Origin of the sequence: Nocardia pseudovaccinii (assembly GCF_050942345.1) — a bacterium.
Classification (GTDB): domain Bacteria; phylum Actinomycetota; class Actinomycetes; order Mycobacteriales; family Mycobacteriaceae; genus Nocardia; species Nocardia pseudovaccinii.
Genome location: NZ_CP192074.1, coordinates 3,494,719 through 3,606,874, shown reverse-complemented (window position 1 = coordinate 3,606,874; position 112,156 = coordinate 3,494,719). Strand labels below are relative to the sequence as shown.

At 65.9% G+C, this 112,156-nt stretch carries 112 protein-coding genes, 1 tRNA gene and 1 pseudogene; 50 read left to right on the top strand and 64 right to left on the bottom strand.

Annotated features, from left to right (window positions below; genetic code table 11):
• Positions 1–181: 181 nt before the first annotated feature.
• Positions 182–403, top strand: a complete 222-nt coding sequence (locus ACQPZ2_RS16190; protein ID WP_433526305.1) for a hypothetical protein — start codon at positions 182–184, stop codon at positions 401–403.
• 9 nt (positions 404–412) lie between these two features.
• Here the strand turns inward: ACQPZ2_RS16190 and nrdR are convergent, their stop codons facing one another.
• The 3 genes from nrdR to ACQPZ2_RS16175 form a co-directional block, all read right to left on the bottom strand.
• Complete coding sequence (nrdR, locus tag ACQPZ2_RS16185) at positions 413–889, bottom strand: transcriptional regulator NrdR (RefSeq protein WP_063038396.1); 477 nt, start codon at positions 887–889, stop codon at positions 413–415.
• A gap of 175 nt (positions 890–1,064) precedes the next feature.
• Positions 1,065–2,318, bottom strand: coding sequence for a hypothetical protein (locus ACQPZ2_RS16180; RefSeq protein WP_433526304.1), 1,254 nt, complete (start codon positions 2,316–2,318; stop codon positions 1,065–1,067).
• 152 nt (positions 2,319–2,470) lie between these two features.
• Entirely contained in the window at positions 2,471–2,911 is a 441-nt protein-coding gene (locus tag ACQPZ2_RS16175; RefSeq protein ID WP_433526303.1) for a hypothetical protein, read from the bottom strand.
• Between the two features lie 216 nt (positions 2,912–3,127).
• Between ACQPZ2_RS16175 and lexA the strand changes: the two genes are divergently transcribed.
• Positions 3,128–3,838, top strand: coding sequence for a transcriptional repressor LexA (gene lexA / locus ACQPZ2_RS16170; protein WP_433526302.1), 711 nt, complete (start codon positions 3,128–3,130; stop codon positions 3,836–3,838).
• Positions 3,839–3,845: 7 nt separating this feature from the next.
• Here lexA and ACQPZ2_RS16165 read toward each other — a convergent pair whose 3' ends face one another.
• Positions 3,846–5,465, bottom strand: a complete 1,620-nt coding sequence (locus ACQPZ2_RS16165) for a carboxylesterase/lipase family protein (RefSeq protein WP_433526301.1) — start codon at positions 5,463–5,465, stop codon at positions 3,846–3,848.
• 124 nt (positions 5,466–5,589) lie between these two features.
• Here ACQPZ2_RS16165 and ACQPZ2_RS16160 point away from each other — a divergent pair, with 124 nt between their 5' ends.
• From ACQPZ2_RS16160 to ACQPZ2_RS16140, 5 genes are read left to right on the top strand one after another with little or no spacing between them, the layout of a single operon-like run.
• Positions 5,590–6,933, top strand: a complete 1,344-nt coding sequence (locus tag ACQPZ2_RS16160) for a cytochrome P450 (protein WP_433526300.1) — start codon at positions 5,590–5,592, stop codon at positions 6,931–6,933.
• Positions 6,930–7,829, top strand: a complete 900-nt coding sequence (locus tag ACQPZ2_RS16155; RefSeq protein ID WP_433526299.1) for an alpha/beta fold hydrolase — start codon at positions 6,930–6,932, stop codon at positions 7,827–7,829. The genes ACQPZ2_RS16160 and ACQPZ2_RS16155 overlap by 4 nt, the downstream gene beginning before the upstream one ends.
• Positions 7,813–8,670, top strand: coding sequence for an SDR family NAD(P)-dependent oxidoreductase (locus ACQPZ2_RS16150; protein ID WP_433526298.1), 858 nt, complete (start codon positions 7,813–7,815; stop codon positions 8,668–8,670). Before ACQPZ2_RS16155 ends, ACQPZ2_RS16150 begins: the two co-directional genes overlap by 17 nt.
• On the top strand, positions 8,667–10,202 hold the full coding sequence (locus tag ACQPZ2_RS16145) for a flavin-containing monooxygenase (protein ID WP_433526297.1): 1,536 nt from the start codon (positions 8,667–8,669) through the stop codon (positions 10,200–10,202). The genes ACQPZ2_RS16150 and ACQPZ2_RS16145 overlap by 4 nt, the downstream gene beginning before the upstream one ends.
• 35 nt (positions 10,203–10,237) lie before the next feature.
• Positions 10,238–10,882 (top strand): TetR/AcrR family transcriptional regulator, encoded by a 645-nt coding sequence (locus ACQPZ2_RS16140; RefSeq protein WP_433526296.1) that lies wholly within the window; start codon positions 10,238–10,240, stop codon positions 10,880–10,882.
• Here the strand turns inward: ACQPZ2_RS16140 and ACQPZ2_RS16135 are convergent.
• Complete coding sequence (locus tag ACQPZ2_RS16135; RefSeq protein ID WP_433526295.1) at positions 10,863–11,528, bottom strand: class I SAM-dependent methyltransferase; 666 nt, start codon at positions 11,526–11,528, stop codon at positions 10,863–10,865. The two genes, ACQPZ2_RS16140 and ACQPZ2_RS16135, sit on opposite strands and share 20 nt — an antisense overlap.
• A gap of 190 nt (positions 11,529–11,718) precedes the next feature.
• Here ACQPZ2_RS16135 and ACQPZ2_RS16130 point away from each other — a divergent pair, with 190 nt between their 5' ends.
• On the top strand, positions 11,719–12,363 hold the full coding sequence (locus tag ACQPZ2_RS16130) for a formylglycine-generating enzyme family protein (protein ID WP_433527437.1): 645 nt from the start codon (positions 11,719–11,721) through the stop codon (positions 12,361–12,363).
• A 9-nt stretch (positions 12,364–12,372) separates the two neighbouring features.
• Here ACQPZ2_RS16130 and ACQPZ2_RS16125 read toward each other — a convergent pair whose 3' ends face one another.
• Positions 12,373–13,908, bottom strand: a complete 1,536-nt coding sequence (locus tag ACQPZ2_RS16125) for an aldehyde dehydrogenase family protein (RefSeq protein ID WP_433526294.1) — start codon at positions 13,906–13,908, stop codon at positions 12,373–12,375.
• Positions 13,909–14,061: 153 nt separating this feature from the next.
• Between ACQPZ2_RS16125 and ACQPZ2_RS16120 the strand changes: the two genes are divergently transcribed.
• On the top strand, positions 14,062–15,090 hold the full coding sequence (locus ACQPZ2_RS16120) for an AraC family transcriptional regulator (RefSeq protein ID WP_433526293.1): 1,029 nt from the start codon (positions 14,062–14,064) through the stop codon (positions 15,088–15,090).
• A 33-nt stretch (positions 15,091–15,123) separates the two neighbouring features.
• On the opposite strand, the gene ACQPZ2_RS16115 is transcribed toward ACQPZ2_RS16120, so the two are convergent.
• From ACQPZ2_RS16115 to ACQPZ2_RS16100, 4 genes are all read right to left on the bottom strand, one after another.
• Positions 15,124–15,903 carry a MerR family transcriptional regulator gene (locus ACQPZ2_RS16115; RefSeq protein ID WP_433526292.1) on the bottom strand — a complete coding sequence of 260 codons (780 nt, stop codon included), beginning with the start codon at positions 15,901–15,903 and terminating at the stop codon, positions 15,124–15,126.
• A gap of 23 nt (positions 15,904–15,926) precedes the next feature.
• Positions 15,927–16,433, bottom strand: a complete 507-nt coding sequence (locus ACQPZ2_RS16110; RefSeq protein WP_433526291.1) for a VOC family protein — start codon at positions 16,431–16,433, stop codon at positions 15,927–15,929.
• An 88-nt stretch (positions 16,434–16,521) separates the two neighbouring features.
• On the bottom strand, positions 16,522–17,178 hold the full coding sequence (locus ACQPZ2_RS16105; RefSeq protein WP_433526290.1) for a TetR/AcrR family transcriptional regulator: 657 nt from the start codon (positions 17,176–17,178) through the stop codon (positions 16,522–16,524).
• Between the two features lie 2 nt (positions 17,179–17,180).
• A complete protein-coding gene (locus ACQPZ2_RS16100; RefSeq protein WP_433526289.1) occupies positions 17,181–17,786 on the bottom strand; it encodes a TetR/AcrR family transcriptional regulator in 606 nt (201 codons plus the stop codon).
• A 348-nt stretch (positions 17,787–18,134) separates the two neighbouring features.
• Between ACQPZ2_RS16100 and ACQPZ2_RS16095 the strand changes: the two genes are divergently transcribed.
• The 10 genes from ACQPZ2_RS16095 to ACQPZ2_RS16050 all read left to right on the top strand — a co-directional run bounded on the left by ACQPZ2_RS16095 (position 18,135) and on the right by ACQPZ2_RS16050 (position 27,558).
• Positions 18,135–18,971, top strand: a complete 837-nt coding sequence (locus ACQPZ2_RS16095) for an MlaE family ABC transporter permease (RefSeq protein ID WP_433527436.1) — start codon at positions 18,135–18,137, stop codon at positions 18,969–18,971.
• A complete protein-coding gene (locus ACQPZ2_RS16090; protein ID WP_433526288.1) occupies positions 18,971–19,834 on the top strand; it encodes an MlaE family ABC transporter permease in 864 nt (287 codons plus the stop codon). The genes ACQPZ2_RS16095 and ACQPZ2_RS16090 overlap by 1 nt, the downstream gene beginning before the upstream one ends.
• A gap of 5 nt (positions 19,835–19,839) precedes the next feature.
• Positions 19,840–20,892 carry an MlaD family protein gene (locus ACQPZ2_RS16085; RefSeq protein ID WP_433526287.1) on the top strand — a complete coding sequence of 351 codons (1,053 nt, stop codon included), beginning with the start codon at positions 19,840–19,842 and terminating at the stop codon, positions 20,890–20,892.
• Entirely contained in the window at positions 20,889–21,908 is a 1,020-nt protein-coding gene (locus ACQPZ2_RS16080; RefSeq protein ID WP_433526286.1) for an MlaD family protein, read from the top strand. Before ACQPZ2_RS16085 ends, ACQPZ2_RS16080 begins: the two co-directional genes overlap by 4 nt.
• Positions 21,896–22,891 (top strand): MlaD family protein, encoded by a 996-nt coding sequence (locus ACQPZ2_RS16075; protein WP_433526285.1) that lies wholly within the window; start codon positions 21,896–21,898, stop codon positions 22,889–22,891. The genes ACQPZ2_RS16080 and ACQPZ2_RS16075 overlap by 13 nt, the downstream gene beginning before the upstream one ends.
• A gap of 4 nt (positions 22,892–22,895) precedes the next feature.
• The gene (locus ACQPZ2_RS16070) at positions 22,896–23,981 is read left to right on the top strand and encodes an MlaD family protein (RefSeq protein ID WP_433526284.1); all 1,086 of its coding nucleotides are present in this window, start codon (positions 22,896–22,898) and stop codon (positions 23,979–23,981) included.
• Positions 23,978–25,033, top strand: coding sequence for an MlaD family protein (locus ACQPZ2_RS16065; RefSeq protein ID WP_433526283.1), 1,056 nt, complete (start codon positions 23,978–23,980; stop codon positions 25,031–25,033). The genes ACQPZ2_RS16070 and ACQPZ2_RS16065 overlap by 4 nt, the downstream gene beginning before the upstream one ends.
• On the top strand, positions 25,030–26,019 hold the full coding sequence (locus ACQPZ2_RS16060; RefSeq protein WP_433526282.1) for an MlaD family protein: 990 nt from the start codon (positions 25,030–25,032) through the stop codon (positions 26,017–26,019). The genes ACQPZ2_RS16065 and ACQPZ2_RS16060 overlap by 4 nt, the downstream gene beginning before the upstream one ends.
• 165 nt (positions 26,020–26,184) lie before the next feature.
• On the top strand, positions 26,185–26,820 hold the full coding sequence (locus ACQPZ2_RS16055; protein ID WP_433527435.1) for a class I SAM-dependent methyltransferase: 636 nt from the start codon (positions 26,185–26,187) through the stop codon (positions 26,818–26,820).
• Between the two features lie 75 nt (positions 26,821–26,895).
• Positions 26,896–27,558 (top strand): histone deacetylase, encoded by a 663-nt coding sequence (locus tag ACQPZ2_RS16050; protein WP_433526281.1) that lies wholly within the window; start codon positions 26,896–26,898, stop codon positions 27,556–27,558.
• On the opposite strand, the gene ACQPZ2_RS16045 is transcribed toward ACQPZ2_RS16050, so the two are convergent.
• The 3 genes from ACQPZ2_RS16045 to ACQPZ2_RS16035 all read right to left on the bottom strand — a co-directional run bounded on the left by ACQPZ2_RS16045 (position 27,507) and on the right by ACQPZ2_RS16035 (position 30,105).
• Positions 27,507–27,989, bottom strand: coding sequence for a hypothetical protein (locus ACQPZ2_RS16045; protein ID WP_433526280.1), 483 nt, complete (start codon positions 27,987–27,989; stop codon positions 27,507–27,509). The genes ACQPZ2_RS16050 and ACQPZ2_RS16045 overlap by 52 nt on opposite strands.
• Positions 27,990–28,203: 214 nt before the next feature.
• Positions 28,204–28,578: a hypothetical protein gene (locus ACQPZ2_RS16040; protein WP_433526279.1), complete on the bottom strand. Its 375-nt coding sequence runs from the start codon at positions 28,576–28,578 to the stop codon at positions 28,204–28,206.
• Positions 28,579–28,611: 33 nt separating this feature from the next.
• Positions 28,612–30,105, bottom strand: a complete 1,494-nt coding sequence (locus tag ACQPZ2_RS16035; protein ID WP_433526278.1) for a hypothetical protein — start codon at positions 30,103–30,105, stop codon at positions 28,612–28,614.
• 187 nt (positions 30,106–30,292) lie between these two features.
• Here ACQPZ2_RS16035 and ACQPZ2_RS16030 point away from each other — a divergent pair, with 187 nt between their 5' ends.
• The gene (locus ACQPZ2_RS16030) at positions 30,293–31,096 is read left to right on the top strand and encodes a response regulator (protein WP_433526277.1); all 804 of its coding nucleotides are present in this window, start codon (positions 30,293–30,295) and stop codon (positions 31,094–31,096) included.
• On the opposite strand, the gene ACQPZ2_RS16025 is transcribed toward ACQPZ2_RS16030, so the two are convergent.
• From ACQPZ2_RS16025 to ACQPZ2_RS15970, 12 genes are all read right to left on the bottom strand, one after another.
• Positions 31,036–32,118 (bottom strand): ThiF family adenylyltransferase, encoded by a 1,083-nt coding sequence (locus ACQPZ2_RS16025; RefSeq protein WP_433526276.1) that lies wholly within the window; start codon positions 32,116–32,118, stop codon positions 31,036–31,038. The two genes, ACQPZ2_RS16030 and ACQPZ2_RS16025, sit on opposite strands and share 61 nt — an antisense overlap.
• Positions 32,115–33,548, bottom strand: a complete 1,434-nt coding sequence (locus ACQPZ2_RS16020) for a phenylacetate--CoA ligase family protein (RefSeq protein WP_433526275.1) — start codon at positions 33,546–33,548, stop codon at positions 32,115–32,117. Before ACQPZ2_RS16020 ends, ACQPZ2_RS16025 begins: the two co-directional genes overlap by 4 nt.
• Before the next feature lie 104 nt (positions 33,549–33,652).
• On the bottom strand, positions 33,653–37,447 hold the full coding sequence (locus ACQPZ2_RS16015; protein ID WP_433526274.1) for a WD40 repeat domain-containing protein: 3,795 nt from the start codon (positions 37,445–37,447) through the stop codon (positions 33,653–33,655).
• Positions 37,448–37,556: 109 nt separating this feature from the next.
• Positions 37,557–38,426 (bottom strand): alpha/beta fold hydrolase, encoded by an 870-nt coding sequence (locus tag ACQPZ2_RS16010; protein ID WP_433526273.1) that lies wholly within the window; start codon positions 38,424–38,426, stop codon positions 37,557–37,559.
• 142 nt (positions 38,427–38,568) lie between these two features.
• Complete coding sequence (locus ACQPZ2_RS16005; RefSeq protein WP_433526272.1) at positions 38,569–39,714, bottom strand: acyl-CoA dehydrogenase family protein; 1,146 nt, start codon at positions 39,712–39,714, stop codon at positions 38,569–38,571.
• 204 nt (positions 39,715–39,918) lie between these two features.
• Positions 39,919–40,986: an alpha/beta hydrolase gene (locus tag ACQPZ2_RS16000; RefSeq protein ID WP_433526271.1), complete on the bottom strand. Its 1,068-nt coding sequence runs from the start codon at positions 40,984–40,986 to the stop codon at positions 39,919–39,921.
• A 45-nt stretch (positions 40,987–41,031) separates the two neighbouring features.
• A complete protein-coding gene (locus tag ACQPZ2_RS15995; protein ID WP_387285030.1) occupies positions 41,032–41,931 on the bottom strand; it encodes a lysophospholipid acyltransferase family protein in 900 nt (299 codons plus the stop codon).
• A 133-nt stretch (positions 41,932–42,064) separates the two neighbouring features.
• On the bottom strand, positions 42,065–43,531 hold the full coding sequence (hflX, locus tag ACQPZ2_RS15990; protein ID WP_433527434.1) for a GTPase HflX: 1,467 nt from the start codon (positions 43,529–43,531) through the stop codon (positions 42,065–42,067).
• Between the two features lie 222 nt (positions 43,532–43,753).
• Positions 43,754–44,641 carry a diaminopimelate epimerase gene (gene dapF, locus ACQPZ2_RS15985; protein ID WP_433527433.1) on the bottom strand — a complete coding sequence of 296 codons (888 nt, stop codon included), beginning with the start codon at positions 44,639–44,641 and terminating at the stop codon, positions 43,754–43,756.
• 27 nt (positions 44,642–44,668) lie between these two features.
• The gene (locus ACQPZ2_RS15980) at positions 44,669–45,514 is read right to left on the bottom strand and encodes a TrmH family RNA methyltransferase (RefSeq protein ID WP_433526270.1); all 846 of its coding nucleotides are present in this window, start codon (positions 45,512–45,514) and stop codon (positions 44,669–44,671) included.
• A complete protein-coding gene (gene miaA, locus ACQPZ2_RS15975) occupies positions 45,511–46,428 on the bottom strand; it encodes a tRNA (adenosine(37)-N6)-dimethylallyltransferase MiaA (protein WP_433526269.1) in 918 nt (305 codons plus the stop codon). The genes ACQPZ2_RS15980 and miaA overlap by 4 nt, the downstream gene beginning before the upstream one ends.
• The gene (locus tag ACQPZ2_RS15970) at positions 46,425–47,207 is read right to left on the bottom strand and encodes a hypothetical protein (RefSeq protein ID WP_433527432.1); all 783 of its coding nucleotides are present in this window, start codon (positions 47,205–47,207) and stop codon (positions 46,425–46,427) included. The genes miaA and ACQPZ2_RS15970 overlap by 4 nt, the downstream gene beginning before the upstream one ends.
• Before the next feature lie 264 nt (positions 47,208–47,471).
• Between ACQPZ2_RS15970 and ACQPZ2_RS15965 the strand changes: the two genes are divergently transcribed.
• The gene (locus tag ACQPZ2_RS15965) at positions 47,472–48,902 is read left to right on the top strand and encodes a DUF349 domain-containing protein (protein WP_433526268.1); all 1,431 of its coding nucleotides are present in this window, start codon (positions 47,472–47,474) and stop codon (positions 48,900–48,902) included.
• 828 nt (positions 48,903–49,730) lie between these two features.
• On the opposite strand, the gene ACQPZ2_RS15960 is transcribed toward ACQPZ2_RS15965, so the two are convergent.
• Both ACQPZ2_RS15960 and miaB read right to left on the bottom strand, forming a co-directional pair.
• Entirely contained in the window at positions 49,731–50,312 is a 582-nt protein-coding gene (locus tag ACQPZ2_RS15960) for an Rv2732c family membrane protein (protein ID WP_040692860.1), read from the bottom strand.
• A gap of 620 nt (positions 50,313–50,932) precedes the next feature.
• The gene (miaB, locus tag ACQPZ2_RS15955; protein ID WP_433526267.1) at positions 50,933–52,489 is read right to left on the bottom strand and encodes a tRNA (N6-isopentenyl adenosine(37)-C2)-methylthiotransferase MiaB; all 1,557 of its coding nucleotides are present in this window, start codon (positions 52,487–52,489) and stop codon (positions 50,933–50,935) included.
• Between the two features lie 264 nt (positions 52,490–52,753).
• Between miaB and ACQPZ2_RS15950 the strand changes: the two genes are divergently transcribed.
• The 4 genes from ACQPZ2_RS15950 to ACQPZ2_RS15935 all read left to right on the top strand — a co-directional run bounded on the left by ACQPZ2_RS15950 (position 52,754) and on the right by ACQPZ2_RS15935 (position 56,073).
• A complete protein-coding gene (locus ACQPZ2_RS15950) occupies positions 52,754–53,482 on the top strand; it encodes an amino acid ABC transporter ATP-binding protein (RefSeq protein ID WP_063038495.1) in 729 nt (242 codons plus the stop codon).
• Positions 53,483–53,547: 65 nt separating this feature from the next.
• Positions 53,548–54,381: a glutamate ABC transporter substrate-binding protein gene (locus ACQPZ2_RS15945; RefSeq protein ID WP_063038464.1), complete on the top strand. Its 834-nt coding sequence runs from the start codon at positions 53,548–53,550 to the stop codon at positions 54,379–54,381.
• 121 nt (positions 54,382–54,502) lie between these two features.
• Complete coding sequence (locus ACQPZ2_RS15940; RefSeq protein WP_062985899.1) at positions 54,503–55,177, top strand: amino acid ABC transporter permease; 675 nt, start codon at positions 54,503–54,505, stop codon at positions 55,175–55,177.
• Positions 55,174–56,073 carry an amino acid ABC transporter permease gene (locus tag ACQPZ2_RS15935; protein WP_063038466.1) on the top strand — a complete coding sequence of 300 codons (900 nt, stop codon included), beginning with the start codon at positions 55,174–55,176 and terminating at the stop codon, positions 56,071–56,073. Before ACQPZ2_RS15940 ends, ACQPZ2_RS15935 begins: the two co-directional genes overlap by 4 nt.
• Positions 56,074–56,280: 207 nt before the next feature.
• On the opposite strand, the gene ACQPZ2_RS15930 is transcribed toward ACQPZ2_RS15935, so the two are convergent.
• Positions 56,281–57,231 (bottom strand): LysR family transcriptional regulator, encoded by a 951-nt coding sequence (locus ACQPZ2_RS15930; RefSeq protein WP_433526266.1) that lies wholly within the window; start codon positions 57,229–57,231, stop codon positions 56,281–56,283.
• A 96-nt stretch (positions 57,232–57,327) separates the two neighbouring features.
• On the opposite strand from ACQPZ2_RS15930, the gene ACQPZ2_RS15925 reads away from it, so the two are divergent.
• Complete coding sequence (locus tag ACQPZ2_RS15925; RefSeq protein WP_433526265.1) at positions 57,328–58,212, top strand: NAD(P)H-binding protein; 885 nt, start codon at positions 57,328–57,330, stop codon at positions 58,210–58,212.
• A gap of 144 nt (positions 58,213–58,356) precedes the next feature.
• Here ACQPZ2_RS15925 and recX read toward each other — a convergent pair whose 3' ends face one another.
• The 3 genes from recX to ACQPZ2_RS15910 form a co-directional block, all read right to left on the bottom strand.
• A complete protein-coding gene (gene recX, locus ACQPZ2_RS15920; RefSeq protein WP_433526264.1) occupies positions 58,357–58,902 on the bottom strand; it encodes a recombination regulator RecX in 546 nt (181 codons plus the stop codon).
• A 451-nt stretch (positions 58,903–59,353) separates the two neighbouring features.
• Positions 59,354–60,400: a recombinase RecA gene (gene recA / locus ACQPZ2_RS15915; protein WP_063038472.1), complete on the bottom strand. Its 1,047-nt coding sequence runs from the start codon at positions 60,398–60,400 to the stop codon at positions 59,354–59,356.
• 208 nt (positions 60,401–60,608) lie between these two features.
• The gene (locus ACQPZ2_RS15910) at positions 60,609–61,631 is read right to left on the bottom strand and encodes an Lrp/AsnC family transcriptional regulator (RefSeq protein WP_433526263.1); all 1,023 of its coding nucleotides are present in this window, start codon (positions 61,629–61,631) and stop codon (positions 60,609–60,611) included.
• A gap of 97 nt (positions 61,632–61,728) precedes the next feature.
• On the opposite strand from ACQPZ2_RS15910, the gene ACQPZ2_RS15905 reads away from it, so the two are divergent.
• Positions 61,729–63,135, top strand: a complete 1,407-nt coding sequence (locus ACQPZ2_RS15905) for an MFS transporter (protein ID WP_433526262.1) — start codon at positions 61,729–61,731, stop codon at positions 63,133–63,135.
• 99 nt (positions 63,136–63,234) lie between these two features.
• On the opposite strand, the gene ACQPZ2_RS15900 is transcribed toward ACQPZ2_RS15905, so the two are convergent.
• The 3 genes from ACQPZ2_RS15900 to ACQPZ2_RS15890 are packed head-to-tail and all read right to left on the bottom strand — an operon-like array spanning position 63,235 to position 65,085.
• Complete coding sequence (locus tag ACQPZ2_RS15900) at positions 63,235–63,684, bottom strand: nuclear transport factor 2 family protein (protein ID WP_433526261.1); 450 nt, start codon at positions 63,682–63,684, stop codon at positions 63,235–63,237.
• 27 nt (positions 63,685–63,711) lie between these two features.
• Positions 63,712–64,599, bottom strand: a complete 888-nt coding sequence (locus ACQPZ2_RS15895; protein ID WP_433526260.1) for a pyridoxamine 5'-phosphate oxidase family protein — start codon at positions 64,597–64,599, stop codon at positions 63,712–63,714.
• Between the two features lie 24 nt (positions 64,600–64,623).
• A complete protein-coding gene (locus ACQPZ2_RS15890; protein ID WP_433526259.1) occupies positions 64,624–65,085 on the bottom strand; it encodes a VOC family protein in 462 nt (153 codons plus the stop codon).
• A 154-nt stretch (positions 65,086–65,239) separates the two neighbouring features.
• Between ACQPZ2_RS15890 and ACQPZ2_RS15885 the strand changes: the two genes are divergently transcribed.
• Positions 65,240–65,755 carry a CGNR zinc finger domain-containing protein gene (locus tag ACQPZ2_RS15885; protein ID WP_433526258.1) on the top strand — a complete coding sequence of 172 codons (516 nt, stop codon included), beginning with the start codon at positions 65,240–65,242 and terminating at the stop codon, positions 65,753–65,755.
• A 2-nt stretch (positions 65,756–65,757) separates the two neighbouring features.
• On the opposite strand, the gene ACQPZ2_RS15880 is transcribed toward ACQPZ2_RS15885, so the two are convergent.
• From ACQPZ2_RS15880 to ACQPZ2_RS15870, 3 genes are all read right to left on the bottom strand, one after another.
• A complete protein-coding gene (locus tag ACQPZ2_RS15880) occupies positions 65,758–66,954 on the bottom strand; it encodes a phosphotransferase (protein WP_433526257.1) in 1,197 nt (398 codons plus the stop codon).
• Positions 66,951–67,145, bottom strand: a complete 195-nt coding sequence (locus ACQPZ2_RS15875; RefSeq protein WP_063038523.1) for a DUF3046 domain-containing protein — start codon at positions 67,143–67,145, stop codon at positions 66,951–66,953. Before ACQPZ2_RS15875 ends, ACQPZ2_RS15880 begins: the two co-directional genes overlap by 4 nt.
• 61 nt (positions 67,146–67,206) lie before the next feature.
• The gene (locus ACQPZ2_RS15870; protein ID WP_433526256.1) at positions 67,207–68,367 is read right to left on the bottom strand and encodes a glycosyltransferase; all 1,161 of its coding nucleotides are present in this window, start codon (positions 68,365–68,367) and stop codon (positions 67,207–67,209) included.
• A 174-nt stretch (positions 68,368–68,541) separates the two neighbouring features.
• Between ACQPZ2_RS15870 and ACQPZ2_RS15865 the strand changes: the two genes are divergently transcribed.
• Positions 68,542–69,081, top strand: coding sequence for an HD domain-containing protein (locus tag ACQPZ2_RS15865; RefSeq protein ID WP_433526255.1), 540 nt, complete (start codon positions 68,542–68,544; stop codon positions 69,079–69,081).
• Positions 69,082–69,136: 55 nt separating this feature from the next.
• A tRNA-Leu gene (locus ACQPZ2_RS15860) sits at positions 69,137–69,221 on the top strand.
• A 110-nt stretch (positions 69,222–69,331) separates the two neighbouring features.
• Here the strand turns inward: ACQPZ2_RS15860 and ACQPZ2_RS15855 are convergent.
• Positions 69,332–69,898 carry a CGNR zinc finger domain-containing protein gene (locus ACQPZ2_RS15855; protein WP_433526254.1) on the bottom strand — a complete coding sequence of 189 codons (567 nt, stop codon included), beginning with the start codon at positions 69,896–69,898 and terminating at the stop codon, positions 69,332–69,334.
• Positions 69,899–70,001: 103 nt separating this feature from the next.
• Here ACQPZ2_RS15855 and ACQPZ2_RS15850 point away from each other — a divergent pair, with 103 nt between their 5' ends.
• The 7 genes from ACQPZ2_RS15850 (at position 70,002) to ACQPZ2_RS15820 (ending at position 79,220) form a co-directional block, all read left to right on the top strand.
• Entirely contained in the window at positions 70,002–71,204 is a 1,203-nt protein-coding gene (locus ACQPZ2_RS15850) for an epoxide hydrolase family protein (RefSeq protein WP_433526253.1), read from the top strand.
• Between the two features lie 197 nt (positions 71,205–71,401).
• On the top strand, positions 71,402–74,665 hold the full coding sequence (locus tag ACQPZ2_RS15845) for an AfsR/SARP family transcriptional regulator (protein WP_433526252.1): 3,264 nt from the start codon (positions 71,402–71,404) through the stop codon (positions 74,663–74,665).
• 73 nt (positions 74,666–74,738) lie between these two features.
• Complete coding sequence (locus tag ACQPZ2_RS15840; RefSeq protein ID WP_433526251.1) at positions 74,739–75,176, top strand: DUF4267 domain-containing protein; 438 nt, start codon at positions 74,739–74,741, stop codon at positions 75,174–75,176.
• Positions 75,177–75,183: 7 nt separating this feature from the next.
• Complete coding sequence (locus tag ACQPZ2_RS15835; protein ID WP_433526250.1) at positions 75,184–75,636, top strand: DUF2871 domain-containing protein; 453 nt, start codon at positions 75,184–75,186, stop codon at positions 75,634–75,636.
• Positions 75,633–77,096: an amidase family protein gene (locus ACQPZ2_RS15830; protein WP_433526249.1), complete on the top strand. Its 1,464-nt coding sequence runs from the start codon at positions 75,633–75,635 to the stop codon at positions 77,094–77,096. Before ACQPZ2_RS15835 ends, ACQPZ2_RS15830 begins: the two co-directional genes overlap by 4 nt.
• Positions 77,097–77,121: 25 nt before the next feature.
• Positions 77,122–78,429 carry an FAD-binding oxidoreductase gene (locus ACQPZ2_RS15825; protein WP_433526248.1) on the top strand — a complete coding sequence of 436 codons (1,308 nt, stop codon included), beginning with the start codon at positions 77,122–77,124 and terminating at the stop codon, positions 78,427–78,429.
• Between the two features lie 278 nt (positions 78,430–78,707).
• Complete coding sequence (locus ACQPZ2_RS15820) at positions 78,708–79,220, top strand: hypothetical protein (protein WP_433526247.1); 513 nt, start codon at positions 78,708–78,710, stop codon at positions 79,218–79,220.
• Between the two features lie 130 nt (positions 79,221–79,350).
• Here ACQPZ2_RS15820 and ACQPZ2_RS15815 read toward each other — a convergent pair whose 3' ends face one another.
• The 4 genes from ACQPZ2_RS15815 to ACQPZ2_RS15800 form a co-directional block, all read right to left on the bottom strand.
• Positions 79,351–79,542, bottom strand: a complete 192-nt coding sequence (locus tag ACQPZ2_RS15815) for a hypothetical protein (protein ID WP_433526246.1) — start codon at positions 79,540–79,542, stop codon at positions 79,351–79,353.
• Positions 79,543–79,833: 291 nt separating this feature from the next.
• Positions 79,834–82,320 (bottom strand): ATP-binding protein, encoded by a 2,487-nt coding sequence (locus ACQPZ2_RS15810; RefSeq protein WP_433526245.1) that lies wholly within the window; start codon positions 82,318–82,320, stop codon positions 79,834–79,836.
• Positions 82,317–82,613 carry a hypothetical protein gene (locus ACQPZ2_RS15805; RefSeq protein WP_433526244.1) on the bottom strand — a complete coding sequence of 99 codons (297 nt, stop codon included), beginning with the start codon at positions 82,611–82,613 and terminating at the stop codon, positions 82,317–82,319. The genes ACQPZ2_RS15810 and ACQPZ2_RS15805 overlap by 4 nt, the downstream gene beginning before the upstream one ends.
• A 205-nt stretch (positions 82,614–82,818) precedes the next feature.
• Entirely contained in the window at positions 82,819–83,523 is a 705-nt protein-coding gene (locus tag ACQPZ2_RS15800) for a DUF5995 family protein (RefSeq protein ID WP_433526243.1), read from the bottom strand.
• Between the two features lie 679 nt (positions 83,524–84,202).
• Here ACQPZ2_RS15800 and ACQPZ2_RS15795 point away from each other — a divergent pair.
• Entirely contained in the window at positions 84,203–84,502 is a 300-nt protein-coding gene (locus ACQPZ2_RS15795) for a hypothetical protein (RefSeq protein ID WP_063038619.1), read from the top strand.
• Between the two features lie 24 nt (positions 84,503–84,526).
• Here the strand turns inward: ACQPZ2_RS15795 and ACQPZ2_RS15790 are convergent, their stop codons facing one another.
• Together ACQPZ2_RS15790 and ACQPZ2_RS15785 are read right to left on the bottom strand one after the other, a co-directional pair.
• Complete coding sequence (locus tag ACQPZ2_RS15790; protein ID WP_433526242.1) at positions 84,527–84,769, bottom strand: hypothetical protein; 243 nt, start codon at positions 84,767–84,769, stop codon at positions 84,527–84,529.
• A 157-nt stretch (positions 84,770–84,926) separates the two neighbouring features.
• Entirely contained in the window at positions 84,927–85,712 is a 786-nt protein-coding gene (locus ACQPZ2_RS15785; RefSeq protein ID WP_433526241.1) for a murein transglycosylase, read from the bottom strand.
• Between the two features lie 126 nt (positions 85,713–85,838).
• On the opposite strand from ACQPZ2_RS15785, the gene ACQPZ2_RS15780 reads away from it, so the two are divergent.
• Positions 85,839–86,189, top strand: coding sequence for a hypothetical protein (locus ACQPZ2_RS15780; RefSeq protein ID WP_433526240.1), 351 nt, complete (start codon positions 85,839–85,841; stop codon positions 86,187–86,189).
• A 3-nt stretch (positions 86,190–86,192) separates the two neighbouring features.
• Positions 86,193–86,585, top strand: coding sequence for a hypothetical protein (locus tag ACQPZ2_RS15775; protein ID WP_433526239.1), 393 nt, complete (start codon positions 86,193–86,195; stop codon positions 86,583–86,585).
• A gap of 373 nt (positions 86,586–86,958) precedes the next feature.
• Here ACQPZ2_RS15775 and ACQPZ2_RS15770 read toward each other — a convergent pair whose 3' ends face one another.
• The 7 genes from ACQPZ2_RS15770 to ACQPZ2_RS15740 form a co-directional block, all read right to left on the bottom strand.
• Positions 86,959–87,939, bottom strand: coding sequence for a hypothetical protein (locus ACQPZ2_RS15770; RefSeq protein ID WP_433526238.1), 981 nt, complete (start codon positions 87,937–87,939; stop codon positions 86,959–86,961).
• Positions 87,936–89,225 carry an MFS transporter gene (locus ACQPZ2_RS15765; RefSeq protein WP_433526237.1) on the bottom strand — a complete coding sequence of 430 codons (1,290 nt, stop codon included), beginning with the start codon at positions 89,223–89,225 and terminating at the stop codon, positions 87,936–87,938. The genes ACQPZ2_RS15770 and ACQPZ2_RS15765 overlap by 4 nt, the downstream gene beginning before the upstream one ends.
• 109 nt (positions 89,226–89,334) lie before the next feature.
• Positions 89,335–90,180 (bottom strand): alkaline phosphatase family protein, encoded by an 846-nt coding sequence (locus tag ACQPZ2_RS15760; protein ID WP_433526236.1) that lies wholly within the window; start codon positions 90,178–90,180, stop codon positions 89,335–89,337.
• 264 nt (positions 90,181–90,444) lie between these two features.
• Positions 90,445–90,912, bottom strand: a complete 468-nt coding sequence (locus tag ACQPZ2_RS15755) for a nuclear transport factor 2 family protein (protein ID WP_433526235.1) — start codon at positions 90,910–90,912, stop codon at positions 90,445–90,447.
• Between the two features lie 13 nt (positions 90,913–90,925).
• Positions 90,926–91,447, bottom strand: a complete 522-nt coding sequence (locus tag ACQPZ2_RS15750; RefSeq protein ID WP_433526234.1) for a hypothetical protein — start codon at positions 91,445–91,447, stop codon at positions 90,926–90,928.
• Between the two features lie 115 nt (positions 91,448–91,562).
• Positions 91,563–92,465, bottom strand: coding sequence for an oxygenase MpaB family protein (locus ACQPZ2_RS15745; RefSeq protein WP_433526233.1), 903 nt, complete (start codon positions 92,463–92,465; stop codon positions 91,563–91,565).
• Between the two features lie 440 nt (positions 92,466–92,905).
• Positions 92,906–93,349 carry an NUDIX hydrolase gene (locus tag ACQPZ2_RS15740; RefSeq protein WP_433526232.1) on the bottom strand — a complete coding sequence of 148 codons (444 nt, stop codon included), beginning with the start codon at positions 93,347–93,349 and terminating at the stop codon, positions 92,906–92,908.
• A gap of 470 nt (positions 93,350–93,819) precedes the next feature.
• Between ACQPZ2_RS15740 and ACQPZ2_RS15735 the strand changes: the two genes are divergently transcribed.
• Positions 93,820–94,314, top strand: coding sequence for a hypothetical protein (locus tag ACQPZ2_RS15735; RefSeq protein WP_433526231.1), 495 nt, complete (start codon positions 93,820–93,822; stop codon positions 94,312–94,314).
• Between the two features lie 52 nt (positions 94,315–94,366).
• Here ACQPZ2_RS15735 and bfr read toward each other — a convergent pair whose 3' ends face one another.
• From bfr to ACQPZ2_RS15715, 4 genes are all read right to left on the bottom strand, one after another.
• Positions 94,367–94,849, bottom strand: coding sequence for a bacterioferritin (bfr, locus tag ACQPZ2_RS15730; protein WP_063038646.1), 483 nt, complete (start codon positions 94,847–94,849; stop codon positions 94,367–94,369).
• Positions 94,850–94,910: 61 nt separating this feature from the next.
• Positions 94,911–95,108, bottom strand: a complete 198-nt coding sequence (locus tag ACQPZ2_RS15725; RefSeq protein WP_433526230.1) for a (2Fe-2S)-binding protein — start codon at positions 95,106–95,108, stop codon at positions 94,911–94,913.
• A 140-nt stretch (positions 95,109–95,248) separates the two neighbouring features.
• Positions 95,249–96,424, bottom strand: a complete 1,176-nt coding sequence (locus ACQPZ2_RS15720; protein WP_433526229.1) for a JmjC domain-containing protein — start codon at positions 96,422–96,424, stop codon at positions 95,249–95,251.
• A complete protein-coding gene (locus ACQPZ2_RS15715) occupies positions 96,421–96,726 on the bottom strand; it encodes a hypothetical protein (RefSeq protein ID WP_433526228.1) in 306 nt (101 codons plus the stop codon). Before ACQPZ2_RS15715 ends, ACQPZ2_RS15720 begins: the two co-directional genes overlap by 4 nt.
• Before the next feature lie 251 nt (positions 96,727–96,977).
• On the opposite strand from ACQPZ2_RS15715, the gene ACQPZ2_RS15710 reads away from it, so the two are divergent.
• Together ACQPZ2_RS15710 and ACQPZ2_RS15705 are read left to right on the top strand one after the other, a co-directional pair.
• Positions 96,978–97,214 carry a hypothetical protein gene (locus ACQPZ2_RS15710; protein WP_433526227.1) on the top strand — a complete coding sequence of 79 codons (237 nt, stop codon included), beginning with the start codon at positions 96,978–96,980 and terminating at the stop codon, positions 97,212–97,214.
• 96 nt (positions 97,215–97,310) lie between these two features.
• On the top strand, positions 97,311–98,060 hold the full coding sequence (locus tag ACQPZ2_RS15705; RefSeq protein WP_433526226.1) for a helix-turn-helix domain-containing protein: 750 nt from the start codon (positions 97,311–97,313) through the stop codon (positions 98,058–98,060).
• Between the two features lie 247 nt (positions 98,061–98,307).
• Here ACQPZ2_RS15705 and ACQPZ2_RS15700 read toward each other — a convergent pair whose 3' ends face one another.
• The 3 genes from ACQPZ2_RS15700 to ACQPZ2_RS15690 all read right to left on the bottom strand — a co-directional run bounded on the left by ACQPZ2_RS15700 (position 98,308) and on the right by ACQPZ2_RS15690 (position 101,008).
• On the bottom strand, positions 98,308–99,285 hold the full coding sequence (locus ACQPZ2_RS15700) for an NAD(P)H-dependent flavin oxidoreductase (protein WP_433526225.1): 978 nt from the start codon (positions 99,283–99,285) through the stop codon (positions 98,308–98,310).
• A gap of 62 nt (positions 99,286–99,347) precedes the next feature.
• Entirely contained in the window at positions 99,348–100,259 is a 912-nt protein-coding gene (locus ACQPZ2_RS15695) for an adenylate/guanylate cyclase domain-containing protein (RefSeq protein WP_433526224.1), read from the bottom strand.
• Positions 100,256–101,008, bottom strand: coding sequence for an SDR family NAD(P)-dependent oxidoreductase (locus tag ACQPZ2_RS15690; RefSeq protein WP_433526223.1), 753 nt, complete (start codon positions 101,006–101,008; stop codon positions 100,256–100,258). The genes ACQPZ2_RS15695 and ACQPZ2_RS15690 overlap by 4 nt, the downstream gene beginning before the upstream one ends.
• 88 nt (positions 101,009–101,096) lie before the next feature.
• Here ACQPZ2_RS15690 and ACQPZ2_RS15685 point away from each other — a divergent pair, with 88 nt between their 5' ends.
• Positions 101,097–101,894 carry an enoyl-CoA hydratase/isomerase family protein gene (locus ACQPZ2_RS15685; RefSeq protein WP_433526222.1) on the top strand — a complete coding sequence of 266 codons (798 nt, stop codon included), beginning with the start codon at positions 101,097–101,099 and terminating at the stop codon, positions 101,892–101,894.
• An 84-nt stretch (positions 101,895–101,978) separates the two neighbouring features.
• Positions 101,979–102,917 (top strand): SDR family NAD(P)-dependent oxidoreductase, encoded by a 939-nt coding sequence (locus tag ACQPZ2_RS15680; protein ID WP_433526221.1) that lies wholly within the window; start codon positions 101,979–101,981, stop codon positions 102,915–102,917.
• A gap of 66 nt (positions 102,918–102,983) precedes the next feature.
• Here ACQPZ2_RS15680 and ACQPZ2_RS15675 read toward each other — a convergent pair whose 3' ends face one another.
• Both ACQPZ2_RS15675 and ACQPZ2_RS15670 read right to left on the bottom strand, forming a co-directional pair.
• Entirely contained in the window at positions 102,984–103,676 is a 693-nt protein-coding gene (locus ACQPZ2_RS15675; protein ID WP_433526220.1) for a TetR/AcrR family transcriptional regulator, read from the bottom strand.
• A gap of 96 nt (positions 103,677–103,772) precedes the next feature.
• Positions 103,773–104,810, bottom strand: a complete 1,038-nt coding sequence (locus ACQPZ2_RS15670; RefSeq protein WP_063038670.1) for a cyclase family protein — start codon at positions 104,808–104,810, stop codon at positions 103,773–103,775.
• Positions 104,811–105,012: 202 nt separating this feature from the next.
• Here ACQPZ2_RS15670 and ACQPZ2_RS15665 point away from each other — a divergent pair, with 202 nt between their 5' ends.
• Both ACQPZ2_RS15665 and ACQPZ2_RS15660 read left to right on the top strand, forming a co-directional pair.
• Positions 105,013–105,411 carry a nuclear transport factor 2 family protein gene (locus ACQPZ2_RS15665; protein ID WP_433526219.1) on the top strand — a complete coding sequence of 133 codons (399 nt, stop codon included), beginning with the start codon at positions 105,013–105,015 and terminating at the stop codon, positions 105,409–105,411.
• A 26-nt stretch (positions 105,412–105,437) separates the two neighbouring features.
• Positions 105,438–105,836 (top strand): nuclear transport factor 2 family protein, encoded by a 399-nt coding sequence (locus tag ACQPZ2_RS15660; protein ID WP_433526218.1) that lies wholly within the window; start codon positions 105,438–105,440, stop codon positions 105,834–105,836.
• 91 nt (positions 105,837–105,927) lie between these two features.
• Here the strand turns inward: ACQPZ2_RS15660 and ACQPZ2_RS15655 are convergent, their stop codons facing one another.
• A complete protein-coding gene (locus ACQPZ2_RS15655) occupies positions 105,928–107,559 on the bottom strand; it encodes a flavin-containing monooxygenase (protein WP_433526217.1) in 1,632 nt (543 codons plus the stop codon).
• A 227-nt stretch (positions 107,560–107,786) separates the two neighbouring features.
• On the opposite strand from ACQPZ2_RS15655, the gene ACQPZ2_RS15650 reads away from it, so the two are divergent.
• Both ACQPZ2_RS15650 and ACQPZ2_RS15645 read left to right on the top strand, forming a co-directional pair.
• Entirely contained in the window at positions 107,787–108,182 is a 396-nt protein-coding gene (locus ACQPZ2_RS15650) for a carboxymuconolactone decarboxylase family protein (RefSeq protein ID WP_063038678.1), read from the top strand.
• 38 nt (positions 108,183–108,220) lie between these two features.
• On the top strand, positions 108,221–108,958 hold the full coding sequence (locus ACQPZ2_RS15645; RefSeq protein WP_433526216.1) for an SDR family NAD(P)-dependent oxidoreductase: 738 nt from the start codon (positions 108,221–108,223) through the stop codon (positions 108,956–108,958).
• Between the two features lie 250 nt (positions 108,959–109,208).
• Here ACQPZ2_RS15645 and ACQPZ2_RS15640 read toward each other — a convergent pair whose 3' ends face one another.
• Positions 109,209–110,387 carry an RNA-guided endonuclease InsQ/TnpB family protein gene (locus ACQPZ2_RS15640; protein WP_433526215.1) on the bottom strand — a complete coding sequence of 393 codons (1,179 nt, stop codon included), beginning with the start codon at positions 110,385–110,387 and terminating at the stop codon, positions 109,209–109,211.
• Positions 110,388–110,415: 28 nt separating this feature from the next.
• Here ACQPZ2_RS15640 and ACQPZ2_RS15635 point away from each other — a divergent pair.
• Positions 110,416–110,544, top strand: a pseudogene (locus tag ACQPZ2_RS15635) (IS200/IS605 family transposase); the annotation flags it as partial.
• Positions 110,545–110,683: 139 nt separating this feature from the next.
• On the opposite strand, the gene ACQPZ2_RS15630 reads toward ACQPZ2_RS15635, so the two are convergent.
• Both ACQPZ2_RS15630 and ACQPZ2_RS15625 read right to left on the bottom strand, forming a co-directional pair.
• Positions 110,684–111,901, bottom strand: a complete 1,218-nt coding sequence (locus ACQPZ2_RS15630) for a cytochrome P450 (protein WP_433526214.1) — start codon at positions 111,899–111,901, stop codon at positions 110,684–110,686.
• A gap of 25 nt (positions 111,902–111,926) precedes the next feature.
• A complete protein-coding gene (locus ACQPZ2_RS15625) occupies positions 111,927–112,121 on the bottom strand; it encodes a ferredoxin (protein ID WP_433526213.1) in 195 nt (64 codons plus the stop codon).
• Positions 112,122–112,156 lie beyond the last annotated feature (35 nt).

The window sequence follows — 112,156 nt, the reverse complement described above, 5'->3', positions numbered from 1 at the left end:
CGAGGACAACCGAAGCGCTGACCGAGCTGGCAGCGGTAGTTCTGGGGGCGCGACCGGAGCCGCGCTACGGCGATATAGTCGCCGAAGCATAATGGCGCGCAAGAGTATTGCGGCCGCTCACAGTATCCGCACCGCGCGTCGTTCAGCAGTTCGGCGCGAATTCTCGAAAGAGGTGCTCGCTATGCGGAAGTCGCTCACGCCGATTCTCGCCGCCTGCGCCGTCGCACTTGCCCCGATGCCAACCGCTTCAGCAACCGTGCCACCACAGCCCGCGCCGGTGCGCACCGACACCGATGTCCTCCGGCAGCTGGTTCGGCTGCTCGACACCGGATCGGTCACCATCTGTCCCGGGCAGGCGATGGGCAGCTTCGGCTGCTCGTGCCCGCCGGGGATCTGCCTCTGACCGCCGGGATCAGTCGGCGGAGGCGGCGACCGTCGCTTCCTCGCGATGCTTGCGCAGGTCGGCGATTTCTCGTTCGAAATCGTCGGCGGAGGTGAAGGAGCGGTATACCGATGCGAAACGCAGGTAGGCCACCTCGTCCAGATCGCGCAGCGGGCCGAGGATGGCCAGGCCGACCTCGTGGCTCGGCACCTCGGGCGACCCCTTGGCGCGCACCGCGTCCTCGACCTGCTGGGCCAGCAGGTTCAGGGCGTCTTCGGCGACCTCGCGGCCCTGGCAGGCGCGACGAACACCGCGGATCACCTTCTCCCGGGAGAACGGTTCGGTGACGCCGCTGCGCTTGACCACGGATAGGATCGCGGTCTCGACGGTGGTGAATCGTCTCCCACACTGCGGGCAGGAACGCCGGCGGCGGATGGCCGCGCCTTCCTCGGCCTCACGCGAGTCGACGACCCGGGAGTCGGGGTGTCGGCAGTAGGGGCAATGCATCCGAGAGATCCTTCGTCGATGCGCGCGCCCGCGTCCGAATCGGCTCCGGTTCGCCAGTCCCGATCCGGCGAGCACGTGTACAGGGGTCTAGACCGATACGTCCATATCAGGTCCAGGATACCCGGGAGGGGTCACCAACCGTCTCACACGTCCCAACTACACCGTCGACCGACGCTCAGCCGAGTTGCCACTGCGTGGTCAGATCGGCGATCAGATCCGGAATGCGCGCGATCATCCGTCCGTGCGCGAGCTTGCTCCAGAACGACTCACCGAGCACCACCTCGGCGAATGGCCGGTTGCTCTCCATATCGATGTGGCGCAGCACCAGATCGCCGGTGATGTAGGCCCAGCGGGTATCGCGGTCGGCCCAGTCGAAGTCCGGCAGCGGGGTGCGCAGTGAGACGGTGCGTCCCGCGATATCCGCGCTGACGGTGGCGGGCGCGAAAACACCGGGTGCGCGCACGCCGGGGACGGCGGGCTTGCCGGCCACCGTGCTCACATAGGTCATGACCCGGCCCATCGCGCCCCGGCCCGCCGAGGTGGCATCCCACTGATCGGCGATGACACGGTTCTGCTCACGATCGGTCATCCGGACGAGCGCGTCCACGTATCCGTCGCGGGTATGCGAATCGATCGACTGCCAGGCGGTGCGGATATCGGCATCGATCACCCCGGCCGCATACATTTCGTCGATTCCGGCCATCCCCAGCGCGGCATACGCCTCGTGCATCGGGACCAGATCGGTGAAGATGTGCTTCTGCATGATCATCAGCCGGGTCTGGTACCAGGCGACATCCTCGGCGCTCAACCGCGACCCCTCGGTGGCCAGCAGCCGGATATCGGCGGGCAACCCGGCCACCAATTCCGGTGGGGTGCCGCGCAACAGGTCGGCGACCGCGTCGCCGAGTTGATGGATGCCCGGTACGTCGAGCACCAGCCCGACATCGCCCAGGTCGAAGAACCCCGAGGCGAAGGAGCCGCCCGCGATTCCGGCAAGGCCCGCCCACCAGTACTCCTGATGCTGATTCGCCAGCCGGAAGTAGTTGACGTACACCTGGCTGAAGGTGCGCTGGTTGGCACGCACGCCGAGCGCCGGATCCCAGGCCGCGAGGTCGATATCGGCATTGCGGGTCGAGACCACCAGCCAATACTGGTGCAGCAGTGTGGCATAGCGGCTCGGTGCCACCCCGTCGGCCCTGGCCTGGTCGAGCGCCACACGCAACGTCGACTCGTCCAGTGGCAGTGCGGGATTCAGACCACCGCCCCCTGTTCCGTCTCCGTTGAGCGCGGCTAAATCCAGGTACGCCTCGTATGCGGGTTCTGCCTGTGCGGCCGGAATCATGGTGAGCGCGGAGACAAGACAGGCCAGTAGCCCGCCGATCCGGGCGAGCAGACGGACGGCGAGTGCAGCGGTGGAGCGATGCGTCATTGCGTGGTGTCCCGAAATCGTTCGTCGGCAAGAGTTGCCTAGATCACGTTTTCAGGGACAGTAGCAACATGTTCTAGTTTGCAATCGACAATTTCGGCCACACTTCGTGGCGGATCGACCGGTCGCCATCCGCCACACCGGCTTTCGACGAGCTACCGCGGCGCACCGACTCCAACACCGTCCGGAACCGGCTGCTGCTCGACCACGGCGGGCACGGTCGTCGGGGTCTCGCCGCCGAAAGTTCCTGCGCGCCAATGCGCCAACCCGATCAAAGCCGTCACCGCCAGCGCACTCAGCAGCGCGGACACCGCGAGCACCGCGAAACCGACCTGCGCCTGTTCGACCCGCTCCATCGGATGCGGCCCCCGCGCCTGGCGTAGTGCGGGCGTTCGAACGGGACCGCGGTCGTACAGCACCACCGCACCGCCGGGCCGACTGTCACGCGGACGCCGATCCGTCACGACGCGCGCGGACTCCAAGGCGCGCACGCCACCGCGATGCGGGCGCTGCACGCGCGGAACGGATTCGAAGCCGAGATCGACGTCGGCCTCATCCTCGAGGTCGGTGCTCAGGGCGCTGATCGCTGTGCTCATCGGACAAACCTCCGTGAAGGGGTGTTGTGGGTGCTCAGGTATGTCGCGAGACGATGGGAGGGTAGCTATTCGATCAAGTGTTCGAAAGATTTCTACCACGCTCCACCGACAAAGTCAGCAGAAAACGCCGACATGCCTCGAACAGATGTTTGATACATCGGCGTTACCCGACTAGATTCGTTAAACGAAATCAATGGACACAGAAGGGCGGTTGCGGTGAGCCACACAGACGACACGGGCGATGAGAGCGGAGTTGGCACCGACCCGTCCGGTAGCGGGGCGGATCTCACCGTGCGTCAGCGCAAAGTCCTGGAGGTCATCCGCACCTCGGTGAGCGAGCGCGGCTACCCGCCGAGCATCCGCGAGATCGGCGATGCGGTCGGACTGACCTCCACCTCGTCGGTCGCCCATCAGCTGCGCACCCTCGAGCGCAAGGGCTATCTGCGCCGCGACCCGAATCGCCCACGCGCCGTTGACGTTCGCGGTCTCGACGAGGCGGTGCGCGCGGTGACCAGCCTGCCCACCACCGAGGATGCCGAGACCGGCAGGCCGGTCCCGACCTTCGTGCCCGTCCTGGGCCGGATCGCCGCCGGTGGCCCGATCCTGGCCGAGCAGGCGGTGGAGGACGTCTTCCCGCTGCCGCGCGAACTGGTCGGCGACGGCTCGCTGTTCCTGCTCAAGGTCGTCGGTGAATCGATGGTCGACGCCGCGATCTGCGATGGCGACTGGGTGGTCGTGCGCCAGCAGAATGTCGCCGACAACGGCGATATCGTGGCCGCGATGATCGAGGGTGAGGCGACGGTGAAGACGTTCAAGCGCACCGGCAAGGATGTCTGGCTCATGCCGCACAATCCGCTGTTCGAACCGATTCCGGGTAATGACGCGCAGATCCTCGGCAAGGTCGTCACCGTCATCCGCAAGATCTGACCCGAGTTCAGCGCGGAAGCATAGGTTTCCAGAAGTCGGCTCGGTGGTCGACGGCATAGGAGTCGATGACCCGGTTTCCGCTGGGCCGGAAGGACATGACCAGCGGTGCGGCCGGGTCATAGGCCGGGATCGGTTCGAGACCGGCCGGATCCGGGCTGGCTTCGATGGTGAATCGGGTCCAGTACCTTCGCATTTCGGCGGCAAGGCGCTGTTGGTCCGGTGTCTGGACGGCGCCGTACAGCCAGCCGAGGTCGCGCAGGCTCCACAGCGAGGCCAATTCGCTGGCGTGGTACGCGCCCAGTGGGAAGGTATTCGGTGGGCCGAGCGGCGCCGGGTCGTCGAAGGAGTAGGTGTAGGTGGGCGTGAGCGGGCCGAGCCCGGCGTATTCGACAACCAGCATGGCGAGAATGCGATCGGTCCAGGCGCGTGACAGTGCGAGTGCGGGCTCCGGATAGGCGGCGGCCGGATAGGTCTGTTCGACACGGTCGAGTTGCTCCGGCGTCAGGTCGGGCATGGCGGCGGCCAGTGCGTCGCGGTATCCGGCGGCGGTCAGCGGCCTGCCAAGGGGCACACCGTATTTCATGTACACCCACAGCGACATCTCGTCGTTGTTCGCACCGACGAGCGTGGGCACATCGGCGAAGGCGCCGTTGCGCACGGCCGCCTGTGGCCCGGACGGCAGGAACCGGCCCCCGAACACCGTTGCGGTGATGGGATCGTTCACCAGCGTATCGACCGGCAGTGCGCGCAGGCACGCCGCGGTATCGGGTCCGGCGCACCCGAGACGGGCGGCGTACGCGTCACCATCGGCCACCGCCATCGCGGCGGGCACACCCGGACTACACGGTCCGCTCTCCATGATCGCGGCACGGAACAGCCCACGCGAGCTCGGCGCGACCATCTGAGTGCATACCGACGTCGCACCGGCCGACTCGCCCGCCAGCGTCACGCGCTCCGGATCACCGCCGAATGCCGCGATATTGCGCTGCACCCAGCGCAATGCTGCCTGCTGATCCAGATAGCCGTAGTTACCGGGCCCGGAACCGTCGTCGAGCGCCGAGGCGGCGAGGTATCCGAGCGTGCCGAGCCGGTAATTGATCGTGACCACGATCAGATCGCCGTCACCGTGCGCGATCAGCGGGTCGGCGCCGTAGATATCGCCGGAGCCGGTGACGAAACTGCCGCCGTGGATCCAGAACAGCACCGGTAGACCACCGCCGTCGGCGGGCAGGTTGCGCGGCGTCGAAACATTCAGAGACAGACAGTCTTCCGACTTCGTCGGGTTCGCAGCGAATACCCCGTAGAAGTCGTTTTCCTGCGGGCAGCTCGGCCCGGCCACCGTGGCATCCCGAATACCGGGCCAAGGTGCGGCCGGAGCAGGGGGCCGCCACCGCAATTCGCCGACCGGTGGGGCCGCATAGGGAATGCCCTCGAACAGTCGATGCTCCGCGGCCACGACGCCGCGCAACTCACCGGTCTCGACGGTGACGAGATCGGCGGCGACCGGCTCGGCGGGCGCCGGTCCGGCCACACCGATCAGCACGATGACGGCCGCAAGGACGGCGAACCAACCCCGAGCCGTGCCGCGAAACCAGCCGCCCGTTGTCACCCAACGATGCTTGCGCACGCGCCCACGCTAACTACCTGCACCGCCGCCACGGGCGGCAATTCCGAAAGTGGCCCTTGCCACACACGGTACGTGAGCGTACCGTGCTGATGGTACATCGATGTACCACGCTGGGAGGTGCCGCATGACCACGGTGAAATTGCCAGACGGGCCGACGAGCCCGGCCTTCTTACAGGCCATCGAGGTGATGGCGAGCCGCACCCGCGCATGGCGCAGATTGCATCAGCGATACGGCTCGGCATTCACGGTCTACCTACCGCGCTTCGGGCGGATCGTGGTGCTGTCCGAGCCGGCCGAGGTGAAGGCGCTGTTCACCGCGAGCTCCGATGTGGCCGATAACGTCGATGTCAATCTCGGGCAGTTCCTCGGTCCCGGCTCACTGTTCTCGCTGCGCGGCGCCGAACATCGTAAGCAGCGAAAATTGCTCACTCCGCCGTTCCACGGTCGTCGTCTCGCGGTGTACGAGACGCTGATCGAGCAGGAGACGGTGCGCGAGCTGGCCACCTGGCCGCAGGGCCGGGAGTTCGCGACGATGGACTCGATGATGCGGATCACCCTGAATGTGATCCTGCGCGCCGTATTCGGCGCCGAGGGCAAGGAATTCGACGAACTGCGCGAACTGCTGCCCAAACTGGTGCTGGTCGGATCGGCGCTCGCGGCACTTCCGGTGCCGCAAAAGTTCTTGGGGCGGTACGGTCCATGGGCCCGCTTCGCCGCACACCGTCGCAACTACGACGAGATAGTCGGCAGGCTCATCGACCGCGCCGCCGCCGATGAGCACCTCGCCGACCGCGACGATGTGCTGGCGATGATGCTGCAGGCCCGCTACGACGACGGTACCGCGATGACCCGCAGCGAGATCGCCGACGAACTGCTCACCCTGCTCACGGCCGGCCACGAGACCACGGCGACCACCCTGTCGTGGACCGTCGAGCGGCTGCGCAGACATCCGGAAGTGTTGCGGCGCTTGGTCGCCGAGGTCGACGACGGCGGTTCGGCACTGCGCGAGGCCACCCTGCTGGAGGTGCAGCGGGTGCGTCCGGTCATCGACTCCACGGTCCGCAACATCCGCGCGGAGTCGATGCAGCTGGGTCGGTGGACGCTGCCCAAGGGGCAGAATGTGCTGGTCAGCATTCGGCTCATGCACGACAACGAGGAACTGTTCCCGAACGCCCGCGCCTTCGATCCGGATCGTTTCGTCGGTGTCCGGCCCGGCACCTTCAGCTGGATTCCGTTCGGCGGCGGCGCTCGGCGCTGCATCGGCGCGGCTTTCGCTACGATGGAGATGAATATCGTATTGCGCACGCTGCTGCGGGATTTCACGCTCGAGCCGACCGACGCGCCGGATGAGCGCACGCACTTCCGAGGGGTCGCGCTGGTGCCCGCCAAGAAGGGCCGCGCCGTGGTGTATCGACGCGCGCCCCGGCCCATCACGGCCGCGACCAAGGCCGAACAGGTGACGGCATGAGGGAGCAATTCGCCGATGTGGGCCACGGCGTCGCCCTGGCCTACGAGCGCCTCGGTGACGGCGGCACTCCGCTGCTGCTCATCGCCGGACTCGGTCAGCAACTGCACGACTGGCCCGACGGTCTCTGTGAACAACTCGTCGCGCGCGGCTACGACGTCATCCGCTTCGACAATCGCGATGTCGGCAAGTCGACGCACTTCGGCTTCCCGCCACCTGGCCCGCTCGATTTCCTGCGAAAGCGTTGGCACACAGCGCAATACGACCTCTCGGATATGGCCGCCGACACGGTCGGTTTGCTCGACGCGCTGGAGCTGAGCTCCGCGCATGTGGTCGGGATGTCGCTCGGTGGGATGATCGCGCAGACGGTCGCCGCCCGCTATCCGGCCCGGGTCGCCTCGCTGACCTCGATCATGTCGACCACGGGCGCGGCGCGGGTCGGGCGTCCGGCCCTGTCGACCTGGCGGCGGATGTTCGCCCGACCGGCCCGCACCCGGACCGAACACATCGACCGCTCGGTACGCATGTACCGCCACATCTGCTCGCACGGCTACCCGTTCGACGAGCAGGCGGTGCGCACCGCGGCGGCGGCGACCTGGGACCGCGATCCCCATCCGGCACCGGGCGTCGGCCGTCAACTCGCCGGCATCCTCAAATCCGGTGACCGCACCGCGGAACTCGCCGCCGTCGTCGCCCCGACGCTGATCCTGCACGGTGACCGCGACCTGATGGTGAATCCGACCGGCGGCACCGTCACGGCGAGTGCCATCACGGGTGCGCGCCTGCACACCCTGCCCGGCATGGGCCACGACCTGCCTGTCGGCGTCCAGCCGACGCTCACCGACCTCATCGACACCCACATCCGCACCGCCAGGAGCACCGATGCCCCGCACCGTTAGGCCGCTGTCCGGCCGTCCCGCCATGATCACCGGCGCCGCCTCCGGCATCGGTCGCAGTCTCGCCCAATTGCTTTCGCGCCGTGGGTCGCCCGTGGCGATCGCCGATATCGACGAGGTCGGTTTGAAGCAGACGGCCGCCACCCTGACCGGTCCGGTGCTCATGCGCGTGCTCGACGTCCGCGATGCCGCCGACCAACTCGCCTTCGCCGCCGAGGTCGAAGACTGGCTGACCGAGCCGTTGGCGGCGGTATTCAACAATGCCGGTGTGGCGGTGAGCTCGTCGGTGCTGGACGCGGTTCCGGAAGACGACGAATGGCTGCGGCAGATCAACTTCGACGGCGTGGTCAATGGCACCCGCGCGTTTCTGCCCATCCTGGTCGAACAGGACCAGGGCGTCATCGTGAATACCTCCAGCGTATTCGGACTGCTCGGTATGCCGAATCAAAGTGCCTACTGTGCGGCGAAATTCGCGGTGCGCGGCTTCACCGACTCACTGCGCCAGGAACTTCGGGGCACCGGCGTATCCGCGGTGAATGTGCACCCGGGCGGTATCACCACCAACATCGCGCGCAATGCCCGGGTGCGCAAGGATCCCGAGGGGCGCGGCCGTTCGCATGAGCAGATGGCGGCGGAGTTCGAGGCGATCACGTTGACCTCACCGGATAAGGCGGCCGAAATCATCTGTCGCGGAGTCGAACGCGGGAAGTCCCGCATTCTGGTCGGGCCCGATGCCTACGTGTTCGACGCACTCGCACGCATCGCACCGACGCACTACTACGACATTTTCGCGGTCCTGGAACGGCAGCTGCGGGCTCGCGCCAAGGCAGGAGTGACGGTATGAGAGCGTCGCGCAGCGATTCGATGACGGGTGGCGGCCGGGAGACGGGTGGGCCAGAGCATTTCGATGTGCTGATCGTCGGTGCCGGTCTCTCCGGCATCGGCGCGGCACACCACCTGCAGACTGCCTTCCCGAAGCGCACTTACGCAATTCTGGAGGCGCGCACGGCAATCGGCGGCACCTGGGATCTGTTCCGCTATCCGGGGGTGCGTTCGGATTCCGACATGCACACCCTCGGTTACCGTTTCCGGCCGTGGACGCGGGCAGCGGCCATCGCCGACGGACCGTCGATCCTCGACTACATCCGTGATACCGCGTCCGAAGCCGGTATCGATCGCCGAATCCGGTTCGGGCACAACGTCATCGGCGCGTCCTGGTCGACCGAAGCGGCGCGGTGGACGGTGACGGCCGAACACAACGGCACCACCTCGACATACACCTGCGGCTTCCTGTACATGTGCAGCGGCTACTACCGCTACGACCACGGCTACACCCCGGAGTTCGCCGGAATCGATGATTTCCGTGGGCAGCTCGTACATCCGCAGCAGTGGCCCGCCGACCTGGACTATGCGGGCAAGCGAGTCGTCGTGATCGGCAGCGGGGCCACCGCGGTGACCCTGGTTCCGGCCATGGCCGAGGCGGCGGCCCAGGTGACCATGCTGCAGCGCTCCCCCACCTACATCATGTCCGTGCCCACCGAGGACGCGGTGGCGATCCGCTTGCGCGAACGGCTCGGACCCCGCCGGGCCTACACGATCACCCGCTGGAAGAACGTGCTGATCGGCACGCTCATCTATCAACTCAGCCAGCGTCGTCCTCGCATGATGCGCAACTTCATCCGCAAGCAGACGGCCGCGCTACTGCCGACCGGATACGAGGTGGACGTCCACTTCAAACCGACCTACAACCCGTGGGATCAACGGCTCTGCCTGGTGCCGGACGGGGATCTTTTCCAGGCGATCCGGGCCGGGCGCGCCGCCGTGGTCACCGACCGCATCGAGAAGTTCACCGCCGACGGCCTGCGCCTGGCCTCCGGCGCCGAGCTTCCCGCCGATATCGTGGTGACGGCCACCGGTTTGCAATTACTCGCCTTCGGCGGAATCGAATTCAGCGTCGACGGCAGGGACATCCCACTGCCCGACACCATGGCCTACCGGGGGATGATGCTGAGCGGCGTCCCGAACTTCGCCTTCACCATCGGCTACACCAATGCGTCCTGGACGTTGAAGGCGGATCTGGTGGGCGAATTCGTGTGCCGGTTGCTGCGGCATATGGACGACAACGGCTATGACCAGTGCACGCCGTGGCCGGATCCGAGTATCGCCCCGGAGCCCCTGCTGAACTTCCAGTCCGGCTATGTCCAGCGTTCCATCGACCATTTTCCCAAGGCCGGATCGCGACGACCGTGGCGATTGGGTATGAACTACGCCCACGATGTGCTCGCACTGCGCCATGGGCGGATCGAGGACGGCACCATCCGGTTCGCGAGCCGGGCCGCCGTATCGGACCAGATTCCGGTGCGTGTGAGGCCGTGATCGCAGTGTCGGCGGGGCGAACTAACCTGATTCTTGTGACCCGTGCCGAGCCCACCGCCAACCTCGCCACCGAGAGCACGCCGGAATCCGCATTCCGGCGTCGCCTCCTCGATGCGATGGCCGAGGCCGTGCGCGATCGCGGTTATCGCGAAACAACCGTGGCCGATGTGGTCCGCAATGCGCGCACCTCTCGCCGCACCTTCTACGAGAATTTCGACAGCAAACAGGACTGCTTCATCGCGCTGCTCGCCGAGCGCAACAACGAGACCATCCAGCAGATCTACGATGCCGTCGATCCGGCCGCGCCCTGGCGCACCCAGGTCCGGCAGGCCATCGAGGCCTGGATCCACGCATCCGATCAGGACACGTCGATCACCCTCGCCTGGATTCGGGACATCCCCGCGCTCGGCGAGGCCGCTCGCCAGCTCCACCACGATACCGGCGAGGCATTCATCAATCTGATCCAAAGCCTCACCGCCACACCGAGTTTCGAGGCTCCCGGACTGCACCCGCCGACGCGTCAGATGGCGACCATCCTCTACGGCGGTTACCGCGAGCTCATCGCCTCCACAGTCGAGGCGGGCAAGGACATCCGTGACATCATCGACGTCGCGGTCGATACGGCCATCGCCCTGGTCGGCCCGCGCTACGAGCCGGGGGCTAGTCCTTCACGGCCGTGAACTGCGCCAGCGCGCCGTTGCACACCAGTTCGACCTCGCGCAGGCCCGCCGCGGCGATCCAGCCCGACAGCTCGGCCGCGGTTCCGGACGGACCGAATACACCCATCGTCCGCATCACCCGCATGTGCACGTCGAAGCGCGGCCGGACTCCGCGCACCACACAACTGCCGACCAGCCGTCCACCCGGCGCGAGTACCCGGGCGAGCGAGGCGACCGCGGCGGCCGGATCCGGCATACAGTGCAGGCCCGCGAAACTCACCACCAGATCGAATTCGCCGGAGGCGAAGGGCAGGTCGACCACGTCCGCGCGCACATAGTCGATATCGGAGAGCCCGGCGCGCTCGGCCGCCCGACACGCCGCCGCCAACTGGTCATCGGAGATGTCCGCGGCCACATAGCGGAGCTTGCGATCGGGTGCGAGTCGACGCAGGGTCACGCCGCCGCCCACCGGCAGATCAAGCAGTGCGGAACCCTCCGGCAGTTGATTGACGACATCCATCGCCGCATACATCCGTCGGGTATCGCAGCCCCACATCACCTGCCCGGCGGGCCGGGCCACCTGTGGATGGTCGAGCACGAAGTCGTAAACCGGAGCCCCGAGATTCCCCCAGACTCGGCTCTGCCACACTTCACGGACGTCGGGCACTGTCGTCTCCTCTTCGCGCGCTGGAGTCCAGGCTAGGCCGGAGGTCATAGGCGCGCCAAGGCTTTCGCCGATACGCTCCGCTTCGTCAGTGCGGCAGGTATCAGAAATCCATGACCCGCCCTGGTCGTCGCGACGCCGCAAGACGATACGCATGCATTACCATCGGCAAGCTGTGCGTGCGGAAATCGAGATGGTCGCGCTGCCCGCGGGGCGGGTGACGCTGTCGGATCGGCGGACCCAGCGGAGTTGGGCGGTCGAGGTGGCAGATTTCCGGCTCGCGGCGTTTTCGATTACCCAGTCGCAGTATGAGCAGGTCACCGGCGGTGTGCCGAGTGTGGCTCGAGGTGATCGGCTGCCGGTCGAGGGTGTCTCGTGGTTCGATGCGATCAGGTTCTGCAATGGCTTGTCATCGGGGGCGGGTTTGCCGCCCGCGTATCGCGTGCACGACGACGAGGTCGAGTGGGATGCCGATAGCGACGGGTACCGGCTGCCGACCGAGGCCGAGTGGGAGTATGCGTGCCGGGCGGGCACTTCGGGGCCGCGATATGGCGAGCTCGACCAAATCGCCTGGTATCGAGGGAATTCCGCAGAGCATGTGCACGAGGTGGGCGCCAAGATGCCCAACGCCTGGGGGCTGTACGACATGCTCGGCAATGTATGGGATTGGTGCTGGGACATTTACGACGCCGAGGTGTACGACTCGTATCGGGTGCTACGGGGCGGCGGCTGGTCCGACGAGAAGTGGAGTTGCCGGGCCTCGGTGCGACGGCGCAGCCATCCGACCTACCGGATCGACGATGTCGGATTCCGGGTCGCGCGTTCGATATTCGACTGATTCGGCGCCTTATCGCCCGCCGACCCAGAACTTCGGCAGTTTGCGCCTGCCTCGCCCGTCGAGCGCGCGCATCAATCCCGCCACCACGCGCAAGCGCCCACGCGAGGCCGGATACCACATCAGCTCACGCTTCATCGCCGGTACACGCGGCACCGTAATCGCTTGCTGGCGACAGTATTTCCGGATTCCTGCGGCCCCGCCCCACCGCGCGCCTATCCCGGAATCCTTCCACCCGCCCATCGGCAGCGCGAAGCTGAACAGATTCGCGAAAGCGTCGTTGACATTGACCGCACCGGCTTCCAGTCGCCGCGCCACCCGCTCGCCGCGCTTGCGGTCTCTTGTCCAGACCGTGGCCGAGAGGCCGTAGACCGAGTCATTGGCCAGGCGCACCGCCTCGTCCTCGTCGGCGACCTTCAGCACCGGAATGGTCGGGCCGAATGTCTCCTCGCTGATGCACGCCATCGAATGGTCCACATCCACCAGCACGGTCGGTTCGAAGAAGGTGCCGACCCCGGTCGCCTTGCCGCCGGTGGTGATCCGCGCGCCCGCGGCCACCGCCTGCTCGACATGGCGTGCCACGATATCGCGCTGGGCCTCGGTCGCCATCGCGCCGATATCGAAAGCGAACCCGCGCCCGTCGTGTCCCTGCCGCAGGTTGCGCACCTGTTCGGTCAGGCTGGTCACGAACTCGTCGTAGACCGGCGCCTCGACATACACCCGCTCGATCGAGATACAGACCTGACCGGAATTGAACAGTCCGCCATAGGCGATGCCCGCCGCGGCCCGCTCGATATCGGCATCCGCGAGGACGATCGCCGGATCCTTGCCGCCGAGTTCCAGGCTGTACGGGGTCAAGCTCGCCCCGCAGGCGGCGGCGATCGCCCTACCGGTCTTGGTGGACCCGGTGAACTGGACGTAATCGACCGCCTCGACGACCGCGCGTCCGGTATCTCCGCGCCCGGTCGACACCGCGAACACCGGCGGCGCACCGATCTCGGCCCATCCGCGCGACAGCGCGACCGCACTCAACGGCGTGACCTCCGACGGCTTGACCAGCACCGCGGCACCGGCCATCAGCGCGGGCAGCGCATCGAAGCACACATTGAGCAGCGGAAAGTTCCACGGCGTAATGATCCCGACCACCGGATGCGGCCGATAGGTCTTGACCAGCCGCTTGGTGCGCCCGAGCGGACTGTGCGGAACCGGATGCTCATCGAGCAGGAATTTCGCGGCATTGCGCGCCCAGTATTTGATCAGATTGACCGCAGCGGGCACCTCGATCTCCGCGTCGTAGCGGGTCTTACCGGTTTCGGACTGGACCACATCGGTGAGCTCGTCGGAATTATCGATCAGCCAATCCTGCAGCCGAAACAGCCATTCGGCGCGCTTATCCGGACCGATCGCCTCCCATTCCGGCTGGAACAGGCGCAATTCGCGCACGGTCGCGGCCACCGCCGCACTCGATTCGTCGGGCACCCGGCCGGTGACGCTGCCGTCGGCGGGATTGTGTACCTCGATCTCGACCTGCTGTTCCGCCGTACTCATCCGGCTCACCTCCTGTGCTGTGCCCCTCCCTCCAGCGTGGCATTTCCGCCGACGTGGCACCGGGTGTTCCGATTTTCCTGCGATGGAGAAGAAAGGATTGATACCTTCCGCCAAGAGCAAGACGCGACCAGGCTTCGACGAGGATGCAGTTCAGTGTTCGATTGGGATCTCCTGCGTAGTACATCCAGCGTGCATGTGCTGATGCGATTGGCGCAGGAACGCGGCATGTCGGCGGAAGCCTGTCTCGAGGGCACGAAGCTGGCGCCCGAGGCGGTGAGCGATCCCGATGCCGCGGTGACGGCGCGGCAAGAGGTGCGCGTCGTGCGGAATCTGCTCGCGCGTTGCGGCGCCGAACCAGGATTGGGCGTCGAGGCCGGGAACCGCTATCACTTATCGCTGTACGGACCGTGGGGGTTGGCGCTGCTCAGCAGTCGCACGGTGCGCGAGGTGATCGAGGTTTCGCTGCGGTATGTCGATTCGGCCTTCGTGTTCGGTCGGCTGACCTTCGAGGAGGGACCGGCCGAGTCGCGGCTCATCTTCGACGATTCGGCGATTCCGGAGGATGTGCGCGCCTTCCTCACCGAGCGTGTCATCACCGGTATCCAGTCCATCGGCCGGGAGCGGTTCTCCGCGGGTGTGCCCGCCGCCCGGATCAGCTTCCGCCATCCCGCTCCGGCGGATACGACGCGCTACCGCACCGTCTTCGGTGTCGAACCGCAATTCGACGCGGCGGTCAACGAATTGGCTTTCGACAGTTCGTATCTCGATGTCGCGCTGCCGCAGGCCAACGAATGGGCGCGCGGAACATGCGAACAACTGTGCCGCGATCTGCTCACCGCCCGCCGCGCCCGCACCGGTGTCGCCGGTTCGGTGCGTGACCTGCTGGTCCGCAATCCGGGTGAGATTCCGGACCAAATCGCCGTCGCCGCAGCGCTTTTCATGAGCCCGCGTACGCTGTCTCGCCGCCTGCGCGACGAAGGCACCTCCTTCCGCAACCTGCTCGACGAGGTACGCCAGATGATGTCGGAGGAACTGCTCAGCCACACCGATATGACCACCGAACAGGTGGCGGCCCGCCTGGGCTACGCCGAGGCCGCCTCCTTCATCCGCGCTTTCCGTCGCTGGCAAGGCTGTCCGCCACAGGAATTCCGAGCCCGCGGGACGCTCGTCGCAACCAGGTGAACCCTCGGCACAAACGTCGAGAGGACGCTTACATCAGTCCATTCTCGGCTGACCCGCGTTGGCGTGGATGATGCCGGACAGCCAAGGGGTCAGGCCGGGGGCGAGGGTGTCGAAGAAGGTGCTGTAGTTCGGGTCGGTGAGATAGGTGCGGGCGATGCAGATGTGCATGGCGGGGGTGCAGTCGAAGTAGGTGTCGATGGAGGCGCGGTGGCGTTCGGCCAAGGCGTTGGCTTCGTCGCTGCCGGGGAGTACTCCGGCACGGTAGGCGGCGGCGAGGTCGGCGTTGAGTGCGTCGACGGTGTCGGCGATCTGTTGCCAATCCTCGGCGGTTCGGTCCGCGGCGCGTTCGGCGTACTGGGCCCACTGGGCGGTGTCACCCCAGCGGTCGTGGGCCTGGGCGGTCCAGGTGGGTTGCCAGTCCTCGCCGAAGATCTCGATCTGCTCCTCGGCGGAGAGCAGGATTCCGGATTCTCTGGCCTCGATCACGCGGTCCATGCCATCGGCCATCTGTTGCAGACGAGCGGCGCGCTCGCGGAGTTCGTCGCGCTGCCGACGCAGCGACGACGTCGCGTCGGCGGCAGGCGCATCCAGGACCGTCTTGATCTCATCGAGGGGTACGCCCAGCTCACGGTAGATGAGCACACGATGGACGCGGGCGATGTCCGCCCTCGTGTAGAGCCGGTACCCGGCGTCGGTGCGCTCGGTCGGGCACACGAGCCCGATCGCATCCCAATGGTGCAGCGTCCGGATCGTGACGCCCGTGCACGCGGCGGCCGTACCGACGGTGAGACCGGCATCGGCCTGATCAGTCACGCCGCCCAGTCTGACAGGCGCGCTCATGCCGGTGGCTCCCCGATCCCGACGGACCGCAGCAGCTCGGCTTCGGCACTGTTCGGATCGTATGGTCGCGCCGCGGTCATGATCACCCGCGTGTTGTCCGGCGTTCGGATCTCGAGATCCACCGTATTCCACGGCATCGGCCGCGGACCGGACGTGCAACCGGGCAGCAGTTGCTCGCACGCGGCCGCGATCTCGTCGAGCTGGCTCAGCACGCAGGCGAAGCTCACGCTCAGTTCGGTTGCCGCCGCGGTCTGGTCGGCGGATACGAGCAGGACATCCTGGAATGCCCAGCGCCGCAGATGGGTGAGTCGGCCCGGAATGGAGAACAGGTCGAAGAAGCCGAGTCCGCGCGTCCAGAAGTCGACCGACGCGACCAGATCGGCGGTCGGCACCGTGACGAACATCGGCATCCCGTAGAGGCCGCGGAAACGTTCCGGCGCCACGGCGTCGAGCGCGGGTACGGGAACCGGACTGATATCGAATGCTGGGTAGGTTTCGCTCACCGCCACATCGTCGAGCCTGACGTAACGTCAGGGTCAAATCACGGCCCGCTGGACCGAGATCCGCGAACTGATCGAACGGCGAAAGTCGCTATGCCGCACGGAAGAACAGATAGTCGAACAGCGCCAGAATTCGGTCGATGCCGAATTCATCGGGATGGTCGAGCACCAGACGCGCCGCGGTTTGGATGGTGCCCTGTACGACCTGGGCCAATACATCCGGATCGACGCCATCGGCATCGGGCTCCTCCGCCAGCCACAGTCCGAGTGCTTGCCGCAGTGGTGCGCGCAATTCGTCGCGAGCCGCGGCGACCCGTTCCCGCAGTACCGGCGGCACACCGTCGATCGGGAAGTACACCAGTCGCCAGGTATCGGGCATCGAGCAGACCTCGGTCAGAAAGTGGCCGAGCATCGCGGGCAGCTGTTCCGGTGCGGCGGTTCCGAATTCGGGTGTCGTGGCGGTATCGGCTACCGAGCGGGCGACTGCCGCCGCCATGCGGGCGGTCTCGCGTTCGATGAGCGCCTCGAGTAGTTCGTCACGGCTGCCGAAGGAGTCGTAGACGACCGGCCTGGTCACCCCGCCCCGCTCGGCGACGGCGGCAATGCTCACGCTGGTGAATCCCGCCTCCGCCACCATGCGCAACGCCGCGTCGAGCAGTTGCTCACGCCGGTCCGCTGGCTGAAGTCGCTTGGCGTACTTGCGTTTAGGCGATTGCTTGTGGGGCGCTGCTTGTTTCGCGTCGGCCATCGCTAGTTCTCTCTGATTCCGGCGGCGGCGACCGCCCGGCGCGCCACCCAGCGCAATGTCTCGGATACCGCCTCGCGCCGTTGCGCGCCGTCCTCGGCGAGCACCAGCCTCGCACCGGTCTCGCTCGCACTGATCACCGCGTGGCTCAACAACTCTTCGTCCATATCTCGCTCGGTGAGCGCGGCGATCAGCGCGAGTACCGCTCGACTGCGCTCCCGCAGCGCCTCCCGGCCGCGATCCACCCGTTCGTGCGCGGTTTCGGGTAGGCCGTCGCCGGGCATCAGCACGAATCGCCAGCTCTGCGGCGCGGCCGCGACGAGCTCGAGAAAGATATCGACGGCATCGGCCGAGACGTCCGCCGCGATCGCGGCCAGATCCGCGCCCTCCTGGAATACCGGAGTCGCCTCGGCCGCCATGGCCAGCACCCGTTCTTCCTCGCGATCGAGCAGTGCCTCGAAAAGTTCTTCCCTGTCACCGAATTCGGCGTACAGCGCGGGGCGGGTAACACCTGTCGCTCGCGCGATCGCGTGCATACTGGCGCCGCCGTAACCCTCGCGCACGATCAGGTCCCGTGCTGCGTCGAGAATGTCGTCGCGTCGTGTTGACAATTACCCTCCAACGTCGGCTGACGGACACCTGTTTCAGATTTGCTTCCGGCTGGGCCAGTGTACGCATTTCGCTCGCGCCCGCCGCGGATTCGACGTCCCAGCACGCGAATAACGCACCGGCGCAAGGGGTGCGTGGAATTTGATTCCGTTGTATTCGGTGCGTCCGCAGTGTTAGCGTTTGCCCGGCAGTCGATGGTGTCGATCACACCGGGGGCACAGGGTGACCGCGTTCACAGACCCGCGGTCAGTACGGCAACAACTGTCGAGACTCCGCGACGGGCAGGGGCGCCCGGTTGTGGCCTGCTGGGGGAATTAGAGGAGGGAACATCGATGGACGCCGATGCATCGATGCGGCTATCGAAGACAGCACCGACCACGACGCAGGTCGCGCGCAAGAACCTCACCGACACCACGCTGTCGAGTCTGCGCACCTTCGGACGGGTGGTCGACCTCGGCCTCGAATCGGCGCGGGGCACCGTCTCCGATATCGCCACGCGCAGGTTCCGGTGGCACGAAATGCTGCGCCAGGCTTGGTATCTGGTGACCGTGACCGCGATTCCCGCGGTATTGATGGCGGTGCCGTTCGGGGTGGTCGTCTCGGTGCAGGTAGGTAATCTGATCCATCAGCTCGGCGCGGATTCGCTGATCGGCGCGGCGGGTGGGCTCGGTGTCATCCAGCAGGGCGCGCCGATCGCGACCGGTCTGCTGCTCGGCGGTGCCGGGGCCTCGGCCATTGCCGCCGACCTCGGCGCACGCACAGTTCGCGAGGAGATCGACGCGCTGCGCACCATGGGCATCAACCCGGTCCATAGGCTGGTGATTCCACGGGTGACCGCGATGTTGCTGATCGCACCGCTGCTCAATGTGCTGATCATCTTCGTCGGCGTAGTCGCCGGATACGCGGTCGCGATCGGCGCGCAGAACGTCACGCCCGGCAGCTACTGGGCGACCTTCGGCTCGTTCACCGTGCTCACCGATGTGTGGATTTCCATAACCAAGGCAGTACTTTTCGGGTTCATCGTGGTGATCGTCGCCTGCCAGCGTGGGCTGGAAGCCCGCGGCGGGCCGCGCGGAGTCGCCGATGGTGTCAACGCCGCGGTCGTCTTGTCGGTGGCGTCGATCATCGTGGTGAATTTGGTGATCACGCAGGTCGTGGCCATGTTTCTGCCGCTGCGGGTGGCGTGATGATGGCTACTCGCTACGTGCCCAGGGGATTTCGCTGGGCAAATCGACTGCTGGACCGGGCGCGCGTGCTGGATGCGCTGGAGAATGCGGGTTTCGCGCTCGGGTTCGTCTTCCAAGCGCTTGCGGCTATTCCGTTGACATTCAGGCGTTATCGCGGCGAAACCATGCGCACCATCACCGATATGACCTGGGGCCGCGGTTCGGTCATCGTCGGCGGTGGCACCGTACCGATGTTGATCGTGCTCGGCATCGCCATGGGCGCGGGCGTCGGCATCCAAGGTTTCACCACCCTGGACCTGCTCGGGCTCGGCCCGGTCACCGGTGTCGTCTCGGCCTTCGCCGATACCCGCGAACTCGCTCCCATCGCCGCCGCGGTCGGATTCGCCGCACAGGCGGGTTGCCGGATGACCGCCGAAATCGGCTCCATGCGCATCTCCGAGGAGATCGATGCGATCGAATCCCTCGGCCTGCGCTCGGTTCCGTTCGTGGTGACCACGCGGGTGATCGCCGGTGCGATCGCGATCGTGCCGACCTTCTTGATAGCGCTGATCCTGAGCTATCTGGCCTGCTCGACCGTGGTGGTATTGCTGCACGGCCAGGCGGGTGGTGTGTACGACCACTATTTCTTCCAGTTCACCAGTGGTTACGACGTACTCGCCGCGGTGATCAAGATCCTGGTGTTCGGCATCGCGGTCATCCTGATTCATTGCTACTACGGGTTTTTCGCCTCCGGCGGACCCGAGGGCGTTGGCATCGCGTCGGGGCGGGCGGTGCGCGCCAGCTTCGTCGCGATCATCGCGCTGGATATGGTGCTGACCCTGCTGCTGTGGGGTGTCGACTCGGCCATCGAATTCCCGGGGTAGGCCAGATGCCGAACTACGGATTGCCGGGCGTCACCATGGGGCGGCGCGGATCGCGCGCGCTGGGTGCGACGGCATTGGTCGTCGCGGTCGGAGTCACATTGGCTTGGAACGGGTATCGGAACCAGCCCGACGGCGAGCGCATGCGGGTGCAATTGCGCACCGAGCAGATCGGCGAGGGCATTGCCGAGGGCACCGCGGTGCGCTTCGACGGCGTCGATGTCGGCACCATCACCGATATCGCCAGTATCGGCACGGGCCGCCAGCTCATCACGTTGGATCTGGACCGAGCCCAAACCGCCGGACTCACCGAGGATCTCACCGTCGACTACGCGCCGGAGAACCTCTTCGGCATCAGTGCGGTCACCCTGCGGCGTGCCGACGGCGGTGCCCCGCTGCGCTCCGGTTCGGTGGTCGATCTCGCAGGCGCGCACGCGAATCGGGTCCGCGACGCGACGATGGGGCGGTTGCTGCGTGCGCTCACCGAGACCTCGACCGAGGTCTTCACTCCCCAATTCGCCGAAGTACTCCAGACCTTCAGCGGTGAACTACGGGCCTTCACGCCGATATTGGAGGCCGCCGTCATGCTGAGTCGTGCGGTCGCCGATACCCAGCGCTACCCGTCGTCGTTCCTGATCGATCAATACGCGTCGTTCTGCGACGGATTGGGCTCGTTCACCTCCGCGACCTTCAAACTGCTGAAGTCGGTCCTCGATATCGAAGTCCTGCGAAACGATCGGGCCAAATACGACGCGTCCATCCTGATGATCACCGGGCAGGCCTTCCCGGCCATCGGCACCGTCGGTGATATTGCCCGCCAGCACTTCTCCGGCTACGGCGATATGTTGGCCCCGTTCGTAGCCGCTCTCGCCGCGACCGTCCCCGATCCCGGCCGATCACATGCCGAGTTGACCGAACTGATCCAGCGGCTCGATCGCATCTTCGCCGACACTTCCGACGGCACTGCGCTCAATGCTGCCGTCACATTGCGCGGCGTGCCGGGCATCGCGGTGCCGCTCCTCGGTCAGCAAGGATTCGCGATGCTGGGCGGTGCGTCATGAAGCCGACCTCGACCGTTGCGGTGGCATGGAAGCTCGGCCTGTTCGCGGCGGCGATGATCGCGCTGCTCGCAGTGATCGCGGCGGCCATTGTCCGACCGGTCGGCGGCGATACCGCGACCTACCGTGCGGAATTCACCGACGCCAATGGCCTGAAGACCGGTGACGACGTGCGCATGTACGGCGTCGCGGTCGGCAAGGTGCAGCACATCTCTCTCGAAAATGGCCGTGCCGCTGTCGAATTGACGGTGCAGCGGGATCGGCCTGTCTACGACGCCAGCGTGCTCGCCATTCGCTACCAGTCGCTGACCGGACAGCGCTATATCGATATCCGCCAGCCCGAGCATCCGACGCCGAAACTGGCCGACGGTTCCACCATCGGGGCCGACCACACCATCCCATCGTTCGATATCACCCAGCTCTTCAATGGTTTACAGCCGGTGCTGCAGGAATTCTCCCCCGGCGCGCTGAACCAGTTCACCGAGAGCGTGCTCGCGGTGATCGAGGGCAATGGTGCCGGGATCGGGCCCGCGCTCGATGCGATCGGGCGGCTCAGCTCGTATGTATCGGACCGGCAGGCCGTACTCGCCACGCTTGTCGGCAATCTGGAATCGATCTCCGCCCAGATCGGCGGCCGCTCACCACATCTGGTGACGCTGCTGCGTGGGCTGTCCGATGTGTTCACCGCATTCCAGGAAAAGCTCGACGGTCTGATCGATTTCGCCAATGTGGCCCCGTCCGCGCTCGGTCCGCTGAACAGTCTCTTGGCCATTCTCGGATTCACCGAGGCCGCGAATCCGAATCTGGAGAACGATCTGCGCCTGCTGTTTCCGGATCCGGCGACGGCTCTGGATCTGCTCGGCAGACTTCCCGGTCTGCTGCAATCGCTGTCCGCACTGGTGCCGTCGGGCCGCACCGGGGTGCAGGTCGACCTCACCTGTTCGAAAGGGCAGGCCCAAGTGCCGTCCATGGTGGCGGTACTGATTGCCGGGCAAAGGATTTCGATATGCAAAAGCTGAAGCACGATCGGCACGAGGCCACCGAACAGCGCCGGGAACTGCGCCTCGGCCTGATCGGCGCGATCGTGCTCGTGCTGGCTCTCGGCGCGACCGCGGTGATCTATGTGCTGCCGATCGGCAAGTCCACCTACACCGCGTATCTGCCCGAGGCGCAATCGATTCGTGTCGGCAACCAGGTGCGTGTTGCCGGTGTCCCGGTAGGCGCGGTGACCTCGCTCGAGCTGCAACCGGATCGGGTGCGGATGGAATTCACCGTGGACCGCGATGTCTTCGTCGGCGATGCGACCACCCTGGAGATCCGGATGCTCACCATCGTCGGCGGTCACTATGTGGCCGTGTTCCCGGCCGGACAGAAGCCGTTGGGTAGGAGTGCGATTCCGTCGGATCGGGTCGAACTGCCCTACAGTCTGGTGCGCACATTGCGGGATGCGGCGAAACCGGTTGCCGAGGTCGATGCCACCACGTTGCGCGAGAATCTGGCCGCACTGCGAACTTCATTGGACCGCAGCCCGGACGGTCTGCGCCGCATGGGAAATGCGATGCAGACCTTCGTGACCATCCTCAACCGGCAGAACGCCGAGGTGTCGCGTTCGCTGACCGTCACCGATGAATTCCTCACCGTCATCAATGACAACCGGTCACTGGTCGGCCAATTCGTCCGCAAGATCGGCCTGCTCGAGGTGCAGGGGCTGAACAAGAAGGCCGAGATCACCCAGGCGCTGGTGATCGCCGCCGAACTGCTGTCCCGGATCGCAGCGCTCGAACCGTCCTGGCGCGAGCAGTTGCAGCCAATGGTCGACAAGTTGATGGAGGCTTTGCCCGCACTGCGCGATCTCGTCGGGAAGCTCGATGGTTCACTGAATATGCTGCGCGGCGTCGAGGCGAAGTTGCGGACCGCGGTGCATTCGCAGGACGGTATTGTCATCGATCAGTCGGCGGACACCATCACCACCTGCATCCCCGTCCCGGGAAGAGGGTGCTGAGGCCATGAAACGGCTACTCGGTTCGCCGGGGTTCGTCACGATTATCGGGGGCATCGTCATCGCGGTCGTCGCGGTGGCGGGCTATCTGGTGGCGTTCCGGCCGATGGAGCACAAGCTCGGCTACTGCGCGATCATGCCGGATGCCGTCGGTCTCTATGTCGGCAATCACGTCACCATGCTCGGCATGCCGGTCGGCACCGTCACCTCGGTCGAACCACAAGGCGACGGTGTGCGCGTCGAATTCGATGTCAAGGCCGGCCATCCGCTGCGGGGACAGGTCAGCGCCACCACCGTCTCCGATACCCTTGTCGCCGATCGCGATCTCGCGGTTCTGGGCGAACCCGGCGGCACCGCATGGAAACGCGATACCTGCATCACCCAGACCTTCACACCCAAGAGCATTACCGAATCACTGTCGGCCTTCTCGCGTCTGGCAAGTGAACTCGATACCCATGGCGCACCAGGGATCAGCGACAGCGTGGCGGCCTTCCAAAAGGCCACCGCGGGAACCGGTCCCGCCATCAATGCCCTGATCAAGGATCTCGGCACCGCGCTACGCGCCCCCGATGCCGCCATCGGGCATATCGGGGCGCTCATCGACGCGCTCGGGCAGCTGTCGGCCAGCATCTCGACCAACTGGGCGGATATCAAAACCGCGCTGGTGAACGCCGGGGCGGGCATCGCCTTCGTCAACGAGATCTGGCAGAAGGTGGTGCAATTGGTCGATTCGCTGCTCGTCGACCTGCCGATGTTCAATGACATCTCACGCAAGTACGGCCGCGAGATTCTCCGCGGACTCGACGATCTCGCACCGTACCTGCGCTTGTTGAGCGCCGATGTCGGGACGCTGCAACAGGTCGTGGACATGATCCCGGCGCTTGTCGGAGCGTTCCAGCGGGCGATCGACCCGCGGACCGGGCAGGTGAAGCTCACCTATGCTCCGCCGAAAGTCACACTGCCACAGGAGAATGCCGAACAGATCTGTGCCACGGTGAATGCGGTGCTGCCCGGGCGGTGCCGCAGCGTGGCGAACGGGCTCGGTGACGTCGATCTGGCCGCGCTCGTTTTCGCTCCGGTAGGTGCGCGATGAGAAAGTCGGTTCTGCTGCGAAGGGTCGGATCCGGGTGCGCGGCGGCGGTAATGCTGCTCGGCGGTTGCGGTTTCGATCCGTCATCGGTACCCGTGCCGGGTGCGTCGGTGACGGGTCCGACCTATCAGGTCCGGATCGAATTCGCGAATGCGCTGAATCTGCCGAAGCAGGCCAAGGTGGTGGCCAACGGCGCCCGGATCGGCAGCCTGCGCACCGTCACGGTGGTCGATCCATCCGCCCGGGACAGCGGCCGGATCGACGCCATCGTCGATATCTCCAGCTCGGTGCGGCTGCCGACGACAACCACCGCACAATTGCGCCAGAACACCGTCCTCGGCGATATCTACATCGGACTCACCACTCCGCCAGCCGATTTCGCCACCACCATCGCACCCGGCGGCACCATTCCGCTGCAACAGACCAGGCCAGCGCTGCAGATCGAGGATCTGATGGCGGGCATGTCGACCTTCATCGGCGGCGGTGCGCTGCACAGCATGCAGGAGATCGTCAACCGCACCAATGCCGTCCTGCCCGCGCAGCCGACCGAGACCGCACGGATCTTCGACACCCTCGGCCACGACGCCCAGGATGTGGCCGACAATCTGGACTCGGTCAACCGCCTGATCGACGCGATACAGCAGGACCTCGGGGCGGTGCTCGACAACCGGGAGGAGTTGGATGCGTTGCTCTCCGAGCGCGGTGCGCACGATATTCCGGCCTTCGCGAATTCGCTGGTGTACACCCTGGGTGTCGTCGGCGCGCTCGGCGTCATCGGCCACGCCATCGCCTGGCTCGGCCCGTTGCTGCAGGCCGGAGATGCCGCCGCCAAGGCGTTCGTGCCCATGCTGTTGGCGGCCGACCCGCTCGACCTGTCCGCGCCGTCCAACCTCAACCGGCTGGTTGCGCTGTTGCGCGACAAGATCATCCCATTCGTGCAGCGAGGCCCGAAAGTGAATCTGACCCGAATCGGCGTCGAGGGCTCGGCCGTATCCACCGATGACCAGGTCGATCGCATTATCGCGAGCCTGCGCATGATCGGCATGGTGCGATGAAATCCCTTGCCGTCAAACCGAGTTCAGCCGTCTCCCTGGCCGCCATCGCGGCGATCCTGGTAATCGGCAGCAGCTATTTGAGTTTCGGCGTGGTAAAGGTCGGCTGGCTCGAGGCGTACACCGAGGCCACCATGGTGCTCACCGACTCCGGCGGCCTGCTGCCTCGGTCCAAGGTGCTGCTGTCCGGCATCGAGGTCGGCCAGGTCACCTCGGTATCGCATACCGGCACAAAGGTTTCCGTGCACTTCCGCGTCGATGACAAGTACCACATCCCGACCTCGAGCATTGCGCGGATCGAGAGTCTGTCCGGACTCGGCGAGTCCTATCTGGACTTCCGCCCGCGCAGCGGCGGTGCGGGCCCGTATCTGCGCGACGGGCAGACGGTGGCCGCGGACAAGATCGTCATGCCGATCTCCATCCCGGAAGTGGCCCAAACAGCGACCCGCATCCTGAACCAGCTCGATCCGCAGGCAATGGGCGCCATTGTCGAAACCTTCAGCCAGGGCCTGGCGGGGACCGAGACGGTCGTCCCGCAACTGTCCCGGTCGACGGATCTGCTCGCGGCCACACTGCTCGCCCGTTCGGATGTCATCCGCGACATGCTGCTCGCTTTCCAAGCCGAGGCCACCGATATGTCGTGGTCCGGGCCCGCGTTGCACGATGCCTCCCGACCGTGGGCCGCGTTCGGACCACGAGTGGGTGAAGTGGCGGCCTCGATCGCGCGGGTGGTCCGCAAGGGCGATGTGCCCGCCGACTACCTGACCGATACCAACGAGACGGTCGGGCTCGTGCCGTTGCTGCGGCAACTTTCCGTGCGGCTCGACCAGATCGGACCGGATCTGGCAGCCATGATCCCGCTCGTGCGGCCCGTGGCCGCGCTGGCGGCAAATGCCTTGCAGCCCTTGGATATCGGCGGTCTCATCACGCAGGCGCTCAATACCACCAGCCCCGATGGCACGCTGAACTTCCAGATCACCGTCAAATAGCCTCCTGAGACAGCAACGCTCAGCGGACCGACACATCACTCTTTGCGGAAATCTGTATCCCCACGAGTCAGCCACACACGCCAGCACCGTACGGACCAGAGTTCCGATTCCGTCCCAGACAACTTAGGCTGTGGTGACGTCTTCGAAGGGACAGCGATGTCTGCGATATCGGAATCGCCAACGCGCGCACTCAACGGGCTGGTGACCCACGGCTGGAACCGAGCCGCGCAGCTCTACAACTTCCCGATGCTGCAACGGGTGGCCTATCGCCCACCACAGGACGAGATCATCGCGCAATTGCGGATCGGCGGGGCGCGTCGGATCGCCGATATCGGCTGCGGCACCGGCATTCTCGCCGCCCGCATCGAATGCGAACTGCACCCGGATGTGGTGTACGGCTGCGATGCGTCGGTGGGGATGTTGAAGCGGGCGCGGGCGCGGTCGGATCGGGTGAACTGGCGCAATCGCCGAGCCGAGGATCTCGGCCTGCCCGACGGTGCGGTGGAGGCGGTGGTGTCCACGCACGCCTTCCATTTCTTCGATCATGCGGCGGCACTCGCGGAGTTCCATCGGGTGCTGGCGCCCGGCGGGTTGCTCGCGATCGTGATCAATAATCCGCGCAGCCGGTGGGCAATGGCGCTACAGCCGCCCGCGGTGCGGGGGCTCGCCTACTTTCCGCCGCCGGAGGAGATGCGTTCGCTGGTCCAGGCGGCCGGATTCACCGTTGTCGAACAGCGGCCGGTCCGTCGCCCACTGCCGAACTCGCTGGTACCGGACGTGCTCACGGTCGCACGGCGCTGATACCGCCACCCGTGGCATGCTCGTGTCATAGGTGTTCTCCGACCGGAAGGCGGGTGCGATGCCCGAATCAGCGCCATGACCGAGACCGTGTGGTACGCGTCGTACGGCTCGAATATGCATCTGAGCCGCCTGCGCTGCTACCTCGCCGGCGGCACACCCGACGGCGGCGCGATCACGCTGCCCGGCTGCCGCCACGGGGCCGAACCGCTGCGCTCGGTACCGCTGACGCTGCCCGGCCTGCAATATTTCGCCACCGAATCCCTGACCTGGACCGGCGGCCGAGCCTTCTACGATCCCGACGCCTCCGGTGAAACCGCCGCCCGCGCCCATCTGGTCACCATCGACCAGTTCTGCGATATCGCCGCCCAGGAGATGTACCGAACCCCCGGAACCGACCTGGACCTGCGCGAAGCGATCACCCACGGCCGCGTGACACTCGGTCCCGGTCGCTACGAAACCCTGGTCTGCACCGGCACTTTCGAAGGGATTCCGGTCCTCACCATCACCGCGCCTTGGCGCTACACCGACCTGCCCGGCAACCCACCGTCGGCCGCATACATCCGCCACCTCGCCGCTGGCCTGACCGAATCCCACGCCTGGACAGTCGAAGAGATCGCCGGCTACATCGCCACCCGCCCCGGCGCGGAACTCGGCTGGACCGCCGCGACCATCGCCGCCCTGCTGGGTCAGGCCACGCGAATGGATGCGGAGACGATCGCGCCGTCCCGAACGACGTAGTAGCCCGCGAAAGTGCGGTAGGTGCCATCGGATTGCCGGGCGGACAGCCGGATGTGGACGGTATCGCCCTCCTCCGCGGTGATCGTCACCGCGTCACGGTCCGTGGTGGCCAGGCCGTCCACGAAATCGTCGTAGCTGGAGTCGAGATTGCGGCCGCCGAGTTCCCACGCCTGCGGATAGTCGCGCCGGTTGATCGCGTCGAAATAGGCGTAAACGACTGCGGCGGAGGCGGATACCACTGCCGCGACAGTGGTCGGCGGGGCGCTGGTCGTTGTCGTCGCCGGGGCGCGAGCGCCGAGCGCTTCCACCACCGGGACCGTGGCAGCGCTCGGCGTCGCGGACGGCCCCGACCGGCCGTCGGACGGTGTGAGTACCAGTACCACCGATACGGTGGTGGCGAGCGCTGCCAGCACCAGCGTCGGCACCCTCACGAAAGACGTTCTCGGAGTGGGCCGTTCAGGTTGACCAGGCGCGAGGTCGGTGCCGCAGCCGGTACAGAACCGGCGTGCGGTATCGGCCGGTTCGCGTCCACAGTTCCAGCACACCTGCGCACCGCACGAGGTGCAGTGCCGCTGCCAGGTCCCCGGGAGCAGGCCCCGGCATTTCCAGCATGTCGACATGAGAACCGCCGGACACCGTCGTCGCTCAGCCGCCGAGGATCGAGGTGGCGGCGGCCTCCAGGGCCGTCACCACCCCGGCCAGCGAGCCGATGCCGACCACCGCCCTGGCGACGGCATGCAAGAGTCCAACGAGCAGATGCCGGTTCGGGCTGTCCTTGTCGGCCTCGGCGCGGGCCTGTTCGACGGCGGCGACGATATCGTCGCGATCACTCATGCCCTCGGTGGCCGTGCCGATAACGCTCAGCAGTTCGGTCAGCGCGTCGCGGAGTTCGGGCAGATTCGTCGGGGCCGTCGCATGGCGCGGACCATTGGTGTTGGTGACCGTCGCATCGTGTCCGCCGATCGCCGATCGGGACAGCCGCGCATCGCCGCCGATGGTGACTCCGGTGTTCTTGTCCATAGGTGCCTTCCTGTGCCACTGGGGTCGTGGGTCTCATCGCTCGGCCGCGTCGCCGGCCGTCGCGTTCACCGTCGTCGCGGTCGAACCGCCGATCGACGAATTGAGCAGCGTCGCATCGCCACTGATGGTCACGCTGTTATTGGTGATCTGTTCGCCGCGCCGCAGCAGTTCGTCGGGATCGACGTTCTTCTCCACGAGGAAGGCGGCCAGCGTCTCGAAGACCCGCTTCTCCAGGATCTTGGTGTACATCTCCTGATCGAGCAGTTGGAAGTAGCGGTGGTAGCCGATCGACCTGCCGCGCTTGTCGACGCGCAGATCACTGGCCGCCTCCCGAATGCTCAGCAGCGCACCGTGATCGAAGGTGAAGACCTGGCTGATCTCGTTCTGCTGACGCGCCAGCTTCCGCCGCCTGCGCACGTCGGCGAAGGCCTGGTACACGACATTCGGTACAGCGCGCAGCCACATGCGCGGCAGCCGGAGCAGACTGCGCCACAGCAGGTTCAGCAGTTGGCGCGGGCGCGGGCGCAACAGCAGTTCGTCGACTTCGTGATAGGCCTTGCGCAGCGGCGGCACCATGCAGTAGGTGGACTCCACGAACAGCGAGGTAGAGCTGGCGGCCAGCCGCAGAAAGCCGGACCACGCCAATTCGCCGTCCCAGCCGACGATTTCGGTGGTCAGATAGGGCCGGGCGCGGTCCTCCGGCGCGAGCATCAGCGCTTCGACCGTGGACTCCGGAACCCGGTCGAGCGGGCGGCCCAGCGCATCCGGCAGGAAGCGCCGATCGTGATGAATATCGTTGCCGTTGACGAACAATCGGTTGTAGACGTCGAGATTCGGCACATCGAGTTGGGCGATCTGCTTGCGCAGCCGTTCATTCAGCTCGGTGACGGTGAATTCCTGGATCGGCGCATCGTCATTGCGCGCCTTGGTGATATCCAGCGCCATCGACCACGCGCCGAGCGGAAATCCGTGCCCGAGGAACGGCTGATATCCGTGGTACACCGTGACATTGCCGCCCGCGTACGCCGCCACATGGTCGATTTCGGCGCGGACCGCCGCCAGGTGCGGCACCGGTGCGCTCGAAGCCCGAAAGACGCCGCGCCGCAGCGTATGCGCTGTGCGGCCCCAGCGTGCCGCATACGCTTCGGCGAAAACCGCCACCCAGGCGAGCACGATGGCGAACATCGCCAGCTTCGACAACAGCGCGAACGGATCGAGGACATTCAGGTAGCTGAGCGCGCTACCGGGCTCGACGCCGAGGAATTGGTTGCCGATCAGCAGGACCAGCACAGTGCACAGCGCCAGATCACGGATCAGATGCCGAGTCCGGGCGGCCACCGCGTGTTCGGCCACCGCGACCAGATCCACCCCGGGTGAACGAGCGACCGATCGCAGCGGTTCTTCCAACACCTTCTCGACCACCTCGGTGGCGAGCACACTGTCCAAATGGACAGCCGCGCAAAGATACCGGGTGGCCTCGTCACGACGCAGCGAACCGGGACCGGTCGGCTGTGTCCTCCCCTCCACAGGATCCACTCGGCGCGAGGGCGCCCCACAGTTCCCGCAGAACGCGTAGTCTTCGGGGTTCGCATGGTCACACTCTGGGCATTGCACACCGGTAGCCAAACATTTCACCGGGATCAGTTCCTGGAAATTCACTGTGCTGTACCGCAATTCGCCTGCACCTGACCACGGCGGGTGTAAGAATCACCCGATGAGCCTGGGTGCGGGCAATATGTTGCTCGAACGGGATATGGGGCACCTGCGAATACTGGTGGCCTCGCCGCTGGGTCGGGTCATCGAGCCGGTACTGAAGCAAGCATTCGCTGGTTCGACCGTCGCGGTGGCGCTGGACCGGCAGGCCGTGCGGCGCGAGGTCGTGCACCAAGTCCGCTTCGATGTGGTGATCACCGATCTGATCTGGAACGATCCGGCGCTTGAGTACGGCTTCGACGGCTTGGACGTGCTGGATATGCTGGGTTCGGCGCAACGCCAGGCCGCGGTGCTGATGGCGGCGCAGGGGCACAGCATGGAGCGCGACCATCTGGACGAAGCACTGCTCAGGTCTTCGGAATTGGCCGGCTTCTATTCGAAATCCTCTGGCGTCCCGGCATTGTTGGAGGCGATTCCCCCGGCGGCGACCGGACGGCGGCCATATCTCGAGCCGCCGCCGGCCACGCCGCCCCCGCTGTATCGGCTGTTCCAGGGGCAGCGCGGTGAGACGGCCGCGCGGCTGGCCGGAGCCATTGCCGCGGGTCGCGCCACCGATGCCGTTTCACTGGCCAAGGCCGCCCGGGTCGGTCTCAATACCGCCAATAAGGTGGCCAGCGTCTATATCGGGCCGATCGTGCTCGAACGCGGCGAGCACGATCCCGACTTACCGCTGACCGCCAATGCGATCTACCGGTGGTGCGGCGTGCACGCGCATTACCTGCTCAGCTGGTGCCGCCGCAACGGTCACGACGACGTACTCACGGCTGACACACCGAGCAGCAGTTCGTCGAGATCCACCCGATAGCGCCCGGAGCGCAGCCCGTCACCGCACGCGATCAAGCGTGCGGCCAGTGCGCCGACGGCGCCGGCCATGGTCGCCGCGGTGCCGAGCTGCGGCCAGGTCGGCAGCGTATCGCCCACCTGAGTGAGCGAATAGCGCAGCCGGGAGGTGAGTCCGCCGCCGACTATGGCACCGACCAGCCGCGACCGTTGACCCGGATCACCGAGTTCGGCGAGCGACCAGTGCGCCGCGAACTCGACACGCCCGTGCAGGATCGGATAGGCCGGGTCGAGGTCGTAGCGTTCGATATCGAGCAGCACATTGTCGCCGTTGTCGGTGACCATGACGACCGGAATTCCGGCTGCCTTCGCGCGTCGTCGAATATCGAATTTCATCGGCAGATCGTCCATTTCCTCGAGCAGCACCGCCAACTGCTCGGTGCCATGCCCGCCGAGGAAGTCATCCGCGAACTCGGGCACATAGCCGTGCGGGAAGGCATCGATCCGGGTGTAGGGGTCGACCTCCAGCGTGCGGCGTTGCGCGAGTGTCAGTTTCGACTCCCCCAGATCGCAGACCGAGGCGGCCAAGCGGTTGAGATTCGTCGTGCCGAGGGTGTCGCGTTCGGCGAGGCGGAAGCGTCGCGCGCCGGTCAGCGAGCAGACCGAGAGCGCCGCCGCGCCGACACTCAGCCCGGCTATGCCGATCAAAGCCTCCGACCAGGTTCGCTGCTCGTGGGTTGCGATCAGGAATCGGTTGCGGGCCGTACGCAGTCGCCAGAAGTGTTCGGCATCGGGGAGTTTCACCACGGTTCGACGCCAAGGAAAGACGATATAGCGAGCGGCCGGTCCGCTACGGCGCAGCGACGCGATGTGATTCGCCATTTCCGCTCGTGCCTGTCGTGTGGCGGCAACGAGCCGGGGATGGTCGAGGGCGACCAGTTCGGGTAGGCAGCCGTCCCACGCATCGACGTAGCGGAATCCGGAGCCGGGTGCGAGCAATTCCGCGATCCGCGCGGAATCGTTTTCAGGGTGCAGTATCTCGATCATGCCGCACGCCCCGTCCAGCGATGTTTGATATCGGCTTCGAATCCGGCCGATGCGAAGGGCCGCAGGCTGATCTCGGGCTCGGCCGCCGGGCCCAGCGTCCGGTGCAGGCGGCGGTATTCGGTGTTGGTACGTTCCAGCGCGTCCACGACCGCGCGCCGCAGCCGCACCGCGAACCCCTCGATCGGGTGCGTGCCCGCGCGCAATTCGACCCGCAGGGTGAGAGTCTGCTCGAACTGCCTGCCGGTGCTGGTGGCGAGCACGAACTTTCCGGTCACCGTCGGGGCTATGTCCGGATGTTCCAAGGCCATTCGCACGCTGTCCGGGTAGATCTTCAGCGCGTAGAAGGACGCGGCGATATCGGTGCGCCGGTGCAGAGCCAGGAATCCGCACGAAGCGGTCGAGGTGGTAATCGGAATATCGTTGTCGCCGACCAGATCCGCGAGTTCGCTGGCCGAGAACAGCGCACCCTGATCGTTGATGCGGTAGCGCACCAACGGGATCGCGGTGTCGATGGTGAACAGGAAGCGCTGCTCGGCATCGAGTTCGGCAAAGCGGTAGTCGGTATCGTATTCGACCAGGGTGGGCTGGATTTCGTCAGCACTGAACAGTGCCGTGCCGACGACGCGCTGTCGCGCGGCCAGTCGGCGCACGGCGATGGTGGTCGCGGTCTCGTGTCCCATGATGCCCGCATCAGCGGTGCCGTACATCAGACAGGTTGCGGTGGGATCACCGGATTTACCGATCTGCCGCAGCACCCAGTCACGCCAGTTCTCACTGATCGCCTCCCCCGCCAACAGGATTCGCAGATCCTGACTCAGCACCGCTTCGGACGCGCGGTCCAGCACATCCTTGATGAACGGCGGATAGCCCGCGAGCACCACTTGGTCATAGCGCGGGCCGAGCGTCGCGATATTCTCCAGGATCGCTTCGGCGTCGATGCCGGGGGCGATGACCGAGAGTCGATGGCCGCGGCGGCGCAGCATCAGCGCACCGGTGTAGGTGTAGGTGCCGCCGATCCAGTTGCCCATGGCGAAGCCGATCACCAGCAGCGTCGAACGGCGCTGGGATCCGAAGCACTGCTGGAAGATCCGCGCGTAGAGTTCGGTACTCTCGTCGAGGGAGGCGATATCGCGCGGCCAATAGGTCGGGTGGCCGGTGGAACCGGAACTCGTGGACCACGTTCCGGCCCTGGTGATATCGCCGCGCCAGACGAGCGCGTCGAGCGGGTATCGGTGCAGATAGTTCTCTTTCGTCATGGCGGGCACATTGGCGAAATCGGCGAGGGTGTGGATATCGGCGGGGTAGACACCGTGCGCGGCGAGGAAGTCCGCGTAGGCGGGAACCTGCCGAGCAGCACGGTGGAAAACACCGAGCGCACGTTGGAATCCCGGTGTCGGGTCCGGTTTCACGGTTGGCAGAGGTATCGACATGATGGTTGTCCCTGAGTCGGAAGTAGTGCTCCGCAATCGTCCGACCTGCGATAACGCCATGCGGAACAGTCCATACAAGGTCCATACAGGCGCTGCGCGGCGGGTCAGCGTGTCGAACAGAGCGGTCGGGATGGCACGCCGGGCAGGTAGCGCTGCCATTCGGCCGTGCTCAGTCCGGTGCTGCCGCTATCGCACAGCGCATCGGCGACACGGTCCGGATCGGTCGCCCACAGCCGCACGACCTTATCGGGACCGGCGCCGATGAGCAGTTGCCCGCCCAGTGCGTAGCCAGCGTCGTTGACCCGGCCGGTGTATGCGGTCAGCACGGCGACACGGCGTGGCCGATCCGGATCGATGACATCCCAGATCCAGATATCGCTGCCCTCACCGCCACCGACGACGTAGCGGCCGTCGGGGCTGAAGTTCACCGTGATGATCGGGTCGGGTGGTCCGTCGAGCGTGCCGAGGCCGCGCGGATTTTCGGGATCGGACAGGTCGTAGAGTCGGGCGGTGTGGTCGGTGCTGCCCGCGACGATCGTCCGGCCCTGCGGGCTGAAGGCCACCGAGGCCACGTCGTTGTCGAAACCTTTGAGCGACGGCAGTTCTCGAGGCGGTCGGCCGCGCTCGCGGATGTCCCATACGCGCACGACGTCGTCGGTGGTGGCTATGGCGAGCAGGTTACCGGTCGAGTCGATGGCGACCAGATTCGGCAACGCCTCTTTCAGATCGAGGGCGGCGATGGGCTGTGGAGTGTTCGGGTCCGTGAGGTTCCACATCGTTGCGATCGGATTGTCCTGTCCGACGACCGCGAGTACGGATCCGTCGGGGCTGAAGGCGATCGCGGCCACGATGCCCTCGACCGCTTCGATCGGTTGCCCCAGCCGATGCGGCTGGTGGGGATCACGGACGTCCCAGAGATAGATATGGCCGGTGCGGGTGCCGATGGCGGCGCGGGTGCCGTCGGCGGAGAACGCAACAGCACCGCAGGTCTTTTCGTCATCGCCCACCCCGAGCGCCGGGTAGTCGATCGGAGTGGCCGGGTCGGTGATATCCCAAATGCGGGGACGACTGTCGCCCGCGCCGGTTCCGGTGAGGAATTTGGTGCCGGTGCGCTCGATCGGTGTCTGATAGATGGTGCTCTGCGCACCGCGCAACACCGGGCCGGGCAGTGGCCACAGGTGTGCCACGCCGGTCTCGTCACCGGTGACGATCATGCGTCCACCGAGCGCGTAGCGCACCGAGACCACGATCGCGAGATTCGGCAGGATCAGCTCGGGCTCGGTCGATTCGGTGGTGGTGTTCCAGATGCGGGTGCTGTGATCGGAACTGCCCGCGGCGAGCCGGGATCCGTCGGGGCTGAAGATCAGATCGTTGATGTAGCTGTCGAATCCGCGCAATCTCGGCAACTCGGTCGGTGCGGCCGGATCGTCGACGCGCCAGCGCAGCACTTCGCGCGATCGGCCGCCCGCGACAAGGGTTTTGCTGTCGGGGCTGAACCGCAGCGCCAACGCCTGCGCGGTGGAACCGTCTCGAGCGCGGTCGAAGACCTGCTCCGTGTTGGTTCCGCGCAGACGCCAGATCCGCACCGACGCTTCGGGTCCCGCCGCGGCCAGCATTGTGCCGTCCGGGCTGAAAGCCACAACCGGGGAACCGGCGGGCAGGACGAGCATGGGCAAGGCGACCGGGTGGGCGGGATCGGCGATATCCCATCTGGCCAGGCCGGTATCGGTGGTGCCCGCGGCGAGTTGGCGTCGGTTCGGGCTGAATGCCACACCCGTGTGCGTGGCACCGGGACTTTGCACGGTCGAAAGCAGATGCGGTGCACGCGGATCCACGATATTCCACAGCTCGATCCGACCGGCGGTGATCCGGACGAGGACATCGTCACCCGGACCGATCTCCAACACCATCGGCTGCGGCCCCGGCGGTCCCGCGGGTGCCGGGATCCGACCGACCTCGCTCGCCGGGGTAGTGCCACCACTCACCTGGTAGAGGCCGACCGTCGCATCCACGGCACCGATGGCCAGCAGCGTGCCACGAGAATCGGTGGCGACGACCGTGCGCCCCGCGTGTTCCCCGACGAACCGCACCGGAGTGTGCACGGCGCTAGAATCCAATAGCGCCGAACGCGCTTCCAATGTCGGCTCGACCCGATAGGCCGCCAAGGCCAGTTGCGCCGACAGCGCGGGGTCCTTGTCCCGCAATCGAACTGCCTGCAGTGCGATCTGCCGGGACATCGCGTCATCGCGCGCCTGCGCGGCACTCTGCTGCTGGGTGTAGGCCGCCAGCGCAAGCACGAGGGCAACCACCGAGGCCATCGCCAATGCCGCGACCAGCCGCTGCAGGATGCGGGTGCGGCGGCGCTGGGCGAGGATCGCGGCTTGCTGTTTCGCTGAGCTGGCGGCGAGATAGTCGCGTTCGCGCTGATTCAGGTCGCGGTGGTGACCGCCGGTGCTCGCCCACTCCTGCACCAGCGGCAGCCTTGCCGGGCCGAGCAATTCGCCCGGATCGCAACCACTGTCGTGCCACACCTGGGCGGCGTGGGTGAGTCTGCGGTGCACGATGAGGCCGCCGCGATCACTGTCCACCCAGTCCGACAATCGGTTCCACGCGTCGATGATCGCCTCGTGGGTGATCTCGACGGTCTCCTCCTCACAGGTGAGCAGGCGCTGGGCGCAGAAGCGATCGATCACGGCATTGACGTCGGCGGCGGTGTCGTCGTCGAAGAACAGTTCCGAACGATGCACCCGCCGCCGGGTCACGCTCTCCTCGTCGATGGTCACCAACCGCAGGAAGGTGCGGCGCGCGATCTGACGTTGCGCAGTGGTGAGATCGGAATAGACTGCGTCGGCGCTGCGCTGGATCGCTCCCCCGATCCGCCCTACCGCGTTGTAGTCGAAGACGGTCATCCGCCGCCGGGTACCACGCTGCCAGGTCTGCAGCAGGGCGTGCGAAAGCAGCGGCAGGGCACCCGCATCGTGTGCCGCGCGGGAGCCGTGCGGTGCGAGTTCGAGCAGCAGCAACTGCACCAGGTCCTCGTCCACGGTCCAGCCCGCTTTGCGCGCCGGTTCGACGATGACCTCGCGCACGCCGTCACTGGTCAGCGGGCGGACCAGCACCGCATTCGCGGCCAGCGCATCGTGCAGTACCGATTCCTCCGCGGCGTGCCGGTAGAAGTCCGCACGCAGGCCGAGCACGAAAACCGTTCGGGTGCCCTGGTGGTCGGCGATCGCCTCCAGGAATGCCGCCCGCTGCACCTCGTCCTCGCACTGAGTCCAGGTCTCCTCGAACTGATCGAGTACGACGACCTCGGTCTCTTCGAGTTCGCGCAGTGCGTCCAGCGGATGTGTGCCCGGCAGCGCGACACCGGCGGTGAGTCCCTCCTGCTGCAGCGCGGGCAGCAGACCCGCCGACAGCAAGGAGGATTTGCCGGATCCCGACGCTCCGATGACGAACAGAATGCGCGGTCGTCCCCGCGCGCGCAGCAGGACATCGACCTTGCCCACCAACTCCGCGGTGAGTTCGGCGCGTCCGAAAAACCAACCGGCATCATCGAATCGGAACGGCTCCAGCCCCCGATACGGACTCTCGTCATCGCGGCGGCGACGCCCGGTGGTACCGCGCACCCGACGGACCGCGGTCAGCCAGGGCTCCTGCTCCGCCCGCGTGCCGATGCCGCAGACGGCGAGCACCGCGCGAAACATCTTCTCATTGCCGTCGGTCGGAACATGTTGTCCCGCAAACCATCCGCTGAGCGTGCCCTGCGGACATCCCGAAAGTTCCACGGTCTGACGGACAGTCAGCTCCGCCGCGACGCGCAAGGCCGACAACGCAGCGGCGAATTCTTCGCGAGTTCGAATTTCCGCGGGATCGAGCCCCCCGGCCCACCCTCCTACCACGCTCTGACCATAGGGTTTTCGCGCGCGAAGCCGAAAGGGCCGTAGGGACCTTGTATTGACTACTACCGACCCTGCCCCATATTCCGTTGCTGCCCTTGGGACCCCGGCCCTAGGCGTGGTCCGCGATGCGGAGGATTTCGTCGACGATCAGGTCGGGTTCGGTGAACATGATGAGGTGTCCCGAGCGCTCGGCCTCGACCAGCCGGCCGTTGCGGAAGGCGGCGGCGGTGCGGCGGTGGGCGGCGGTCAGTGCGATTCGGGTGGTCTTGTCGGTTCTCGGAAGTTTCGTGCCGGTGATGACGCTGACATGCACCGCGCCGAGTTCGTGCGGTTGGTCGCGGAGGTTTCGCAGGCCTGCGCTGAATTGGTCCTGTTCGGCGAGCATGGTGCGCGCGGCGCGCGGGGTGAAATCCTCGGCGCGGTGATCGGCGGCGATATCGGCGGGCTGTTTACCGCCGATCCGGCTGCCGAGCAGGCGGTAGAGGCCGGAGCGGGCGAGTTTGGGCAGCAGGACCCTGGTCATCGCGTACCGCTTCTCCGCCGAGGGGAGGAAATACAGTTCGCAGTTCTCGTCGCTCTGATCGACCAGCACGATTCCCTGGATGCGGGTCGGATCCGCGGTCGCGGCGACCCGGACGATGGGGCCGCCCCAGCTGTGGCCGACGAGAATGAAGGGACCCTCCCCCAGTTCCGCCAGCACCACGGCGAGGTCGTCGGCCATCCGGGTGAGGGTGCGTGGGTTCGGATCGTCATCGCTGCGGCCGCTCCCCGCGCGGTCGTAGACAACGGCGCGTACGCGCTCGGCCACCACCGGCTGCACCAACCCCCAGATCGACCGCGAAAAGCCCATACCCGATTCGAAAACCACGGTCGGCCCACCGGTTCCGCGCACCATGTAGTGCAGTCGACGGCCGTCGGATGTGGTCGCGAATGCGCTCGTACCAAAGGTGTGCTCGTGCCCGAGGGCCTGCTCCGTCACTGTGCCCAACCTACCTTCTCCCTCGCCCTTCGAACCGCGGTGGCCCGATAACAGGACTAGACAACTTCGGCCGGTGGCGCAACAGGCTCGATTGCCCAGCCGCAGACCGGAGCCTGCGGCTGGAACGCGAAATCGGTTGGTATCAGCTCAGTTTCAGCGACCGACCGATGATTTCCTTCATGATTTCGGTAGTGCCGCCGTAGATGGTCTGGACGCGAGCGTCCATGTAGGCCTTGGCGATCGGGTATTCCTTCATGTAGCCGTACCCGCCGTGCAGCTGCAGACAGCGGTCGATGAGGTAGAGCTGCTCCTCGGTGCTCCACCACTTGGCCATGGCGGCATCCTCGACCGACAGCTTGCCCGCGTTGAGGTCCTCGATGAAGCGGTCGACCAGGACGCGGACGGCGGTGGTCTTGGTGGCCAGTTCGGCCAGCACGAAGCGGGTGTTCTGCAGGGCGCCGATCGGCTTACCGAAGGCCTTGCGGTCGCGCACGTACTGGATCGTCATCTCCAGGCAGGCTTCCATGGCCGCGGCCGCCATGACGGCGATCGACAGGCGTTCCTGCGGCAGATTGTTCATCAGGTGGATGAAGCCCATGCCCTCGGTGCCGAGCAGGTTCTTACCCGGAACGCGGACATCGGTGAAGCTCAGCTCCGCGGTGTCCTGCGCCTTGAGACCGAGCTTGTCGAGGTTGCGGCCGCGTTCGAAACCGGGCGTGCCGCGTTCCACGACGAGCAGGCTGAAGCCCATCGCGCCCTTCTCCGGATCGGTCTGGGCGACAACGATGACGATATCGGAGTTGATGCCGTTGGTGATAAAGGTTTTGGCGCCGTTGAGGATCCAGTCGTCGCCGTCGCGCACCGCGCGGGTCTTGATGCCCTGGAGGTCGGAGCCGGTGCCCGGTTCGGTCATCGCGATGGCGGTGATGATCTCACCGGAACAGAAGCCGGGCAGCCACCGCTGCTTCTGCTCATCGTTGGCGAGTTCGAGCAGGTAAGGCGCGATCACATCGTTGTGCAGGGCGAAGCCGAGGCCGGAGTACTGGCCGCGCACCGACTCCTCGGCGACGATCGCGTTGTAGCGGAAATCCTTGACACCGCCGCCGCCGTACTCCTCCGGCATGGCCATGCCGAGGAATCCCTGTTTACCGGCCTCGAGCCAGACCTCGCGGTCGACAATGCCCTGCTCTTCCCACTTCGCGTGATTCGGCGCGACGTGCTGATCGAGAAACTTGCGGAACGACTCCCGGAACAGCTCGTGTTCGGGTTCGAACAGTGTGCGCTCCACGCCAACCTCCTAGTGACCCCACGGCCGGTCCACACCGACCCGTCGTTCCCTCATACGTTACCCGCAACAAGAACCGCCGTTCACTTCCCACCCCGAAATCCCACCCTCACCTGCCACCCCAGCTGCCCACTGCGGCGAAAATGCGCTCATGGAGATTCGCTCTCGGGGTTTGCCCGCACCGTCGCACGGCGACCGTTCGTCCAGTCAGGCGGGCAGGCCGAGCCCCTGGGCGAGGACGGGCCAGGAGGCCCTCAGGGCGTCTTCCCAGTAGCCCCAGGAGTGGGTGCCGGTGGACTGGAAGTCGTAGGTGGCGGGGATGCCGAGTTGGTTCAGGCGGGACTGCAGGTTGTGTGAGCAGTAGTTGGTGGCGGCTTCGAGTGCGCCGCCGAGGGCGACCTGGTTCGCGAGACCGCCCATGCCGGACAGGGCATGCTCGCCGTTGAGGGTGTCCCATTGGCCGGGGATGCCGGAGCCGTCGGAGATGAACAGGTTCAAGCCGCGCAGTTGGTCGGCGTGCACGTATGGATCATTGGCGGCCCACATCGGATCACCTTGCGGCCCATACATATTCGCCGAATCACCACCACCGACAGCGACCACGGCGTTGACGAAGTTGTAGCCGACCGGGTCGGAAATCTGCGCGCAACCACTGTAGGCGGCCACGGACTTGTAGAGCCCCGGCGCGGCGATGGGGAGTTGCAGTACCGAAGTACCCGACATCGACAGGCCCGCAATGGCATTGGTGCCGTTGGTGCCGAGTCCGCTATCGATGAGCGGGGACAATTCCTCGGTGAGGAAGGTCTTCCACATGTTCACGCCGAGCTCCGGATCGGGGGTGCGCCAGTCGGTGTAGTAGCTCCAATGGCCGCCGACCGGTGTGACGACATTCACATCCTTGTCGTCGAAGAACTGCGCGGCATCGGTCCGCGCCTGCCAGGTCGCCGAATCCTCGCCGCCGCCCGCGCCATTGAGCAGATACAGGGTCGGGCGCGGTGCGGACGTGTCCGCGGGGCGCTGCACCTGGATCTCGATGTTCTTGCCCATGGCGGCCGAGTACACCTGCAGCGTCAGATTGCGGTTGTCCTCGACCGCGACGTCGGCAACATACGAGCCATCAGACGAGCGCGACGAGGTGAGCAGTTTGCCGGATGCGACGACCGGATCGGCGCCCGTGGCCGCGGACGCGAAAAAGCCACCCGATGCAGCTGGAAATCCCACCAGAACTGCCGCTACACCCGCTACCGCCGCCATACGTACTCTCGTTCCAGCCATTCGGCCAAAATATGGAGAGTTACTGACAAATAACTGAGAGCAGACTCAGAACAGACTGCGCAATCGGCCGAACAGGGTGCGACCTGGATCACGATCGCGCTCGCTGAACAGGAACTTCAGTTCCTCCTCCAGCTCCTTGCGTACCACGTCACGCAGTTCCACCGCGGCGGCATGCTTATCCGGCGCGTCACGCCACGGCGCCGGGTCGATCGGCGCACCGGCGGAGAAGTAGAACCGCTCGGGACGCGGGATGCCGGTTGGTCCGACGCCACGGATCAGCGGCGGGGTCAGGTCCCGGTTCAGGCCGAGCGCCTCAACGGCCCAGCGCAGCGGTCGCATGACCGGATGGTCGCCGTCGAAAACGATGTCGTAGGCATCGTCGACACCGATCATCGCCACCGGCACGATCGGCGCGCCCGCCTCGATCGCCATATGCGCGAAGCCGGAGCGGCCCTCCCATTTGAGGACGTACTTCTCGTTCTTGCGGCGCACCGCTTCGCGACCACCGCCCGGAAACACGATGACGGCCTCGCCGCGGGCCAGCAACGCCAGGCAGTTGCGACGGTTGCCGCGCACCGTGCCGAAGTGGTGCAGCAGCTGACGGATGCCGGGCACACTGATGAGCACATTCTCCGCCAGCCCGCGGATCAGTCGACCGCGCCTGCGCAGCACCTCGGGCAGCAACAGCGGCGCATCGATGCCGCCCATCAGATTATGGTTGCCGACCAGCAGCACCGGTCCCTCGGCCGGAATGTTCTCCAGGCCGTAGAACCGCGGACTCGTCCACGCGCGCAGCGGCGCGAGCAGCGTGTCGAGCACCCGCACGTCGGTATCGGTGAGCGAAACCGACAGTGGCGCACCGTCGCTCAGCACCGGGGCGGCGAGCGACGAATCACCGGAGCGCCGATCACCCGAATCGGCCGCACCGGAGTGGTCATGCGACATTTAACCCTCCTGATGTCGATTCGATGACGATAGCGCAACGAATTCGCCTGTGTCGCACCGGATGTGCCAGGCATTCGCTACCGACCGGCCGGTTCGCAAGCGAACCCGGCCGACTCCGCCTTCGTTCAGCGACTCAGTGCGCGGAACCATTTGCTTCGGACGAACCCGTGCCGTTCGTCTCGGACGATCCACCCGCATGCGCGTACTGCGACAGCGCCGCCGCCAGTGCGTGCGGGACCCGGGCGCGCACCCGGGTGCCGCCCTCCTCGTGCTCGGAGGTGGTGATGCGACCGTCCGCGTGGATACGGGCGAGCAGATCGCCCCGGGTGTAGGGCAGCAGCACACTGATTTCGACGTCGAGGCCACCGAGCACCTCGGCGAGGCGCTCACGCAGCTCGGTGATGCCGGTCCCCTTGTGCGCCGAGACGTAGGACGCGTCGGGCAGCATCGCGCGCAGCCGAGTGAGTTCGACCGGGTCGACCGCATCGATCTTGTTGACCACCAACAGCTCCGGCGGCGCCGGTGACCCCGACTGCTTGATCACATCGGTGATCACCTCGCGGACCGCTTTGATCTGCTCGGCGGGCAACGGGTCGGAACCGTCGACCACGTGCAGCAGCAGATCCGCCCCGGTGACCTCCTCCAGGGTGGACCGGAACGCCTCGACCAACTGGGTCGGCAGATGCCGCACGAATCCGACGGTATCGGTGAAGACGACCTCGCGGCCGTCGTCCAGTTCGGCACGGCGGGTGGTCGGATCCAGGGTCGCGAACAGTGCGTCCTGGACCAGCAGGCCCGCACCGGTCAGCGCGTTCATCAGGCTGGATTTGCCCGCATTGGTGTAGCCGACGATGGCGACCGACGGGATACCGCTGGAGGTGCGGCGGGCCCGCTTGGTATCGCGTGCTGTCTTCATTTCGCGAATCTCGCGGCGCAACTTGGCCATTCGCTCGCGAATGCGGCGACGGTCGGTTTCGATCTTGGTCTCACCTGGACCACGCAGACCCACACCGCCGCCGTTGCCGCCCGCGCGACCACCGGCCTGCCGGGACATGGACTCACCCCAACCGCGCAGTCGCGGCAGCATGTATTCCATCTGGGCCAGCGATACCTGCGCCTTGCCCTCGCTGGAGGTGGCGTGCTGGGCGAAGATATCCAGGATCAGTGCGGTCCGGTCGATCACCTTGACCTTGACGACCTTCTCCAGCGCGGTCAGCTGCGCCGGGGTCAGTTCACCGTCGCAGATCACGGTATCGGCGCCGGTTTCGAGTACCACGGCGCGCAGTTCGTCGGCCTTGCCGGAACCGATATAGGTGGCCGGATCCGGCTTGTCACGACGCTGGATCAGTCCTTCCAGCACCTCCGAACCCGCGGTTTCGGCGAGTGCGGCCAGCTCGGCCATGCTCGCCTCGGCCTGCGTGGCGGTGCCCGTGGTCCACACCCCGACCAGCACGACCCGCTCCAGCCGCAGCTGCCGGTACTCGACCTCGGTGATATCGGTGAGTTCGGTCGACAGACCCGCGACACGCCGCAGCGAGGAGCGCTCGTCGAGCTGCATCTCGCCGACCGTCGGATCGGCGGTCCACCCGGACCGCTGCATCCGCGCGGCGTGCTCGGCGACTACATCGCCGGTGTCTTCCGTCGTGTCCTCGGCGGCCTCGACGTGGTCGTTGTCTTCGGCGGCCGGAGTGAATTCAAAAGTCTTCGATTTCGTCATACAACATCCATGCTGCCACGAGTGTGGACCGATGCGCATTCGGTTATCCCTGGACACGCCCGGGGCCGGTCCCCGCCTTTGCGCAGGCGAGGGGTATCAGCGAGCTCAGCTCGGCGAATACGACGACCACCAGTCTTCGGCAATCCGACCCGTCGCCACCAGCACAGACGGTCCGCGCAACCAGGCCGCACCCTCGGCGAGGCGGACGGTGACCGCACCACCGAGCACCCGCACGCGCACCTCGCCGGTGTCGGTGGCGATGCGGAAACCGTCGGCGGCCAGCGCGGCCGCCGCGGCGGCGACGGTTCCGGTTCCGCAGGAACGGGTTTCGCCGACACCGCGTTCGTAGACGCGCATATCGACCGCGCCGTCGACCAATGCGGTCAGGATCTCGACATTAACGCCCTGCGGGAACAGGTCCGGGTCGAAGCCGGGTGCGACGGTGAGATCGAGTTTGGCAAGCGCGTCCACGGACAGGCTCGCGTCGACGCAGGCCAGGTGCGGATTGCCGACGTCGATGCCGATGCCGGGCAGCGCCCAACCACCGATGGTCGCGTTCGAGGAACCGAGCTCACGTACGACCCCCATCCCGACGGTCACCTCACCATCGGCAGGGCCACCGGAATGCACTGTGACCGGACGCGCCCCCGCGCGACTACCGACGACATACTCCGTACGCGATTCGAGTCCCTTCGCCGCCAGGTAGTGCGCGAAGACCCGCACCCCGTTGCCGCACATCTCGGCGATCGAGCCGTCGGCATTGCGGTAGTCCATGAACCAGTCGGTATCGGCGATACCCTCGGGAATCTCGGCGAGCACACCGGCGTCCCGCAGCGTGCCCGCGCGCGCCACCCGAAGCACACCGTCCGCGCCGAGTCCGCGGCGACGGTCGCACAGCGCGGCGACCCGGTCCGGCGTCAGGTCCAGCCGGACCTCCGGATCGGGCAGCACCACGAAATCGTTCTCGGTGCCGTGGCCCTTGGTGAACTCGATATTCGACACGTCGCGCATTCTCCCTGCTTATCGTCCTCGAACCAACGTACGGCGCTGCCGCGAAATTTCGTACAGCGCGACCGCGGCGGCCGAGGGAGCACCGAGCGAGCTGGCGGTGCCGCCCATCGGGATATAGACCATATCGTCACAGGCCTGCTGCCAGGCCGCGCTCATGCCGCTGGTCTCATTGCCGACGACAAGGATCGTCGCCTCGGTGAAGTCGTAGTCGAAAACCGCGTCCGCGCCGTGCTCATCGGTGCCGACAATGCGGGTCGGAATGCCGCGCTGGATCTGCCGGTCACGGAATTCGAGCACTTGCGCGGGCCCGGCGGCGCGGAAGATCGGCACGGCGAACAGCGAACCCGTAGATGCGCGGACCGCCTGCGGATCGTATTGGTCGGCACCGTGCCCGGTCACGATGATGCCGCTGGCACCGAATGCGTCGGCCGAGCGGATCAGCGTGCCGAGATTGCCCGGCGAATTGGGGCGATCGAAAACCACCACGACAGGTGGCGCGGCGTCACCGGGTTCGCCGGGCTCGAAGGTGTCGAACTCGGGTTGCCTGGATATCGCGACGGCCACCAATTCCGGTATGCCGGTGGACTTTTCGCCGAGTTCGGCCATCAACTCCGGAACCAGGCCGACCTGCGGGACGCCGCTGGTCTCCAATAGTTCGCGTGCCCAACTCGACAGATCGGGCGCGCCGAGGCGGTAGAGCATCGTCTCCAGCGGCCAGTCGTTGGCGATCGCTTGCGTGATCGGACGCACGCCCTGCACCAGGAAGCGGCCGTCGCGGTGGCGCTTGGTCCGGTTGTTCAGATACGCCTGCCACACCTGGACCGAGGCATTTCGGGTACTCACACGACGTGTCACTGCGGGGTCCGTTCCTTCTCGAGCAGGGACAACGCGGTCACGACCAGATCGGGATCGGCGCCGTCCACCCACCGCACCCTGGGATCGCGGCGGAACCACGAGCGCTGCCGCCGGACATAGCGCCGGGTGCCGATCAGGGTGCGTTCCTGCGCGTGGTTCAGGTCGTATTCGTTGTCCAGGTACGACAAGACTTGTGCGTAGCCGATCGCCCGGCGCGCCGTGACGCCGTCCCGCAGACCTTTATCGATCAGTCCGCGGACCTCGTCGACGAGACCGGCCTCGAACATCAGCGCGGTGCGGCGTTCGATGCGCTCGTCGAGTTCGGCGGTGTCGCGGTCCACTCCGATGATCACGGTGTCCCAACGCGGTTTTCCGATGACCGGCGCCGAGGCCGCGAAGGGTCGCCCGGTGAGTTCGACGACCTCGAGCGCACGCACCATGCGGCGCCCGTCGGTGGGCAGGATGGTCGCCGCGGCCGCCGGATCGGCCGCTTTCAACGCCTCGTGCACCGCGCCGACACCGCGCTCGGCCAGCAGTGTCTCCCAGCGTGCGCGCACCGTCGGATCGGTGGCCGGAAATTCCCAATCATCCAGCAGCGCTTGGACATACATCATCGAGCCGCCGACGATGATCGGCGTACGGCCACGCGCCATGATCTCGCGCACGTCGACGCTGGCCGCGGCCTGATAGGCGGCGACGGTCGCGGTTTCGGTGACCTCGAGGACATCGAGTTGGTGATGCGGGATGTCCCGGCGTTCGGTGGGCAGGAGTTTCGCCGTGCCGACATCCATGCCGCGATAGAGCTGCATCGCGTCGATATTCACGATTTCGCCGCCGAGTCGTTCGGCGAGATCGAGGCCGAGGTCGGATTTGCCGGTGGCGGTGGGCCCGACGACGGCGATCGGCGTTGTCACCGATCACCTCCCGATGTGCGCCAGACGCTCACCTGATAGCCGACGCCGAACGGGGCACCGCTGTACAAGGTTTCGACGGATGGGGCGACCGAATCGGCGGCGAAAAGTCCGGCGAGCACCTGATAGGCCGCGCGGCCGGATAGCACGAGCTCGGCGCACAACGCCGGATCCATGGCGAGCAGTGCGGCGGTATCGCCGTCGGCCAGGGCACGGTCCAGTTCGCGCTGTACGTCGGCGGCGCGCTCGTCGAGGTAGCCCGGCGCCTTGAGGGTCAGGGTCGCCGCGCCGTCCGCGACGACGAGAACGCCCGCCTCCTCGGGCGAATCGTCCAGGGCGGAACGCAGCTGCGCCCCGATCCGGGCGCATTCATCGGCGGGTGTGTCGACGGCGACGAGGGTCGTCGCGGCCACCGCATCCGGTGCGACCTGACCACGCAACCACCCGGCGATCAGGGCGGGCAACGGCTGCTGCGGATCCGCCGCGCCGGATGCTCGCCCCGATCGCGACAGCGCGGCCGCCGAAAGCCCGACGTGCACGTCCGCACCGAAACCGCGAAAAGTGCCGACCGCGTCCGGTCCGACGACCTGCGCGGCCGCGCCCACACCCACGACGGTCCAGTGCCGAGTCGTCGCGGCCAACGCGCCGACCGCGGCGAGCGCGGCCGCGCGCAATACCGCGGGCGCGTCATCGGAATCCGACCCGGCCGCGTGCGCGAGACCGCCGCAGAGCTCGGGCACCAGGATCGGCGGCGACGGGACCAGGGCCGCAATGGAGAACACGCCGTAACCGTAGTCGTTCGCCGAATCCGCGATCCACAGCACCGCTGCGGCGTCCGCAACCTCCGGGTTCGAGTGTCTCTGCCGCAAACTCGGCCGAGATTGATAGTGTTCGAGGTGCTACAACCCAGGTCATCACGGGTTGATTTCCCTGGGAATCATCAGTCGGAGGGCATTGATCGATGGTTTACAGGGCTCGGACCGGGTTCAATGGAGTGAGCTAGGGCGTAACCAGGCAGCCGTGACGCGCGGCAGGGACGAGGAGCAATGAGCGAGAGCAACGGAACGGCGAAAGCGACCCCCGGCAGCACGTCGCGCCCCTCGGATTCCCCGAAGGCCGCCGTGCCTAAACCTTCCGCCGCCCCGAAACCAGCCCCGGCCCCCAAACCGGGCGGGCCGACGGCCCATCCCAAGCCGCATGCGGTCAAACCGGCCCCGGGGCCGGCCGCACAGCAGCATCCGCATCCGGTCGTCGTGCCGACCGTCAGCGATCCGAGTGCGTGGGGTCGCGTCGACGACGACGGCACCGCGTGGGTGAAGACTGCCGAGGGCGAGCGCATCGTCGGATCCTGGCAGGCCGGTGATGCCGCCGAGGGCCTGGCACACTTCGGCCGTAGGTTCGACGATCTGGCCACCGAGGTGGCGCTGCTCGAGGCGCGACTGGCCGCTGGCGCGGATGCCCGCAAGACCAAGGCGGCCGCGGTCACCATCGCCGAATCGCTGCCCACCGCGGCGGTCATCGGCGATGTCGAGGGGCTCGCCCAGCGACTGCAGGCCATTGCCGAACACTCCGAAGAGGCGGCGGCGCACGCCAAGGAGGAGAAGGAAAAGGCCAGGCACGAGCACACCGAGCGCAAGGAAGCGCTGTGCGCCGAGGCCGAGAAGATCGCCACCGAATCCACCCAGTGGAAGGCCGCGGGCGATCGGCTGCGCGAAATCCTGGACGAGTGGAAGTCCATCCGCGGTGTGGACCGCAAGGTCGACGATGCACTGTGGAAGCGCTACTCCAAGGCGCGTGAGGCGTTCAACCGCCGCCGTGGCGCGCACTTCGCCGAACTCGACCGCGAACGCGCGGCCGCGAAGTCGCGCAAGGAAGAACTCTGCGTGCGCGCCGAGGAACTTTCCGACTCCACCGACTGGGTCGGCACGGCGGGTGTTTTCCGCGATCTACTCGCCGAATGGAAGGCCGCGGGCCGTGCGCCGCGCGAGGCCGACGAGGCGCTGTGGCGGCGTTTCAAGAGCGCCCAGGACGTCTTCTTCGCCGCCCGCAATGCCGCCGTCTCCGAGCGCGACGCCGAATTCGAGCAGAACGCCGCCGCCAAGGAAGAACTGCTGCACGCCTACGCACACATCGATCCCTCGACCGGTCTGGACGCCGCCCGCGCCGCCCTGCGCGAACTCCAGGACAAATGGGACGCGATCGGCAAGGTCCCGCGCGAACGCATCCAAGAACTCGAGGGCAAACTCCGCACCATCGAAAAGCGCGTCCGCGACGCGGCCGACGCCCAATGGCGCCGCACCGATCCCGAGGCAATGGCCCGAGCCGCCCAATTCCGCGAACGCGTCGCCCAATTCGAGGAACAGGCCGCCAAGGCGACCGCCGCAGGCAACAAGCGCGACGCGGAGAAGGCACTCGAGCAAGCCAAACAGTGGCGCGAGTGGGCCGAAGCGGCAGAGGGCGCAGTCAGCAACCGCTGACCCTGTACCGCCATCCGGTGGCGCCGATCGCCCGGTCGGCCGCGCGATCGGTTGCCGAGCTCGGGTGCGATCGGCACCCGGCCGTCGATGCGGCCCCTCGGAGGCGAGACAAGTGCCATCCAGGCACGCGCGAGGCCAGTGCTGCGTGTCTTCCGCGCGGCTCGGTCTCGGACTCGCGTGGAATTCGATCCGTCTCCGGAGACACCGATCACGAAATCTCTGTGCGGAACGGATTCACCGCAGCGACAAGTGAGATCCTCCGTAGCGCCTGCCCGCCGGAGCGGATCGGGGCATCGGATCTGCGATTGTCGATGCGATACGGCCGGACCGACAGTGCAGCGGGAAGGGTGCTCACGCTGAGAGCCTGCTTGCCGCGGGGCCTGGATAGCCGTACCGACACTTGCGCACGGGACGCCAGGCGCCGGAGCAACAACGATCCAGTGGCATCGCCCCCAGCGGGCGGACTCGAGCTCCGGACCCTGCGGCCGCGCCGACTGTGCGGCCAGGATAGCCACGCTGACAGGCAACGCTGCAGGACTGACGCAACGGCACCGTCCATGCCGCGACGGCTCGAACACCGCAAGCGCGACTCCGTCAGCCTCGAGGCTGAACCACGAAACCGTCCAGCGGGCAACGGATCTGGTGCTCGGCGACTGCCGCACCGGCCGTGCGGCCGCGCTGACTGTGCGGTCGGGGTAGCTGATACCGACCGGCAGCGCCCGGTCGCTGGATGGGTCTGAGCATGCTCTCGCACGAACTCGGCCTTCTCGGTCGCGCGATAGTGGCGTGGCTCAGCGTAGGTCCGGTATCGGGGGCGCGCCGGGTGGGTCAGGAGTCGCCGGTGAGGCGGCGGCGGTCGCGTTCCTCGGCGGCGGCTGCGGCGTTGCGGCGCTGTTCCTCTGCGGCGAGTTGCAGGGCGGTGCGGCTCCAGACGACCCGGATCCAGTGGAAGGTCAGCACGATAATGGCGATGGTGCCGAGGATGAGGCCGACGCCTGGGCCTGCGCCGTGGTAGTTGCCGAGGCCGGGGGTCTGGCGGTGCCAGATCGAGAAGACGCCGAAAACGCTGCCGATCGCGGAACCGGCGACCGCGATCCAGGCGAGCACCCAGCGGCGGGTCATCAGCGCGAGCAGTGAGAAGCCGATGCCGAAGAGGACGGCGAACCAGACGAAGATCCGCGACGGCAGACCGATGTGCTCAGCGCGCGCGGCATCGGTACCGAGCAGAACATCGAACCCACGGGCACCACCCGCATGCGACAACACGAGCGAAAACAGCAGCAGGAAGACCGCGCCCGCGACCACCATCGCGCGCACCCCGGGGTCGATCTCGCCCGCGATGCGCCGCTCGACGGCATCGAGATCGTCCTTGAACTGCTCGAAGCCATTACTGCTCTCGACCGAGTTCACTGCGCCCTCGTCTCCTTCGGCTGATCCCTGCTCCGCTGCCTTACCCGCATCCACTGTGCCATCACCGCCCCCATCCCCCGCAGTCACCCCACTACGTCCGGTAGTACTCGCATCCCCCACACCCGATCGCGAGTCCGCGCCACCCTGGCCAGGTCCCGAATCCGCCGCGCTGCCCGCGCCTGCACTCGAATCTGCACCGATCTCGCCGGTTCCTGAACCCGCGCCCCCTTTGCGTCCACGCGAGTCCGAAGCGCCCTCGCCCGGTCCTGAGTCCTCCCCGGCACGCGAATCCGCGCTGCCTTCGCCCGCATTCGAGACACCGCCGGGGTCACCCGCACGCGATTCCGCGCCACCCCCGCCTGATTCCGAATCCGCGTCGCCCTTGCCTCCACGCGAGTCCGAAGCGCCTACGCGCGGCCCCGAGTCCTCACCCGACCGCGAGCCCACGCAGTGTTCGCCCGCATTCGAGACGACCTCGCGGTGCCCACCGTTCAACGCGGCACTCCCACCCGCATGCTCCCCGCGATCGGGCTGCGCACCACGCGCATCCGCCCCAGACGCTCCCGGTGCGAGATCCGCTCCCTCAGCACGCGTCAGGTCCTCGTCACCCGACCGTGTGCTCATGCGCCGCAGCCGGTCGACCAGCCTGAGGCGACGGGTTCGGGGGTGGGGGCGCCGATGCGGGGGAGGCCGAGGCCGACGCCGATAGGGTCGGTTTTGGGGGTGATTCCGCGTTCGTGGGCGTCGCCTGCGCGGGTGCGGCGGTGGGTTTTGATGTTGGCGTCGGCGATCAGGTGGTGTGGGGCCGCGTCGGTGATGTCGACGGTGATGATGTCGCCGGGGCGGATCTTTTCCGCAGTGCCTTCGGGGCGGAAGTGCACGAGCCGACCGTCGCGGGCACGGCCGCTCATCCTGGCGGTCGCGGCGTTCTTCTTGCCCGCTCCCTCGGCGACGAGCAATTCGACCTCGGTGCCGACGAGCGCCTTGTTCGCGTCGAGGGAGATCTCCTCCTGCAGCGCGATCAGCCGCTCGTAGCGCTCTTGCACTACCGCCTTGGGCAGCTGGTCGGGCATATCCGCGGCGGGTGTGCCCGGACGCTTGGAGTACTGGAAGGTGTAGGCGCTGGTGAACCGCGCCTGCCGGACCACATCCAGGGTCTCCTGGAAGTCCTCCTCGGTCTCGCCCGGAAAGCCGACGATGATGTCGGTGGTGATCGCGGCATGCGGCATCGCGGCCCGAACCTTCTCGATGATGCCGAGGTAGCGCGCCTTGCGGTAGGACCGGCGCATCGCCTTCAGCACCCGATCCGATCCGGACTGCAGCGGCATATGCAGCTGCGGGCAGACATTCGGCGTCTCGGCCATCGCCTCGATCACGTCATCGGTGAATTCGGCCGGATGCGGCGAAGTGAAGCGCACCCGCTCCAGCCCATCGATGCGCCCGGCCGCGCGCAGCAGTTTGGCGAAGGCACCGCGATCGCGCGCCTCGTCGGGATCGGCGAAGGACGCACCGTAGGAGTTCACGTTCTGCCCGAGCAGCGTGACTTCCAGGACGCCCTGATCGACCAGCGCCTGCACCTCGGCGAGCACATCGCCCGGACGGCGGTCGACCTCCTTGCCGCGCAGCGAAGGCACGATGCAGAACGTGCAGGTGTTATTGCAGCCGACCGAGATCGAAACCCAACCAGCATAGGCGGATTCACGCTTGGCGGGCAGGCTCGAAGGGAACGCCTCCAGCGATTCCAGAATCTCCACCTGCGCCTCGGCATTGTGCCGCGCGCGTTCCAGCAGCACCGGCAGCGAACCGATGTTGTGTGTGCCGAACACCACATCCACCCACGGCGCCTTGCGCACGACGGTGTCGCGATCCTTCTGCGCCAGGCAGCCGCCGACGGCGATCTGCATGCCCGGCCGGTCGGCCTTGATCGGGGCGAGGTGGCCGAGGGTTCCGTAGAGCTTGTTGTCGGCGTTCTCGCGCACCGCGCAGGTATTGAAGACGACGAGGTCGGCCGTCGCTCCCGGCGCGGCCTTCACATAACCCGCATCCTCGAGCAGGCCCGACAAGCGTTCGGAATCGTGCACGTTCATCTGGCAACCGAAGGTGCGGACCTCGTAACTGCGTGCGCCGTCCGCGGCCGCAGGGGCGGGAGACAACACTGCCTGTCCGATCGAATCCACCCGTCCAGGGTACGGGGGTGCGCAACGCGGGTTTTCAGCGCATCGGCGCAGGCTCCGGGCCCCGCCCCGGTCGCATCGGAAGGGTTACGGCGCTGTGTCGTATCGGCGCGGCGTAACGGTGTGTCGCCGAAACCCGGGCAAATCGCCGTTTTCCGCTTAAGGTCTTGGACCATGACCGACGACGCCACCGCACCCGACACAATCGGGTTGGCCAAAACCGGGGCAGCTAGTTCTGATGAGGGCAGTACCGCCACAAGCGCGCCGATGATTTCGATGCGCAATGTGGAAAAGCACTTCGGTGACCTCCATGTGCTGCGCGATATCAACCTCGAGGTCCCCAAGGGACAGGTTGTTATCGTTCTGGGCCCTTCGGGGTCCGGGAAGTCGACGCTGTGCCGCACCATCAACCGACTGGAGCCGATCGACTCCGGCGATATCGCCATCGACGGCGTGCCCCTGCCCGCCGAGGGCCGCGCGCTTGCCGCGCTGCGCGCCGACGTCGGCATGGTGTTCCAATCGTTCAACCTCTTCGCGCATAAAACGATCGTCGAGAACGTGATGCTCGCGCCGCTGAAGGTTCGCAAGGTGAAAAAGGAGGACGCCCGCAAGCGCGCGATGGAACTGCTCGAACGCGTCGGGATCGCCAATCAGGCCGATAAGTATCCGGCGCAGCTCTCCGGCGGCCAGCAGCAGCGCGTGGCGATCGCCCGCGCGCTGGCGATGAGCCCGAAGGTGATGCTGTTCGACGAGCCGACTTCGGCGCTGGACCCGGAGATGGTCAACGAGGTGCTCGACGTCATGGTGTCGCTGGCCAAGGAGGGGATGACGATGCTGGTCGTCACCCATGAGATGGGCTTCGCGCGCAAGGCGGGCAACCGCGTGCTGTTCATGGCGGACGGGTCGATCGTCGAGGACGACACACCCGAGGTGTTCTTCACCGCGCCGAAGTCCGACCGTGCCAAGGATTTCCTCGGCAAGATTCTGAGCCACTGAACCGAGCAATCACCGCAAACGTAAAGACCTCGGCCACCGAAATCACCAGAGGGAGAAGGAACACGATGAGGATCAACCGTTCGCTTCGACTCGGCATCGGGGCGATTGCCCTGACGCTGGCCGCAACAACCGCCGCCTGTGGCGGTGGAAGCGACAAGTCCGCACTCGACAACGCCAAGGACGGAAAACTCACCGTCGGCATCAAATTCGACCAGCCGGGCCTCGGCCTGCGCAATAAGGACGGCTCCTACAGCGGCTTCGACGTCGAGGTCGCCAAGTACGTCGCGGGCAAGCTCGGTGTGAAGCCGGAGAACATCACGTTCAAGGAGTCCCCGTCCGGTCAGCGCGAGACGCTGATCGAGAACGGTCAGGTCGACTACATCGTCGCCACCTACTCGATCAACGATGCGCGTAAGCAGAAGGTCGACTTCGCCGGGCCGTATTACGTTGCGGGCCAGTCACTTTTGGTGAAGGCCGACAACTCGAGCATCAACGGTCCCGATGACCTGAAGGGTAAGAAGGTCTGCTCGGTGAAGGGCTCCACCCCGGCCCAGAACATCGAGAAGAACTACCCCGCCACGCAGCTGCAGACCAACGACACCTACTCGCTGTGCCTCGAGGGCCTGCAGGCCGGTTCGTACGACGCGGTGACCACCGATGACATCATCCTTGCCGGTTACGCCGCGCAGAGCGCGGGCACGTTCAAGGTCGTCGGCAAGCCGTTCACCACGGAGAACTACGGCATCGGCCTGAAGAAGGGCGATAAAGAGCTGCGCGACAAGGTCAACGACGCGATCGAGGCCATGATCGCCGACGGGTCCTGGAAGAAGGCGTTCGACTCCACGGTCGGCGTCTCCGGCTACCAGGCGCCGACGCCGCCGACGGTGAACCGGTACTGAGGATCGCGATCGGGTGGTCCGCACGGGCCACCCGATCTCCCGGCTACGAGCAACCTGTACATCGCGCGCGGAAGGACGATCTCCAGCCGCCGCACAATCCGATCGGAGGGACGCGAGCACCGTGTTCGACCTGATCTCGAGGTATGACGTCCTCGGCGCCTTCTGGGTGACCATCAAACTGACCGCGTCGTCGGCGGTCCTTGCCCTGATCCTGGGCACATTCGTCGCCGCGATGCGCGTGTCCCCCGTGCCGGTCGCCCGTTTTCTCGGCGCCGCCTACGTCACCATCTTCCGCAATACCCCGCTGACGCTGATCATTGTGTTCTGCTCACTGGGCCTCTACTCCACCATGGGCTGGAAGCTCGCACCGGAGGGCCCGAACTCGCTGGCGCAGAACAACTTCCGTTACGCCGTACTCGGACTCAGCATCTACACAGCGGCATTCGTGTGCGAGTCATTGCGCTCGGGCATCAACACCGTGCCGATGGGCCAGTCCGAGGCGGGCCGCTCACTGGGCTTCACCTTCACGCAGAATCTGCGAATCGTGGTGCTGCCGCAGGCATTCCGCTCGGTCATCGCTCCGCTCGGCAGCGTGCTGATCGCACTCACCAAGAACTCGACGATCGCCTCGGCGATCGGCGTCGCCGAGGCCGCCACCCTGATGGCCAAGATGAACGAGAACGAGGCCGCACTGATCACCATCGGCTTCATCTTCGCACTCGGCTTCGTAATCCTGACCCTGCCGACCGGCCTGCTGTTCGGCTGGCTGGCCAAGCGATTCGAGGTGGCCCGATGAGTTCGGGAGCTTCAGTTCTTTTCGATGCGCCGGGGCCCCGCGCGCGCATTCGCAACTCCATCTATTCGGTCGTCGCGGTTGTCGCGGTGGTCGCGCTGGGCTGGGTGTTCTACCGCGGCTTCGCCGATAAGGGACAGTTCACCGCGGAGAAGTGGAAGCCGTTCATCGAGGCGGACGTCTGGAAGACCTATCTGCTGCCCGGTCTGCGCGGCACCCTGGTCGCGGCGCTGCTGTCGATTGTGTTCGCGCTGGTGATCGGTATGGTCTTCGGCATCCTGCGTCTGTCGGAGCACCGGGTGGTGCGCTGGGTGGCGGGCGCGATCGTCGAGGTGGCCCGGGCCATTCCGGTGCTGATCCTGATGATCTTCCTGTTCTACATCTTCTCCGATTACAAGGTGTTCAAGGTCGATCAGCTCGCACTGTGGGCCGTGGTGATCGCGCTGACGGTCTACAACGGTTCGGTCATCGCCGAAATCGTGCGCGCCGGCATCAAATCGCTGCCGAAGGGGCAGACCGAGGCCGCGGTTGCGCTGGGTCTGCGCAAGGGGCAGCTGATGCGGTTGATCCTGCTGCCGCAGGCGATTACCGCCATGCTGCCCGCCTTGATCTCGCAAATGGTTGTGGCGCTGAAGGATTCGGCGCTCGGTTATCAGATCACCTACCTCGAGATCGTGCGTCAGGGCTCGCAACTCGGTGCGGCCGAACGCAATACGGTGCCCGCGCTGATGGTCGTCGCCGTGGTGATGATTCTGCTGAACAGCACGTTGACGATCGTGGCCAATAAGCTGGAGCAGCGGTTGCGCTCGCGCAAGCGGGCCAAGGGTGCCGCCGTCGTGGCGGCCGACTCGATTCTGGCCGATGCGACTCCGGGAATGGATATCACGCAGAAGCCGTGAGGCCAGCGGCTCTGAGCGTGCACTTCTCGCTTGAATCGGGCAGAAATTGCCGGATTTCGCGGGAATTGCACGCTCAGACCCATTTTCGGGCTCAGTCGATTTCGTCGGTGTTCTCCGCGATCGCCTTTGCGGCCGCACTATCGCTGTACGGGCGTGCGGCCCACCGGGGTCCTGATTTCCGGCCCCGTCCGCGTTCGGCCGCAGTGATCAGGACGAGGGCATGCTGCTGCGGAGTTCTCCGGTCTCGGGGTGGACCGTGGAGGTGAAAGGTTCGGCGAACGGGACGGATTCGGGTGGGTAGGTGGCCGCTGCCACGGCGGTGGCCGCGCGGACGAAGGCGGCCACCGCGGGTGAATGGCAGTTCTGCGGCCACGCTACCGCGAGGGTAGTTGGTTTCAGGTCGGTGACCGGCCGATAGGCGATGCCGGGGCGGGGGTGACGGCGGGCGACCGAGGTGGGCGGGAACCAGATGCTGTCGCCGAGCTCGATCAGGTTGAAGATCTGCGCAAGATCGCGCACTGGACGCGGAGTTCCGGATGACGGGACGAGGCCGTCGCGGTCGGCGTGCGTTCCATCAGGGAGCAGTCGACCGGCCAAGTCGGCCAGGCACAGGGTTGTCCGGGCGGCGAGCGGATCGGAGGCGGCCAGTGCGACCAGGCGGGGTTCGGTGAGCAGCGGTTCGATATCCAGGCCGCTGTCGTCGAACGGGGCCGCAATGAGCGCGACATCCGCACGGCCCTGACGCAATGCTGGGACCTGCTCACCCCGACCACCCAACATGAACTCCACCGGGACAGCCGCTTCCTCGAGGCGGTATGTCTCGACGATCTGCGGCAGGAGTCCGGCGTCATAGTCGGCTTTGAGCGCGAGCCGCAGCCCCGGTGCGGCCCGACCTACGTGCCGGGCACGCTCCGCGGCCGCCGCAACGGCATCGAGTGCGGTCCGCGCGTCGCGGAGCAAGGTCTCACCGGGCGGGGTGAGCACGACGTGTCTGGTGGTGCGCTCGAAAAGTTGAACGCCCAGTTGACGTTCCAGTTCCCGGATCGCCCGCGACAGGGGTGGTTGCGCCATCCCCAGTCGGTCGGCTGCGCGTCCGAAATGCAGTTCCTCCGCGACCGCCACGAAGTATCGGAGTTGGCGAACCTCCAGATCACTCATATCCCCACGGTATCAACGCTTATCGGATCGGTCCTTCAGGTTCCGTGCCGCGCCGACTTGACTTGCCAGTGCCACATCACTCGAGCAGAGGTTGTCATGATCGTTGTTACTGCCCCGACCGGCGCCATCGGCCGTCAGGTCCTTCCGCATCTCCTCGATCGCGGCGCGCCGGTCCGCGTTATCGCGCGTGATCCCGCACGCCTGCCCGTGCACGTCCGCGAGCACGTCGAAGTCGTGACCGGATCGCACAGCGATATTGATGTCGTCACCCAGGCGTTCGCCGGTGCCGACGCCGTGTTCTGGTTGCTGCCTCCGGTTCATCGCGGAGCGAGCCTCGATGCCGCGGTTCTGGGTTTCACACGGCCCGCGTGCGAGGCATTCAAGGGTCAAGGCGTCGAGCGAGTGGTCGGCGTCTCGTCCATTGGTCGCGGGTCCGCGGTGGTCGGAAACGCCGGACTGGTCACAGCGTCGCTGGCCATGGACGATCTGATAGCGAGCACGGGCGTGAACTACCGAGCGCTGACTATGCCCTCATTCATGGACAATCTTCTTCGCCAAGTCGATGCGATCAAGAACCAGGGTATGTTCTTCGCACCGCTGTCTCCCGACCTGAAACGCCCCACATGCGCGACCCGCGATATCGCCGCCGTCGCCGCCGAACTGCTGCTCGACGACTCGTGGGACGGATACGACAGCGTTCCCGTACTCGGCCCAGAGGACTTGTCCAACAACGACATGGCGCAAATCATGTCCGAAGTGCTCGACCGCCCGATTCGGTTCCAACAAGTCTCCGGCGCGGCCTACAAAACCACCATGCTCGAATCCGGCATGTCCGAGGCCATGGCTCAGGGTATGTACGACATGTTGGAAGCAAAGGAGAACGGTCTCGACAACGCCGAACCCCGCACTCCCCGAGCCACGACTCCGACCACCTTCCGCCAATGGTGCGAAGAAGTCCTCGCCCCCGCCCTCCGCAACTAACCCGGCCCCCAGCCTCACTGGGGCTGCTGCCGCATGTTTTCGCCCGGCGAATTCGTGCGCGGTGCGAGAAAGGCTGCGCGGCGCAGTTTCTGTAGCCGACACCGCAGCAGGCCGACCCGCCGGACAGCCGGGCACAGCAGACGCTCAGTCGAGGTCCGGTGCGTCGAACTGGGCCTGTTCCAGTTCGGCTTTCACCACGGTGAAGGCGGTGGATTGGTTGTAGCCGCGGCGGGCGAGCATGGAGACGAGGCGGCGGATTGTTTTGTCACGGTCCAGGTTTGCGGGCATGGTGCGTAGTTTGCGGCGGACCAGTTCGGTGGCGCGTTGTTCCTCGTCATCGGCGCTGATGGCGTCGAGGGCGCAGGCGGCGTCGGATTGGGAGACGCCTTTGCGGCGGAGTTCTTGGGCGAGAGCCTGTTTGCCCTTGCCGGAGAAGGTGTGGCGGGACTGGACCCATTGTTCGGCGAAGGCAGCGTCGTCGATCAGGCCGACCTCGGTGAAGCGGTCGAGGGCGCGTTCGGTGATCTCGGGCGTAAAGCCCTTGGCCGCGAGACGCTGCGCCAGTTCGGCACGGCTGCGGGCGCGGACGGCGAGCAGGCGAAGACACGCCTCCTTCGCCTGCTCGACCGTCCCGCCTTGGGGAGTGCGCTCCACACGGGACCGGTTCGCACCGGTGCCCGTCGAGGACACACCCTCCTCGGATCCAGCCGCCACCGGATCCGCCCATCGGCCTTCGGAACTCTGTAAGTCAGCCGAGTGGGAGTCGTTGCGCTGGAACTCGTTCCGGCGCCCGCGACCGCGCCGGGACCCAGTCGAGCGCGCCCGCTGCGGATCGGGCGCGCTCGACCGAGTTCCCATGATGTCCGAATCGGCCAAACCACCTTCGGCCAACCGGACCTGCTTATCCCCCTGCCCCTTCCCCCGAAAACCCGATCCCTCCGAATCCCACTCATCGCCCTCGGACCAATGCACCCGCCCCGGTTCGGACTCGTCCGAACCGGATCCGGCGGGGGTCTGGATGGGTGGGCGGCCTGAGGCGGAGAGTAGTTCGTTCAGGCGGTGACGGACCTCGGTTACCGGGTCGGGCCGCGCTGTATCGGATGCGGGCCGGGTGGGGTGTGGGCGCCGAGGGGTCATCGGATCAGAAGTCGGCGGGGACCTCGGCGGCCGCGCCCTCTGCGGTCACGTCGGCGCCGATGCCGAGCTTTTCCTTGATCTTCTTCTCGATCTCGTCACGGACGTCGGTGTTCTCCAGCAGGAACTTGCGGGCGTTCTCCTTGCCCTGGCCGAGCTGGTCGCCCTCGTAGGTGTACCAGGAGCCGGACTTGCGGATGAACCCCTGCTCGACACCCATATCGATGAGCGAACCCTCCTTGGAAATACCCTGGCCGTAGAGGATGTCGAATTCGGCCTGCTTGAACGGCGGCGAGACCTTGTTCTTCACGACCTTCACGCGGGTGCGGTTGCCGACCGCATCGCTGCCGTCCTTGAGCGTCTCGATGCGGCGCACATCCAGGCGCACCGAGGCGTAGAACTTCAGCGCCTTACCACCGGTGGTGGTCTCGGGCGAACCGAACATCACACCGATCTTCTCGCGCAGCTGGTTGATGAAGATGGCGGTGGTGCCGGAGTTGTTCAGCGCACCGGTCATCTTGCGCAGCGCCTGGCTCATCAGGCGCGCCTGCAGACCGACGTGGCTGTCACCCATCTCGCCCTCGATTTCGGCGCGCGGTACCAGCGCGGCCACCGAGTCGATGACGATGATGTCGATCGCGCCCGAACGCACCAGCATGTCGGCGATTTCCAGCGCCTGCTCACCGGTGTCGGGCTGGGAGACGAGCAGTGCGTCGGTGTCGACGCCCAGCTTGCGGGCGTAGTCGGGATCGAGCGCGTGCTCGGCGTCGATGAAGGCGGCGACACCGCCCGCGGCCTGGGCATTGGCCACCGCGTGCAGTGCGACGGTCGTCTTACCCGAGGACTCCGGACCGTAGACCTCGATGATGCGGCCGCGCGGCAGACCGCCGATGCCGAGCGCCACGTCCAGGGCGATGGATCCGGTCGGGATCACCGAGATGGGCTGGCGGGCCTCCTCGCCGAGACGCATGACCGCGCCCTTGCCGAAGCTCTTCTCGACCTGAGCCAGCGCCAGCTCGAGCGCCTTATCACGGTCGTACGCCTGTGGTGCCATATCCTGATCCCCTTCTCGACGGGTAAGTCTCGTTCTTGGTTGGCGCCCACATTAGAGGGCGGCACCGACAAGTTCTGGCGACCAGCCTAGACGAACAGATGTTCGAGTCAAGCGACGCGCCCGACAACACGCGCCCCGAACTTCCGGACACGGCAACCGCTGCGCTACGGCCGCTCGCAACCCCTTTCCGGGCGCCGAACACCCGACCTCACCGAACCAGCGAGATCCGATCACTGTCCAGCAATGTCTGCGCCTGCTTGTACACCCGCAACGCAGGGGTCACCTCCACATCGGCGATCCCGTCGAGTGCACCCAGCCGCTGCGTGACATACCGATAGAGGTGCGCGGTATCGCGGCATATCAACGACGCCATCAGGTTGGTCGGCCCCGTGGTCGCGGCGATGAAGACGATCTCCGGATGGGTTGCCATCGCGGTGCCCACCGCCTCGAGATCCGCCGGTCGCGTGCGCAGCCACAGCGCTGCCCGCACGGCGTATCCCATCCGTTCGACCGCGAAATCGAGATCGAAGTACAGCACCCGGGATTCGACGAGTTCGGCCATGCGCCGCGCCACTTTCGTTGCGGTCCAGCCGATTTCGGCGGCAATCCGAGCATAGGGCGCGCGTCCGTCGCGACCGAGCAGCGCCAGCATCGCCTCATCCTGCGCCGAAAGTTCCACCGGCACTTCCGGCCCCGTATCGGCCCGCCACGACGGCCGTGGGCCGAGGTCGCGCAATTGCGCAGCCGTGAACAGGTGCCGGAAATCCGGCCACTCCTCGTCGAGCGGGAAGCGGTGGATCACCTCGTGGGCCGTCAGTCCGATCACCTGACTGGCCTGGGGCAGCGTCTGCATCAACAGCTTGTCACGCCGCTCGATCGAGCGCGGCCTGCTCACGCAGGTCACCTCGGATCCGGTGGCCGACAATGTGACCCAGCTCAGATCCGGAAACCGCGCCAGTGATTCGGCCAGCCGCGCCGCCTTGTCCGGAGTCGACCGGAGCCGGATCACCCAGCGCGCATGCCCGAGCGGCACCACGTTGACCTGCCCCGCCACATGCAGGATGCCGCGCTGCCGCAGCGATCGGTAGCGTCGCGCCACCGTCTGCTCCGAAACCCCGAGGATGGCGCCGAGCTTGGCGAACGGGATGCGCGCATCGGTCACCAGCGCGTGCAGGATCTGCTTCTCGAGGACATCGAGTACGGAGGAATCCGTGCCGTCTTCGGACTGCATAGGAGGAATCTAACGCACATGGCCACGTGACTATGTGGATATCAACACCTGCCGCACCCTGAGTGTCGATATCGTTCGAATCGCCTCGGAGGCTCCCGTGAGGAAATGGCTGCCCTTATTCGCCGCGTGCCTGGGCACGCTGATGCTGCTCATCGACGTCACCATCGTCAATGTCGCGCTTCCCGACATCGCCGCCGATCTCGGCACCGGTCTGTCCGGACTGCAATGGGTGATGGACGGATACGCGCTCGCGCTGGCGGCGCTGCTGCTGGTGCTGGGTTCGCTGGCCGATCGGGTCGGTGCGAAGCGCGCCTATCTCGCCGGACTCGTCGTTTTCGCGATCGCATCGCTGATCTGCGGGACCGCCGATACCTCGGCGAGTCTCATTGCGGCGCGCGCACTTCAAGGCATCGGCGGGGCCGCGATGTTCGCGACCACACTGTCGCTGCTGCACTCCACCTACACCGGCCGTGATCGGGGTGTCGCCTTCGGCGTCTGGGGTGCGGTGTCGGGTGCCGCGGCCGGGATCGGTGTGGTGCTCGGCGGTGTGCTCACCGAGGCACTGTCGTGGCGGTGGATCTTCTTCGTCAACCTGCCGATCGCGGTACTGGCGATCGTGTTGACCGCCGTCGTGTTCCAGCCGTCGCCACGGCAGGCGGATCGGGCCATCGATGTGCCCGGCATGCTCGCCTTCGCGACCGCCGCGACGGCGGTCACCTACGGTGTCATCCGCGGCGGCGAACACGGCTGGTCCGATGGTCCTACGCTGCTCGCCATGGCGCTCGGCGCGGTCGCGCTGCTGGCCTTCGTATTCGTCGAATCCCGCAGCGCGGCAGCGATGTTTCCGCTGGCACTGCTCGGCAATCGCAACTTCGGGGCCACCCTTGTCTCCGCATCCGGCCAGACGTTCGCCGCCTTCGCCGCCACACCCCTGATTTCGCTCTGGCTGCAGCAGCAGTTGCATATGTCACCCATGCACGCCGGACTCGCCATGCTGCCGATGGCGGCGACAGCGTTCGTGGTCGCCGGCGCCTTCGGCAAACTGCTGCACGATGTTTCGCCGAAGTGGACGATCGGAGCCGGTCTGGTGCTGGTCGGCATCGGTACCGGACTGCTCACTATCATTGACGCCGAATCATCTTGGGCCGCACTGACTCCCGGATTCGTGGTGATCGGTGCGGGCATCGGCGTCAACGCACCCGCGCTGGTCGCGGTGGGGATGGCGGCGGTGCCGCCGCACCAGGGCGGGATCGCCGCAGGCGCGGTAAATACCGCACGACAGCTCGGTCTCGCACTCGGAGTCGCGGTGCTGGGCACCGTATTCCGCGAAGTCGCCGATGACAGTCGTCCGATGACATTGTCGCGTTTCGTGGATGGCTTGGACGCGGCATTCGGTGTCGCGGCCGGAGTCGGAATCGTATTCGGAGTGATCGCATTCGGGCTGCTCCAACCTCCGCGTCAGGTCGCCGATGCCCCCGTCCAGCCGGAGACCGTCGCAGCCTGAGCCCCGTCGGCGCGATCAAGGCCGGGCACCCCATACACCGGCCGGGTACCCCGCACACGCGGTGCCCGGTCCGGCAACGGGGTGCCCGGCATCGCCGATTTACTGCTGCGGCAGAACGGATTCGTCGCCTTCCTGGCGCGGGCCGGGGATGCGGCGGTCGGATTCGTCGATGCGGACATCGTTGATGCTGGCCTCCCGGCGCGACATCAGGCCTTCCGGGGTGAACTCCCATTGCTCATTGCCGTAACTGCGCCACCACTGGCCGGATTCGTCATGCCATTCGTACTGGAAGCGGACCGCGATGCGGTTGCCTTCGAACGCCCAGAGGTCCTTGCGCAGTGCATAACCGTTTTCGATGGACCACTTTCGAGTGAGAAATTCGACGATGGCGGCGCGGCCGGTGAAGAATACGTCACGATTTCGCCACACCGAATCCTCGGTGTATGCGGCGGCGACGCGCTCGGGATCCCTGGTGTTCCAGGCATTCTCGGCGGCGCGCACCTTGGCCTTGGCGGATTCCGAGTCGAATGGTGGCAGTGGAGGTCGCATTGCAATTCTCTTCTCGAGGGATCGGGGTCAGGGGTTGACCGGGGAAAGTTCGGCTGGACTCCAGCGGAGCGGGCCCGCGCCGTGGATTTCGATCACTTCCGTAATGGTGAAGTCGATCGAGCACTGAGCTCCGGCGGTGAAGGTTTCCGGTGCCCAGGACAATTCGGCGGTCCCGGTGAGTTGGAGGGTTCCGCCGGTCGTCCAGTCCGGGATCAGGATGCCGCAGCGTGGGTTCACCACCATGTTCCCGAGTGTCATGAACATCGAATTACCCTGATAGTCCGGCCATCTCAGCCGAGTCGGCGAAAGCACCCGCAGGAAACCGGGATTTCCGCCACGGTGGGAGGCGTCGGCATTGCCGTCGGTATCCGCGGTGGCGACGAAGAAAGTGTCCGCAGCGGCGACCAGTGCACGCTGCCGCGCATCGAGTTCCGTGCCGCGCCGGGGTGCTGGGAGTTCGATATCGGGGCGATACGATTCGATCCGCCTGCGCGAGATGTACTTCGGGCAGTTCGAATACACCTGATCGACGGCAATCCGCAGTCCCGCCTCCGTCGGAGCCGCGAATCCATTGACACGCATTCGCCTGCGCCGCTCAGGCTGCAGCGCGATCATGCCGATCCGGGCGGGGCCGGTCAGTGCTTCGTGTAGCGGATTTCCCAATGCCGGAATTGCATCGATTGCGATCGTCTCGGCATCGACGACGTGCACGAATCCCGGCGACCCGACCACCGCGCCTGCCCACATCCGTCCGTCGAGGTCCGCAGCCGCGATCACGACCATCGGCTGCTCCGCCAGGAAACCCGCCGCGACATCCGGGATGTCGGCACGAATCGTCCGTCCCACCCGGTCGGCGATATGCGCCTGACCCATTCGCTGCTGTACGGCGACCTCGCCCGAATGAAAGTGTGACATCACAGTGCTCAACAGCGTTCAGGCTCAGAAGAATCCGCACGTCGGGGCGGCACCGCTGGGCGCGGGAGCGGATTCGGCGCCCGTGGGTGCGTAGACCTCGAGACGGATACCGTCGGGGTCGACGAAGAAGATGCCACCCGAGGCGACACCCTCGCCGTGCGCGACCACCCCGTCGTGGGCGAAGCTCACCGAGAGTTCGCGCAGCAGCGCCTCGATCGAGCGCACTTGTTCGATGGTGTCGACCTGGAACGAAAGATGGTGCAGACCAGGGGTTTCGGTAGAGAACGCGCCGTCGGACTGCTGCCAGAGGGTCAGCACGAGCTTGCCGTTCGCACCGAGGAAGGCCCAACGCTTTTCGCTGTCGGTGCTGGCCGCGAGCTGCTCGAAACCGAATGCGCGGCGGTAGAAGTCCACCGATCGGTCCAGGTCGGAGACGTTCAGGCCGATGTGTCCGGTGGCCAATTGGGGTGCGACGGCTGTGGTCATCGAGATCCTCCTCGGAATTTATAACTGTTCTAAGTAGCTTTACTAGTTAGAACATAACCAACAGCCAGAAGGACGTCAACCTCTAAAATAAGGTTAACTGGTTAGAACGGCGGTGGTTGCCTTGGCAACGAAAGGAAGATCGCTACGCTCAGGTATGCCTGATCCACGCCCCCACCTCGGTGAACCGCTGGCACTCGACCTGCTGAACACCCGGTGGATCCAGGACGGACCGCAGGATCTGCTCACCGATGTCGCGGGCCTGGGCATATGGCTGGCCTCGGCCGGACTCGACGATCGCGCGAATGCCGACGAGCGGACCCTGCAGGCGGTGCTCGCCGCCCGCACCGCCATCTACGACACCGTGAAACACACCTCACACACCGCGCTCAACGAGGTCCTCGACCACGGCCGGATCCGACGCATGCTGACCGACACCGGCCCCACCGAAATCGTCGATGTACCCGAAACCACCTGGCTCCCCGGCTGGCTCGCCGCCGACAACCTGCTGCGGCTACTGGCCGAGGCGCCGGACCGGATCCGCCAGTGCGCCCATCCGGACTGCGTCCTGTTCTTCTACGACACCTCGAAAAACGGCACCCGCCGCTGGCATTCGATGGCGACCTGCGGCAACCGCACCAAGGCCGCACGCCACTACGCCAAAAAGGCTTGAGCTCAGAAGAGTTCGTCGAGTAGTCGGTAGTAGTCAAGTCGCCGCCGGTCCGGCTCGGCGAGTCCATAGGCGGCATAAAACGCGCTCAGTTCGTCGGCACCGAAGTCCTCGCGCAGGTCGCGCTCGACCAGAGCCAGATCGCGGTACCGATCCGCGACACCCAAACCGCCGACGTCGATCAGCAGACCGCCGCCCAGCACATTGGACGGGGTGAAATCACCATGCGCGACAACGAGATCCTCGTCCGGCGGACGTTCGGCGAGCAGTCGCTGGTAGATCTGTTCCGGCGTCAGCCCTCGATTGTCGTCGTCGAAGTCGTCGACATCGACCAAATCCTCGAGCACACGGCGGCGCGCCTGGGCCAGCATGACATCCAACCTGCCGTCGAACGGGCACTCGGCAACGGGCATATCGTGCAGCCGCCGCAACAGCGCGCCCATGACCGCGCCCACCGATTCTGTCGGTTCAGCGGCCAGACTCGGCAGACCCGCGTCGGCGAGAACCAGCACATCCTCTTCGAACACAACAATGTCGGGTAGTTGAATCCCTTTGCCCCGCAGCCAATTCAACCGCGCGTACTCGGCTGTGGCCTTCGGTCCCCGCTTCACCCAGTACGCACCGTCGACATGCGCGACACCGCCGCTCATTCCCTCGTGGTCCTCCGACCACGCGGGGTCCGCACCCAGCACCGCGGCGACCTTCGGCGGCAAGGTCGTGGGCAGATCATCGAGCAGGTCGAGGGTGGTGCGGGTGGCCTCGATCAGCTCGGCATCCCCCTCGACGACGCGCAGTTTCAACGCCTCGGTGAGCCGCGCCCTGGCCTCGGGCAGTCTGCCCTGTTCGGCAAGGGCCTTGCCCAGGTGCTGCAGCGCGAAGGAGAGCACCTCGGAGTCGCCGGCTCGGTCCACGGCTCGGCGATACAGCGTTTCGGCGGTGACGATGTCACCCCAATAGCGGTAGACATCACCGAGGTTGATCCAGACCGACCTCCGGCGATAGTCGCTATCGGCGAGTTCGAGGGCGCGATCGAGGTGATCGAGGGCCTCGGCGTAGCGGCCGAGCAGCATCAGCTCGATGCCGATCTTGCGGAATTCGGCGAAATCGACCGGGCGTGCGGTCGCGACGCGAGCGGCCAGCTGCGCATGATCGATGGGGATCATGCGCAGCCGCTCGTCGAAGCGGTATCCGTGATCGCTCACCAGCGTGTTCTCGGGACGTCGAAGTCGGCGCAGAGCGCGCGCCACACGTCACGCGGGTCGATGCCCGCCTCGATGGCGGCGGCGCCCGTCCGCCCGCCCAATGCCGGGATGGTGTGGTCCCTGAGCAGCGCATCGCCGCGGGACACACCGAACTCGGTGTGCAACAGCTCCTGGAACTCGGTCAACCGCACCGTATTCAAGATACTCGCGCCGCTGCGGGCCTTCCCTCGGGCCGTTCGATTGGCGAACAGGCTAGCGGGTCCGCACGCTGAGGACGTCGTGACAGATGCGGATCGGGTCCGCAACTTCCGCGATACCGGCGGCCGCTCGCTGCGCCGCCTCGGTGTAGCCGGGCGTATCGAGCAGATCGAGGACTGCGGTACGCACCGCGCCGGCGGTCAGGGGGCGGACCAGTATCGAACTGCCTTGGCGAGCAGCGCGATTGGCGAGTTCCCACTGGTCGCCGCCGCCGGGTACCGTCACGATCGGCACACCCGCGAGCAGGGATTTCGCGAGCAGACCATGGCCGCCGCCGCCCACCACGACCGACGCATGGGTGAGCAGTTCGTCCTGACGGCCGAGTCCGGCCGTTGCCCATGGCGGCAGGTCGGTGGGCGGGGTGTCGAGCATGGAAATGGCCACCCGGACGCCCGCTCCGTCCAATGCGGCGAGCACGGTTTCGACCATGTCCGCGACACCCGTATGCGCGGTCGACGGTGCGACCATGACCAGCGGCCCATCGCCGGGCGGTGGCTCGAGGATTTTCGGAGTCGGCTCCCACAGCAGCGGGCCGACGACGTGGGTGTGCTCGGGCCAGTCGGGGCGCGGCACCTCGAGGGCAGGCAGGGTGGCGATCAGGCGGGCCGCCGGGCCTGGATCGGTGCCGGGCAATCCGACGCTTTCGCGGGCGTGCTCGCGCTGACGCAGACCGTTGCGAACGGCACGGGCGGTCATGGTGCGCAGCACACCGTCACGCAGGCGGCCGCGCACCCCCTCCCCCGGCGCGAGGCCACTTCCGATGGGCGGCAACGCTTTCGACGGTAGATACAGCGGATGCGGCGACAGCTCGACCCACGGCACCCCGAGTCGCTCGGCTGCCATCCCGCCGCCCGCGGTCAGCACATCCGACACCACGAGCTCCGGCAGCATCGCGCTCAGATCGGGCAGGATTTCGGTCGAAATATGTGCCGCACGCTCGTGAATGCGCTGACCGGCATCATCATCGTCGTCGACCGTGCGCGGCGCGAGCCCCTTGAGTCTGCGCACCGCGATGCCCGCCTGCTTGGCGGCGTCGAACCAACGTGGTCCGGTGAACAGCACCGGATCGTCACCGGCGGCCAGGAAGCGTTCGCACAGCGCCAGCGCCGGAAACGCATGGCCGGGATCCGGCCCGGCAACAACGGCAACACGCATGCGGCCAGCCTGCCACATCGGTGCCGGAACTCGGTGCGGAGCGGACCCGGATCGGTCGAGCAGCCCAGTGCGGCCCGCGTTCATCGAAATGCCATTCGGAAGAAACCCGGCGAGCGCCGATCGAGGGCATCCTGGTCTAGACCATTCCGGCCGGATCGACAGATTGGGGTCGAGGTGCCCGTCACCACCATCGACGAATTGCTGAACCTGCTGGCCGGATGCGCCGAGGTCTGGGATATGCCCGACCGCAGCGGCGACCTCGTCGACATCCTGGACCACGACCTGCAATGCGCAGAGCTGCTGCGCCGATCCCATCCCGAGGACGAGGAACTGCAACTCGCCGGACTCCTGCACGATATCGGCCATAAACTCGTTCCCGGCGACGACGCGGGTCACGGCCGACACGGCGCGGACGCGATTCGTTCGCTACTCGGCGACCGCGTCGCCCGACTGGTCGAACTACACGTTGTCGCCAAACGCTACTTGGCCGCCACCGACCCCGCCCACACCCTGTCTCCCGCCAGCCGACGCACCCTGGTCGCCCAGGGCGGTCCGATGACCGAGACCGAAATCGCTGAATTCCGAACCGATCCCGGCTTCACCGCCGCCCTCGCCCTCCGCCGCGCCGACGACGCGGGCAAGGTGGTCGGCCTTCGGGTCGCCTCCGTCGAGTCCTGGCGTCCAGTGATCGAACGCGTCGCCGGCACCCGCTGACCCCACCGATTTCAATACTTCCGCATACATCCGTTACCCTTGCTCAGCAACACCGGTCCGGGTGGCGGAATGGCAGACGCGCTAGCTTGAGGTGCTAGTGCCCTTTATCGGGCGTGGGGGTTCAAGTCCCCCTCCGGACACAGAAAGCACGTCACGTCACCGTTCTACCTGCGGTTATGCCGGAGGGACGCGCGACCGTCGAACGGCGACTTGCACAGCCCGGCAATGCATTCCGCGCGACCACGTGGCTTCACAGCGTGTTTTTGCGCTGGTTGGCATTGAAGCGCGCCTTCTTCTGACGATTCCCGCACGTGTTCATGTCACACCATTTGCGGGTGCGACTTTGGCTGGTGTCGAAGAAGGCGGCTCGGCAGGTCGGCGATGCGCACAAGGCCAATTTTCCGTCTCGTTCGCCTGCGATGATGCTGATCGCGTCGGCGGCGATTACGCCTAGGGCATCTTCTACGCGGGAAGCCGAGCTGAGTCGCCATCGACGACGGCCCTCGGGCGTCAGGATAGCCGCCGCCCGCCCCTGAATGCTGCAGTCATTGATGACTTGGACAGCGGACGCAGGGAGAGCGTCTTGGATCGCGGCCGCTGTCGCGGCGGCGTGAATCGATTCCCTCAGTTCCCAAGCGAGTTCGAGCTGGGCGGTGGTGCAGGAGTCCACGGCGAGACCGTTCACGGCCAGCCAGTCGACGAGTCGCTGCGGCGTGGGAATGCGTTCCACAGCGTCGCCACGACGCTCCGTCAGAGTCCCCGTGAAGCTGGTCGCTAGCACGTTACCGAGGCGAAAGTCAGGGAACCCAGCAGGCATGGAACCACCTTAGCGGGTTGCTGGCTGACACGGGGGCATGCTAGAACCGTCTTTGCCGGTTCGCGATAGGTCGGAGCCGGTTCCGCGACCACCAGGAGGTCTCATGCCCACACTTGGCCACCTCAATCCGGTTTTCACGCCCGACCCCAGCGACGTGCGAGCATTTGAAGCCCACGCAACTGACGCCGACCTCGACGATCTGCGCGCGCGATTAGCCGCGGCACGACTGCCGGAAGCTGAGACGGTCTATCGCGCCGCGCCCGACCCTCGCCGATGGGAACAGGGCGTTCCTCTCGCCGACCTCGTCGATGTCGTGAACTACTGGCGCACCGAGTACAACTGGCGGTCGTTCGAAGCGCGCCTCAACCGGATCGGCCAGTTCCGCACGACCATTGACGATCTGGGAATCCACTTCCTACACCGCCGATCCGCGCGCGCAGATGCCACTCCTCTGATCATGACGCACGGCTGGCCAGGCAGCATTGCCGAGTTCATCGATGTAGTAGACGAGCTGGCAGATCCGAAAGATGCAGACGCGCCAGCGTTCCACGTCGTGGCCCCGTCGCTACCAGGCTTTGGTTACAGCGACAAGCCGGCCACCACCGGGTGGGGAACCGAAAAGGTCGCGGCCGCATGGGTGGAGCTGATGGGAAGGCTCGGCTACAGCAAGTTCGCAGCCCACGGCGGCGACTGGGGAGGTGTGATCACCACGGTCCTCGGCGGCAGGTTCCCGGCGCACGTTCTCGGCATCCACACAACGACCGCACAGGCACCGCCCGGGTTGACAACGGACGAGCTGACGGCGACCGAGCGCAAATGGACCGAGGAAACCCGCGATTTCTGGCGCCACCACGCGGCGTACGCCAAGCAGCAGGCGACCCGGCCGCAGACCATCGGCTACTCGCTCGTCGACTCACCAGTCGGGCTGCTCGCCTGGATCCTCGACAAGTTCGCCGAGTGGACAGACACCGAAGACAGCCCGTTCGAGACGATTTCCAGAGACCGAGTTCTCGACGACGTCACCCTGTATTGGCTGACGCGCACCGGCGCATCGTCAGCCCGCATCTACTACGAGAGCCACAACTCGCTCGACCCCGAACTTCGGGTCGACGTCCCGTCAGCAATCAGTATGTATCCCCGCGACATCGAGAAGTGTCCACGCCCCTGGGCACAGCAGCGGTACCGACAAATCGTCCGATGGAGGTCGCCCGAAACCGGGGGACATTTCCCGTCGCTGGAGGTTCCCGAGTATTTCGTCAAGGATCTGCGAGAAGGCCTCGCGGCAGTGCTGGCCGCTAATCGGTGACCGCGGCTGGGTGCCGGGACTCGGAACCGGCGCTCTCTCGTCTGCCCCAAGGTCATTCGATCAAGTCCCCGCGAGTCGGCCTTCGCCGGCTTTCGCCCGAGGCGGTTCGATAGCCGCAATGCGGCGAGGTCCCCGGTTCGCCCGGGTTGACGAGAGGGCCGGGCGCCGCGCAGGATCGACCGCGAGATGGACGATTCATGCTGGTAAGGCTATTGGGTCCGGTGATGGTGGAGGCCGCGGACGGGACGAAGGCGTCAGTCGGGGGGCCGCGGGTGCGGGCATTGCTGGGGTTGCTGGCGCTCGAAGCCGGGCGAATAGTGCCCGCGGCGCGACTGGTGGACGGGGTATGGGGGGAGGACCCGCCTGCGGGGACCGGGAATGCGTTGCAGACCTTGGCGAGTCGGTTGCGCGCGGCGTCGCCGGGGGTGGTGCGTAATGACGGGGGCGGATATGTGCTCGAACTGGCACCCGAGGACGTCGATGTGCATCGGTTCACACGTGAGGTCGAGGCGGGGCGGGCATTGCTCGCGGCAGGTGAGGCCGAACGAGCCATCGCGTGCTTCGATGCCGCGCTCGCGTTGTGGCGCGGGGAGCCGCTGATCGATGCGGGGGAATCGGAGGAATTGCGCGCCGCGGCACTGCGATTGACCGAACAGCGGCTCGACGCAGTCGAACTGCGAGCGGACGCCTTTCGAGCCCTGGGCCGAGGCGGCGAGGTATTGGGTGAGCTCCGCACGGAAGCAGCGGCACATCCGTTCCGGGAGACGCTGGCCGCACGACTGGTGCGGGCGCTGGCGGCAGCGGGGCGAACATCCGAGGCGATACAACAGTTTCAACGAACCGAGACCCTGTTACTGGACGAGCTCGGCACGACACCCGCCGAGGTGCTGCGCTCGGCCCTGGCCGAAATTCACACGAACGCGCCCCGTAATCCCGCAGTCGACGAACCTGCCATCGAGACGACGCCCGGATCGGGTCGAACGGGAGTTACGGCAGCATCCCGGACCAGCGGGACATCAAAAGTGTCCGCGCCGCTGCTGCCCAGGAGGTGCACCAGCTTCGTCGGACGCGGACGCGACGTGGAAGGAGTGCGACGGGCGCTGTGCGAGGCCCGACTGGTGACACTGTCGGGTACCGGGGGCGTGGGGAAGACCCGGCTGGCCGCCGAGATGGTCGGGGCGCACGCCAAGGATTGGGCGGACGGTTACACTTTCGTCGAACTCGCCGCACTCGAGCGGGAACGAGCCGATCGGTCGGCCGTGACCGCGGTCGGAGTGGCGATAGCGAACGCGCTCGCTCAGTTCGAGCGACCCGACGAACTGTCCGCGGAGTGGGCCGAAGTACTGGAGCGGACCCTGTCCGGCCGCCGAATGCTGTTGGTACTAGATAACTGCGAGCATGTCGTGGAGGCGACCGCGCGCCTGATCGACGATCTGTTGCAGCGGCTGCCCCTGCTGCGGATGCTCACCACGAGCCGGGAGCCGATCGGCGTGGACGGCGAGCGACTGTATCCGGTCCGGACCTTGGACCTGCCCGAAGCCGACGCGGGTATGGTGGCGGTCACCGCATCGCCCGCGGTCCGGCTGTTCATCGACCGCGCCACCGCGGCACTCCCGGATTTCGCGCTGTCCGAGAGCAATTCCGCGGATATCCGCGCCATCGTGCGCAGCCTGGACGGCATGCCGCTGGCCATCGAACTTGCCGCCGCTCGCCTGCGGAGCCTGCCGCTGCCGGACCTCAGCGCGCGGCTCACCGATCGCTTCCGGCTGCTCACCAACAGCACTCGCCTCGCGGTCCCGCGCCATCGCACCTTGCACGCGGCCGTCGCCTGGAGCTGGGGACTGCTCACCGACGCGGAAGCCGCAGCAGCCCGGCGTTTTTCGATTTTCGCGGGCGGCGCGACCTTGGACGCCATCACCCGGGTGTGCGGTCCGGACGCCATCGACACGGTCACCTCACTGGTGACGAAGTCGTTGGTGGACTTCGATGGACAGCGCTATCGAATGGCCGAGACCATCCGAGCCTATGCGACCGCGGAATTGACCGCAGTCGGCGATGCGGACGAGGTCGCCCGTATCCATGCCGACTGCTTCCTGGACTTCACCGACGTCGCCGCCACCGGATTACGCACTGCCGCACACCCCGATTGGCTCGCGCGGCTGATCGCCGAACACGGCAATTGCGAAACCGCGCTGCGCTGGGCACTGGACGTCGGCGACGGTGAGCGTGCGGTTCGCCTGTACGCGAATCTCGTCTGGTATTGGCTGCTGCGCGGGTTGCACCGCGACATCTCCGAGCGCCGCCGCGAGGTCCTCGCCCTGCTCGGCGACGCACCGCCGCCGGGGTGCACCGGGGCTTATCTGGCCTGCCGGTACGCCGAGGAGCTGCCCGCGTACTTCACCAATATCTGGTGGGGCCAAATCCTGGAGAACACGGGCCAATTCGAGCGGCTGACCCGCGCGGCCCTCACCGAGGATCGGCCCCCGCACCCGATGTTCGTGCTCATACTGGCGCTGCGTGACCTGCTCGGCGACGACGACAGCCTGTTGACCGCGTGCACCACCTCCGACGATCCATGGCTACGCGGAAATGCGCTGATAGCACGGGGTTTCGATGAACTGGGCGGCGACCATCCGGCCCGCGCCCTGCCCACTCTGGAGGCGGCGCTGACCTGCCTTAGCGCGCACGGTGACGCGCGGTCACACAGCCGCGCCCTGACCTCCCTGGCCAGCTACCGGACCCGGATGCTCGGCCTGGACAGCGCCCGCCCGCTGATCGTGAGCGCGCTGGAACTACTCAGCGCCGACCTGGGCGCCGCCGAGCGCATCGGCGTGCTGTTCTTCGCGGCGGAGATGCACCTGGTCGGTGGCGATACCGATAGCGCGGCAACCTATCTCGACCGGGCCGAGGCCCTGATCACCCCGCACATCATCCCCGCACCCGGGCGCTTCCTGGCGGCGACGCAGGCGCACCTGGCCCACCTGTGCGGCGACAACGACCGCGCGCTGGAACTGTACCGGCGGATGTCCGAGCAGCCGCTCCCCTCCGGCCCGCCACCCGCCGGACGCCACGACACCGCCCGCTTCGTGAACCTGGTCTTCGTGAGCACCGCGCACGCGGCGACTCTGGTCGCGGCGGGGCGACCGGACGACGCGCTGCGAGAGCTGGCCGTGCCCCGCGATCTGGCCGCCCAGACCTCGGCGGCGCTGCTGGCCGAGGTCGGTATCGGTTATGCCCTGATCGGTCTGGCGAAGGGCGCACCGGGGCGTGCGGCCCGTATTCTCGGCGCCACCGACCGGATCAACCGGAGGGCCGGGGTGATCCGCATCGGTCCGTTCCGGCGGCGGGCGCTCGACCAGGCGGAAGCGGCGCTCGGCCCCGTGCGCATGGGCACGGAATTCCTTGCGGGCGCTCGGCTTCCGGACGAGGCGGTGCTCGAACTGCTGCGTACCGTTCGCTGACAACGACTGTCAGCGAACGGTACGGGCCGCACTGGATGCTCGGGACGCGTATCCCACCGATCCAGGAGTGTTCATGTCCGTTCCCCCGAGCACGGAATCAGTTGTTTCCGTGCGTGGTTCCCGCCGACTCGGCGAACGTCTCGGCACGGCCGGTGCCGTACTGGGTGCCGGGTTCATCATGTCCGTCGGCGGCGGTTATCTGCTCGCCCCCCAGCGAATGGCCTCGGAGTTCGGCCTCACCGACTGGCCGCACGGCGAGACCGACGGCTTCCTGAATGTCAAGGGCGTCCGCGATGTGGTCACCGGCCTGATCGTGCTCGCCCTGCTCGCGGCCGGGCAGCGCCGCGCTGCCGGCGTCGCCCTACTCACCATCGCCCTCATCCCCACCGGTGACATGCTCACTATCCTGGTGCGCCGCGGCTCCACCGCCACCGCCCTGAGCGTGCACGGCCTCACCGCCAGCTTGGTGGCCGCCACCGGCGCGCTGCTGCTGCGCCGTGAAAACCGTTGAGCGCCCGATGAAGACACTGGTCAATACCGCTCATATCTACATGATCATCGGCCTGATCTCCGGGTTCTACTACCGCGAGATCACCAAGATCGAACATTTCACCGGGCAGTCGCAGCTCGGTGTCGTGCACACCCACGTGCTGGCGCTGGGCATGCTGTTCTTCCTCATCGTGCTGGCCTTGGAGAAGCAGTTCACGCTCAGCGCCCGGAAAAGCCTGTACGGCTGGTTCTTCTGGCTGTACAACATCGGCCTGGCCATCACCGTCGCGGCCATGACGCTGCACGGCACCCTCACCGTGCTGGGCAAGAGCAGTGGTGAGGCGATCGCGCTCGGCGCGGGTGTGGGCCACATCCTGCTGACCGCCGGGCTGATCCTCTTCTTCATCACGCTCGGCAAATCCATCGACGACAGCCGAACACCGTGCACCGCAGCGGTATTCGCCGAACAGGAGGCATCGTGAACACCGGCCAGGACAGCGCGCTGTGGACGCGGGACGCGGTCTCGCTCGCGGCGCTGATCGCCGAGGGCGCGGTCACCGCGGCCCAGGTCGTCGAGGCGCATCTCGAGCGCATCGAGCAGGTCGATTCCGAAATCGGCGCGCTCACCACGGTATTCGCCGAGGCCGCGCGTGCGGCGGCGGCCGCGGCCGACCGCGGGGTGCCGACCGGGCCGCTACACGGGGTTCCGGTCACCGTCAAGAACAACCTCGATGTCGCGGGCAGCCCGACCACCTGGGGCGTGGCGGGCTTCGGACAGGCCGTCGCGACAGCGGATGCACCCGCGGTGTCCGCATTACGGCGAGCCGGGGCGATCGTCATCGGGCGAACGAACATGCCGGACTTCGCCACTCGCTGGCACACCGACAACGACGAGGCGGGCCCGACGGTGAATCCGTGGTACCCGACCCGCAGCCCGGGCGGTTCCAGCGGCGGTGACGCCGCCGCGGTAGCGGCGGGCATGACACCCCTCGGCCTGGGCACCGACTTCGGCGGTTCACTCCGGATACCCGCCGCGTTCTGTGGAGTCGCCTCCCTGCGCACCACGCCCGGCCGGGTGGCGGTGGCCTCGAGCCTGCCCGGTGCCGCACCCGCACCGACAAACCAATTGTTCGCGGCACCAGGGCCGTTGGCGCGCACCGTGCGCGATCTGACGACCGCCTTCGAGGTCCTCAGCGACAGCGCTGACGTGCGCGATCCCGGATGGATTCCGGTGCGTGACGCGACCGATACCGCCCTGCCCGCGGTCGCCGTCACGCTCGGTGACGATATCGATCCGCAGGTGCGGGCCGCGGTGCTCGGCTGCGCCGACGCCCTCGAACGCGCGGGATATCCGGTAGCCCAACTGGATCCGCCGCAATTGGGCGAGGTGGCGGCGGACTACGGCCGATTGGTCTCCACCGAGGTGGTGGTCCAGCGCCGCGAGGCCATGCGGCGAATCGGCAGCGCCGGGCTGAACACCTTCATAGACGCGGCGATCGACCTGTTCCCGCCGCTGGATCTGGCGGGCTACATGACCGCGCTGGGTGAGCGCCTCACCCGCCGCGCGGCCTGGTCCCGCTTCCTCGCGGAGCACCCGATCGTGCTCGGCCCGGTCTCGACCGAATTGCCCTGGCCGGTCGGCTACGACCTCGGCGGCACCGCACAGGTCGCGACCATGTATGCGGCGCACGGCCTCACGATCGCCGCCAATTACCTGGCCCTGCCCGCGGTCACGGTCCCCGCGGGCGTCTCGGCCGAGGGTCTTCCGATCGGGGTCCAGTTGATCACCGCCCCATTCGCCGAGCGCCGCGCGCTGACTGCCGCCGCCCATATCGAAGTGGCCTTTCCGATGCCCACACCCATCTCCCCGGCGACCGACCCGACCACACGGCACCCTGCCCCGAGCCAGGCTTCGCCCGGTGTCTCGGGCGCGACGCGGTGAGTGTTTCTCAGCGAAGGGAATCCAGATGTCACACAACACATTGCGATCCGCCGTGCGCGGACGAGTACTGCTGCCGGGCGACGCGGAGTTCGATACCGCACGGACACCGTGGAATCTGAATATCGACCAGCCGGTCGCGGCGGTCGTGCACGTCGAAGACGCGGACGATATGGCCGCCGTGGTGGGCTACGCGCGCGACGCCGGTCTGTCGGTGACCGCTCAGCCCAACGGCCACGGCGCTTCCGGTGATACCGCCGGCGCCATCCTGGTGCGCACGCGTCGGCTCGATCGGGTCGAGGTGGATCCGGTGCGGCGACGTGCCCGCGTCGGTGCCGGAACCAATTGGGGCCAGGTGCTGGCGGCGGCCGCCAAGCACGGCTTGACCGGGCTGGCCGGAAGCTCCCCGGTGGTCAGCGTTGTCGGCTATACCCTCGGTGGCGGATTGTCGTGGTTCGGCCGCAAATACGGTTGGGCGGCCGACAGCGTCCGGGCTTTCGACATCGTCGATGCCGACGGTCATCAGGCCCGGGTCACCGCGGCATCCGACCCGGAGCTGTTCTGGGCATTATGTGGCGGCGGCGGGGATTTCGCACTGGTGACGGCAATGGAGTTCGATCTGTTCGCGGCTCCGGCCCTGTTCGGTGGCCTGATCGCCTGGCCGGCCGAGCAGACGGAGGCGGTCCGTGATGCCTTCCAGGACATCACCGTTCACGCACCGGCCGAGCTCACGGTCTGGCTCAATCGGCTGGAGCTGCCGCAGGCACGCCCGATGATCGCGATCGCCGCCACTTACCTGGGCGAACCAGCGCGCGGACGGGAACTGCTGCGACAGCTGGACACGATCGACGGCATCCTCGCGGACACGCGCCGGGAATTGTCCCCGGCCGAGTTGGGCACCATCGTCAACGAGCCCACCGCGCCAGGCCCCGGACTGCTGCGAACGGAGCTGCTGACCGTATTGGACGAGACCGCCGCCGAGATTCTGCTGCACGCGCCGATCGATCCGCTGATGGGTATCCAGCTCCGGCAGTTGGGAGGTGCGCTCGCCGAGCCCACCCGAGGCGCGGTTCCGCCGTTCGCGGAGCCCTACGCACTGTCTCTGCAGGCCACCGGCTCGGACCCCGACACCGTTGCCGCGGTCCACGCGACTCAGAAGCGCATCATCGCCGATCTGGGCGCGCGAGTCAGCGGCCGCAAGCCGTACACCGTCCTGTCCCCCGGCGACAGTGTCGCAGAGGTTTTCGACACCGGCACCTTGGACCGGCTGCGAAAGCTCGAGCGGGCCCGCGACCCACACGGCGTATTCCGCGCCAACTTCCCGATTCCCCACTGAACCTTCGGTTTCGAGCCCGAGGTCAGGCACCTGCGCCCAGCGCTGCCCCGCCGATCGTGATCGGCGGGGCAGCGCTGGGCCTGCCGATCGGCTGTCGCAACCTCGACACCCTCACCAGCAAGGATGCCCGATTGCGATGAGATAGCTATCAAGCGGCATGTGCGCCAAAGCTTTGCCCTGAAATGCGATATTGTCCGAAGACAAGAAGATAGCCGGGAGCGATCCCATTCAGTGCCGTTCGTCTGCGAATGTCGAAAATCGGAACGAATGGAAGTGTGGTGAAGATCAAGAAGCTCCTGGCGACCGCGATCTTGGCGATCGCGGCCACCGGCACCACAACCGTCATGGCCAACGGTCAGGCGGGGGTGGTCTCGGATGTCACCGTCGGCGCGAACGCCGGTCCCGTCGCCTACACCACCGCCCTCGCCGCCGATCGCACCAGCGCGCTGGTGCGGCTGGCCTCCGGCAGATTCACCCTCGGCCCCGACGCGGTCACGGTGACCGCGGACGACGGCACCGTCGTCGGCACCATTCCGACGACATTGCAGGCCCAGACCGGGCAGACGTTCGACCTCACGCCGACGCTGGACAACACCGGCACGGAACTGACGCTGACTCCGGCGTCGGCCCCCGTGCCCGGGCTGCACCAGGCACAGGGAAACTTCGCCGTCGTCGAGGTCGGCGAGATGATCGGTTGTGTCATCGGCATTCTGATCGGAATCTGGTTCTTCCTGGTGGGTGCCATCATCGGCTGTGCGGTCGGTGCGATCATCGGCCAGTTCATCGCCTAGTTCGATTTGCCGATGACCAGCAGTTTTCGGTGTTGCAGGAGGTTGGCGTACTGGTCGACACCCCCTCCGGACACCAGCTGCAGCACTCCGAGCAATGTCACACCCGACACCGGAGTTCCCAGACGCTCACTCAGATGCACCAGACAACACTGCCGAGGGGGAAACACCACGTAGCTGATCCGAATGATCCGTCGACCGGAGCAATGGAGGACGCCGTAGGCGCGGCGACCGTCGAATCGGCAATGGCTGCGGGCGCCGCGAGCACGAGCAGGGGCGCGGCAATGGCAGTCGCGACCAGGGTTTTGACGATATTGCTGGACATTTCGCTTCCTTACAACGAGCTTTGTTTCGTCCGTGTAGGAGGCCGCGCTGCCGAGCTACCGGACTGGGCTGCGAGTGCGTTACGTGCCGAATCGACTTTGCGACACGCGATTCGCTACTTGGTGAAGTATCTGATGCGTCCCGATAGAGAAACGCGCATTCGACTGGCCGACAGCTGCAACATCGACCGGCCGGACAAGACGTCATCCGGATCGCGGAAGGCGTCAAAGACAGTTTACCGCTGGCTACCGTATTCACGAACGCAGCCGCAGTGTTCGGTTACCTCACCCGGTCAGTGTTCTTCGGTTTGATCCGCTGTCCAAGCCGCGATCTGAGCGCGGGAGTTGAATCCGAGCTTGGTCAGGATATGTTCGACATGACCTTCGGCCGTGCGCTGCGCGATCACCAGCTCGGCAGCGATTTGCTTGTTGGTGAGTCCTTGGGCGATGAGGGCGGCGACCTGCCGCTCGCGTTTGGTCAATTTCGCGGGGGCGCCCGCCGCGGCGGCCGCATCGGCGGGTTGTACCCCGAGCGCATACGCGATAGCGGCATCCATACTCATCTCCCCGCCTTCCCGAAAGGCACCATCGAATCTGCGAGTGCCGAGGGTTTGACGTGTCGTCCGCTCGCATTCCTCGTGAAAGCGCGACATATTCCGCAGGACGGCCCGCACACTGCTGCCCACCAGCCATTTTCCCTGGGCTGCCCCCATCAGCACGGCCGCGCGCTCGGTATCGCCCTGGTCGGCGGTAGTCCAGGCCAGCGCCTCGAGGCTGAATGCGGTGAACACCGGACTATTCGGCCGTCGGTTGATTCGTAATGCCGCCTCGAGCAACCGTTGGGCACGGTCCCGTTCGCCTTGCAGCCATGCGGAAACGCCCAAGCCACGCAACGCGGCAGAGCGATAGAGCAATTCGCCCTGCGCTTCGGTGATGGTAAGTACTCGGCGGTAATGCTCGGTCGCTGGAACCATGTGGCCGCGCAGTTCGTATGACCAGGCGAGAATGGTCAGAGCACTGATGTAGAGCTCTCCGGTCTGGTTCGAGCCGAGCAGGTCGACAGCTCGTTCCAGGGCGGAGGATGCGTCGGCCGCTGCGCCGCTGGCAAGTGCGGTGATGCCGGTAGCGTAGGCGAGCTGTCCCTGGATGGCAGGGGTAGATGCCTGTTGAGCGAGCCGTCGCCCCTCCTCCAGCAGGGCGGCGGTGGCTGGGAAATCCCCCTGTGGCGCAGCAACCTCGCAGGCGGCGCGTAGCGCACCGATGCGGTCGGGTATCGATTGCGCGCCGGGGTGGGCGAGTACGCGGTCGAGCCAGGTTCGGCCTTCCCCGTACATTCCGCGAAGGATCCAGAATTCGTGCAGCGCGGCGGCGATTCGCAGCCCGGCCGCAGCCGCCTCGTCGGTGTCCTCGGAAAGGCAGCATTCGAGCGCCTCGCGCAGGTTGGGGAGTTCGCGCTCGAGGCGGGCGATCCAGTAGGGCTGCCGGTCACTGATCCACCCGGCCTGGGCGTCCAGCGCCAATTGCTGGTACCAGTCGCGGTGCCGTCGGCGCAGCTCCGTGTCTTCGCCGGACTCTCGCAGCTTTTGCCGACCGTAGTCACGCATTGTCTCGAGCATTCGGAATCGGACGATGGTGTCCGATTCCTCCCGGATCAGAATCGACTTGTCCACCAGGGCGGACAGCACATCGAGCGAGCTGTGCGGCGCAAGGCCGACACCGCATACCTGTTCCACGGCGTCGAGTTCGCAACTCACGGCGAACACCGACAGCCGGGCCCACAGCCGCTGTTCGTCCGGGGCACACAACTCATAGCCCCAGTCGACACACCATCGCAGCGTCTGCTGCCGGGTCGGCGCGGTACGACTGCCACGGGTGAGCAGCGCGTACCGATCATCGAGGCGTTGCAGAATCTGCTCGGGTGACATCGCACGCATCCGAGCCGCCGCCAGTTCGATCGCCAGCGGCAACCCATCCAGCCGAGCGCAGATCCGGGTCACGGCAGCCTTGTTGTGCTCGTCGAGTTCGAAGCCGGGCACGGCTGCAGCGGCGCGATCGGCGAACAGCGTCACCGCATCGAAACGGGGCAGCCTCGTCAGCGCCGGCTCCCGGTCCTGATCCGGAACCGTCAACGGCGCCACCCGCAGCACCGCCTCCCCCGCGATATTCAACGCTTCCCGGCTGGTGGCGAGAATCCGCAGCTCCGGGCAGGTCCGCAGCAACGCCTCGGTCAACTTCGCCACGGCTTCCACCATGTGCTCGCAGTTGTCCAGAACGAGCAATATTTCCCGCGCGCCCAGAAATTTGACCAGAACATCGCGCAAAGGACCGGGCGCCGCGTCCCGCAAACCGAGGGTAGCCGCGACGACATCGACCAGCAGCGCGGCATCGGAGACCTCGGCCAGTTCGACCAACCACACTCCGTCGGCGAAATCCCGCCGCGCTTGCGATGCGGCCCGTAGCGCGAGCCGCGTCTTGCCGACACCGCCGACTCCGGTGAAGGTGATCAGCCGGGACGTGGAAAGCAGATTTTTTACCGCCGACAACTCGGTGCGTCGGCCGACAAAACTAGTCAGCTCGAACGGCAGATTGCCACCACTGCCCTCGGCGCCCGCGGCCGACGAGCGCCGTCCCTCCACCGCTGGCTCCCGGTCCCGATGCTCGACAATCGAATCCGACTGTCGGCCCGCCTCACCAACCGCGACACCCTGGCGCTGCTGCACCTGTCGAACGCTCTCCCCCACACCCGCCGCAGAAGGACGTTCGTCAGGGTCGCGGCTCATCGCGGCACCACTACCGACACATCGTCGGGGATGCCACTGTCCCGGAGGTCCGGCATCGGTTGGGCGGTGATCCGCGGAAACTGTGTCCCGTTCTCACCCCTACGACGCCGGAACGCGGTATGGCCGGTCAGCGCGCAGAACAGGGTCGCGCCGAGCGCGTACACATCCGCGGCCGCCGTTCGATCCAGCGCGACCTGACAGCAGCGATCTACCACCCCGAAACCGCCGCGGCCGAGCTCCACCGCATCCTCGAAACCGGCCGCGGCCAACTCCGCCATGGTGGTCGTTGCCACCTCATGGTGTGTGCGAAGCGGATCGTCCTGGGTCATCGGCCGAGTGCGATCCCACCGACATGTCTTCGGTCACCGGGCAACATGCGCTTACCTTTCGCCAATGTTCAGCGTATCGCCGACAAAGGCGAGGCCCGGGTCGCGCCTCCACCATCGATTCAACCAAGCCAGCCGGTTTCGATCCGGCGGACAAGGAACAAGCTGAGGTCTACTTCGGCGGCGGGACTACAGGGGTGAGGAGCAGCCGTCCTGTGGCTCCGACGCCTTCTTCGAGTCCGCGCTCGGTCATACGGCGGAGCATGCTGTTGTTGCGTTGCATCCAGAGCGACTGCGTCGTTGCCCAGGCCGCGTCCCTGGCGTGGGCGATGCTGAAGCTGCACAGGATGTGCTTCATCGTCTCGGCATCCTTGGTGGTCAGCCGGAGCAACTTGGGCTCGTATTCCGCGCGCACCTCGGCCTCGACCCGTGCCAGCAGCTCATTGACCTTCAGATAGTCGGCGTGCACCGGTTTGGTGTCGGGCGTGGTGGACCGCTCCTTGCAGGTCATCACGACTGCCATCGCCAAATCGTGGTTGATGTGGGCATTCATGCCCGCCAACGCGAACTGGAGTGGCCACACGGTGCGGTTGGACCGGGAATCGAAGACCGGCTGCCAGACCGGATTCGGCCATCTGCCGTCCTTGTCGGCGTCGATCGCATCGAAATACAGTTGCGCGAACACCACATCGAGGCGTTCGACGAATTCGGGGTCGGCGAAGAATCCCGCGGTGATCTGTTGACCGACCAATTCGGTGACGCGCAAATACATGTTGTTGAAGCACGCGACGCCGTCGCGCGGATCGAGCTCGTCCTTGATGTCGTGCATTCGCCGGATGACCTCGGCGACGGGACCGGGAATTTGAACCGTTGTCACGATCTCCTCCTCTGCAGTCCTCGGCACGGCGGGGTTGCTGCCGGCACGTTGAACAGGTACTGGAGGGTTGATCCGCCCGTCGCTTCGGTTTGCTGAGATTGGTTGGCTTCCACCGGCTTCTCGCCGGGCCTGACCGAACCCTTCCACCTACCACGGTATCGCTGGGCGAACGACCATGAGCAGCAACGGATTACTTCGGACAAACATCATGGAATCAGTTCCGGACAGTCGGACGGGTGTCGGTACTCATTTCGTTGTGGCTTTCACCGGATGGTCGGTGCCGACGTCGGTGATCTTCCAGCCCGCACTCTTGTTCACGGTGACTTTGTAGGCCACGGTGGTCATCCCGCCTCCGGGCGTCTGAACACTGGTGGAGCTGACGGTGAGGTAGACGTTCACCACGTAGACGCCAGCGTCATGCCACTGACATTACTTCTAAGTAAGGTAACTCAGAAGTAATCTGACTTGAGAGTAAGTTAAGATTTTCCTGTGTAGGCCATGAGATCGGTTGCGATGCCCGGAAAGGTAGTTTGCCCGAGACAGTTCATGGCTACAGCTAGGAGGATGCCGGTGCCGAGGACGCCACCGGCTCATGATCGGGGCTGGAGACTAGCCCGCGGGAAATGCAGTCCGCCGCTTACCTCGGCCGACTGCCACGACAGCGGAAGGAACCAGACACATGCTGATGCTCACCCCCAATGCCATCGAGGCAGTTCGCACCATCACCTCCGCGGACGGTACGCCGACGGATGCCGGGCTGCGGATCTCCACGACGGATGGCGCGGAGACGATGTCACTCGCGATCGCCGCGGGACCGGCCGAGCAGGACCAGGTCCTGACCGCGGAAGGGTCACGGATCTTCCTGGACGAGCAAGCCGCGGCCTTCCTGGACGACAAGATCCTCGACACCGAACTGGACCCGAACGGCCAGGGCACCTTCGTCCTCGCCCAGCAGGACCAAAGCACGACCGGCCGGTAGTCCGGATCGGGGGATCAGAACCGGCTAATTCTGCGGGAAGCCCCAGCAGGGGTAATCGCGGCCGGCATCAACGAGGCCGACGCTCTGCGGCGTGCGGCAGATGACGTGCGGTTTGTGGCGATAATCCACAACCAAGTGCAGCGTCGCCGCCTTCTCACCGGTAAACGTCTGATGGCATTGGGAACAATGGCACACATTGTGCGCGCTCAAAGGCCACCAGCAGTGACACCCCCGGCATTTCACCGTCTCCGGCGATCTCGTCTTCATGATCACTCACCCACTCGCGCAACCCGGATGCTTTCCACCATCATCCGCGGCCGTACCCGCAGGATAGACCGTCACAGCGCTCAGGTATCAATTCGTGTCGATGGCCGACCGAGATCTCGCTGGGCCACCCCCTGAGGGCAGCCCGTTCCGTGCTCCGTCAGCTCTCGTAACCGATTGCGGCGCTGCGTACTCGGTTGACGTAGACGGTGGAGTGGTTGTAAGCCAGGATGGCTTGCCGCCAGCCATGGGCGGTGGCCAGGTCACCGCCTGCCGCGCACAGGTAGCGGCCCGCAGCCAGCGCCGCATCGTCGATGTTGTCGGGGCTACCCGAAAGATCGCTGGTGGCAGCGGGTTTGCCGGTCTCCAAGGTTTTGGTGAGGGTGCTGTAGTCGGTGCCGACGCGCACACCCCAGCGTTTCCAGGTGTCAGGGATGAACTGAAACGGTCCCATGGCGCGGACATACACCGTGCGCCCGGCTCTGGTCGAGGCGTTGGGGTCGACGATCAGGGCATTGCCGCCGGTGCCGTTCAAGGCGATTCCGCGGATCGGTGGCCGCACCAGACCATCGGCCGCGATGGTGGCACCGCCGAATCGGGCGTGATCGCTTTCCACACGGGCGATCCCAGCCAGGGTGACCCAGCCGAGATGGCACGTCGGCTGTGCCTTCGCCATGGCCACCGTCGCATATCCGTAAGCCTGCAACGCACGCACCGGGATCCCGTATTTTCCGGCTCGCACTCGAGCCCAGTCACCGAGCTGATCGAGCGGGTGATCGACCGCGTCGAGCCGAATCGCCGGTACCGGCTCACCCGCACGGGGCGGCAACGGATCGGATGCACCACCACATCCCGCGAGGATTGTCGCTACCGCTGCCACGAGCAGCGCCGTGGGCACTGTGATCACGCCGCGACCGCGCGGGCCGGGCGGATAGGAATTCGTCATCGTCCCTCGAAATTCACTGTTGCAGTGGGTCTTCCAATGCGGGCCGCTCGCTATTCGGTGCGCAGGGGTGGCGACGTTTTCGCGGTCACCTTCGTGGGCTTGGGCGCGGTCGAGTGATGCGGAGTCGTGGTCGGTGGATGCGCGATCGTCGGCTGGGACGGTGGCGGTACCGGCTTGCTCTGGGTCGTCTTCGTGATTGTGGTCGTCATCGGAATGCGTTGGGCCGATGTGGTTGTCGTCTTGCCGGACGGCGTGGTTGTCCTGGCGCTGGTCGATGTCGCCGTCCTGCCGATAGCCGTCGTGGTTGTCGGGAAGACCGATGTTGTCGTGGTGCCGGTGATCGTTGCCGTGTCGGTCGGCGGCGTCGTTTCGGTCGGCGCGGGGCTCGTCGAGACAATGGTGGTGCTGGAGGGGGCGACGATCACCGGAACGGTGGTTGCGGTGATCGGATCCGGGGTGGGTACCACGCCGGGCTGACTCATGTCCGATCGAGGGGCGGCCTGCACCGAGAAACTGGCACTCGCGCTGACAGAAACACTGGGGGCTGTGGTCGAGGCCGCGGAGTCGGGTGGCGTCGTGCCCGGATCGCTCGTGGTGGTGTCGGTCGACTCGCCGGTGGTCGTTTCGGTCGCGGCGTCCGCCTCGCTGCCCGCCGTTGCGGTGTCATCCGGAACGGGCACGTCATTCGGCGTCTCCGAGTTATCGGCAACGTCGCTGATCGGCCCGATCTCGGTGGTCGTATCCGCGGTGCTCGACGTCTCGGAGACCTCCGACGACGCCAAGACATTGCCTGCCTTTTCGTTTCGCCTCGAATCCGCGGCTGCCACCGCTCCGATAACGAGTGCGATCAGCACAGCGGCAGCCGCGGCATAGGGCAGGTGCCGGCGCACATCTCCGGCCGCGAGATGCGACAAGCGCTTACGAAGATCGAGAAACCTGGTGGACGGCCCGGAATCCGGGGATACGGAACTGTCGTCGGATAAATCGTCGCCGAAATCAACGGCACCGCTTTCACTGCGTTCGTCGCCGGTATCGACAGCGGCATGATCGGTCGTCCCGCTGAGCATCTTTGTCTGGTAATCGGTGGTCCCGCTGTCAGGGGGGCGGATAAATTCGGTTGCATCGCGGTCAGCGATATCGGTTGGGTTGGAATCGTTCGGACCGGGTTCGTTACTATCCAATGATTGCATCAGGAATTAATTTCTTTTCGAAACGAGTAGTGCCTGTCAGGATTTCCGTGTTCCGGTCAGCCGAATGCCGCCGGGGATTCGGCGTGCGGAATGAGCAGCCGCGGACTGCCGGAGCCGTCTGCCGGGACCGCCCAGATATCCGAGTCGTCGGTGCCCCGCGGGATCGCGTAACCGATGGTGTTCGGGTCCAACCAAGCCGACTGGTCGTCCACGCTGCGGGTTTCGGCCAGCGGGGTCCGCGCGCCCGACACCAGATCCAGCACCGACAACCGCCAGCCCTTCGCGGGGTCCCCATCGATCGCCGACTTGAAGGCGATACGTCTGCCATCCGCGGACAGCGATGGGCATTCCACGTTCTGCGCGATGGTTCGGACGCTTTTCGCCGCGATATCACCTTCCACGAGGTACCGGTGTCCGGCCGTGGACATCGTGGCGTAGAAGGTGTTGCCGTCGGCGGCGAAGGTGATACCCCAGAAGTTGAGGTCGGCAGCGGTGTAGGGATGGCCGTCCAGGGTCACCGTAAGGAATTCCAGTGAGTCGATCATGTCCCCGGTCTCGAGGTCGATCAGCCCGGCTCGGGTGGAGAACCGCCCGTTGTTATACGAGTCGCCCGCGACGAACACCGTCCAAGCCGCCAGTCGCCCGTCCCCGGATACCCGGGTGCGATTGGGCACGCCGACCAGCGGGATTTCCTTCTTCACGTCGAGTGAGCTGTCGAAGACGGCGGCCTGGAAGGTGGGGAGCGCGCCGTCCTGCCGTAGACAGATGCCGGTGCCGCCTGCCGCGTCGACCCGCAGGCAGTCGAGCGCGGATACCGAGCGTGAGCCGCCCGGATCCTCGGTGGCAACAATCGCCAGGTGGCCCTTGCTGTCCGGTGCCGTGCTGCGGAACAGGATTCCTGGCCCGGCCGTGAGACTCAGCCCGTTGGTTACGGACACCGCAGGTCGCACGCGGGTCACCGTGAACACGCCGTAGCCGACCGCGACCGCGGTCAGCAGCGCCGCCCCGAGTAGTGCGAGCAATACCCGCCGAGTCATGCCTGCTCCTCGGCGACCTCGGCGGTGTCGGAGCGGTTCGTGGCCGGGATGCCACGCAGCAGCAGACCCAGGACGAGCACAGCCGCCGCGACCAGAACCGCGGCGATCCGGCTCGCGCTCGCCGGTCCCCACACCGTCCAGGCCAGCCCGAACAGCACCGAGGACACCAGGTAGGACAACGCCTGTCCGGTCTGGATCAGCGCGATTCCGGTGGTGCGCACGGATTCGGGCAGGACCGGGCTGGCCAGGGCCATGAGCACCCCGTCGGTGGCCGCATAGAACAGGCCATAGAGGGCGAGCACCACCAGCAGCAAGGCCGTGCCGCCGAAGGGCCCGAACAGCAAGAGATACACCAGCACCAGCGCGGTGTAGCCGCCGAGCACGACCCTCAGCCGGCCGACCTTATCGGCGAGCACACCCAGCGGCGTGGCCAGCAGCAAATACGACAGGTTCGTGCCGACGGCCAGCAACGGGAACCAGCTGACGCTGAGGTGTTCGCGCTGTTGCAGCAGCAGGTAGACGAAGCCGTCGCCGATGGTGACCATCCCGGCCACGCACGCAGCCGCCACCAGCCGCCGCACCGGCGCCATCCTCATCAGCCCGCCGAGCGCCGAGGGTGACACGGTGCCCTTCGATGGCTGTTCGCCGCGGTGATCCCGAACGAACAGCACCAGTACGAATACGCCGAATACGGCAATGCAGAAGCTGGCCACGAACACCGCGTCGTAGGCTTGCGCGGTCGCGGCAAGGATGCCGAGCGCGACCAGCGGCCCGGCGAAAGCTCCGATCGTGTCCATCATCCGGTGCACGCCGAACGCGCGGCCGTACAGCTGTGGTGGGGTGGACAGGGTGATCAAAGCGTCACGTGGCGCTGTGCGCAGACCCTTGCCGGTGCGGTCGATCGCGATCACCGCCCCGATCGCGCCGACCGAATTGCCCACCGCCAGCATCCCGATTTTCGCAGCAGCCGACAGCCCGTAGCCCATCCCCGCGATGAACTTGCGGCGCCGCGTCAAGTCTGCGATGTATCCGCCGACCAGCCGCAACAGTGCTGTCGCCCCGGTGTAGGTGCCGTCGACGACGCCGTAGACGGCGGGGCTCAGGTGCAGCCCGACGACCAGGTACACCGGAAGTACCGCGGTCATCATTTCCGAAGAGATGTCGGTGACCAGGCTGACCGCGCCGAGCGCGAACACGTTGCCGCTCAACAGGAAGAACACGTTTCTTCGCGACGGTTTCGTGGCGTCGTCCCCGGCGTGCGGACGGTCGATCGTGGACAGGTACATGGGTGTGCCACCTCAGTGAGTTGCGGGAGCCGCTCGCGGACACGCCATCGGCATGCCCGCGAGCGGGGTGATTACCAGCTACCGATCAGTCGCGGATATCCGCGAACGGTCAGTTCCACACGTTGGTGATCTCCGAGGCGGGGTTCAGGTGGGACAACCCGTAGGCGCTCTCGATGGTGCTCAGCACGTTGTAGTGGTTGATCTGGTTGGAGAAGGTGCCGACCTGGGTGTGTGCGCCGACGAACGTGGTGAAGATGTGGTTGGACGAACCGCCGTTGTCCTCGTCGAAGGTGACGATGAGCAGGCTGTTGTGCGTCTTGGCCCACTGCGCGTAGCCATCCATGTGGTTCTGCAGCCACGTGTCACCGGTGCTGATCGAACAGTCGTGCATGTCGTTGCACATGTCGGGCGCCACGTACGAGACCGTCGGCAGCGTCGAATAGTCCGACGGGAACTGGCTGAACCGCACATTGCTGGTCGCCGGCACATTGCTGAAGAACGGTGCCGCATTGTGCTTGCGCCGGTACGTGCCGCTCGAGCAGCCGGTGTAGCCGTCCGAGGGCATGGCCTCGGAGTAGCTCTTGTAGGACTTGCCCGCGGTGATCAGCTGGTTGGCGATGTTGTTGCCGCCGAAGGTGTGCGGGCAACTGTCGTCGGTGATGCCCTGGGTCGACCCGGAGAACATCGCCAGGTAATTGGGCTCGCTTGGGTGCGTGACCGCGAAGGACTGCGTGAATTTCGCTCCTTGGCCTGCCAGGTTATTGAAGTAGGGGGCGCTGGAGCTACCGTTGATCTGCGAATAGGAATGGTTCTCGAACATCACCAGCACGATGTGGTCGAACACCGGAACGCTCGTCGCCGCCTGCGCGTTGGACGAGCTGACGACAGCGGACGTCGCCATACCGATAAAAGCCGCGGCCGCCATGATCGCGGGCGCAATGCGCTTCCTGAACACGAATCCTCCTGAGGGATAACCATGCCCTGGCAGCACCAGGGCCGGGCAATCCTAAGAACCCGCAGTCGCCGTTATCCCAAATATTTCGAGGACGCTAGATGTGCGCGAAATGAACAAATAAAGCGATAAAACTATTCCCCCCGGGGGCAAAAACAAACTGGTCACATGAAATAAAATGAACTGGTCATATGAATAAAAGAAAACTGGTCATGTGAATAAATCGGAGACCTTGGATCTAATGGGCGCTGTGGCGGCTCCAGGTGGTCAAAGATTGAGCGCTACTCCGGTTCTGACGGTGAAGCTGGGCAAATCCTGGAGCGAGACGGTTGCCTCGTAGGTGCGATCGAAGCCGGTGGAACTTATCTTCCAGCCGTCGGCGGTGCGCCGATACCGGTCGTTGTAGAAGGCGGCTCCGATCAGCATCAGGTCTTGCTCGAGCATGATCACCCGGTCCTGCAGATACCAGCGACCGGTCGCCTCATCGCCGTACACAGTGATCTCCGGATGATTCACTCGGTGCTCGGTGAGGACGGCCGCACCGAGGGCCGACCGCATGAACTCGACCAGATCGGCGCGATTGGCAAACCTGAGATTGCCGCCCTGATGGCCGTCTTCGCCGTAGTCGCCGATGACGTCCTCGGTAAGAGTGTCTTCCAAGACGTCCCATGCCTTGGTGTCGATGGCATACAGATAGCGGTATTTGACCTGTTCGATGGCCTCGATGTCGCCCATTGACCGATCCTCCTCAGCCCCGGTCCCAGCGGTCGTAGCCGCTGGCCGCTACGGCCTGGCTCAGCGCTCGGGAGTCGTAGGTGAAGGAATCGACCGGGTCGAACTCGATCACCACACGCCCTGGCGTGTCGAGTAGCGCGGTCTGCTGACGCAAGGATTCCTCGTCGGAGGCCATCCCGACCCGCGCCAAGAACAACGGCAGGAGCCACCGCACCAGGTCGCGGTCACCGTCGTGTACCTTCGCCATCGTCTTGGTGGTGACCATCGCCCCGATCATTTCGGTGCCCAGACTCGACACCACGATGCAACTCTGCGGGCGGGCGCGCAGTGCCCGCACCCGCTTCCGGTTGGTGGTGGTGTGGACCCAGAATTTGCCGTCCGACCAGACGAAAGAGTGCGGCATGCCGACCGGCCAACCATCCTTGTTGGTCCAACAGACGGTGCATTCGTTCTGCAGCTCGAACAACCTCTCGCGGTCGTCATCAGACAGCTTGAAGGCCGACAAATCCTCGAGGTTATCCAGTCTCTTTTCCATACCGGCAACGCTACGGCGGATGCACGCACCTCCGATCCCACGTTTCCGCTCGACGAGACGGCTTGGGGGGCAAAGAATTAAGGAGCGAGGGCTGCGGGTGAGCTGACGGGAGCTCTCAGATGAGGCTCTTGTTTTTGCGGATGCGCCAGCGCAGGTCTCGCATCAGCCCGTAGGTGGGGGCGAAGCGCAGGAAGCGCGGGATGAAACGGTTGACGAACCCGACGAACAGGAAGAGATGCTCGAAGCGGCGTTGATCGGCGTCGGTCCATTCGACCTGCAGTTGCTCCTTGAAATATGGCGCTAGAAAACCGATCGTCAAGAACTTCAACAGGTTTCGGAACGGCAGCCGCAGATACCAGTGGATCATGCGAAGGTTGAGCAGATCATCGAGATAGGCGCGGACCTTGTCGTCGAGGACGGCGTGGCTGCTCGCCTCGTTCCAGTAGCGATCGAAGTCCTTGCGCGTGGCGGGCCACATATCCTTGGTGACCTGCACACCGGTCGCCAGGGTGGAAGCGGTCTGATAGAACTGCTCGGCCTGCTCATCGTTCATCTTGCCGTGCAACAACTGGTAGGTGTCTTCGAATCCGATGAAAAGACAAGCAGCGACCCACTTTTGGAGATCACGATTGAAGGCGTTGTACTTCACCGGACTATCGGGGCCCGACCGCACCTGACGGTGCGCTACGTTGATCGCCTCCCGATAGGCATCGATCTCATCCTGGGTGCCCAGGATCGCCACCGCCAGATATTGCGTGGTGGTCCTGGCCCGCTTCCACGGATGCACCATCAACGCACCCGACTCCACTCGGCTCTCCGAAACGCCGTAGCCGACACCAGGTCGCGCCATCTGCATCACCACATTGGCGGCGGCACCCGCGAAATTCCAGAAGTCCAGTGCGTCAGCGAGTTTCAGCGGCCGCTTGGTCTGCGAGCGATGGATGGCCGGAATATGGATCCGGGTTTCCCTGGTGGTCAGTGGCCCCAGGGTGGGCAGCGGTTCAGCGATGGCGGTCATCGGATTCCTTCCATTGTCGGGTTCTGCAGAGGTCGAGTGAGGTGTGTGTACGTTCTGTCGTTCTTCTCCCCCGACCTGACACCGGACGACCATGCTGCTCCCCAGCTACCAAGAGGCCGAAGTAGTATGAATCTACAGTAACTTATTAGCCGCCAGCGCACTGGTAAACGCGGAAAGAACTGGACGCAGATCCCAATTTCAGCTGGTCATTCGCACCTTTTACCGACCGTTGCTGCTCACGAATATTGGATAACATCAGCAATCAGGAATCGACAAGCCGCGATCATGCGCCGGGCAGCCACGATCGGGTCCATCCGGGCGGCAGTCCAGCATCGCCGATCCCACGGACGACGCGGAGTGCGGGCTCTCGACGAGCTCGACAGGGCACGCTCAGCGTGAGAAGCGCACGGGCACAACCCAATCGAGTACCGAAACGGCGCTCAGTGGCTGAGGAGGTCCCGGTAGGCTTCCAGGATGCCGCGGATGGATGGCGTCACGAGCAGGTCACCGTCCAGCGGTGCCCATACGTAATCGGCGTGAGCCGACAGGACGATCGGGCCGGTGGCCGCCACCTCGACGGCGAAATGCAAGCGTCGCACCGGTTTTCCGGCCGGCGACAGGTAGTCGAAGTCGCCGATGTGGTGGCCGATGTCGGTGACGGTCAGTCCGGTCTCTTCGCGGACTCCGCGAATCAGTGCGGCGGAGACCGATTCGCCCGGTTCCACGGTGGCGCCCGGAAGTTTGCGGGTCAGCGGGAGCGGTCCGGTGCTGTGGGCCTCCAGCAGCAACACTTCCCCGCCCCGGTCGATGATCGCACCGACTCGCAGACCGACTCCATCACGTTCGCCGCGTGGAAGCGCCTCATCGAACATCGATACCGACATCGGCGGACTCACCAGCCTTCGGTCGGGCGGACGCGCCGCATTCGGAGGGAAAGCAATCAACCCAATATTAACGTGACGTGCCGCCGCAGGACAGCAGGCACCAGAGGTGTGTTCGCGCAATTGATTTCGCCCGGTTTCCCCGCCGACCGGAGGCGCCTCCGCAGGCTTCTGCTGAACCGACTGGATGCAAGTTTTGAACGCACAGGTTTCAATACCTAGTCCCTGATGTTCACGGTGTCCGGAACCGAGGTTCACCTGTAGCGAATACAGCGCCTGTTGGCTGCCGCTTGTCGGTAGCTCGAGATTGTCTGCTTCTGTATCGTCGTGTCTGCACTTACCGTCGGGTGGCGGACGTTTCGACACGAACGGCCGTGCAGCGGAGGTGCCGGGAGGGTTCGAAGTACTCGCTTGGGTCCACGAAGTGTTGTCGCGCAACGGTAGCTCGGAGGGAACGACGGAGAGGGGCGTAGGTGGCAACAGCTGCGCAATTGCGAGCAGTGCTGGCGGTATTGCAGGCCGACATGGAAAAGACCGCCTCCGGCTGGTCTGCCGAACCGCCCGTCGAACGCGCCGAGCTTGCGGGTCGGCTACACGGTTTGATCAGTAGTGAGCTGCGGGACTTGGTAGTCCAGGACCCACTCGGGCAGTACAGGGGCCACTGGTCGATGGCCGCGACCGCGGAGCAAGACGCCGTAGGTGATGTGTCGGTGCAGGCGCAGTTCGACGCACGGTGGCTGCGTCACCACATCGCCACACTGGCCTCCCGCAATGCCCCTACGCCCGTGCCCGCGCTACTGGCTGCCGCGGTTCAGGCCGTCGACGCCGCGACCACCTTGCTGGCGCTGGCCCGCGATCCCCGGGGCGAGGGCAGTCAGGCCGCGTGGCAGGCGGTAATCGATGATCTCGCGATCGCATTCCATCTGGTCAACGACGAACACGACGCCGTCACGCAGCCGATTCGCTGAGTGATCACCGGTTCCGGACGGCGAGATAGACGAACCGGAACCGGTGACGATGTCAGTCGCCTTCCGGGGTGTCGGTATAACGCTGCAGGTACAGTTGCTCGCCCAGCTTCTCGATCAGATCGAGTTCGGTCTCCAGATAGTCGACGTGCGATTCCTCATCCTCGAGAATGGACTCGAAGATGCGCGCGGAGGTGACATCACCGCGTGAGCGCATCAGCTCGATACCGCCGCGCAGCCGGTCCACGGCCTCCATCTCGATCTTCAGATCGGCCCGCAACTGTTCGGGGACGGTCTGGCCGATGCGCAGCGGGTTGAGCTTCTGATAGTTGGGCAGCCCCTCGAGGAAGAGGATGCGATCGGTGAGCACCTCCGCGTGCTTCATCTCATCGATGGACTCATGGCGGGTGTGCTTGGCAAGTTTGGTGAAACCCCAGTTCTCCTGCATCTTGGCGTGCAGAAAGTACTGATTGATGGCCGTGAGTTCGGCTGTCAGCTGCTCGTTGAGCAGCGTGATGATTTCCTTATCGCCTTCCATGGGGGTGATGGTGTCACAGCTCACAATCGGCGAACCGGTAAGGACGGCCTATCGTGTCGGACTACGCTGCGGGCACCTCGACGCCCTGGGCAGGAGTCGCGCAGGCTCGGCCGACGACCTCGGAAAGGCGCCGGGTACAACTGCCGCAGCCGGGCTTCCAACCGCACGCCTTTTTGACCTGCGCGGTCGAGCTGGCGCCTGCGGCGACACAGCTGTGCACGTCCGATTCGGAGACGGCGTTGCATATACAGACGTACACGGATGCCTCATTGTGCGAGCGGGACACTTCACGAGGTTAGCCTCATCTAAAGAGGTAAGCCTCCCCTAATGTATAGCACCCTCATCCCGATTCCTGTCAATAGCCTCTCGGCACTATTCGAGGTTTTGATCCCCACCGCCCTACTGGATGCGGCGGACGAGCCGGGCTCGCTCGAAGAGGCCCAGCAGGTGCTGCGCCTCCGCTTTGGACAGTTCAGGTGCCGCGCCGAGTACGTCGGCTACGTCGAGCGAGACTCCGGTCGGCAGCTGGTTCACCCACTGACACGCGGGTAGGTAGCCCCGGTCGAGTTGCACGGTCGTGGTCGAGGTGTCGCGGAAGCCATAGGCGGTTACGGAGATTCCGGCGGTTTCGGCGCGGGCGGTGTCGACGTGCAATGCGCATTGACCGGCTCGGACAAAGGTGGTTTCGGGAGTCACGGGCAAGTCGGGGACCGGTGACCGGACCAGATCCTGGATGCTGATTCTGGCGACCGCGTCATCGAAGGCATCCTGGGCGGCGGTGAGCCACTGCGTGTTGTCGAGGTCGTATACCGATTCACGCCAGTACGGCTCCCGGAGCAGTTCGTTGCGGAGCGAAGCCAGCAGGAAGTCCAGGCGTAGCGGTGGGATCAGCAGGATATGCAGTGAGATCGATTCCTGGTCGGAACTGGTCTCGTGCCAGTAGCCGCGCGGAACATGCAGTACTGCGCCCGGTTCGAGCCGGTACTCGGCCGCGTCGTCGGGTATTTCCGATGGCGGCTCGCCTGCACCGTAGATCCGCATCACCGCGGACACCGGATCATTCGGCGCCCAGCCCTCCAGCGGAGCGGGCGCGAAGCGATTCGGTGCGACCCGCCAGGTCTTGCACCCGGTCAGCTGCACCGTGATGACATCGACCGGATCGAAGTGCACGGAGGTGCCTGAGCCGGGGCGATTGCAGAAAAGCTGGCATTTCGCCGATTTCGCGGAGACCCCGAACGCGTCGGCGGCTTCTTTTGCGAACGAGGCGAATTCGGCGACGTCCTGATAGAACAGCGTGGTGCCGGCTGCGTAGAAGGTTCGCGCGCTGTCCGGGCGGATAATCGCCGAACCGAGCGTGCCGTCCAGCAGCGGCAACCACGCCGATACCTGGCGGACCCGCTTGACGAACAGGTCCTCGACGGACTGGATGGCGAGCGCCTCGCGAAGCCGTTCGGCCAGGTCCGCGCGCGGTTCGGTGACCAGTACCTCGCGGCCGAGCACACCGTCGCGGAATTCCGCCAGATCCAACGGCGTGAACCAATCGGCGAACCCGAAACCTGTTGACGTGTCGGTCATTTGTCGTCTCGCTGCGGGCTGAAAACGAGCTGGGCGGGACGATTCGCGAACTCGTCCACCAAACCGTCTGCGACTATTACCGCGGACTTGCTGATCGGGCGCACCGTGACATCGCCCTCTTCGGGAACCGGTTTCGACCTCGCGACCAGTCCCGACGGACGGTTGAGGAAACCGTCGACCTGCCCGGCCGTGATGGTCACCTCGACCTCACCGATCGGGCGGACCGCATAGTCCTTCTCCACCTCGTGATCGACCTGGACATGAACGGCGGGAGGGACTTCGGGATTGTCCATGATGGCCATCGGCTACTCCATGTGACGGCGTTGGAAGCGAGTTCACCAGCGATGCAACGTCTTTCAGCGATCGCGGGGACTGCGTGATTGGTGCCGCCAATGCTGCCAGGCAGGCGAGCGAGCGTCGAGGACCGGGTCCGCTGAACGAACCCGCAACGCGATCGCCGGACAGCCGGTTCGTCCAGCGGACTATGCGCTGGACGCGTACCTACCTGCCGCGACAGTCTGGACAGACCGCCGACACCCAGAGGAGTGAGCCGATGCCGATCATGGACAATCCCGAAGTCCCTCCCGCCGTTCATGTCCGGGTCGATCACACCATCACGAAGGACTACGCGATCCGTCCGATCGGTGCGATCGAGACGACCGTGACGGCCGGGCTGGTCGACGAGTTCTCCGGCCGCGCAAGGCGACAGATCGTGAAAGCGGCGGCGGTTCGCGACGAAGGCGAACCGCCGGGCAGAATTCACGACGAGGGAGAACCACCTGGCTCGTGATCGCCCGAGGTTCCCGCAGCACCGTGAGACGTCGGTGAAACGCGGATGAGAGCTGGAAGTCGGAGGCTTCTCACTATCTGAACGGGAGGACAGACAGTGAGCGAAGCAATCACGCAGAACACGGGAACCATCGGCGGGCGCAGCGTGCTCGAGGGGGCATTCGCCCTGCTCGAGGTGCTCGCGCACGGCAACGAAATGGGTTTGACCCGATTGGCGGTGGCAGCGGGATTACCGAAGGCAACGGCGTACCGGCTGCTCAACCAGTTGGTCGCCGAGGGGGCGGTGCAGCGGCGCGAGGGCCGCTATCAGATCGGCCCCCGGGTGTTCCGGCTCGGCCAGACCTGGCAACCGGCGCGGCTGCTGCGGGCAGCCTCGGCCCGGCCCCTGCGACAGCTCACCGCGGCATCCGATCGCGGCGGCTTCAGCCTCGCGATGACCGACCGGGGACACACCATGCTCATCGGCGGCATCGGACGCGAAATCGACGAGATCTTTCCACTGCGGCCTGGTGTACTGCTGCCGCCGGGCACGGCCGCTGAGCAGGTTTTGGCTTTCGGTCACCCGAATCCCACACCGCCGGAAGGTTTTTCGGCGCGCGAATGGACTCGCCGAGTCGACATGAGCGATGGGGACCTTGCCTACGACACCGATATGAGCCGATTCCCACTCGCCTGTGTGGCTGCGCCGGTGCACGGCCCCGCGGGTGAGATCGTCGCGGCGCTGGCGGCCACCGTGGCCGAAGTCCAGCGAATCCCGGCCGCGGCCGACGCGGTAAAGCGGGCGGCGGGATTGGTCAGCACCAATCTCACCAAACTCCTCAGATCACACGGAGTGCTGACACTTTGACCGGATATGACGCGACCGGTCCTTGCCGCACTACGACAGGAACCGGCCGTGGATGTGGTCGCTGATCACATGCCGAGCATGGAACGCAAGAAGTTCACGGTCATCCAGAACATATCCATCAACATCGGAAACTCACCTTCTTCGCAAGTAGCCGTCATAACCCGCCATACCCAGCGATACGACAGTTACGCAGCGACTCGCCAACCATCGGTCGACCGCCGCGGCACCGATTCCCTGCGCACCACCGTCACGTACGGACGGGTACGGCCGACAGACGCGCCCGAGCCGTCTCGTACTCCTCGATGAGGCGGTCGACGACGGCGGCGGCCGGACGCACCGCGTCGACGTTGCCGATGCCATGACCGGCACCCCAGACATCGCGCCAGGCCTTCGCATCCTTGGCGCTGCCACCGGCGAAATTCATTGCCGCGGAGTCGGATCCGGGTAGCGCATCGGGGTCGAGTCCGGCGGCGATGATGCTGCCGCGCAGGTAATTGCCGTGCACGCCGGTGAAGAGGTTGCTGTAGACGATGTCCGAGGCGGTCGAATCGACGATCATCTGCTTGTAGTCGGGTTCCGCGTTCGCCTCCTCGGTGGCGATGAACATCGACCCGATGTAGGCGAAGTCGGCACCCGCCGCCTGGGCGGCCAATACCGAGTTGCCGTGCGCGATCGATCCGGACAGCACCAGCGGTCCGTCGAACCAGCTCCGGATCTCCTGGACCAGGGCGAATGGCGACTGGGTTCCCGCGTGACCGCCCGCGCCCGCCGCCACGGCGATGAGCCCGTCGGCGCCCTTGTCGACGGCCTTGCGGGCGAAGACATTGTTGATGACGTCGTGCAGCACGATGCCGCCGTAGGAGTGGATGCGTTCGTTGACCTCCGGCCGCGCACCCAGCGAGGTGATCACGATGGGGACGCGAAATTCCTCGACCACCGCGAGATCGTGGTCGAGCCGATCGTTGGTCTTGTGCACGATCAGGTTCACGGCGTACGGCGCGCTCGGCGTCTCCGGATTTCGGGCATCGAATTCGGCCAGCGCCTCGGTGATCCGGGTGAGCCAGTGCCGCAGTTCGGATTCCGGGCGTGCGTTGAGTGAGGGGAAAGACCCGACTATGCCCGAGGTCGACTGGGCGATGACCAACTCAGGATTCGACACGATGAACATCGGGGACGCGATAACAGGCAGGCGCAGTAGGTCGCGCAGGATGGGCGGCACGCTCATGGAATCTCCTCGAACACGGCCGGAGGTCGGGAATGCGCTGATGGTGACGGCCGCGACGGAAATCAGGATACTTTATTGCGCAATAGGACCGGCGTCGTCGGGCCGAATCCTCGAATATCCGCAGGTTCCAGCGCTGTGAGGTCGAAGTCCGGATGTCCGGCGAGCGCCTCGGCCACCGCGGGTGCGACCAGTACGGAATTCGGTTCGGTGCGCACGGTGAGCCGACTCGCCAGGTTCACCGTGGTGCCGAAGACGTCACCCAGGTGCCGGGCCACCGGCCCCAGCGCCAAACCCACCCGCAGGCCGCGGATATCGGCATCGTCTTCGAAGGCCGCGATCAGCCCGGTGGCGATATGCGCGAGGGCAGCGGCGTTATCGGCAGTGAACAGCACCTCGTCGCCGAGCATTTTGACGACGTCACCACCGCGGTCCACGACGATCTCGGTGACGCGATATTCGAATCGCGCGATGAGGCGCGTCAACTCGATATCGGAGCGATCCCGGCTCAGTTCCGTGAAGTCGACGATATCGGCGAAGCCCACGCCCGACACGGCCGACGTGGACTCGTCGGCCTCGGGCATGGCCACCGCGACGCCCAACTGGCGACGCCAGATCTGCCCGAGCAACCACTGCACCTCCGAGGTCCGGTCCGTCAGGACTCGGACCGCGTCGGCGCGCCCGATACCGTTCGCTCCCGACCGGCTGGTGACGATCTCCACCTGCAACTGCGCCAGATGCGCGATGGAGCGACTCAATACCCGGGCCAACCGCAGCGAATCCGGTTCGGCCACCGCGCCTTCGGCGACGAACCCGGTCATCATGCGCAGCATCTCGATATCGGATTCGGTGAATTCGAGATCGGCCGCATCCGCGGCCGGATAACCGAGCGCGCACCAGTACCGGCGGGCCCGCGCGAGCGGTATCCCGGCGGCGGCCGCGGCCTGTGCGGCGGTGTAGCGCGGGGCAGCGGTCACAGCAGTGAATATCCGCCGTCGACCGTGATCGTCGTGCCCGTGACATAGGCCGAGGATTCGGCGGCCAGGAACAGATAGATGCCGGGCAGGTCGGCGGGAGTTCCCCAGCGCCCGAGGGCGGTATGGCCGACGATATCGTTCTCGCGCTCGGCATCTCGGTGCCAGTGCGCTCCCATCCCGGTGTCGAACCAGCCGAGCGCGACCGCGTTGACGGTGATCGCACGCGGTCCGAGTTCCTGCGCCAGGGCCTGAACCAGGGCGTGGGCACCGCTCTTGGAGGCCGCGTACGCGGAAAGTCCGGCGCGCGGCCGCTGGCCGATGACCGAACCCGTGACGATGATCCGACCGCCCTCCCCCATCACCTCCGACGCGGCACGCGCGCCCAGGAAAGTCCCGGTCAGATTGACATCGATTATGTCGCGCCATACGGCGGGCTTGGTGTGCGTCACCGTCGAAACCTCCGGTGACACACCGGCATTGCAGATCCACACGTCCACGCCACCGAAGCGCTCGACCATGCGTTCGGCGACGGTGTCGTTGAACTCGTCGTCGCGCACATCACCCGCGCACACCAGCGGGTCGCCGCGCAGGGAGTCGGCCACCTCGCGCAGCGCGCGCTGCGACCGCGCGACCAATCCCAGCTGTGCCCCCGCCGCGTCGAAGGCGGTCGCGAGCACCCGTCCCAAGCCGCGTCCGGCGCCGGTAATGACTACGCGTCGCCCTGATACGTCGGCATGCACCATACCCATTGCATCTCACCGTCCATCCACCGATAAATTCTTCGACCGGTCGGTACACTGTACCGCGAACGTAGCACATAGACGGAGGCATCGAATAGTGAGCAGCAATCCAGCGCCCGCCAAGGTCGGGCTCGAGCCGCATCCCGCCGACGAGCGACTGGCCATCCTGCGCATCGATCGCCATCCGGTGAACGCGCTCGACCAGGAGATGTGGGATCTGCTCGAAACCGTTGCGGCGGAGCTGCACAGCAGCACCACCTATCGGGCGGTCGTGATCACCGGCCGCGAACACTTCGCGGCAGGCGCCGATGTGAAGGAGATGCTCGGCCTGTCCACCGAGGCATTCGGACAGCGAAACCGGGTGCTGCAAAAAGCATTTCACGCCCTGGCTACGGCTCCGCAGATCACGATCGCGGCGATCAACGGCTACGCACTGGGCGGCGGCTGCGAGCTGGCGCTGGCCGCCGACTTCCGCATCGGCGGTCGCGGCGCCGTCCTCGGCCTGCCCGAGATCACGCTCGGGATCATGCCCGGCTCCGGTGGGACGCAACGTCTTTCGCGGATCATCGGACTCGCCGGAGCGAAGGATCTGATCCTCAGCGGACGCCCCGTGCGCGCGGAGGAAGCCTTGCGCATCGGCCTCATCGATCAACTGCTCGACGACGCCGACGTGTTCGACGCCGCCGTCGAGCGAGGCCTCTCGTACGCCCGCGGCCCGCTCGCGCTCAGGTACGCGAAGCAGGCGATCGATGACGGGTTCGGCATGCCGATCGAGGATGGGCTGGCTCTGGAAGCCGACCTGATCACCCGATGCTTCGCAAGCGAGGACGGACAGCGCGGTCTGCGCAGCTTCGTCCAGGACGGCCCGCGAAAAGCAACCTTCCAGGGCCGGTAACCGTCATTGTATGTACTGACCGATTGGTCTAAAATACCGTGACCGGGGCCACAGATCGACAATGAAGTACGACAGGAGTCGCGAATGAGTGAGTTGAGTTTCGAGGGCCGCGTCGCGGTGGTTACCGGCGCGGGTCGCGGCATCGGGCGGGCCCACGCCCGACTCCTGGCCGAACGCGGGGCGAGCGTCGTCGTCAACGACCTCGGTGGATCGATCGAGGGCGACGGCGCCGACACCACACCGGCGCAGGCGGTCGTCGACGGCATCACCGCGGCCGGTGGTTCGGCCATCGCCGACGGCAACGACGTCTCGACACCGGCCGGGGCCCAGGCGATCATCGACGCCGCGGTAGAGCGGTTCGGTCGCATCGACATCCTGATCAACAACGCGGGCATCGTCAGGTACGCGGGCCTGCCCGATGTCGAACTGGACAATGTCGAGCGACACCTCGCCGTACATCTGCTCGGCTCGTTCAACACCATGAAGGCCGCCTGGCCGCATTTCCTGAACCAGAGTTACGGCCGGGTCGTGCTGACCACCTCGAGCGGAGTCTTCGGCATGGACGTCAACCTGCCGTACGCGACGGCGAAGGCTGGCCTCATCGGCCTGGCGCGCAGCGCGAAGCTGGCCGGTGAACCGCACGGGATCAAGGTGAATCTGCTTGCGCCCGCGGCCTATACCCGCATGGCCGGTGGCGATCCCGACAGCGACGAGAATGCCGCGGCCGCCGCCGCGGCGATGCCATCGGAGTCGGTGGCGCCGATGGCCGCCTTCCTGGCCCACGAAAGCTGCCCGGTCAACGGCGAGATCTACACCGCGGGAGCGGGACGCTTCGCGCGACTGTTCCTGGCCTCGACGGAAGGCTATCTGGCACAGGGCCCGGCCACGATCGAGGATGTCGCCGCGCACTGGGCGGCGATCAATGACGAGACCGGCTATTACGTGCCGACGGATCTGATGAATTGGTCCGCCACATTCCTGAAGCATCAGTTCGCTCAGATGAGCGCAGACGCAACGCCATAGCGGCGACAGGCAGCAGCCCGTCGCTTGCCGCACCCGGTGGGACAGGTGCGGCGAGCGACGGGCTTTCTAGTGTTCGAGTCCCTTCGCGAGCAGCACACCGAGCACGGAACGGCCGTGGGCCAGTTCGGCTTCGGCCGCCGCCTCGTCGATCCGCTCGATCAGAATTCCGTTCAAGAAGATCTCGCAATAGAAGCGCGCGAGCTCATCCACCTGCAGGTCTGCGCGCCGACCCACCCACTGATATGTGTAGTTGTGCAGGTTCAGGTACGCGAGGGTGGTGAGTTCCAGATCCCGCACCCGCAGCTTGCCCTGCCGATGCCCGTCGGCGAGCACGTCGCGGATCTGCGACTCGAAACGCTGGCGCTTGGCCCGGAATCGAATGCGGTACTCACCCTGCAGTTGATGGTGCTCGTGCAGAAAGACCCACACATGATCTTGCCGGTGCACGATCTGGCGCAGTAGCGATTCCGAGAGCAATCGCAGACGGGTCTGGAAGCCGATATCCAGCCGGACGATCGCCGAGGCCTCGGTGAGCAGTGGATCCATTACGCGGTCGTGGATCTCGGCCAGCAGCTCTTCTTTGGAGCCGATGTAGTAGTACAGCGCACCGCGGGCCAGTCCGGCGGCCGTGCCGATATCGGCGACCCCGGTGCTCGCATAGCCGTTCTTCGAGAAGAGCTCGACGGCGACATCCACCACTTGCTCCCGCTTGCGGTAGTAGCGGGCGGTTTTCGCGCGTTCCGTGCGCGTTGCAGGCATCGCGGCGCTCCTTCCTTCGAGCGAAAACAGTTCGGTGCAGGTCAGGCATAGCGCCTCACCTGCACCGAACCGAATCCGGAATCCGGCCGACCCGCGTCAGACGGTCGCGACCGGGGTCAGTGGGCTGCCCATCGTCCCTGGCAGGCGCAGTGGCGGCGCCGTCAGCAGGAAGCGGCTGCGCTCGTGTTCGCGCAGCCAGGTCGCCAGTTCCTCGGTGTACCAGAGCTCACCCAACGGGATGCCGAGCTTGAACAGGCACAGGTTGTGGATCGGCAGCAGCGTGTGCGGCGTCTCGCTGTCGGGCGCCCAGCCTTCGACCGCGTAGTTGTCCGAGACGAGTGCCGAGATCTGCGATTCGGCAATCCACTCCAGCAGCGACTCATCGGTCGCGTCGAGATAGGGGTACATGGCCTGGATTTCGGGTCCCGGGTTCTTCTCCCAGGCGAGAACCTGAGTGGCGAAGCCGGTGTGCAGCAGGAGCATGTCGCCCGGTTCCACCACGACGTTGTCCTTCGCCATGATGTCTTTGAGCATCTTCAAATCGACCGGCTGCCAGTCGCTTCCGAGGTGCGATACGTCGATCAGGACGCCGCGGCCCTGCATGCCGTGCGCGGCCATGTGCTCGCAACCGAGGTGCTTGGCGAAGGAGACGCTTCCACTGCCGTCACCCTTGGCGTCCTCCTGGGGACCGACGATATCGGTCCCTGGACGAAATCCGTTGTAGTACACCGGTTCCGCGACACCGTCGCCGTCCGCGTCGAACAGCGCGCCCTGATGCGCCAGCGAGTCCCACTGCGTCGAATACTGCAGCCAGAGCGTCACGACATCGTCGCTCCACAGATCGATGAAGCTGGGGGCGATCTTGTCGCGCGCCACGACGTTGTAGAAGGTGTCCTGGTTGTGCGCCAGATCCTCGGTCGGCCGCAGGATCGGCGGATACCGGCGCTGGTTCAGCGCGCTACCGCCCGGGTAGTCCAGCGGCAGGCTCAGGCTGAAGGTGATGCCGTGTTCGACCTCGCGCACACCCTGCAGAACCTTCTCCGGGGTGAGCAGGTTGACCCGCCCCAGTTCGTCGTCCTCGCCGAAATCGCCCCAGTTCGAGCCCGGCGGGCGCTGCTTCCACCGCTTGGTCACGGTTCCTCCTTGTGTCCGGTCGTCGATGACTGAAGTCACACTCTATGTATGTTGTACCGATCGGTCAACGAAAGATTGTTTTTCGGTGACCGATGCGGCGAAACCTCTACCTCGACCCTGCCGAGTTTATTAGACTGACCGGTCGAGACATCATTGCCTTCGCAGATCCGCGCAGGCAGATCACCCTTTTGGAGAACACACAATGAGCGATTCGACGGAAGCCGCCGTCGCGGCGGCGGTACGCAACTTGATCGGCAGGCACATCCAAGCCCAGGACGCCGGTGACAGCGAAGCCGTCGTAGCGCTGTACACCGCCGACGGCGTACTCGAGATTCCGGGCGCCGACCCCATCAGTGGCCAGGAGGCCCTGCGGGAGGCGTTCAAGGGCTGGGCCCCCACCCAGCCACAGCGGCACCTGGGCGGCAACACCGTCATCACCTCCTGGACCGAGGACTCCGCGACCGCCGTCAGCGACGTGGTCTTCTTCCAGCGCGGCGAGGCGGGCTGGGCGGTCGGGGTGGTCGGCCGCTACGAGGACACCTTCACCCGCCAGGACGGGAACTGGAAGCTGCAGCGCCGCAAGACCACCTACGAAGCCTGACCACCGAACCTCGATTGGAGACCCACGTGAGCACTTCCACCGAAGCCGCCGTCACACCGGGTGTGCTCGGCACCATCGCCGAGTACGCGCATGCCCTCGATTCGGGACGGACCGACGATATCGTCGCCCTGTTCCTCTCCGACGGCTCGGCCGAAATCCTTGGCATAGCGGCCGTCGAAGGCCATGAAGCCATCCGCCAGCTCTATGCGAACATGGCGCCGACTCAGCCGCAGCGGCACCTGGTGGCGAACACGGTCATCACCTCCGCGACCGCCGACGAGGCGAGCGCCGTCAGTGACTTCGTCTTCGTCCAGCGTGGCGAGTCGGGCTGGGCCGTCGGGGTCGTCGGACAGTACGAGGACATCCTGCACCGCACCGAAGACGGCTGGCGGTTCAAGTCCCGCAAGACCAGCTTCGTCATGTGAGAAACGTTGTGGTTCTTCGTGTTCCGACCATGACCTGACCCTCTCGGCGGCGCCGGTGCGATCCTCCGATCGCACCGGCGCCGCCGATCGCTTATGCGGCGGCTTCTTCCGCTTGCGATCCGATGAAGGTTGCGTATTCACTGGCGGCCAGCTCGCCGATCAGGCGTTGCAGATTGGGCCGCCCGGTCGGATTCAGCAGCTGCTTGACCGCTTTTCCGGGGATATTGGATCCGAAGAAGTAGCTGCTCTCGAGGAACAGCGACCCACTGCCGTTGACGGTCTCGGTCCACTCGGCCTCGGCCGCGGGATCGACCTCGACGATGTCGAAGCCGCTCGCACGCGCGTGCCGCAACACTCCGATGACGCAGTCGACCTGGTCGCCCGCGTAGCGTGGGTTGTTCCCGAGCGCACCGTGCGGACCGCCGGGGAAGAAGAAGTTCGGGAAACCGGCGGTAACGACGCCCAGGTAGGTATTGGGGCCCTCCGCCCAATACTCTTCGAGCGCAAGACCGTCGCGGCCGCGGACGCCGAGCCGATTGAGCGCACCGGTGCCGAAGTCGTAGCCGGTCGCCCAGATGATGATGTCGAACTCACGCAGGCCTTCGGCCGTCTCGATCCCGGTCTCGGTGATACGAACGATCGGGGTCTCTTTGAGCGCGACGAGCGAAACGTTCGGCTTGTTGTAGGCCTCGAAGTAACCGGTCACGAAGGGTGGACGCCGACCGGCGTAGATGTGGTCCTTCGGGATCAGTTTGTCGGCCGTCGCGGGATCGGTGACGATGCCGCGGATCTTGTCCGCGAGGAATTCGCAGAACTCCTTGTTCACTTCGGGATTGGTCGTGAAGTCGATGTAGTTTTCGGTCAACTTCGTGAAACCCGGGCTGTTCCACATCTTTTCGAAGAAAGCCTGCCGCTGTTCGGCCGTATCGTCGGTGGAAAAGCGGCTGGGCAGCGCATGTAGGAATCCACTCGGCGAGGTGTTCAGGGTCTCGCGGATCCGTTCGAAGTCGGCCTTGATCTCGGCCCGCTCGTCCGCGGTGAGCGGCGCGTTGTTCAGCGGTGTGCACCAGTCCGGAGTCCGCTGGTACACCGTCAACGAGGCGACCTGGTCGGCGATGGCCGGAACGATCTGCACACCACTGGATCCGGTACCGATGATGGCGACGCGCTTACCGGTGAAGTCGACCGGCGTCTTCGGCCAGCGGCCGGTGTGGTGCTGTTCGCCGCCGAACATCTCGCGTCCGGACACCTCCGGAATGAACGGCACCGAGAGCACGCCGGTGGCGGCGACGAGGAAGCGTGCGCGATGCTCGGCGCCGTCATCCGTGCGCACCGTCCAGATACCGGCCGACTCGTCGAATTCCGCGGCCGTCACCCGGACGCCGAATCGGATGTGGCGGCGCAGATCGAATCGGTCCACCACGAAGTTGAAGTAGCGTTCGTTCTCCGGCTGGCCGGTGAACCGCTCCGACCACTCCCACTCCTCCCACAGTTCCTTGGAGAACAGGTAGCCGTAGCTGTAGCTCTCGGAGTCGAAACGCGCCTCGGGATAGCGGTTCCAGTACCACGTCCCGCCGACGCCGTCGCCCGCTTCGAGCAGCTGCACCGAGAAGCCCTCCTCGCGGGCCCGGTACAGCTGATAGATGCCCGTCACGCCCGCGCCGACCACCAGGACGTCGACCGCGTCAGCCGTCGTACCAGCGGCTTTCGCCGATCCACTCATACGTTCTCCAATCTCGAATGGGTCGTCTGCTGCACGACGCCAAAGATGTTTCGACCGGTCGGTCTATGACGTTGGTCACGAGACTAGAGCCGAATCCGATCGGAATCAACAGCGTCCTCGTCCGAACATTTCGCACGCGCGAACGCTGTTCACTCATTGATTGTACCGACCGATTGTTCTAACATTGCGGCAACCAGCAGCACAACGGAATGCGATGGGAGTCGCTGATGACAACCAAGGACACCGACTTGCGCACCGAGGGTCTCGCGGTGATGCGCGCGGCCCTGCCCGGTGTGTTTCCCGAGGGCGATATCGACCTGCGCGACGGTCAGCTCGGTGAGGACCTCGTCGAGATCGGCCTGGTCAGTGTGTGGGCCCAGCTGTGGGGCCGGGAGGGACTCGCCCCGCGCGATCGCAGCCTGGTCACGCTCGGCATCCTGATCGCGCTCGGGTCCGAGACCGAGTTCGGCCATCACGTCCGAATCGGCTTGACCAACGGATTGACCAAGGACGAGATCGCCGAGGTCATCTACCACGCCAGCGGCTATGCCGGATTCCCGCGCGCGACCGCGGCACGCACCGCCGCCCGTGCCGCGCTGGGTGAATCGGCGCCGGGCGAATAGCCCGGCCCGGCAACCGATTTCGACGCAAAGGAACGAATATGTCACTCGCAGGCAAGATCGCCGTCGTCACCGGCGGCGGTAGCGGGATCGGCCAGTCCATCGCGACCGTACTCGCGGCCAAGGGCGCCGCCGTCGCGATCTGGGACCTGAATCCGGAGAACGCCGAGAAGACCGTCGCCTCGATCCGCGAAGCGGGCGGCACCGCCATCGCGGTCGTCGGCGATGCGGCCGATGCCGATGCCATCGCAGCGTCGGCGGCCCGCACCCACGCCGAGCTCGGACCCGTCACCGTGCTGGTCAACAATGCCGGAATCACCACGTACGAGCCCTTCACGAGCCTGTCCGAGGATTCCTGGGATCGTATGATCGGGATCAATCTCAAGGGCCCCTTCCTGGTTACCAAGGCGCTGGTCCCCGATATGCTCGCGGCCGGTTGGGGCCGGATCATCAATATCTCCTCGTCCTCCGCGCAGACCGGAGCACCGGGCATGGCCCACTACGCGGCTTCCAAGGGCGGCGTGATCGGCCTGACGAAGGCGTTGGCGGTCGAGTTCATCGAACAGGGAATCACCGTCAACCATGTTCCGCCCGGATTCATCGACACCCCGCTGACCCGCCAGACCATCGACGTGGAAGCGGCGGCGGCGCATATGCCGATGAAGCGGGCCGGGCAGCCGGAGGAGATCGGCCACGCAGTCGCCTATCTCGCCTCCGACGAAGCCGGTTACGTCACGGGTCAGACGCTCAGCGTGAACGGCGGACGCTACCTGTTCTGACAGACTCGATCCGCCGAAGCCCGGTTCGCGGCCGGATGGATTCGCCTCCAGGTGGGAGTGCTCGGCACTCCCGCTTCCCGGCAACGGCGCCGGTGGCGGTCCCCGATGATGTGGATCTGGAGGCGAATCCGGCCGGGCCTTGACCGCGGTCGGGTCGTCGGCGAACTGCACGGGATCTGGCGCTGGACGTCCTGGGCCACTTCGCGTTGATAGTCAACTTCTCAGCCTTGAAGGACCGAGCTCGCAGCTCTTACCCGCGCCTGGCTGGCGTGGACTCGGCCGCGTCGTCGGCAGCGTGACTCACTGCCCAGCCCGCAACAGCGCGTGCGGCGATATTACGGGCTGCGTTCACGTCAGCGTGTTCAGCGAAACCGCATGACGTGCACACAAAACTGGCCTGGTTCGGCCGGTTCTTCTTCGACACATGCCCGCACCCTGAGCATTGCTGGGAGGTATACCTCGGGTCGACGTAGGTGACGGGGATCCCGGCGCGTCGCGCCTTGTAGGCGATGTAGGTGCCCAGTTGCGCGAAACTCCAAGAGTGCAACGTGACCCGCTGGGGCTTGCGTAGCCGTACCCTCTCGCGGATACCGCCCAAATCTTCGAGGGCGATACCACGTGAGGTGCGTTGAGCCTCGGTCACGATCATCTTGGAAACACGGTGGTTGGTGTCGGCGGCAAACCGCTTCTCGCGGCCGGAGACCTTACGCAGCAGCCGCTTCGATGACTTCGTTCCCTTCCGCTGCAGGCGTTGGCGGATGCGCCGGTTGCAGTGCCGGACCTGGTTGAGCTGTTTCCCGGCGTAGCGAGCGCCGCCGCTGGTGGTAGCGATGTTGACGATGCCCAGATCCACCCCGACGAACCCGGCGCTCGGGGTGATGGGTTCAGCTTCGGGGACCTCGCACGTCGCGTACAGGTACCAGTGCCCGCCCCGATACACAAGGTCGGACTCGCCGCGACGGTGGTCGGTAAGCATCTTCGCTTGCTCAGCAGAGCAGTCGAACGGAATGTTCCTGGCCCGGCCGTGGACGGTCCAGATGGATACAGTGCGGGCATCGAGCTGCCACGACAGGCAGCGATCGTCGAACGGTTGCGCCGCGTCCTTGCGGAACCGGATCGGTTCAGCTTCAACACGTTCGCGACGTTTCGACCCGGCCGGGCCGTAGTTCCCGGCCGCCAGATTCGCTTTCAGTGTGGCGTAGGCCCCGGCGGTCTTGCGGATGCAATGCAGGGCGGGCTGCGCTGATACCCCGAGTTGCTTGACAGCGGTATAGGTCAGCCGTTGCAGGGCCTGCTTACCGATGATGCCGGTGGTGAACGCGGCACGCGAAGCACAGTTAGCCGCCTGGTTGCACAGCGTCAGCGTCTCCCGCAGCGCGGACGCGGTCGCCGCGTCGAGGAGCAGTTTAACCTGCACAACCAGCTTCACGCTGACACACTAACAACGGCAAGAGTTTCCCAACCAAGTTCGGAAGTTCTTGTGGGGCGGGTATTTCCGGTCGCCGACGTATTTCGCGGCATTATGCAGCGGTGCGCCGCTGTCAGCGCTCGCGAAGTACATCGACCAGCAGAAACGACCGGACTAGACTGCGGTCCACAATTCTCCCAAGCCCTGAAGCGGTACCTCTCTCGTCCCTCGATGCGCTGGTGGCAATCGGTTCAGGGATCCGCACCCAAGGTTACTTGTACCGGTCGGTCCAGTCTTGGAAATGAGGGTACTAATCGCTACCAGGCGACCGGCAGCTCGTAGATGCCGTAGGCGAGCGAATCACCCTTGAACCGCAGCTGGTCGAAGTCGACGCCCAGCCGCAGCGTCGGGATGCGACGGTAGAGGGTGCCGAATACGACCTCGAGTTCGATGCGCGCGAGCTGCTGGCCGATGCACTGGTGCGGGCCCCAGCCGAAGGCATGATGGTGGCGCGCCTCGCGCAGGAGATCCAGCTTCTCGGGCTCCGGGAAAGCCATCGGGTCGAAGTTGGCCGAGGGCAATGAACTGATGATGCCCTCCCCCGCACGGATCGTATGTCCTTCGACCTCGATATCTTCGGTGGCGATGCGCCGCTGAAGCAGATGGGGGATGGTCAGATAGCGCAGCAGTTCCTCGACCGCGCCCGCGATGACCTTCTTGTCCTCGGTTTCGCGCAGCAGTGCCAGCTGGTCCGGATTCTGCAGCAGCAGCGCGGTCGCGAGCGTGATCATATTCGCGCTGGTCTCGTGACCGGCGATGAGCATGATCATGCTCATGATGGTGGCGCCGGGCATATCCAGCTCGCCCGCCTTGACCCGCGCCGCGAGGTCGGAGACCACGTCCTCTTCGGGCTTTTCCATCTTGGCCACGATCAGCTTGCCCAGGTAGGCGCCGAGCTCCGCATTCGAGGCGTTGCTCTCCTCCGGGGTCACCTCCCGGCCATTGGTGATCTTGGCGTGCCCCTCGAAGAAGTCGTGATCCTCGTACGGCACGCCGAGCAGTTCGCAGATCATCAGCGACGGCAGCGGCAGCGAGAGCGCCTCCACCAGGTCGGCCGGGTTCGGGCCCGCCAGCATCTTGTCGATGAGGTCATCGGTGACCCGCTGGATCGCCGGGCGAACCTTCTCCATCCGCCCGCGCGTGAACGAATTCGTCAGCATCCGGCGCAATCGCGCGTGCTCGGGGCCGTCGGTGTCGAAGAGGGTCTTCGGCCGTTCGTGAATCGTCTCGGCGATGGCCCGGGTCATATACGGGAACCCGGGCAGATGATCGTTGGCGCTGACGCGCGGATCCGCCATTACCTGTCGCTGGACGGCGTGCGATGAGATGAGCCACGGGGTCAGACCATCCCAGGTGCGCACTCGCGACAGCGGGACACCGGCGGCGTGCAGCTCACGCAATTCCGGCGAAGGCAGGAACGGGCACTTGGCATCTCGCGGCGTCGGGTATTCGGGGACATCCACGGTCTCGGTCATGATCGGCTCTCCTTGGGTCGACATTTCATTCCTCGATGGAGATCGCCATCGCGGGACAGACGGCCGCCGCCTGACGGACGTCCTCGGCCTGTTCGGCCGATGGGTGTTCGTTCAGCAGCACCGCGATGCCGTCCTCGTCACGCTGGTCGAACACCTCGACAGCGGCGGCAACGCAATTTCCGGCCGCGACGCACTTGTCTTCGTCGATGACAACCTTCATCGGGTCTCTCCTGGTCTTTCGGTGAATTGGGCTGG

Excerpts from the sequence above, each read along its gene's own strand:
- ACQPZ2_RS15770 (WP_433526238.1), bottom strand. The coding sequence starts at position 87,939 with ATGACTCGGCGGGTATTGCTCGCACTACTCGGGGCGGCGCTGCTGACC.
- ACQPZ2_RS16000 (WP_433526271.1), bottom strand. The coding sequence starts at position 40,986 with ATGGCTGGAACGAGAGTACGTATGGCGGCGGTAGCGGGTGTAGCGGCA.
- ACQPZ2_RS15925 (WP_433526265.1), top strand. The coding sequence starts at position 57,328 with ATGATCGTTGTTACTGCCCCGACCGGCGCCATCGGCCGTCAGGTCCTT.
- ACQPZ2_RS15900 (WP_433526261.1), bottom strand. The coding sequence starts at position 63,684 with ATGCGACCTCCACTGCCACCATTCGACTCGGAATCCGCCAAGGCCAAG.
- ACQPZ2_RS15630 (WP_433526214.1), bottom strand. The coding sequence starts at position 111,901 with ATGACCGAGACCGTGGATGTCCCCGAATACCCGACGCCGCGAGATGCC.
- ACQPZ2_RS15895 (WP_433526260.1), bottom strand. The coding sequence starts at position 64,599 with ATGTCACACTTTCATTCGGGCGAGGTCGCCGTACAGCAGCGAATGGGT.
- ACQPZ2_RS15765 (WP_433526237.1), bottom strand. The coding sequence starts at position 89,225 with ATGTACCTGTCCACGATCGACCGTCCGCACGCCGGGGACGACGCCACG.
- ACQPZ2_RS15690 (WP_433526223.1), bottom strand. The coding sequence starts at position 101,008 with ATGGGTATGGTGCATGCCGACGTATCAGGGCGACGCGTAGTCATTACC.
- ACQPZ2_RS16075 (WP_433526285.1), top strand. The coding sequence starts at position 21,896 with ATGCAAAAGCTGAAGCACGATCGGCACGAGGCCACCGAACAGCGCCGG.
- ACQPZ2_RS15655 (WP_433526217.1), bottom strand. The coding sequence starts at position 107,559 with ATGAGTGGATCGGCGAAAGCCGCTGGTACGACGGCTGACGCGGTCGAC.
- ACQPZ2_RS16070 (WP_433526284.1), top strand. The coding sequence starts at position 22,896 with ATGAAACGGCTACTCGGTTCGCCGGGGTTCGTCACGATTATCGGGGGC.
- ACQPZ2_RS16130 (WP_433527437.1), top strand. The coding sequence starts at position 11,719 with ATGGTCGCGCTGCCCGCGGGGCGGGTGACGCTGTCGGATCGGCGGACC.
- ACQPZ2_RS15935 (WP_063038466.1), top strand. The coding sequence starts at position 55,174 with ATGAGTTCGGGAGCTTCAGTTCTTTTCGATGCGCCGGGGCCCCGCGCG.
- ACQPZ2_RS15810 (WP_433526245.1), bottom strand. The coding sequence starts at position 82,320 with ATGAGCCGCGACCCTGACGAACGTCCTTCTGCGGCGGGTGTGGGGGAG.
- ACQPZ2_RS15785 (WP_433526241.1), bottom strand. The coding sequence starts at position 85,712 with ATGACGAATTCCTATCCGCCCGGCCCGCGCGGTCGCGGCGTGATCACA.
- ACQPZ2_RS16040 (WP_433526279.1), bottom strand. The coding sequence starts at position 28,578 with ATGGACAAGAACACCGGAGTCACCATCGGCGGCGATGCGCGGCTGTCC.
- ACQPZ2_RS15845 (WP_433526252.1), top strand. The coding sequence starts at position 71,402 with ATGCTGGTAAGGCTATTGGGTCCGGTGATGGTGGAGGCCGCGGACGGG.
- ACQPZ2_RS15740 (WP_433526232.1), bottom strand. The coding sequence starts at position 93,349 with ATGTCGGTATCGATGTTCGATGAGGCGCTTCCACGCGGCGAACGTGAT.
- ACQPZ2_RS16190 (WP_433526305.1), top strand. The coding sequence starts at position 182 with ATGCGGAAGTCGCTCACGCCGATTCTCGCCGCCTGCGCCGTCGCACTT.
- ACQPZ2_RS15835 (WP_433526250.1), top strand. The coding sequence starts at position 75,184 with ATGAAGACACTGGTCAATACCGCTCATATCTACATGATCATCGGCCTG.
- ACQPZ2_RS16025 (WP_433526276.1), bottom strand. The coding sequence starts at position 32,118 with ATGATCGAGATACTGCACCCTGAAAACGATTCCGCGCGGATCGCGGAA.
- ACQPZ2_RS16065 (WP_433526283.1), top strand. The coding sequence starts at position 23,978 with ATGAGAAAGTCGGTTCTGCTGCGAAGGGTCGGATCCGGGTGCGCGGCG.
- ACQPZ2_RS15850 (WP_433526253.1), top strand. The coding sequence starts at position 70,002 with ATGCCCACACTTGGCCACCTCAATCCGGTTTTCACGCCCGACCCCAGC.
- ACQPZ2_RS15910 (WP_433526263.1), bottom strand. The coding sequence starts at position 61,631 with ATGCAGTCCGAAGACGGCACGGATTCCTCCGTACTCGATGTCCTCGAG.
- ACQPZ2_RS15995 (WP_387285030.1), bottom strand. The coding sequence starts at position 41,931 with ATGTCGCATGACCACTCCGGTGCGGCCGATTCGGGTGATCGGCGCTCC.
- ACQPZ2_RS15945 (WP_063038464.1), top strand. The coding sequence starts at position 53,548 with ATGAGGATCAACCGTTCGCTTCGACTCGGCATCGGGGCGATTGCCCTG.
- ACQPZ2_RS15720 (WP_433526229.1), bottom strand. The coding sequence starts at position 96,424 with ATGACCGACACGTCAACAGGTTTCGGGTTCGCCGATTGGTTCACGCCG.
- ACQPZ2_RS15715 (WP_433526228.1), bottom strand. The coding sequence starts at position 96,726 with ATGGCCATCATGGACAATCCCGAAGTCCCTCCCGCCGTTCATGTCCAG.
- ACQPZ2_RS15840 (WP_433526251.1), top strand. The coding sequence starts at position 74,739 with ATGTCCGTTCCCCCGAGCACGGAATCAGTTGTTTCCGTGCGTGGTTCC.
- ACQPZ2_RS15775 (WP_433526239.1), top strand. The coding sequence starts at position 86,193 with ATGTCCGATCGAGGGGCGGCCTGCACCGAGAAACTGGCACTCGCGCTG.
- ACQPZ2_RS16090 (WP_433526288.1), top strand. The coding sequence starts at position 18,971 with ATGATGGCTACTCGCTACGTGCCCAGGGGATTTCGCTGGGCAAATCGA.
- ACQPZ2_RS16125 (WP_433526294.1), bottom strand. The coding sequence starts at position 13,908 with ATGAGTACGGCGGAACAGCAGGTCGAGATCGAGGTACACAATCCCGCC.
- ACQPZ2_RS16145 (WP_433526297.1), top strand. The coding sequence starts at position 8,667 with ATGAGAGCGTCGCGCAGCGATTCGATGACGGGTGGCGGCCGGGAGACG.
- bfr (WP_063038646.1), bottom strand. The coding sequence starts at position 94,849 with ATGGAAGGCGATAAGGAAATCATCACGCTGCTCAACGAGCAGCTGACA.
- nrdR (WP_063038396.1), bottom strand. The coding sequence starts at position 889 with ATGCATTGCCCCTACTGCCGACACCCCGACTCCCGGGTCGTCGACTCG.
- ACQPZ2_RS15750 (WP_433526234.1), bottom strand. The coding sequence starts at position 91,447 with ATGGAAAAGAGACTGGATAACCTCGAGGATTTGTCGGCCTTCAAGCTG.
- ACQPZ2_RS15790 (WP_433526242.1), bottom strand. The coding sequence starts at position 84,769 with ATGAAGACGAGATCGCCGGAGACGGTGAAATGCCGGGGGTGTCACTGC.
- ACQPZ2_RS15650 (WP_063038678.1), top strand. The coding sequence starts at position 107,787 with ATGACAACCAAGGACACCGACTTGCGCACCGAGGGTCTCGCGGTGATG.
- ACQPZ2_RS16150 (WP_433526298.1), top strand. The coding sequence starts at position 7,813 with ATGCCCCGCACCGTTAGGCCGCTGTCCGGCCGTCCCGCCATGATCACC.
- ACQPZ2_RS15755 (WP_433526235.1), bottom strand. The coding sequence starts at position 90,912 with ATGGGCGACATCGAGGCCATCGAACAGGTCAAATACCGCTATCTGTAT.
- ACQPZ2_RS16020 (WP_433526275.1), bottom strand. The coding sequence starts at position 33,548 with ATGTCGATACCTCTGCCAACCGTGAAACCGGACCCGACACCGGGATTC.
- ACQPZ2_RS16060 (WP_433526282.1), top strand. The coding sequence starts at position 25,030 with ATGAAATCCCTTGCCGTCAAACCGAGTTCAGCCGTCTCCCTGGCCGCC.
- ACQPZ2_RS15870 (WP_433526256.1), bottom strand. The coding sequence starts at position 68,367 with ATGCGTGTTGCCGTTGTTGCCGGGCCGGATCCCGGCCATGCGTTTCCG.
- ACQPZ2_RS15665 (WP_433526219.1), top strand. The coding sequence starts at position 105,013 with ATGAGCGATTCGACGGAAGCCGCCGTCGCGGCGGCGGTACGCAACTTG.
- ACQPZ2_RS16095 (WP_433527436.1), top strand. The coding sequence starts at position 18,135 with ATGCGGCTATCGAAGACAGCACCGACCACGACGCAGGTCGCGCGCAAG.
- ACQPZ2_RS15885 (WP_433526258.1), top strand. The coding sequence starts at position 65,240 with ATGCCTGATCCACGCCCCCACCTCGGTGAACCGCTGGCACTCGACCTG.
- ACQPZ2_RS15855 (WP_433526254.1), bottom strand. The coding sequence starts at position 69,898 with ATGCCTGCTGGGTTCCCTGACTTTCGCCTCGGTAACGTGCTAGCGACC.
- ACQPZ2_RS16160 (WP_433526300.1), top strand. The coding sequence starts at position 5,590 with ATGACCACGGTGAAATTGCCAGACGGGCCGACGAGCCCGGCCTTCTTA.
- ACQPZ2_RS15645 (WP_433526216.1), top strand. The coding sequence starts at position 108,221 with ATGTCACTCGCAGGCAAGATCGCCGTCGTCACCGGCGGCGGTAGCGGG.
- ACQPZ2_RS15675 (WP_433526220.1), bottom strand. The coding sequence starts at position 103,676 with ATGCCTGCAACGCGCACGGAACGCGCGAAAACCGCCCGCTACTACCGC.
- ACQPZ2_RS15710 (WP_433526227.1), top strand. The coding sequence starts at position 96,978 with ATGCCGATCATGGACAATCCCGAAGTCCCTCCCGCCGTTCATGTCCGG.
- ACQPZ2_RS15625 (WP_433526213.1), bottom strand. The coding sequence starts at position 112,121 with ATGAAGGTTGTCATCGACGAAGACAAGTGCGTCGCGGCCGGAAATTGC.
- ACQPZ2_RS15680 (WP_433526221.1), top strand. The coding sequence starts at position 101,979 with ATGAGTGAGTTGAGTTTCGAGGGCCGCGTCGCGGTGGTTACCGGCGCG.
- ACQPZ2_RS15965 (WP_433526268.1), top strand. The coding sequence starts at position 47,472 with ATGAGCGAGAGCAACGGAACGGCGAAAGCGACCCCCGGCAGCACGTCG.
- ACQPZ2_RS16080 (WP_433526286.1), top strand. The coding sequence starts at position 20,889 with ATGAAGCCGACCTCGACCGTTGCGGTGGCATGGAAGCTCGGCCTGTTC.
- ACQPZ2_RS15815 (WP_433526246.1), bottom strand. The coding sequence starts at position 79,542 with ATGTCCAGCAATATCGTCAAAACCCTGGTCGCGACTGCCATTGCCGCG.
- ACQPZ2_RS16085 (WP_433526287.1), top strand. The coding sequence starts at position 19,840 with ATGCCGAACTACGGATTGCCGGGCGTCACCATGGGGCGGCGCGGATCG.
- ACQPZ2_RS15795 (WP_063038619.1), top strand. The coding sequence starts at position 84,203 with ATGCTGATGCTCACCCCCAATGCCATCGAGGCAGTTCGCACCATCACC.
- ACQPZ2_RS16180 (WP_433526304.1), bottom strand. The coding sequence starts at position 2,318 with ATGACGCATCGCTCCACCGCTGCACTCGCCGTCCGTCTGCTCGCCCGG.
- ACQPZ2_RS15825 (WP_433526248.1), top strand. The coding sequence starts at position 77,122 with ATGTCACACAACACATTGCGATCCGCCGTGCGCGGACGAGTACTGCTG.
- ACQPZ2_RS16050 (WP_433526281.1), top strand. The coding sequence starts at position 26,896 with ATGACCGAGACCGTGTGGTACGCGTCGTACGGCTCGAATATGCATCTG.
- ACQPZ2_RS16155 (WP_433526299.1), top strand. The coding sequence starts at position 6,930 with ATGAGGGAGCAATTCGCCGATGTGGGCCACGGCGTCGCCCTGGCCTAC.
- ACQPZ2_RS15930 (WP_433526266.1), bottom strand. The coding sequence starts at position 57,231 with ATGAGTGATCTGGAGGTTCGCCAACTCCGATACTTCGTGGCGGTCGCG.
- ACQPZ2_RS15890 (WP_433526259.1), bottom strand. The coding sequence starts at position 65,085 with ATGACCACAGCCGTCGCACCCCAATTGGCCACCGGACACATCGGCCTG.
- ACQPZ2_RS15745 (WP_433526233.1), bottom strand. The coding sequence starts at position 92,465 with ATGACCGCCATCGCTGAACCGCTGCCCACCCTGGGGCCACTGACCACC.
- ACQPZ2_RS16030 (WP_433526277.1), top strand. The coding sequence starts at position 30,293 with ATGAGCCTGGGTGCGGGCAATATGTTGCTCGAACGGGATATGGGGCAC.
- ACQPZ2_RS15700 (WP_433526225.1), bottom strand. The coding sequence starts at position 99,285 with ATGAGCGTGCCGCCCATCCTGCGCGACCTACTGCGCCTGCCTGTTATC.
- hflX (WP_433527434.1), bottom strand. The coding sequence starts at position 43,531 with ATGCAGCGGTCCGGGTGGACCGCCGATCCGACGGTCGGCGAGATGCAG.
- ACQPZ2_RS15950 (WP_063038495.1), top strand. The coding sequence starts at position 52,754 with ATGATTTCGATGCGCAATGTGGAAAAGCACTTCGGTGACCTCCATGTG.
- ACQPZ2_RS16105 (WP_433526290.1), bottom strand. The coding sequence starts at position 17,178 with ATGGCCGACGCGAAACAAGCAGCGCCCCACAAGCAATCGCCTAAACGC.
- recA (WP_063038472.1), bottom strand. The coding sequence starts at position 60,400 with ATGGCACCACAGGCGTACGACCGTGATAAGGCGCTCGAGCTGGCGCTG.
- ACQPZ2_RS16175 (WP_433526303.1), bottom strand. The coding sequence starts at position 2,911 with ATGAGCACAGCGATCAGCGCCCTGAGCACCGACCTCGAGGATGAGGCC.